The 115,343-nt window shown below is 52.9% G+C and carries 99 protein-coding genes, 1 pseudogene and 1 riboswitch (1 of these 101 running past the window's edge); of the genes and pseudogenes, 37 read left to right on the top strand and 63 right to left on the bottom strand.

The window, feature by feature from the left end:
- From IE092_RS12810 to IE092_RS12785, 6 genes are all read right to left on the bottom strand, one after another.
- Positions 1 to 360, bottom strand: the 5' portion of a protein-coding gene (locus IE092_RS12810; protein WP_189357587.1) for an Hpt domain-containing protein. It extends 6,372 nt beyond the left edge of the window; the window shows 360 of its 6,732 coding nt (coding positions 1-360); the start codon lies at positions 358 to 360; its stop codon lies off the left edge, out of view.
- A gap of 84 nt (positions 361 to 444) precedes the next feature.
- Positions 445 to 2,763: a methyl-accepting chemotaxis protein gene (locus tag IE092_RS12805; protein WP_189357586.1), complete on the bottom strand. Its 2,319-nt coding sequence runs from the start codon at positions 2,761 to 2,763 to the stop codon at positions 445 to 447.
- 52 nt (positions 2,764 to 2,815) lie between these two features.
- On the bottom strand, positions 2,816 to 3,388 hold the full coding sequence (locus IE092_RS12800; RefSeq protein ID WP_189357585.1) for a chemotaxis protein CheW: 573 nt from the start codon (positions 3,386 to 3,388) through the stop codon (positions 2,816 to 2,818).
- A 38-nt stretch (positions 3,389 to 3,426) separates the two neighbouring features.
- The gene (locus IE092_RS12795; RefSeq protein WP_189357584.1) at positions 3,427 to 3,792 is read right to left on the bottom strand and encodes a response regulator transcription factor; all 366 of its coding nucleotides are present in this window, start codon (positions 3,790 to 3,792) and stop codon (positions 3,427 to 3,429) included.
- Between the two features lie 25 nt (positions 3,793 to 3,817).
- Positions 3,818 to 4,219 (bottom strand): response regulator, encoded by a 402-nt coding sequence (locus IE092_RS12790; RefSeq protein ID WP_189357583.1) that lies wholly within the window; start codon positions 4,217 to 4,219, stop codon positions 3,818 to 3,820.
- A 142-nt stretch (positions 4,220 to 4,361) separates the two neighbouring features.
- Positions 4,362 to 4,541 (bottom strand): rubredoxin, encoded by a 180-nt coding sequence (locus IE092_RS12785; protein WP_189357709.1) that lies wholly within the window; start codon positions 4,539 to 4,541, stop codon positions 4,362 to 4,364.
- Positions 4,542 to 4,666: 125 nt separating this feature from the next.
- Between IE092_RS12785 and thiD (IE092_RS12780) the strand changes: the two genes are divergently transcribed.
- Positions 4,667 to 5,536, top strand: coding sequence for a bifunctional hydroxymethylpyrimidine kinase/phosphomethylpyrimidine kinase (thiD, locus tag IE092_RS12780; RefSeq protein ID WP_189357582.1), 870 nt, complete (start codon positions 4,667 to 4,669; stop codon positions 5,534 to 5,536).
- Complete coding sequence (gene hemL, locus IE092_RS12775; protein WP_189357581.1) at positions 5,526 to 6,806, top strand: glutamate-1-semialdehyde 2,1-aminomutase; 1,281 nt, start codon at positions 5,526 to 5,528, stop codon at positions 6,804 to 6,806. Before thiD (IE092_RS12780) ends, hemL begins: the two co-directional genes overlap by 11 nt.
- A 38-nt stretch (positions 6,807 to 6,844) precedes the next feature.
- Here hemL and IE092_RS12770 read toward each other — a convergent pair whose 3' ends face one another.
- Positions 6,845 to 8,122, bottom strand: coding sequence for an amidohydrolase family protein (locus tag IE092_RS12770; protein ID WP_189357580.1), 1,278 nt, complete (start codon positions 8,120 to 8,122; stop codon positions 6,845 to 6,847).
- Between the two features lie 91 nt (positions 8,123 to 8,213).
- Here IE092_RS12770 and IE092_RS12765 point away from each other — a divergent pair, with 91 nt between their 5' ends.
- Entirely contained in the window at positions 8,214 to 9,224 is a 1,011-nt protein-coding gene (locus IE092_RS12765) for a LacI family DNA-binding transcriptional regulator (protein ID WP_189357579.1), read from the top strand.
- A 16-nt stretch (positions 9,225 to 9,240) separates the two neighbouring features.
- On the opposite strand, the gene IE092_RS12760 is transcribed toward IE092_RS12765, so the two are convergent.
- The gene (locus tag IE092_RS12760) at positions 9,241 to 9,768 is read right to left on the bottom strand and encodes a YggT family protein (protein ID WP_189357578.1); all 528 of its coding nucleotides are present in this window, start codon (positions 9,766 to 9,768) and stop codon (positions 9,241 to 9,243) included.
- 46 nt (positions 9,769 to 9,814) lie between these two features.
- Between IE092_RS12760 and IE092_RS12755 the strand changes: the two genes are divergently transcribed.
- Positions 9,815 to 10,756, top strand: coding sequence for a hypothetical protein (locus IE092_RS12755; protein ID WP_189357577.1), 942 nt, complete (start codon positions 9,815 to 9,817; stop codon positions 10,754 to 10,756).
- 404 nt (positions 10,757 to 11,160) lie between these two features.
- Here the strand turns inward: IE092_RS12755 and IE092_RS12750 are convergent, their stop codons facing one another.
- The 6 genes from IE092_RS12750 to IE092_RS12725 form a co-directional block, all read right to left on the bottom strand.
- Positions 11,161 to 12,276, bottom strand: a complete 1,116-nt coding sequence (locus IE092_RS12750) for a ribonucleotide-diphosphate reductase subunit beta (protein ID WP_189357576.1) — start codon at positions 12,274 to 12,276, stop codon at positions 11,161 to 11,163.
- A 68-nt stretch (positions 12,277 to 12,344) separates the two neighbouring features.
- A complete protein-coding gene (locus tag IE092_RS12745; RefSeq protein WP_189357575.1) occupies positions 12,345 to 15,254 on the bottom strand; it encodes a ribonucleoside-diphosphate reductase subunit alpha in 2,910 nt (969 codons plus the stop codon).
- A gap of 444 nt (positions 15,255 to 15,698) precedes the next feature.
- Positions 15,699 to 17,195, bottom strand: a complete 1,497-nt coding sequence (locus IE092_RS12740; protein WP_189357574.1) for a sigma-54-dependent transcriptional regulator — start codon at positions 17,193 to 17,195, stop codon at positions 15,699 to 15,701.
- A gap of 3 nt (positions 17,196 to 17,198) precedes the next feature.
- Entirely contained in the window at positions 17,199 to 18,947 is a 1,749-nt protein-coding gene (locus IE092_RS12735) for a sensor histidine kinase (protein WP_189357573.1), read from the bottom strand.
- On the bottom strand, positions 18,944 to 19,201 hold the full coding sequence (locus IE092_RS12730; protein WP_229793162.1) for a PP0621 family protein: 258 nt from the start codon (positions 19,199 to 19,201) through the stop codon (positions 18,944 to 18,946). Before IE092_RS12730 ends, IE092_RS12735 begins: the two co-directional genes overlap by 4 nt.
- Positions 19,201 to 20,010, bottom strand: coding sequence for a cytochrome C assembly family protein (locus tag IE092_RS12725; RefSeq protein WP_189357572.1), 810 nt, complete (start codon positions 20,008 to 20,010; stop codon positions 19,201 to 19,203). Before IE092_RS12725 ends, IE092_RS12730 begins: the two co-directional genes overlap by 1 nt.
- A gap of 255 nt (positions 20,011 to 20,265) precedes the next feature.
- Here IE092_RS12725 and IE092_RS12720 point away from each other — a divergent pair, with 255 nt between their 5' ends.
- Positions 20,266 to 22,428 carry a S46 family peptidase gene (locus tag IE092_RS12720; protein WP_189357571.1) on the top strand — a complete coding sequence of 721 codons (2,163 nt, stop codon included), beginning with the start codon at positions 20,266 to 20,268 and terminating at the stop codon, positions 22,426 to 22,428.
- A 406-nt stretch (positions 22,429 to 22,834) separates the two neighbouring features.
- Here IE092_RS12720 and IE092_RS12715 read toward each other — a convergent pair whose 3' ends face one another.
- The 5 genes from IE092_RS12715 to IE092_RS12695 all read right to left on the bottom strand — a co-directional run bounded on the left by IE092_RS12715 (position 22,835) and on the right by IE092_RS12695 (position 28,683).
- A complete protein-coding gene (locus tag IE092_RS12715; RefSeq protein ID WP_189357570.1) occupies positions 22,835 to 24,187 on the bottom strand; it encodes a sigma-54-dependent transcriptional regulator in 1,353 nt (450 codons plus the stop codon).
- Positions 24,188 to 24,192: 5 nt separating this feature from the next.
- A complete protein-coding gene (locus IE092_RS12710) occupies positions 24,193 to 26,019 on the bottom strand; it encodes a sensor histidine kinase (protein WP_189357569.1) in 1,827 nt (608 codons plus the stop codon).
- Positions 26,020 to 26,029: 10 nt separating this feature from the next.
- Positions 26,030 to 26,827, bottom strand: coding sequence for an ABC transporter ATP-binding protein (locus IE092_RS12705; RefSeq protein WP_189357568.1), 798 nt, complete (start codon positions 26,825 to 26,827; stop codon positions 26,030 to 26,032).
- 1 nt (position 26,828) lies between these two features.
- A complete protein-coding gene (locus tag IE092_RS12700) occupies positions 26,829 to 27,647 on the bottom strand; it encodes an ABC transporter permease (protein ID WP_189357567.1) in 819 nt (272 codons plus the stop codon).
- A gap of 70 nt (positions 27,648 to 27,717) precedes the next feature.
- On the bottom strand, positions 27,718 to 28,683 hold the full coding sequence (locus IE092_RS12695; protein WP_189357566.1) for an ABC transporter substrate-binding protein: 966 nt from the start codon (positions 28,681 to 28,683) through the stop codon (positions 27,718 to 27,720).
- A gap of 347 nt (positions 28,684 to 29,030) precedes the next feature.
- Between IE092_RS12695 and ffh the strand changes: the two genes are divergently transcribed.
- The gene (gene ffh, locus IE092_RS12690) at positions 29,031 to 30,401 is read left to right on the top strand and encodes a signal recognition particle protein (RefSeq protein WP_189357565.1); all 1,371 of its coding nucleotides are present in this window, start codon (positions 29,031 to 29,033) and stop codon (positions 30,399 to 30,401) included.
- A 219-nt stretch (positions 30,402 to 30,620) separates the two neighbouring features.
- Positions 30,621 to 30,929 carry an SWIB/MDM2 domain-containing protein gene (locus IE092_RS12685; RefSeq protein ID WP_189357564.1) on the top strand — a complete coding sequence of 103 codons (309 nt, stop codon included), beginning with the start codon at positions 30,621 to 30,623 and terminating at the stop codon, positions 30,927 to 30,929.
- 100 nt (positions 30,930 to 31,029) lie between these two features.
- Here IE092_RS12685 and IE092_RS12680 read toward each other — a convergent pair whose 3' ends face one another.
- Together IE092_RS12680 and IE092_RS12675 are read right to left on the bottom strand one after the other, a co-directional pair.
- Positions 31,030 to 31,659: a lytic transglycosylase domain-containing protein gene (locus tag IE092_RS12680; protein WP_189357563.1), complete on the bottom strand. Its 630-nt coding sequence runs from the start codon at positions 31,657 to 31,659 to the stop codon at positions 31,030 to 31,032.
- A 51-nt stretch (positions 31,660 to 31,710) separates the two neighbouring features.
- Positions 31,711 to 33,441 (bottom strand): proline--tRNA ligase, encoded by a 1,731-nt coding sequence (locus tag IE092_RS12675; RefSeq protein ID WP_189357562.1) that lies wholly within the window; start codon positions 33,439 to 33,441, stop codon positions 31,711 to 31,713.
- Positions 33,442 to 33,661: 220 nt separating this feature from the next.
- On the opposite strand from IE092_RS12675, the gene IE092_RS12670 reads away from it, so the two are divergent.
- Both IE092_RS12670 and IE092_RS12665 read left to right on the top strand, forming a co-directional pair.
- Entirely contained in the window at positions 33,662 to 34,246 is a 585-nt protein-coding gene (locus IE092_RS12670; RefSeq protein ID WP_229793161.1) for an RNA pyrophosphohydrolase, read from the top strand.
- Positions 34,243 to 34,755 (top strand): CNP1-like family protein, encoded by a 513-nt coding sequence (locus IE092_RS12665; protein ID WP_189357561.1) that lies wholly within the window; start codon positions 34,243 to 34,245, stop codon positions 34,753 to 34,755. Before IE092_RS12670 ends, IE092_RS12665 begins: the two co-directional genes overlap by 4 nt.
- 253 nt (positions 34,756 to 35,008) lie before the next feature.
- Here the strand turns inward: IE092_RS12665 and proB are convergent, their stop codons facing one another.
- The 4 genes from proB to rplU all read right to left on the bottom strand — a co-directional run bounded on the left by proB (position 35,009) and on the right by rplU (position 38,190).
- Positions 35,009 to 36,127, bottom strand: coding sequence for a glutamate 5-kinase (proB, locus tag IE092_RS12660; protein WP_189357560.1), 1,119 nt, complete (start codon positions 36,125 to 36,127; stop codon positions 35,009 to 35,011).
- A 194-nt stretch (positions 36,128 to 36,321) separates the two neighbouring features.
- The gene (gene cgtA, locus IE092_RS12655; protein WP_189357559.1) at positions 36,322 to 37,434 is read right to left on the bottom strand and encodes an Obg family GTPase CgtA; all 1,113 of its coding nucleotides are present in this window, start codon (positions 37,432 to 37,434) and stop codon (positions 36,322 to 36,324) included.
- A gap of 146 nt (positions 37,435 to 37,580) precedes the next feature.
- Entirely contained in the window at positions 37,581 to 37,838 is a 258-nt protein-coding gene (rpmA, locus tag IE092_RS12650; RefSeq protein WP_189357558.1) for a 50S ribosomal protein L27, read from the bottom strand.
- Positions 37,839 to 37,878: 40 nt separating this feature from the next.
- Positions 37,879 to 38,190, bottom strand: coding sequence for a 50S ribosomal protein L21 (gene rplU / locus IE092_RS12645; RefSeq protein WP_189357557.1), 312 nt, complete (start codon positions 38,188 to 38,190; stop codon positions 37,879 to 37,881).
- Positions 38,191 to 38,456: 266 nt separating this feature from the next.
- Between rplU and ispB the strand changes: the two genes are divergently transcribed.
- The 7 genes from ispB to IE092_RS12610 all read left to right on the top strand — a co-directional run bounded on the left by ispB (position 38,457) and on the right by IE092_RS12610 (position 45,498).
- Complete coding sequence (gene ispB / locus IE092_RS12640; RefSeq protein WP_268249280.1) at positions 38,457 to 39,437, top strand: octaprenyl diphosphate synthase; 981 nt, start codon at positions 38,457 to 38,459, stop codon at positions 39,435 to 39,437.
- A 556-nt stretch (positions 39,438 to 39,993) separates the two neighbouring features.
- Positions 39,994 to 41,718, top strand: coding sequence for a type IV-A pilus assembly ATPase PilB (pilB, locus tag IE092_RS12635; RefSeq protein ID WP_189357555.1), 1,725 nt, complete (start codon positions 39,994 to 39,996; stop codon positions 41,716 to 41,718).
- Positions 41,719 to 41,732: 14 nt separating this feature from the next.
- Positions 41,733 to 42,959, top strand: coding sequence for a type II secretion system F family protein (locus IE092_RS12630; RefSeq protein WP_189357554.1), 1,227 nt, complete (start codon positions 41,733 to 41,735; stop codon positions 42,957 to 42,959).
- Complete coding sequence (locus tag IE092_RS12625; RefSeq protein WP_189357553.1) at positions 42,959 to 43,825, top strand: prepilin peptidase; 867 nt, start codon at positions 42,959 to 42,961, stop codon at positions 43,823 to 43,825. The genes IE092_RS12630 and IE092_RS12625 overlap by 1 nt, the downstream gene beginning before the upstream one ends.
- A complete protein-coding gene (gene coaE / locus IE092_RS12620) occupies positions 43,822 to 44,433 on the top strand; it encodes a dephospho-CoA kinase (protein ID WP_189357552.1) in 612 nt (203 codons plus the stop codon). The genes IE092_RS12625 and coaE overlap by 4 nt, the downstream gene beginning before the upstream one ends.
- 113 nt (positions 44,434 to 44,546) lie before the next feature.
- Entirely contained in the window at positions 44,547 to 45,302 is a 756-nt protein-coding gene (gene zapD, locus IE092_RS12615; RefSeq protein WP_189357551.1) for a cell division protein ZapD, read from the top strand.
- 10 nt (positions 45,303 to 45,312) lie between these two features.
- Positions 45,313 to 45,498 (top strand): DNA gyrase inhibitor YacG, encoded by a 186-nt coding sequence (locus IE092_RS12610; RefSeq protein WP_189357550.1) that lies wholly within the window; start codon positions 45,313 to 45,315, stop codon positions 45,496 to 45,498.
- 356 nt (positions 45,499 to 45,854) lie between these two features.
- On the opposite strand, the gene IE092_RS12605 is transcribed toward IE092_RS12610, so the two are convergent.
- The 9 genes and pseudogenes from IE092_RS12605 to IE092_RS12565 all read right to left on the bottom strand — a co-directional run bounded on the left by IE092_RS12605 (position 45,855) and on the right by IE092_RS12565 (position 57,421).
- Positions 45,855 to 47,414 carry a sigma-54-dependent transcriptional regulator gene (locus IE092_RS12605; protein WP_189357549.1) on the bottom strand — a complete coding sequence of 520 codons (1,560 nt, stop codon included), beginning with the start codon at positions 47,412 to 47,414 and terminating at the stop codon, positions 45,855 to 45,857.
- Between the two features lie 30 nt (positions 47,415 to 47,444).
- Positions 47,445 to 48,005: a helix-turn-helix domain-containing protein gene (locus IE092_RS12600; RefSeq protein WP_189357548.1), complete on the bottom strand. Its 561-nt coding sequence runs from the start codon at positions 48,003 to 48,005 to the stop codon at positions 47,445 to 47,447.
- A pseudogene (locus tag IE092_RS12595) lies at positions 48,002 to 49,318 on the bottom strand (D-amino acid dehydrogenase); the annotation flags it as partial. The pseudogene IE092_RS12595 and the gene IE092_RS12600, both read right to left, overlap by 4 nt.
- Entirely contained in the window at positions 49,318 to 50,445 is a 1,128-nt protein-coding gene (gene alr, locus IE092_RS12590; RefSeq protein ID WP_189357546.1) for an alanine racemase, read from the bottom strand. The pseudogene IE092_RS12595 and the gene alr, both read right to left, overlap by 1 nt.
- Before the next feature lie 374 nt (positions 50,446 to 50,819).
- Positions 50,820 to 51,248, bottom strand: a complete 429-nt coding sequence (locus IE092_RS12585; protein WP_189357545.1) for an NUDIX domain-containing protein — start codon at positions 51,246 to 51,248, stop codon at positions 50,820 to 50,822.
- The gene (locus IE092_RS12580; RefSeq protein ID WP_444545933.1) at positions 51,223 to 52,125 is read right to left on the bottom strand and encodes an ATP-binding protein; all 903 of its coding nucleotides are present in this window, start codon (positions 52,123 to 52,125) and stop codon (positions 51,223 to 51,225) included. The genes IE092_RS12585 and IE092_RS12580 overlap by 26 nt, the downstream gene beginning before the upstream one ends.
- 2 nt (positions 52,126 to 52,127) lie before the next feature.
- On the bottom strand, positions 52,128 to 53,366 hold the full coding sequence (gene argJ / locus IE092_RS12575) for a bifunctional glutamate N-acetyltransferase/amino-acid acetyltransferase ArgJ (RefSeq protein WP_189357544.1): 1,239 nt from the start codon (positions 53,364 to 53,366) through the stop codon (positions 52,128 to 52,130).
- 168 nt (positions 53,367 to 53,534) lie between these two features.
- A complete protein-coding gene (gene secA, locus IE092_RS12570) occupies positions 53,535 to 56,294 on the bottom strand; it encodes a preprotein translocase subunit SecA (RefSeq protein ID WP_189357543.1) in 2,760 nt (919 codons plus the stop codon).
- A gap of 185 nt (positions 56,295 to 56,479) precedes the next feature.
- Positions 56,480 to 57,421 carry a M23 family metallopeptidase gene (locus tag IE092_RS12565; RefSeq protein WP_189357542.1) on the bottom strand — a complete coding sequence of 314 codons (942 nt, stop codon included), beginning with the start codon at positions 57,419 to 57,421 and terminating at the stop codon, positions 56,480 to 56,482.
- A gap of 59 nt (positions 57,422 to 57,480) precedes the next feature.
- Here IE092_RS12565 and IE092_RS12560 point away from each other — a divergent pair, with 59 nt between their 5' ends.
- Positions 57,481 to 57,981 (top strand): DciA family protein, encoded by a 501-nt coding sequence (locus IE092_RS12560; protein ID WP_189357541.1) that lies wholly within the window; start codon positions 57,481 to 57,483, stop codon positions 57,979 to 57,981.
- 25 nt (positions 57,982 to 58,006) lie between these two features.
- On the opposite strand, the gene IE092_RS12555 is transcribed toward IE092_RS12560, so the two are convergent.
- Positions 58,007 to 58,558: a cob(I)yrinic acid a,c-diamide adenosyltransferase gene (locus tag IE092_RS12555; protein WP_189357540.1), complete on the bottom strand. Its 552-nt coding sequence runs from the start codon at positions 58,556 to 58,558 to the stop codon at positions 58,007 to 58,009.
- Positions 58,559 to 58,713: 155 nt separating this feature from the next.
- Here IE092_RS12555 and IE092_RS12550 point away from each other — a divergent pair, with 155 nt between their 5' ends.
- Positions 58,714 to 59,610 (top strand): LysR substrate-binding domain-containing protein, encoded by an 897-nt coding sequence (locus IE092_RS12550; protein ID WP_189357539.1) that lies wholly within the window; start codon positions 58,714 to 58,716, stop codon positions 59,608 to 59,610.
- Here IE092_RS12550 and IE092_RS12545 read toward each other — a convergent pair.
- The 5 genes from IE092_RS12545 to IE092_RS12525 form a co-directional block, all read right to left on the bottom strand.
- On the bottom strand, positions 59,564 to 61,957 hold the full coding sequence (locus IE092_RS12545; RefSeq protein WP_189357538.1) for a putative bifunctional diguanylate cyclase/phosphodiesterase: 2,394 nt from the start codon (positions 61,955 to 61,957) through the stop codon (positions 59,564 to 59,566). The two genes, IE092_RS12550 and IE092_RS12545, sit on opposite strands and share 47 nt — an antisense overlap.
- A gap of 92 nt (positions 61,958 to 62,049) precedes the next feature.
- On the bottom strand, positions 62,050 to 62,430 hold the full coding sequence (locus tag IE092_RS12540) for a hypothetical protein (RefSeq protein WP_189357537.1): 381 nt from the start codon (positions 62,428 to 62,430) through the stop codon (positions 62,050 to 62,052).
- 187 nt (positions 62,431 to 62,617) lie between these two features.
- The gene (locus IE092_RS12535) at positions 62,618 to 63,274 is read right to left on the bottom strand and encodes a DsbA family protein (protein ID WP_189357536.1); all 657 of its coding nucleotides are present in this window, start codon (positions 63,272 to 63,274) and stop codon (positions 62,618 to 62,620) included.
- Positions 63,275 to 63,308: 34 nt separating this feature from the next.
- Positions 63,309 to 64,433 carry an anhydro-N-acetylmuramic acid kinase gene (locus IE092_RS12530; protein ID WP_268249279.1) on the bottom strand — a complete coding sequence of 375 codons (1,125 nt, stop codon included), beginning with the start codon at positions 64,431 to 64,433 and terminating at the stop codon, positions 63,309 to 63,311.
- A gap of 93 nt (positions 64,434 to 64,526) precedes the next feature.
- Positions 64,527 to 65,894 (bottom strand): M23 family metallopeptidase, encoded by a 1,368-nt coding sequence (locus tag IE092_RS12525; RefSeq protein WP_189357535.1) that lies wholly within the window; start codon positions 65,892 to 65,894, stop codon positions 64,527 to 64,529.
- A gap of 216 nt (positions 65,895 to 66,110) precedes the next feature.
- On the opposite strand from IE092_RS12525, the gene tyrS reads away from it, so the two are divergent.
- The 9 genes from tyrS (at position 66,111) to ruvB (ending at position 73,946) form a co-directional block, all read left to right on the top strand.
- Positions 66,111 to 67,367 (top strand): tyrosine--tRNA ligase, encoded by a 1,257-nt coding sequence (gene tyrS, locus IE092_RS12520; protein WP_189357534.1) that lies wholly within the window; start codon positions 66,111 to 66,113, stop codon positions 67,365 to 67,367.
- Positions 67,364 to 67,816, top strand: coding sequence for a D-aminoacyl-tRNA deacylase (gene dtd / locus IE092_RS12515; RefSeq protein ID WP_189357533.1), 453 nt, complete (start codon positions 67,364 to 67,366; stop codon positions 67,814 to 67,816). The genes tyrS and dtd overlap by 4 nt, the downstream gene beginning before the upstream one ends.
- Position 67,817: 1 nt before the next feature.
- Entirely contained in the window at positions 67,818 to 68,474 is a 657-nt protein-coding gene (locus tag IE092_RS12510) for a histidine phosphatase family protein (RefSeq protein ID WP_189357532.1), read from the top strand.
- Positions 68,475 to 68,618: 144 nt separating this feature from the next.
- A complete protein-coding gene (gene dusB, locus IE092_RS12505; RefSeq protein ID WP_189357531.1) occupies positions 68,619 to 69,629 on the top strand; it encodes a tRNA dihydrouridine synthase DusB in 1,011 nt (336 codons plus the stop codon).
- Positions 69,630 to 69,719: 90 nt separating this feature from the next.
- Positions 69,720 to 69,953 carry a Fis family transcriptional regulator gene (locus IE092_RS12500; protein ID WP_189357530.1) on the top strand — a complete coding sequence of 78 codons (234 nt, stop codon included), beginning with the start codon at positions 69,720 to 69,722 and terminating at the stop codon, positions 69,951 to 69,953.
- Between the two features lie 46 nt (positions 69,954 to 69,999).
- Positions 70,000 to 71,565: a bifunctional phosphoribosylaminoimidazolecarboxamide formyltransferase/IMP cyclohydrolase gene (purH, locus tag IE092_RS12495; protein ID WP_189357529.1), complete on the top strand. Its 1,566-nt coding sequence runs from the start codon at positions 70,000 to 70,002 to the stop codon at positions 71,563 to 71,565.
- A 112-nt stretch (positions 71,566 to 71,677) separates the two neighbouring features.
- Positions 71,678 to 72,220, top strand: coding sequence for a crossover junction endodeoxyribonuclease RuvC (ruvC, locus tag IE092_RS12490; RefSeq protein ID WP_189357705.1), 543 nt, complete (start codon positions 71,678 to 71,680; stop codon positions 72,218 to 72,220).
- An 83-nt stretch (positions 72,221 to 72,303) separates the two neighbouring features.
- Positions 72,304 to 72,885 (top strand): Holliday junction branch migration protein RuvA, encoded by a 582-nt coding sequence (ruvA, locus tag IE092_RS12485; RefSeq protein WP_189357528.1) that lies wholly within the window; start codon positions 72,304 to 72,306, stop codon positions 72,883 to 72,885.
- Positions 72,886 to 72,899: 14 nt separating this feature from the next.
- Positions 72,900 to 73,946, top strand: a complete 1,047-nt coding sequence (gene ruvB / locus IE092_RS12480; protein ID WP_189357527.1) for a Holliday junction branch migration DNA helicase RuvB — start codon at positions 72,900 to 72,902, stop codon at positions 73,944 to 73,946.
- Positions 73,947 to 74,231: 285 nt separating this feature from the next.
- On the opposite strand, the gene IE092_RS12475 is transcribed toward ruvB, so the two are convergent.
- Complete coding sequence (locus tag IE092_RS12475) at positions 74,232 to 75,269, bottom strand: porin (protein ID WP_189357526.1); 1,038 nt, start codon at positions 75,267 to 75,269, stop codon at positions 74,232 to 74,234.
- 305 nt (positions 75,270 to 75,574) lie between these two features.
- Positions 75,575 to 76,726 carry a porin gene (locus IE092_RS12470; RefSeq protein ID WP_268249278.1) on the bottom strand — a complete coding sequence of 384 codons (1,152 nt, stop codon included), beginning with the start codon at positions 76,724 to 76,726 and terminating at the stop codon, positions 75,575 to 75,577.
- A gap of 189 nt (positions 76,727 to 76,915) precedes the next feature.
- Between IE092_RS12470 and coq7 the strand changes: the two genes are divergently transcribed.
- On the top strand, positions 76,916 to 77,548 hold the full coding sequence (gene coq7, locus IE092_RS12465; RefSeq protein WP_189357524.1) for a 2-polyprenyl-3-methyl-6-methoxy-1,4-benzoquinone monooxygenase: 633 nt from the start codon (positions 76,916 to 76,918) through the stop codon (positions 77,546 to 77,548).
- 373 nt (positions 77,549 to 77,921) lie between these two features.
- Positions 77,922 to 79,571, top strand: coding sequence for a methyl-accepting chemotaxis protein (locus tag IE092_RS12460; RefSeq protein WP_189357523.1), 1,650 nt, complete (start codon positions 77,922 to 77,924; stop codon positions 79,569 to 79,571).
- Positions 79,572 to 79,652: 81 nt separating this feature from the next.
- Here IE092_RS12460 and IE092_RS12455 read toward each other — a convergent pair whose 3' ends face one another.
- Together IE092_RS12455 and IE092_RS12450 are read right to left on the bottom strand one after the other, a co-directional pair.
- Entirely contained in the window at positions 79,653 to 80,915 is a 1,263-nt protein-coding gene (locus IE092_RS12455) for a putative Na+/H+ antiporter (RefSeq protein ID WP_189357522.1), read from the bottom strand.
- Between the two features lie 81 nt (positions 80,916 to 80,996).
- Positions 80,997 to 83,285, bottom strand: a complete 2,289-nt coding sequence (locus tag IE092_RS12450; RefSeq protein ID WP_189357521.1) for a UvrD-helicase domain-containing protein — start codon at positions 83,283 to 83,285, stop codon at positions 80,997 to 80,999.
- A gap of 165 nt (positions 83,286 to 83,450) precedes the next feature.
- Here IE092_RS12450 and IE092_RS12445 point away from each other — a divergent pair, with 165 nt between their 5' ends.
- Positions 83,451 to 84,179: a hypothetical protein gene (locus tag IE092_RS12445; protein WP_189357520.1), complete on the top strand. Its 729-nt coding sequence runs from the start codon at positions 83,451 to 83,453 to the stop codon at positions 84,177 to 84,179.
- Positions 84,180 to 84,724: 545 nt separating this feature from the next.
- Here the strand turns inward: IE092_RS12445 and thiE are convergent.
- From thiE to IE092_RS12415, 6 genes are all read right to left on the bottom strand, one after another.
- A complete protein-coding gene (thiE, locus tag IE092_RS12440; RefSeq protein WP_373295335.1) occupies positions 84,725 to 85,351 on the bottom strand; it encodes a thiamine phosphate synthase in 627 nt (208 codons plus the stop codon).
- Between the two features lie 12 nt (positions 85,352 to 85,363).
- Entirely contained in the window at positions 85,364 to 86,158 is a 795-nt protein-coding gene (gene thiD, locus IE092_RS12435) for a bifunctional hydroxymethylpyrimidine kinase/phosphomethylpyrimidine kinase (RefSeq protein ID WP_189357518.1), read from the bottom strand.
- The gene (locus tag IE092_RS12430) at positions 86,158 to 86,949 is read right to left on the bottom strand and encodes a thiazole synthase (RefSeq protein WP_189357517.1); all 792 of its coding nucleotides are present in this window, start codon (positions 86,947 to 86,949) and stop codon (positions 86,158 to 86,160) included. Before IE092_RS12430 ends, thiD (IE092_RS12435) begins: the two co-directional genes overlap by 1 nt.
- 66 nt (positions 86,950 to 87,015) lie before the next feature.
- Entirely contained in the window at positions 87,016 to 87,225 is a 210-nt protein-coding gene (gene thiS / locus IE092_RS12425; protein WP_189357516.1) for a sulfur carrier protein ThiS, read from the bottom strand.
- Positions 87,222 to 89,135, bottom strand: a complete 1,914-nt coding sequence (gene thiC / locus IE092_RS12420) for a phosphomethylpyrimidine synthase ThiC (protein ID WP_189357515.1) — start codon at positions 89,133 to 89,135, stop codon at positions 87,222 to 87,224. Before thiC ends, thiS begins: the two co-directional genes overlap by 4 nt.
- Positions 89,136 to 89,195: 60 nt before the next feature.
- A riboswitch (TPP riboswitch) is annotated at positions 89,196 to 89,292 on the bottom strand.
- A 122-nt stretch (positions 89,293 to 89,414) separates the two neighbouring features.
- Positions 89,415 to 91,505, bottom strand: coding sequence for a tetratricopeptide repeat-containing diguanylate cyclase (locus IE092_RS12415; protein ID WP_189357514.1), 2,091 nt, complete (start codon positions 91,503 to 91,505; stop codon positions 89,415 to 89,417).
- Between the two features lie 342 nt (positions 91,506 to 91,847).
- Here IE092_RS12415 and IE092_RS12410 point away from each other — a divergent pair, with 342 nt between their 5' ends.
- From IE092_RS12410 to IE092_RS12395, 4 genes are all read left to right on the top strand, one after another.
- Positions 91,848 to 94,733 (top strand): valine--tRNA ligase, encoded by a 2,886-nt coding sequence (locus IE092_RS12410; protein WP_189357513.1) that lies wholly within the window; start codon positions 91,848 to 91,850, stop codon positions 94,731 to 94,733.
- A 102-nt stretch (positions 94,734 to 94,835) separates the two neighbouring features.
- A complete protein-coding gene (locus tag IE092_RS12405; protein ID WP_189357512.1) occupies positions 94,836 to 95,279 on the top strand; it encodes a DUF2147 domain-containing protein in 444 nt (147 codons plus the stop codon).
- 346 nt (positions 95,280 to 95,625) lie between these two features.
- On the top strand, positions 95,626 to 95,874 hold the full coding sequence (locus IE092_RS12400; RefSeq protein ID WP_189357511.1) for a YdcH family protein: 249 nt from the start codon (positions 95,626 to 95,628) through the stop codon (positions 95,872 to 95,874).
- 283 nt (positions 95,875 to 96,157) lie between these two features.
- Positions 96,158 to 97,852, top strand: coding sequence for a methyl-accepting chemotaxis protein (locus IE092_RS12395; protein WP_189357510.1), 1,695 nt, complete (start codon positions 96,158 to 96,160; stop codon positions 97,850 to 97,852).
- A 457-nt stretch (positions 97,853 to 98,309) separates the two neighbouring features.
- On the opposite strand, the gene IE092_RS12390 is transcribed toward IE092_RS12395, so the two are convergent.
- From IE092_RS12390 to IE092_RS12345, 10 genes are all read right to left on the bottom strand, one after another.
- Positions 98,310 to 99,119 (bottom strand): DUF3025 domain-containing protein, encoded by an 810-nt coding sequence (locus IE092_RS12390; protein ID WP_229793159.1) that lies wholly within the window; start codon positions 99,117 to 99,119, stop codon positions 98,310 to 98,312.
- 3 nt (positions 99,120 to 99,122) lie between these two features.
- Positions 99,123 to 100,172 (bottom strand): dihydroorotase, encoded by a 1,050-nt coding sequence (pyrC, locus tag IE092_RS12385; protein ID WP_189357509.1) that lies wholly within the window; start codon positions 100,170 to 100,172, stop codon positions 99,123 to 99,125.
- Between the two features lie 180 nt (positions 100,173 to 100,352).
- Positions 100,353 to 101,081: an amino acid ABC transporter ATP-binding protein gene (locus IE092_RS12380; RefSeq protein ID WP_189357508.1), complete on the bottom strand. Its 729-nt coding sequence runs from the start codon at positions 101,079 to 101,081 to the stop codon at positions 100,353 to 100,355.
- Positions 101,082 to 101,138: 57 nt separating this feature from the next.
- Positions 101,139 to 101,828 (bottom strand): amino acid ABC transporter permease, encoded by a 690-nt coding sequence (locus IE092_RS12375; RefSeq protein ID WP_189357507.1) that lies wholly within the window; start codon positions 101,826 to 101,828, stop codon positions 101,139 to 101,141.
- Between the two features lie 11 nt (positions 101,829 to 101,839).
- Positions 101,840 to 102,580, bottom strand: coding sequence for an amino acid ABC transporter permease (locus IE092_RS12370; protein WP_189357703.1), 741 nt, complete (start codon positions 102,578 to 102,580; stop codon positions 101,840 to 101,842).
- 140 nt (positions 102,581 to 102,720) lie between these two features.
- Positions 102,721 to 103,671, bottom strand: a complete 951-nt coding sequence (locus tag IE092_RS12365) for an amino acid ABC transporter substrate-binding protein (RefSeq protein WP_189357506.1) — start codon at positions 103,669 to 103,671, stop codon at positions 102,721 to 102,723.
- 157 nt (positions 103,672 to 103,828) lie between these two features.
- Entirely contained in the window at positions 103,829 to 104,731 is a 903-nt protein-coding gene (locus IE092_RS12360) for an amino acid ABC transporter substrate-binding protein (protein WP_189357505.1), read from the bottom strand.
- A 231-nt stretch (positions 104,732 to 104,962) separates the two neighbouring features.
- Entirely contained in the window at positions 104,963 to 106,249 is a 1,287-nt protein-coding gene (locus tag IE092_RS12355; RefSeq protein ID WP_189357504.1) for a Glu/Leu/Phe/Val family dehydrogenase, read from the bottom strand.
- 188 nt (positions 106,250 to 106,437) lie between these two features.
- Positions 106,438 to 107,409: a LysR family transcriptional regulator gene (locus IE092_RS12350; RefSeq protein WP_189357503.1), complete on the bottom strand. Its 972-nt coding sequence runs from the start codon at positions 107,407 to 107,409 to the stop codon at positions 106,438 to 106,440.
- A gap of 12 nt (positions 107,410 to 107,421) precedes the next feature.
- Complete coding sequence (locus IE092_RS12345) at positions 107,422 to 109,287, bottom strand: ABCB family ABC transporter ATP-binding protein/permease (protein ID WP_189357502.1); 1,866 nt, start codon at positions 109,285 to 109,287, stop codon at positions 107,422 to 107,424.
- A 238-nt stretch (positions 109,288 to 109,525) separates the two neighbouring features.
- Here IE092_RS12345 and IE092_RS12340 point away from each other — a divergent pair, with 238 nt between their 5' ends.
- Positions 109,526 to 109,945, top strand: a complete 420-nt coding sequence (locus IE092_RS12340) for an acyl-CoA thioesterase (RefSeq protein WP_189357501.1) — start codon at positions 109,526 to 109,528, stop codon at positions 109,943 to 109,945.
- Between the two features lies 1 nt (position 109,946).
- A complete protein-coding gene (locus IE092_RS12335; protein WP_189357500.1) occupies positions 109,947 to 111,539 on the top strand; it encodes an alkaline phosphatase D family protein in 1,593 nt (530 codons plus the stop codon).
- Between the two features lie 71 nt (positions 111,540 to 111,610).
- On the opposite strand, the gene IE092_RS12330 is transcribed toward IE092_RS12335, so the two are convergent.
- Entirely contained in the window at positions 111,611 to 113,284 is a 1,674-nt protein-coding gene (locus tag IE092_RS12330; RefSeq protein ID WP_189357499.1) for a long-chain-fatty-acid--CoA ligase, read from the bottom strand.
- Between the two features lie 196 nt (positions 113,285 to 113,480).
- Positions 113,481 to 114,404: an NAD(P)-dependent oxidoreductase gene (locus IE092_RS12325; RefSeq protein WP_189357498.1), complete on the bottom strand. Its 924-nt coding sequence runs from the start codon at positions 114,402 to 114,404 to the stop codon at positions 113,481 to 113,483.
- 125 nt (positions 114,405 to 114,529) lie between these two features.
- Between IE092_RS12325 and IE092_RS12320 the strand changes: the two genes are divergently transcribed.
- Positions 114,530 to 115,069: an acyloxyacyl hydrolase gene (locus IE092_RS12320; RefSeq protein WP_189357497.1), complete on the top strand. Its 540-nt coding sequence runs from the start codon at positions 114,530 to 114,532 to the stop codon at positions 115,067 to 115,069.
- Between the two features lie 4 nt (positions 115,070 to 115,073).
- Here the strand turns inward: IE092_RS12320 and IE092_RS18875 are convergent.
- On the bottom strand, positions 115,074 to 115,343 hold a 270-nt coding region (locus IE092_RS18875), incomplete at its 5' end, for a hypothetical protein (RefSeq protein WP_229793158.1).

The raw sequence follows: 115,343 nt of genomic DNA, 5'->3' as shown, positions 1-115,343 counted from the left end.
TAACAAGTCTTCCAGATAACGCAGTACGGCGTGAAAAGCATCCTGTACACCAGTAACTACATCATCGCTGATATTCAATTGTCCGTTCTGCAATCGTTCCAGAACGTCTTCAATTGATTCTGTCAGAAGCGCTACGCCGTCAATATCGACAATTTGCAGTGCACCATGCGCCTGATGCAGAAAGTTTTTTGCATGCAACAACGAGGTAGCACGACTTTCTTCATCTTGTTTCAGCGCCTCAGATAATTTTTTCCCGGCCTGATTAATCGCTTCCCTGATATCGGCGATAACCCAGGACAGAGGTCCGGTATCAAACTGCTCCTGCGGAAAATCCGCCGGACTGGATACGTCGTATGTCATGCATACCCCACAAATGCTGGCCGCGACAGAGCCAGCTCTGTCGCGAGGTAGAAAGATTTGATCATACTTACCGCATCAGCGGTATCAGGCAATTTTGAACCGGGATACCGAGTTTTTCAGTTCTTCCGCGAGCATCGCCAGTTGCTTAATCGAGTCGGCTGTTTGCTGTGTACCGGTACGGGTATTCTCGGTAATTTCAAGAATGTGCTGAATATTTTGTGCAACACCATTCGCGGAAGTCGCCTGCTGCTCCGTAGCCAGAGAAATACCTTGAATCAGTTCAGCGAGACGGTTAGAAACGCTACGAATTTCAGCCAGCGCTGTACCTGCCGCATCGGACAGTTTTGCACCTTCAACAACACCCTGTGTCGATTTTTCCATCGCAGCAACTGCATCATGGGTATCGGTCTGAATCGTACGAACCAGCGCACCAATCTGTTTTGTCGCCTCAGCAGAACGTTCCGCCAGTCGCTGAACCTCCTCCGCAACTACAGAGAAACCACGGCCTGCTTCACCAGCAGACGCTGCCTGAATCGCAGCATTCAGCGCCAGTACGTTTGTTTGTTCAGTAATATCAGAAATCAGTTCGGTAATTTCACCAATTTCCTGTGAAGATTCACCAAGTCGTTTAATACGTTTAGATGTTTCCTGAATTTGTTCGCGAATCTCATTCATACCTTTGATCGCGTTTTCCACCGCATGAGCGCCCTGCTCCGCCGCCGCAACCGACTGACGCGCAACTTCAGCAGACTCATTTGCAGAACGGGATACATCGGTAATTTCAGCCGCCATTGCAAGAACAGCCTGCCCCGCATCCGTAATTTCGCGTGATTGCTGTTCAGACGCATTCATCAGATCAACAGAAACACTCTGCGCAGAGTCAGATGCCGCTGTAACTTCTTCCGCTGTTTTGGTAACACGGCCTACCAGTCCGCGCAACTCTTCCACCGTATAGTTAACCGAGTCAGCAATCGCGCCGGTAATATCTTCGGAAACGGTTGCCTGAATCGTCAAGTCACCGTCCGCAACTTCCTGCAGCTCATTCATGAGGCGCAAAATCGCAGCCTGATTTTGGTCGTTCGCGTGCTTAGCTTCTTCTTCCTGTTTCTGCGCCTGCAGCATTTGTGCAGCAGCTTCCATTCGACGTTCGTTTGCCTCTTTTGCGCGATTACGGCTATCCTGCAACAGCACGAGTGCTATACCAACCGCAGATCCCAGCGCAGCAAGCGCAGAAACCATCAGCATCACGAAACTCAGACTGATCGAGTCCTGTTCGTCGGTGTAAGTTTTTTGCAATTTAGTCAGCTTGGTTTTCAGACTTTCATTTTCATTAAAAATCAGCTGTTCGGACTGCTTCGTCGCGATAAAGTTTTGCAAATTACTGAGAATCGAGCTAACGCCTATCTGATACTCTTCAAAGACTTTTTTCAGCTCCTGCAATTTCTCACGCGTATCAGCATCTTTAGTCGGATTCAAACGTAAAATTTCACTACCGTTCAGAAAGCCTTCAACCAGATCGTGGAAAGTATTCGAATCTTTACCCAGCAAGAAAGCTGTCTCAGGATTCACACCCTCTGAAGTCAGAAATTCATTGGCACTTCGTCCCAGACGCTGCGTCAGCATCACCAGCTGTCCAGACGCAGAAATTTCACGCGCCGAACCACCACCCTGCACTTTAAGTGTAGAAATCTGTTCCGTCAGCTCAAGCAAGGTCGGTGACAATGCATTCAGCTTCTGTTGTGTCTGACCGAAACCAGTCAGTTCTTTACGATGCTTCAGAATGGTTTCCGCAGCTTTATTAGATGCCTGCCAGGCTTTTACAGTATCTTCAAGCACCGGCGTCAGCTTGGAATTTGCGCTACTTACGCTACGCCCCTGATACGAACCGCCTTCCAGCAGAATTTTCAAATCATTATTAACTTCTTTACGACTATCTTCGAGCTGCTTAAACGCTTCCGGATTACCCTGAATCGCGTTCGGTGCCGCTTTACCGATACGCTGAGAATGCATCAGCACATCACCCGCGATCTGCACCTGGGTCGACATCAGAGCCGACTGACTCGCGTTCAGAACGACAAAACCTGCACCTGCGAGCAACGAAATGCCCATGGCAACAGACAACATCCGCAACTGACGCTGCAACGGTAAATGACCGATGAACGGAAGACGAATATCCCCGCCTTTTTCCAGTGCATCGCCGATGAAAGTTGCGTCAGCATGCTGCTCTGCTGCAGGAGCTGATTTAGCGACATCCGAACCTGCGTCTGCCGTCACAATACGCACATTGGCAGCTTCTTCAATCTCTGCCGTGCCGGCATTCAAAGGTGACCTTGCCTCAGCCTCTGTTCCGTCAACTTCCGGATCTTCTTTTCCCTTGGACAAGAACGGTAGATTAAATGCCATTACTAAGTCTCCTAAACGATTGAAAAGCCTGCGGTTACGTTAGCAATCCGCATTACAACGCAATATGTAAAAAATCCTGATCACGAACAAGAGTCGCAAGACTCAGTTCTGACCAAATGTGACCTTCCTGGTCTGCAAACTGACGTGGCAACCACTCGCGGGCAACAACCTGCTCGCTCAGCAACGTCATGTCATTCAGATTTCTCAAGCCGAATACTTGAGAAACAAGAAGCCCGGCGTTAAACATCAGCGCCGGTGCAAATGCGACAATACGACAGGATGGATTGACCTCCGTCAGATCTCCACCCAGAAAGCGGGATAAATCTACAACACTTGTCAGATTACCCCGGATATTCGACAAACCCTTATACCAGTCACGCGTCAACGGAACGGAAGATAAAGTACCTACGCTGACAATTTCACCCGCCTCACGTAAGTCGAGCAAATAGCGATTGCCTCCGATCATGACGCCCAGCTGGCTTAACTGAACAAAGCCGCCACGCTGAGCAGCCTGCATACGCTCCACCAGCTGCGCCTGAAACTCACGCAAACGGGTGTGCTTACGCCCATCTGAAGCACGCACAACCCGATCGGCCGGGTTGGTTTCATTCACAATCTCTGTCATAACAGGATCCGGGGTCAGAATTTACAGTCAATCGCGCATCAGCCGAGCGCGGCAATTTTCGCCAGTAATTCCTGCGGGTCGATAGGCTTAACCAAATAGTCTCTGGCTCCCTGACGCAATCCCCAAATCCGGTCCGTCTCCTGATTCTTACTAGTGCAAATAATGACTGGAATATCCTGCGTATCAGGGTCTTTAGCGATTGCGCGTGTAATCTGAAAGCCATTCTGACCTGGCATAACCACGTCCATCAGAATCAGCTGAGGCTTATCAGCTTTAATTTTCAACAGTGCCTCTTCTCCGTTTTCAGCAGTGGAAACTGAAAAGCCGTTTTTAACAAGCACATCTGTCAGAAAATAACGTTCGGTAGGAGAATCATCAACCACCAGAATTTTTTGAATAGCCATCTTAACAATACCTCATAAAAGCTGATTATTTGTCCTGCCCGGCTGTCGTGTAGTGACGTACAGTTTTCAACAAACTGTCTTTCGTAAATGGTTTGGTCAGATATTCATCTGAACCGACCATTGCGCCACGCGCACGGTCAAACAAACCATCTTTCGATGAAAGCATGATGACCGGTGTCTCGCGGAACCGGGCGCTTTTTTTAATCAGAGCACAAGTCTGATACCCATCCAGCCGGGGCATCAGAATATCGCAGAAAATCAGATCCGGATGCGAGTCATTAATTTTCGCCAGTGCATCGAAGCCGTCCTCGGCCAGAACAATCTGATAGCCAGCCTGCCCCAGAAAAATCTCGGCTGACCGACGAATTGTGCTGCTATCGTCGATTACCATGATTCTGACATTTTCATTACCAGTCACTGTTGACATAAACTAATCTCTTCCCGACAAATCCAGACAAGACATTTTCCTGCGGAAAACTGTAACAGAGATCCCGTTACATAATCCTCTTATTTTCCCCGAATAAACATTCAACACAAGGAAAATCAGACGAATTGCGGACAATTTGCGGTTAAATCACAACCATTTCAAAATCATCCTTACGTGCACCGCACTCCGGACACGTCCAGTTAAGCGGCACATCCTCCCATCGCGTCCCGGGTGCAATACCGTCCTCTGGCATTCCCTGCTCCTCATCGTAGACCCAGCCACAAATCAGACACATCCAGGTTTTCCACTCTGCACCATTCATATTTTCACTCACGACTTAAACCCTTCAATCAAGTAGAATATTGCGTTGCTACAAACTTGAAACAGTGACGCGCAATTATTATGTGCTTGCTGTCTCATTGAGCCGACTATATTAATCTACGAAACGTGCAAAACCAAATTTCCCCACTTATCGTCAGTTTTGGTGCCACGGACCCGGTCGGTGCACAAGGCCTATTCGCAGATCAAGCCTCTTTTGCTGCAATGGGCTGCCATGGCTTGCCAGTTGTAACTGCAATTCTGACGGGAGACACTGCACAGACCGACAGTCTTTATCCGATTGATGCTGATCTAGTCGACGATCAGGCCAGAACGGTTCTCGAAGACATGCAGGTTGCAGCCATCAAAGTAGGGCTGGTCGGCAGCGTGGAAAATGTTACTGTGATTGCTGAGATCGCTGCCGACTATCCTGACCAGCCACTTGTGCTGGATCCAGTGCATACGGAACTGGATGAGCAAACTCCGGATGCTGAAGATCTCCTGACGGCAATTCAGGAACTACTCCTGCCTCAGGCGAGTCTGCTGGTCATCTCAGCAGTGGAGCTCGCACGCATGTCAGCATCAGGAGATGAAGCTCAGATTTCTGAGGACCTCTCTGCCAGCGTCATGTCAGTCATCGACAGCGGATGTGAGCATGTACTGGTAACAGGCACCACATCTGAAGCAGGCGAAATTGAAAATCAGCTATTCGGCCCGTCCGGACTGATGAAGAAGTACGTATGGCCCCGCATTCCGGGTACACATTGCGGCGCCGGCAGCACACTCTCTGCGGCGATTGCAGCACTGCTCGCTAATGGCATGGAGATGGCGGACGCTGTTCTTGAAGCGCAAGAATACACCCATGCCACACTCAGGCACTCACAGCAACTTGGTATGGGGAAACGCGTCCCGGATCGTTTTTTCTGGGCAAAAGAATCCGCCGAACCAGCCAAAGACCAACCATTTCAATCTGAATCAACTCCCAGTTATGACCAGTAAAAACGACATTCTGTTTGAACGTGCGCAACGTTCAACACCAGGCGGTGTTAATTCTCCTGTCCGCGCATTCCGTTCAGTTGGCGGAACGCCGCGCTTTATTACCCGCGCTGAAGGCCCGTATTTTTGGGATGCGGATGATACCCGTTATATTGACTACATCGGCTCCTGGGGGCCGGCAATTGTCGGGCACGCGCACCCGGAAGTCATTCACGCGGTTCAGCAGGCAGCAGCATCTGGACTCAGCTTTGGCGCTCCCACAGAAGCTGAAGTAATCATGGCGGAAGAGTTGTGCAGACTGGTCCCCGGGGTTGAGCAGGTAAGACTGGTTTCTTCAGGAACAGAAGCAACCATGAGCGCTCTGCGTCTCGCAAGAGGCGCAACAAAGCGCGACAAAATCATTAAATTTGAAGGCTGCTATCACGGACATGCCGACTCGCTTCTGGTGAAGGCTGGCAGCGGCTTATTAACTTTTGGCAACCCTACCTCCGCCGGTGTTCCGGAGGACTTTAGTAAGCATACCGTTGTCCTCGACTATAACAATAGTGCACAACTCGAAGAAGTATTTGCATCAATCGGTGATCAGATTGCGTGTGTTATTGTGGAGCCGGTCGCTGGCAATATGAACCTGATCCGTGCGACACAGGAATTCCTGCAAACCATGCGTGATTTATGTACGCGCCATGGCAGCATCCTGATTTTTGATGAGGTCATGTGCGGATTCAGGGTTGGTTTGCATGGCGCCCAGGCGCTGTACAACATTCAGGCTGATCTTGTTTGTATGGGTAAAATTATCGGAGGTGGTCTACCTGTCGCGGCATTCGGAGGACGTGCGGATATCATGGCGCACATGGCACCTGTTGGTGGCGTCTATCAGGCTGGCACATTATCCGGCAACCCGGTTGCTGTAGCAGCTGGACTGACAACTTTACGACTGATTCAGCAAGCCGGCTTCTATGAGACGCTGAGCGAACAAACATCCCGACTTGCATCCGGACTTGCTGTTGCAGGCCGTGCTGCGGGACACGCTGTCAGTGCAGACTCTGTTGGCGGCATGTTCGGAATTTATTTCAGCGAAGAAATTCCAGCCAGTTATGCGGCAATGATGGCCAGTGACAAAAATAAATTCAACCGCTTTTTCCACCTGATGCTGAACGAAGGTGTTTACCTTGCTCCGTCAGCATTTGAAGCTGGATTTGTATCGATTCAGCACACTGATTCTGTCATCGACGCTACGCTCCAGGCAGCAGCGGCTGCATTCTCAAAACTCTGATTAAACATCAGGACGTGCAATGCACGTCCTGTACCTGCTTAGTCATTGAAACGCCGGCTTATATTGCTGGCATCCTCACCTAACATCAGCCTTGTTCTTGGCACTTCCGTTTTCGCAATTACCCGGCCACGCCGGATAACATAGCGCCTGACCGGTTTGAGTCGCAAAGCCTCAACAGGATCACCTGCATCCAGCATAACTAAACTTCCTTCGCACCCCGGACGCAAGCCGAACTGGCTAAGTCCCATAATTTCAGCAGGGGCCGTCGTAACCGCTTCAAAACATGCACGCATGCCTTTTTGAGAAGTGAGTTGGGCAACATGTAACCCCATACTGGCCACCTCCAGCATGTCCCCGCTTCCCAGGCTGTACCACGGATCCATAACACAGTCGTGGCCGAAGGCAACCGGAATCTGATATTCAAGCAGTTCAGGAACACGCGTCATACCACGCCGTTTCGGATACGAGTCATGACGCCCCTGCAAAGTAATATTAATCAGTGGATTCGCAATCGCTGCAACACCAGATTCCTTCATTAAGGGCAGCAGCTTACTTACATAGTAATTATCCATTGAATGCATAGAAGTCAGATGCGATCCCGCTACTTTGCCCTGCAATCCGTAATGAATAGTTTGCTCGCACAAAGATTCGATGTGGCGCGACATGGGATCATCAGACTCATCGCAATGCATGTCCACCATCAATCCACGCTCTGCTGCCAGTCGACATAAAACCTGAACTGATTGCGCCCCTGCAGACATTGTTCGCTCAAAATGCGGAATTCCTCCGATCACATCCACGCCCATATCAAGTGCGCGGATCAGCTGCGCATGGGCTCCGCTACTACGCAGCAAACCGTCCTGAGGGAATGCGACCAGCTGTATGTCGATAAATTCCTTCATCCGGTCACGGACTTCAAGTAGAGCTTCCACCGCAAGTAAACGCGGATCGCAAATATCAACGTGACTGCGGATCGCCAGCAAACCTTGCGAAATCGCCCATTCACAGTATTTCAGAGCACGTGAAATCAGTGCCTCTTTGGTTAACAGTGGCTTTAACTCTCCCCATAAAGCAATGCCCTCCAGCAAGGTTCCGGATTCATTTACTCTTGGCAAGCCATAACTCAATACTGCATCCATGTGAAAATGCGCATCAACGAACGGGGAACAAACCAGATCTCCCGCCGCATCAATTTGCGGTATACCATCTGCATAAATCGCCGGACCGATCGCCGAAATATTTCCATTCCTGATCAGAATATCGATTCCACGCTGACCATCAGGTAAACTTGCATTCTTGATCAAGAGATCGTGCATAGCGCATCCTTGTAATAAAAAGAGAGATAAAAATTCTAACCGCAGTCCCGTAACTGCATCATAATCTCGCCCGGAAAGGCAGGAATCATACATGGCAACGATGAAACAGGTGGCTGAAAAAGCCGGCGTCTCAACTACAACCGTCTCACACGTGATTAACAACACTCGCGTGGTTAGTGAAGACGCGCGTGAAAGAGTATTGTCGGTCATTCAGGAATTACGCTATATCCCCAGTGCCGTTGCCCGCAGCCTGAAGAATGATCGTACACATACGATTGGAATGATGATTCCGAATAACTCTAACCCGTATTTCGCAGAATTAATTCAGGGCATTGAAGACGCTTCGTTCGAGCTCGGATACAACATTATTTTATGCAATTCCTACGATGATCCTAAAAAACAGGCTGCGTACATCCGGGTTTTAATGGAAAAGCGTATTGACGGTCTGATTCTGGTTTCTTCCGGCTCAGATGAGGATTTGAGCATGCTGCTCGCCAATGAAGTCATCCCGAAAGTACTCGTTGACCGGGAAGTAACGGGTGTTGCAGCGGATCTGATTGAGGCTGACCATGTGCAAGGCGCATATGAAGCAACGCGTTACCTGATCAGCCTTGGGCACAAGCGTATCGCCTGCGTTGCTGGTCCGGATACATTATTACCCAGCGGCGGACGTGTTGCCGGTTACCAGCGGGCGCTGAAAGAAGCGGGCATCACCGTTTGCGACGACCTCATTGTGCACAGCGACTTTACCAGCGAAGGTGGATTTAATGCTTTTCAAAAACTTTTAGCATTGAACCCAAAACCAACCGCCATTTTTGCAAGCAATGATCTGATGGCGATTGGCGGAATTTGCGCAGCAAATCAGGCTGGCGTCAAAATTCCTCAGGATCTTTCTGTCATTGGTTACGACGATATCGCACTGGCAAGTTTCAGCACGCCGCCGCTGACAACAATTGCGCAGCCCAAATATCAGATTGGACAACTGACCGCGAAGACTCTGGTGGAGAGAATTGGCAATCCTGATTCCGAAGTAAGGCGTAAGATGCTGACGCCTGAGCTGGTCATCAGACAATCAACATCACACCCAGCCGAAAGCAATTAAACGCTCAGGCTGCTTTTTATAATCCTGACAGCAGCATATTGAGAGCGTTCAGCAAAAGCAGCAGCAGCATCGGTGAGAAATCAATCCCGCCAATTGCGGGCACAACACGGCGAATTGGTGAAAGTAATGGCTCATTCAGTGCGCGCACAAATGGGGTCAGCGGCGCATGTGGATTGACCCAGCTGAAAATAACTTCAAGAATCAGCAGCATGAACAGACTGTACAGCACCCACTGTGCCGTCTGAATTATTGCGTACACCAGCAATTGCGCTGGTGCGATCATCAATAAACTCCAACGTGTAACCGACACGGCCATTAACGCGACCAGTAAAACAGCAATCACACTCGCCCAGTCATATCCCCTGTAACCGGGAACGATGCGGCGTATCGGATGCACAATCCAGTCCGTCAACTGAAAAATTGCCTGCGCGAGCTGTGCTGGCGGTCTGATTCTTTGTACTTGCATCCAAAAGCGTAAAAACAGGAAGCCGGCAAATACGCCTGCGATACTGCTGACGATCAATGACAAAATATTGTGTATCACAATTCATCTTCCTTAAAAAAATACCCACGGTGCACAAAGGTACACAGTGGGTATTTTGCCTGATTCAGATCAGGCATCCAAGCGCAATACTAATCAGGCTGGACGGTTAGCGCTGGTTGGGAAAGGCCAGGCCGCCACAGCATTTGCTGCTGGTTTAGCCGCTTTCTTTGCTGGCGCTTTTTTCACAGCAGGCTTAGCCGCTGCCTTAACAACTTTTGCTGTTGCTTTAGCTGGCTTCGCTACTGCTTTAGTTGCTTTTGCAGCTGGTTTCGCTGCGACCTTAGTAGCTTTTACAGCTGATTTTGCAGCAGACTTTACAGCTTTTGCAGCTGGTTTAGCCACTGCTTTGGTCGCTTTTGCCGCAGGCTTGGCAGCAGCTTTAGTAGCCTTGGCCACTGGCTTCACAGCCGCTTTTTTTGCAACAACAGCTTTAGCAGCAGGTTTCGCTGCAACTTTTTTCGTTGCTGCTTTTACTTCTGCTTTTTTTACCGTTGCTTTTACTGCTTTAGCCGCCGGTTTTGCAACTGCTTTTTTCGCAGCTGGCTTCGCCTCTGCTTTTTTTACAGTTGCTTTAACGGCTTTTGCTGCAGGCTTAGCAGCTGCTTTTTTCGCAGTCGCTTTCACTTCCGCTTTCTTTGCTACTGGTTTAGTTGCAACTGATTTCGTTGCTTTTGCTGCCGGTTTAGTCGCAACTTTCTTGGCGGCGACTTTTGTTTCCGCTTTTTTCGCGGTCGCTTTCACTGCAGTCGTTTTTGCTTTTGTCACTGCCTTCTCAGCAGCTTTTTTTGCCGGCGCTTTTGCTGCTGCTTTTGCAGCAGGTTTAGCCACTGGTTTTGCCGCTTTCTTTGCAGCAGGTTTTTCAGCAACTTTCTTCACTGCAGTTTTTTTCTCAGCAGTTTTGACAGTCGCTTTTTTTGCAGTCGTTTTTTTAGCTGGTGCTTTTTTGCCGGATGGTTCTGGTTTGTTATCGCCATCCTTGCCTGGTTGAGGTGCTGTTGCCATTTTGTTTCTCCTTCAAAGAGATGGAAAAATTCCGATAAAAAATTAAATCCGCTCCCGTTTCATCCAAGCGGATTATTCATAGGCACAAACTTCAGAAAATTTGCACTAATGAATAGGGCACCGGCTGAACTGCTGCACTCCCTCAAGATGCAGCACTTCAGCCATCTGACGATGGCACGGGCTACCACCAGTCAAAAAAAACGCCCGCTGTGGAGCTGGCGTGAATTCACAACGTCCGCAAACCACGACCAAAAGCCGCGTTACCTGAGAATATCAGGTACAGCGGCAGCGACAGTACAAAGCAATTGCGGTTGTAACTGTTCATTCGGTCTGGTGAGCCCACTCTGGTTACTGCTCACATGTATGAATCAGATGACGGTCTGCTGAAAATCAATCCCAGCTGAGAGCTCCGCCTGTCTGATACTCAATTACACGCGTTTCAAAAAAGTTGCGCTCTTTTTTCAGATCGATCATTTCGCTCATCCAAGGGAAAGGATTTTCTTCCTGAGGGAATAAAGCGTCCAGGCCAATCTGCTGTGCACGACGGTTAGCGATGAAGCGCAAATATCCTTTAAACATCGGCGCATTCAAACCTAGCACTCCACGCGGCATTGTATCCTCTGCGTAACGATATTCCAACTCTACCGCGCGCGAAAACAACGATTTAATTTCTTCGCGGAACGCTGGCGTCCATAATTGCGGGTTTTCCATCTTAATCGTATTAATCAGATCGATGCCAAAATTGCAGTGCATTGATTCATCGCGCAGAATATACTGGTATTGCTCAGCCGCACCAGTCATTTTGTTCTGACGTCCCAGAGCAAGAATCTGAGTGAAGCCGACATAGAAGAACAAACCTTCCATCAGACACGCAAATACAATCAGCGAACGCAATAATGTCTGATCTGCCTCCAGCGTACCAGTGCGGAAAGTCGGATCTGTCAGCACATCAATGAACGGAATCAGGAACTGATCTTTGTCGCGAATCGACGGAATCTCATTATAGGCATTGAAGATTTCTCCTTCGTCCAGCCCGAGTGATTCAACAATATACTGATATGCGTGCGTATGAATCGCCTCTTCAAAAGCCTGACGTAACAGATACTGGCGGCACTCCGGTGCGGTAATATGACGGTAAGTACCCAGCACAATATTATTCGCTGCCAGCGAATCTGCTGTCACAAAAAAGCCCAGATTACGTTTAATGACGCGGCGCTCATCTTCTGTCAGCCCGTTCGGGCTCTTCCACAACTCAATATCGCGCTGCATATTGATTTCCTGTGGCATCCAGTGATTAGCGCAACCTGCCAGATATTTATCCCAGGCCCATTTGTATTTAAATGGTACTAACTGATTCACATCTGTCTTCGCATTAATAATTCGCTTGTCAGCGGCGTTCACACGCTGACTGGTATCCACATTTGATCCGGCAATTGCAGAATCCACCGTTTGCAGCACGGGCGCTTTCTCAGCGGCAACCGGTGCTTCGTCATCCCAATTCAACATTTCACAATTCCTTACATTCTTAAGATGCGGCCACCTGCATTTTGCACGCAGCCGCTATTCAACAGACATTACTGGCAGGCTTCACATTCCTCGAAGCCCGGGTCACCCGGACGCAGATAACATGCGGCACCTTCCTGAATCTCAGGAGCAGCCGAAACCGCAGGTGCAGCGCTGATTGCGGAATTCACTGCATCTACTGACACAGCATTCAGGGCACCTGCTTTGGTTGTCGATTTTTCGAGGTGAGTTGCTGCAATCGTGCGCAGGTAATAAGTCGTTTTCAGACCGCGCAACCAGGCCAGCTTGTATGTCTCATCCAGTTTTTTACCGGAAACACCTGCCATATAGATATTCAGCGACTGTGCCTGATCAATCCATTTCTGACGACGTGCCGCCGCTTCTACCAGCCAGCTCGGATCCACTTCAAATGCCGTCGCATACAGATCACGTAAATCCTGCGGAACGCGGTCGATACGTGCAAGGCTGCCGTCAAAGTATTTGAGATCAGCAACCATGACTTCATCCCATAAACCACGGTCTTTCAGATCGCGCACCAGGTATTCGTTAATCTCAGTGAATTCGCCAGACAGATTCGACTTCACATACAGGTTCTGATACGTTGGTTCGATACAGGCGGACACACCGATAATGTTCGAGATTGTCGCTGTAGGAGCAATCGCAACGCAGTTCGAGTTGCGCATGCCATGCTGACGGATACGATCACGGACTACACTCCAGTCCATGGATTCAGAAAAATCCGTTTCCAGATAGCCGCCGCGTTCTTCTGCCAGCAACTTCAGTGAGTCCTGCGGTAAAATGCCCTGATCCCACAGAGAACCTTTATACGTACTGTAAGTACCACGCTCTTCGGCCAGCTCTGTCGATGCCAAGTAAGCGTAATAGCAAACTGCTTCCATCGACGTATCAGCAAATTTCACTGCTTCTTCGGATGCATATGGCACGCGCATCATGTGGAGACAATCCTGGAATCCCATGATACCCATACCAACCGGACGATGACGGAGATTAGAATGGCGCGCTTTTTCTACAGCATAGTAGTTAATATCGATCACGTTATCCAGCATACGCATTGCGGTGCGGATCGTTTTCTGTAATTTGTCGTGATCCAGCTTGCCGTTTTTCATATGCGCAGTCAGATTCACAGAACCCAGATTACATACGGCGATTTCGCTTTCATTGGTATTCAGTGTGATCTCAGTGCACAGGTTTGACGAGTGCACCACGCCAACATGGCGCTGCGGAGAACGGACATTGCACGGATCTTTGAAGGTAATCCACGGATGACCAGTTTCAAACAGCATGGAAAGCATTTTCCGCCACAGATCCATTGCCGGCACTTTTTTCGACAGTTCGATTTCACCACTGGCCGCTTTCGCCTCATAAGCCAGATAAGCCTGTTCAAAATCCTTACCAAACTTATCGTGCAGATCCGGCACATCAGACGGCGAGAACAGTGTCCAGTCACCTTTTTCCATCACGCGCTTCATGAACAGATCAGGAATCCAGTTCGCTGTATTCATGTCATGGGTACGGCGACGATCATCACCGGTGTTTTTACGCAGTTCCAGGAACTCTTCAATGTCCATGTGCCATGTCTCGAGATACGCGCAGACAGCACCTTTACGCTTACCACCCTGATTCACAGCCACGGCTGTGTCGTTCACAACTTTCAGGAAAGGCACAACACCCTGAGACTTACCATTTGTCCCTTTAATATGCGCGCCCAGCGCACGAACCGGCGTCCAGTCGTTACCCAGACCACCGGCAAATTTTGCCAGCAGCGCGTTTTCTTTCAGTGCATCGTAAATACCGGCCAGATCATCTGACACGGTAGTCAGGTAGCAGGAAGACAGCTGAGAACGACGTGTGCCAGAGTTAAACAGCGTCGGCGTTGAACTCATGAAATCGAAGCTGGACAGCAGATTATAGAACTCGATCGCACGCTCATTACGCTGTTTTTCTTCCAGCGCCAGACCCATCGCCACGCGCATATAAAATGCCTGAGGCATTTCGATACGGGTACCGCGGATGTGCAGGAAGTAGCGGTCATACAACGTTTGCAGGCCAATGTAGCTGAATTGCAGATCACGTTCAGACACCAGTGCGCGTGCCAGACGATCCAGATCAAACTCAGCCAGACGCGGGTCCAGCAATTCCGCATCAATCCCTTTGCTGATGAATTGCGGGAAGTAAGTGATGTACTCTGCAGTTGCATCAGCCTGAGCAACTTCTTTACCGAATACTTCTTTACGAACTGTATGCAGTAACAGACGGGAAGTTACCTGACTGTAGGCAGGATCTTTCTCCATCAGTGCACGTGCCGCCAGAATGGCAGACTTATGCAGTTCTTCGACCGGCACACCGTCGTACAGATTTTTCAGGGTTTCAGTCAGGATAGCTTCAGCATCTGCGAATTTTTCCAGACCGACACAAGCCGCCTGAATCAGTGCACGTACTTTTTCAATATCCAGCTGAACACGCTCACCATCAACCACTAAATGAATGGTCGGCAGCTCTGCCTGTGCTGCACGCTGAGCTTCCAGCGCACGCTGACGTTCTTCCTGGTGTTTAGCACGATACAAAACGTAGGCACGCGCAACATCATGCTCACCGGAGCGCATCAGTGCCAGTTCAACCTGATCCTGAATATCTTCAATATGGAATGTGCCACCGGCAGGCTGACGGCGGATCAGTGCGGTAACGACCGTTGCGGTCAGATTTTCCACCAGCTCACGCACACGTGCCGATGCAGCGCCCTGCCCGCCGTTTACAGCGAGAAATGCCTTGGTCATCGCGACAGAAATTTTTCCCGGTTCAAAACCAACCACTGCACCATTACGGCGAATTACCAGAAACTGGCTGTAATCGGTACTGGTCACCGATGGTGTTCCCAGCGATCCCGGCACTGCGTTCAGGTCGGATGATGGGTATGTGGTCGTTTCAATAGAAGAGTGCATTGAGCCTCCTGAATTCATCAGATTCGAATGGATTTCAGCCGGAAAACCGGACTGAAGGGTTAATTGATCAACGCTTAGGTACTACAGACTGCAAAACGCGGCCCGAAAGCCGCGAAAATTCCTGATATTTAAAACAGAAAACGCCTGAAAGACTGATTTGCGAGAATAGACAACTTGCAACTACGAAACACTATATGTAGTGCAGAAAATTTGAATGACGCTAATTCTAGTGTTACGAAGCGATGTGTGCAACCGCTTCAGGCACCGGAAATCAGGTATATTTTTTTTACCGGAGGAATTGACTTTAGCAAGCCGTCAAAAAAGGAGCGCTTACGCGATAGTAAGTACCAACAATACACCCGGCATGTGAAAAGGGTTGTTTAACGCTGTCGCAAAACTGTGTGCGACCGATAGCAAAAGCTAGCCGGCAGCAAGGAACAGACCTCAAACATCGTTGATTTTCAGCTTCTGAATCTGATACCGCAGTTGCCTGAAACTGACGCCCAGCAGCTCAGCAGCCTGCGTGCGGTTATTGCGTGTTCGTGCCAGTGCTCGACGGATCATTTCCCGTTCAACATCTTCGAGAAATTGCGGCAAGTCACAAGGTAAAGGCGGAAAACTGAATGCGGCAGCCTCGGGCTCCGGTGCATGAAAAGCAGGAATTGCATTCAGCAGTGCAGCATTCACAGGTGTCGGAACCGTTGCCTGGATAACCGGCACAACCGGCGCTACCACATCGGTGACCGCTGCGACCTGCGTCTGCTCCGAAGGCACACGACCACCACGTAACATCAGATCATCGACCTGAATGACGCCCTGATCAGCAAATGCCACAGCGCGCTCCAGGATATTTTCCAGTTCACGCACGTTGCCCGGAAAATCATAATTCTGCAAAGCCTGCATCGCTGACGCAGATAACTGCACGGCATGATCTGTCAGTTTTCCGAGTAAGCCGGCAGACAGTTCCGGAATATCTTCGCGGCGCTCGCGCAATGGTGGCAAATGCAGCTCGATCACATTTAAGCGATAAAACAAATCCTGACGAAAACGCCCTTCTTCCACGCAGCGCGCCAGATTCTGATGGGTCGCACTGATAATCCGGACATCTACAGATTCCTCAGTCGTAGCCCCGATTTTCCTGACGCGGCGCTCCTGAATTGCACGCAGCAGTTTGACCTGCATTGCCAGCGGCAAGTCCGCAACTTCATCCAGCATCAGTGTGCCGCCGTTTGCTGCCTGAAAAAAACCGTCACGATCTTCTGTCGCACCGGTGAATGCGCCTTTGCGGTATCCGAAAAATTCTGCTTCCATCAGAGTTTCGGGAATTGCACCGCAGTTGACGGCAACGAACGGTTGCTGTGCTCGTGCACTGCAATGATGGATCTCGCGCGCTGCAAGTTCTTTACCGCTACCCGATTCACCTGTAATGATCACTGGTGCCATGCTGCGCGCAAGCTTACGAATTTGCGCTCTTACCTGCTGAATACCGGAAGAGCTGCCTATCATGGCAGTCACATGACTGGCGGTTACCGCTTCTGCCGCAGCTGTTGCGGACTGTAACGGCAATGATTGCATTTCTAAAGCAGAACGTACCAGCTTACGCAAATGATCGAGTGCAACCGGCTTGGATACGTAATCAAAAGCCCCCGCCTTCAGTGCCACCACGGCATTATCAGCACTGCCGAAAGCCGTAATCACCGCAACCGGCGTGTTCTTATAGTGCTGCGCAATGTCTTCAACCAGCTCCAGGCCTGAACCATCCGGCAAGCGCATATCGGTCAGAACCAGCGAATAGCTTTGCTTTTGCAAATATTGCCGGGCGATGCCGAGCGATTCTGCACTGTCAACGTCCAGCCCCATCTTGATCAGCGTAATTTCCAGCAATTCGCGCAGATGTGCTTCATCGTCAACCACCAGAATACGGGGGCACGCAGTCGCCATGTTTCAGATTCCTGTTTCAGAAAAATTAATCACAAATCTTCCGGTCGCTTCTGTCTGATCTCCGTTACCGCTTTCAACGCGATATTCGTAATCAAGCAGCGACCGGTTATTCAGACATAACTCACGGGCCATATACAAGCCGAGGCCTGTTCCCTGACGCGAGGTTGTATAAAACGGTTCAAACAAATGGGCTCGCACTTCGTAACTGATTGGCGCGCCGTCGTCCTGAATATGCAGTTCCTGCTTGCCGGACGGGTTCACCACTGCATACAGACGAATACTGCCGGGCTTACCGCTCGCATAGCGCACAGCATTTGACAGCAAATTCGTCAGTACTTCGAATAAGTGACCGGGATCAAAGCTGACATGAAAGCTGACAGAGTCATCCACCAAGATGCGCGCTGCTTCGATCTGACGGGTCTCGCAAAAATCCTGCACACATTCATGCACTACCTGAAATACAGGATAGGGCTGAATATCGGTTTTGGCTTTACGCGACAACCGCAGGATATCTTCAATCAGCTGATTCAGCCGGCCGACATTATCATCAATAATCCGCAATAAGCGTCTTGCCTGCGGATGAGCGGAGTCCGGCTGATCAAAATCTTCGCTGAGCAGAGAGGCGGCGTAAGAAATCGAAGACAGAGGATTTCTGACCTCGTGCGCAATACTGGCAGTCAGTCGTCCCATTGAGGCGAGTTTTAATTGCTGCGCCTGATTTTCAATATCCGATACATCCTGCAGAAATAAAATCGTGTAATGCGCTGACGGTGCGGACAAGTGCAGAATATCCGCGGCATCAACGCGAATCACGCGCAGTTTCAGATGATGAATGAAGTGCGGTCTTTCGCCTTTTGGCTCACCGGGTATGCGACGCAACTCTTCGGCATAAGACGGGATAGACACAAAGCTGACATCATCATCCGGCACACGACTGCGTTTTTCGCGCTGGCGCTCCACCAGATCGCTGAGCACTTCGGTCAGCGGTCGCAATGCAACAATATTCGCCAGCTTAATTCCCGCCATGTCTTTGGTCAGATGACCGCCCAGCATTTTTTCTGCTGCCGGATTCATTTCAAACACGCGACCGGAATGATCCAGCACAAGAATTCCGGCGTCCATGTCGGCAATCACCAGACGGTTAATCGCCTGCTGCATTGCCAGTTCGTTACCGCGCTGCTCGGCCAGTTGCTCCTGACTGATCAGGTTGCTGGCAAGGCGACTGACAACCCAGGCGACGGCAAAATAGCTCGCGCCGAATATGCCCGCCTGCGAAATCAGCGTTCCGTCATTCCATTCCCATGACCGCAAAACAGCATCCGACAGCAGGAACAAGGTCACCAGCGCGCAATAGAAAAGAGACAGTACCAGCGGGGCAAGAATAGCCAGTCCGGCCAGCGGGAACAAAAACAAAATACTCAGCCCGCCGCGACCACCGCCAGACCCCACATACAAGGTCGCGATCACACATAAGTCCACCAGCACCTGCGACAATAACTGCGCAATAAAATGACGCTGATGAAAGAACTTCAGTAAGGCGTAGCCGATACTGATGATCAGATAAACAATGCAGATATTGCGCGCGGCCAGATGCGTCAGCAGCCAGACTTCACGTGTACTGCGCAGATTCAGCAACAGCAAAAGACAGGCGGCGACAATAATCCGCGAGATATTGAAGGTTTGCAGCGAGCGCCAGAAGGATGGCGTCGGATTGCCAAAGCCCGCCAGCGGGCTGATCTGAAACAGGTTCATACCGGATCGCTGCCGGCGTGTTCCTGGCTGCAATAGGTTTTACCGTTTTTCACAACAGCTTCAGACTCAGGAAAATACACCTGACAAGTTGCACACTGCACCATGTTTTCTGCGGCTGCAGCCGGTGCAGCCTGTGGTGTGCGGGCCGCCTGCGCTTCATATTCCGCTTGTGCTGCACGCATTTTTTGCGCTGCTTTTTTACGCAATGCGGCGTAGATCAGTACGATCAGCGCCAGCCAGAATAAAACACGCATTATCCTGCGCTCCTGTGCAAAATCACTTCCAGTACAAAATGGCTGCCGACATACGCCAGCAACAGAAAGATAAAGCCGGACAAGGTAAAGGTCAGCACCTTCTTACCGCGCCAGCCCTGCCAGTGACGTCCGGCCAGCAATACGCCGAACAATAACCAGGAAAACAAGGACAACACGACTTTATGATTCCAGCGGAATACCACACCGAGCACCTGCTCAGAAAACAGAACGCCGGACAATACCGTCAGACTCAGCAATACAAAACCGACGCTAAGCAAGCGGAACAAGACTTTTTCCATCGTCATCAGTGCCGGTAACTGATCCAGCAGATGCGCCATCCACGGTTTCAGGCTGCGCGCACGCAGGCGGTGCAAATGCTTATCCTGCATCAGCATAATGGCGGCATGGAAAGCCGCAATCGTCAGCGTGCTGTAGGCCATCAGCGCAACCGCCACATGCCACGGAAACATCACCGGCTTACCTGCAAGCGCAACCAGATTGCCCGGAAAAACGCCACCGGTGATGGCCGCCAGTGCCGCAGGTGGCAACAGTAAATATTTGATCCCGCCGAAATGAAAACCGCGGTTTTCCCAGCTGTATGCGGTGACTGTCATCCATAATGCAGCCGATAACATAACCGAGAAGCCGACGCGCAGCATATCGCCCGCGAATACGTGGCTCCATAAAGAAATACCGTGCAGTACCCAGCCGGCACCGGCGATCCAGCCCGAGAGTGAAGCACGCTGAAAAGGCAGCGCGGCTGCAATCAGATACAGTGCGGCAGCAAGAAAGGAAAGATAAATTAGCATCGGTTTAGTTTACACCATCTGCCCCGGCTTTTTTTGATTTCTGCCAAGGCCTTTCCCTGACCGCCCTATCCGCCGTTTTCTGACAAGCCCCCGCCCGCGCGCAATCAGCGTCTTTTCCAGCAACACAGAATCTTTGCTGGTTTTCACATATTTCCGGAACTTTTCTGTCATGCGCAGATACTAAGACACTCAGCCGGGCTGCCAGCCGGAGTGCAGCGGCCTGTCCTATCCATCAATTTTCTGACCAGAACGATAATGAAAAAGACTTTTCTGACACTCGCTGTGCTGAGCACAGTGTCCGCTGTACAGGCGGACGAGGGGATGTGGATGCCGCAGCAACTGCCACAGGTTGCGAAGCAACTCAAAGCTGCCGGCCTGAAACTGGATCCGAAAGCACTGACCAATCTGACTGAATTCCCGATGGGCGCAATCGTCAGTCTGGGCGGCTGCTCTGCATCGTTTGTATCCCCTGAAGGCCTGGTCGCGACCAACCATCACTGCGTATACAACAGCGTTGCTTACAACTCCAAACCTGGCCGTGACTATCTGGCTGACGGTTTCCTGGCGAAAACGCTGGGCGATGAAATCCCTGCTGCGCCGGGTTCCCGCGTGTTCGTGACGAAAGAAGTCCGCAATGTGACTCAGCAAGTGATCGACAAAGCGACTGCTGCGCTGGAAGGTAAAAAGCGCGTTGACGCGATCGAGAAAAACGTGAAAGCGATTGTGGCTGCCTGCGAAAAAGAAGAAGGTCATCGCTGCAACGTGTATCCGTACTACGGCGGTCTGGAATACTACCTGATCAAACAAATGGAAATCCGCGACGTGCGTCTGGTGTATGCTCCGCCAGCCGGCGTGGGTAAATTCGGTGGCGATACCGATAACTGGATGTGGCCACGTCACACCGGTGACTTCGGTTTCTACCGTGCTTACGTCAGCAAAGATGGTAAAGCCGCTGACTTCAGCAAAGACAATGTCCCTTACGTACCGAAACATCACCTGAAACTGGCGAAAGACGGTCTGAAAGAAGGCGATTTCGTGATGGTACTGGGCTATCCTGGCCGTACTAACCGTCACCGTCTGCCATCCGAAGTGGACTTCACATTCAGCTGGGATTATCCGAATTTCGTGAAATCTTCCGGCGAACGTCTGGCGATTATCGGCGAACAAACCAAAACTGATGATGCAGCACGCCTGAAATACGCAGGCATGGTTGCCGGCATCAACAACTACTACAAAAACCGTCAGGGTATGCTGGACAGCTATGCGAACAGCGATTTCCTGGCTCGCAAAACCAAAGAACACGCAGAGCTGAAAGCCTGGGTCAACAGCAATCCTGCCCGTGCTAAAGAGTACGCAGCGGACCTGGCGACAGTGGAAAAACTGATCGCTGAACGTCAGGAAAAAGCAAAACGTGACGTCAACGTTGATGGCATTTTCCCGCGTCTGCTGGGCACAGCACGTACGCTGTACCGTCTGGCCAATGAGCGCACCAAACCGGATGCAGAGCGTAAAGCCGGCTTCCAGGAACGTGATCTGCCGCGTTTTGCTGCAGGCGTTAAATCGGTGGAAGGTACTTACGCTGAAAACGTCGATAAAGCACTGGTGATGCACAGCCTGAAAAAATATGCAGCGCAGCCGGCATCTGAGCACTACGCCGATGTAGATGCAGCACTGGGTATCCGCGCCGGTATGTCCGACGCTGAGCTGAGCGCAGCCGTTGATAAACTGTATGCAGGCAGCAAACTGGGTAACACCGAAGCGCGTACAGCATGGCTGAAAGCCAAACCGGAAGACTTCAAAAACAGCGACGACAGCTTCATCAAAGCCGCTGTGGCGATGTACGAAGGCAGCCTGAAGCGTGAAGCCGAAGCGGAAGAAGAAGCCGGCAAAATGCAGCAGGCTTACGCGAACTACATGAAAGCAAAAATCGCTTTCATGACCAGCAAAGGCTTGCCGGTATATCCGGATGCAAACAGCACCCTGCGCGTGACCTTCGGTAAAGTGGCTGGCCGCGACCACGGCACAGCAGATGGTCTGGCATGGGCACCGTTCACCACCGTGAATGGCGTGGTTGCCAAAGCAACCGGTCAGGGCGAGTTCAATGCACCGAAAGCACAGCTGGATGCAATCAAAGCCAAAGACTTCGGTAACTTCGTTGATCCTAAGCTGAAAACCGTTCCGCTGGCGTATCTGGCAACACTGGATATCACCGGTGGTAACTCCGGTTCCGCAGCGCTGAATGCAAAAGGCGAACTGATTGGTCTGGCATTCGACGGCACACTGGATTCCATCATTTCTGACTGGGATTTCAATGCAGCGAATACCCGTTCTATCCAGGTGGATCTGCGCTACATGCTGTGGCAAATGAAACATGTTGACAAAGCTGACCGTCTGCTGAAAGAAATGGGCGCACAGTAATTGTGTCCCTGATACCCCGGCGGCACTGCCGCTGCGGGTAACAACAAAACGCCCCCGGTGCTTGCCGGGGGCGTTTTGTTTTGGTCAGCAGCATGCGGTGTCTGCATACCGTTTTACGGATACTCATGCGGAGGCTGGTGCACTGCTTAGTGCGAACCTGAAGCGGACCTGAATGCGGAAGTTTTTGCAACGTCAACGTTGGAGCAAAGCTCACCGGAAATACTTTGGATTGTGCAGAAGTCCGCATTTCACTTTTCCGGAGAGCCGGACTTTCTGCCGACGACCGCCAGATCGCTGTGCAGAACTCCGCAAATGAGCAGAAAATCGTGCTCCGGGAGCCGCTACTACAGCTCAGGTAGTTCCGGCGGCTGACAGGCATGACCGTACGATCAGCGTGATTACCGGATCAGGATTCCGCCGCCATTAACTGATACTTGCGCAATTTGTCGTACAGGGTTTTGCGCGGCACCCCCAGTGTCTGCGCCGCAGCCGCCACCTGCCCCTGATGCGCTTTCAGCGCGGCGGCAATCAGATCCGCTTCAAACTGCTCTACTTTGCGCGGCAGACTGAAGCTGTGATCGGCGATTTCCGGTTCAGTCTGCGCCGCCGTTGCATCATCCTGCGTCATGGATAAAGTCAGCTGATGCGCAAAGTTTTTCAGCTCACGCACATTGCCCGGCCATTCGCGCAACTGCCATTGCTGCATTTGCTGCGGACTCCATGCAGGAACCGGCAAACCGAAACGCTGCGCTGCCTGCGCAGTGAAGTGTTGCAGCAGCAATGGAATATCATCACGGCGATCCTGCAGTGCCGGTAATAGCAGTTGCACCACGGCCAGCCGGAAATACAAATCTTCACGGAATTGCTGACGCTGCGATAAGGCCAGCAAATCGGTCTTGGTGGCAGCCACCACGCGCAAATCCAGCGGTATCAGCTGATTGCCGCCCAGCCTTTCAATCTGCCTTTCCTGCAATGCGCGCAACAGCTTCACTTGCAAGGCCAGCGGCATACTTTCGATTTCATCCAGAAACAAAGTACCGCCGGAAGCATGCTCCAGCTTACCGATACGGCGCTTCCCCGCGCCGGTGAAAGCGCCCGCTTCGTGACCGAACATTTCGCTTTCGAACACGGTTTCCGGCAATGCACCGCAGTTCACCGCGACAAACGGCCCCGCCCTGCCACTGGCATCATGCAAATGGCGCGCGACGACTTCCTTACCGGTGCCGGTTGCACCGTGGATCAGCACATCCACCGGCACGGGGCCGATATGGCGTATGCGTTCTTTCAGTTTCAGCATCGGTGCGCTGTCACCGATCAGTTGCGGTGTATCCGGATGCAACGCCAGCGTCTGGCGCAGGCGGCGGTTATCCAGTACCAGCCGCCGTTTCTCCAGCGCGCGCTGACAGGTTTCCAGCAAACGTTCAGCCGCAAACGGCTTTTCCAGAAAATCGTAAGCACCGTCGCGCATCGCCTGCACCGCCATACTCACATCGCCATGACCGGTAATCATTATCACCGGTAAATCCGGATCGCTGCGCGTCAGTTGCGCCAGCAGCGTCAGTCCGGACATACCGGGTAAACGCACATCGGTAATCACCATGGCCGCTTCACCCGCCTGAATGGCCGGTAAAGCCAGCTCTGCGGATTCATAAGCCGCCACGCGAAAATCCGCCAGCTCCAGTGTTTGTGTCATCGCCAGCCGGATACTGAAATCATCTTCAATCAGAATCACCGTCTGCGCACGTAAGAAATCTGCCATGCGTTTTACTCCGCAGCCTGAACAGCGTTTGTCTGTTCTGCCAGTGGCAGGCGCAGGCAGAAGCAAGCGCCGTTACCGGTATTGGCAGCACTGAGATTGCCATCCATGGCTTGTGCAATCGATAAAGAAATCGCCAGCCCCAGTCCCAGCCCTTTACCGCTGGGTTTGGTGGTGAAGAAAGGTTCGAACAAATGCGGCAAAACCGTTGCAGCGATACCGGGGCCGGTGTCGCGCACCAGTATCTGCACTGCATCAGCACTGAGTTCCGTCTGCACTGACAGGCAGCGCAGGCTCTGCCCTTCCATCGCATCTGCCGCATTGCGCAGCAGATTGATCAGGATTTGTTCTATCCTTACAGGATCAGCACGCACCTGCGGTGCGCCCTGCAAGTCCAGTTGCAAACGAATATCCTGCTGCTCCAGATCATTCCCAATCAGCGATACCGCTGCCTGTATGCAATGGTTAAGATCGGTCAGTTGCAGATGGTCTCCGCTTTTTCGCGCAAAACCTTTTAACTGGGAAATGATGTTTCCCATACGCTGTACTGCATCGCCGATATGGTGCAGATTCATCGCTGCCGTATCATGGTCACCGCGCTGCAGCAGCAAACGGGCATTATCAGCAAATGCACGAATGGCGGTCAGCGGCTGACTCAGTTCATGTGTGATACCAGCCGCCATTTGCCCAAGTAAGGCGAGCTTGGCAGTTTGCACCAGTTCATCCTGCGATGCGCGCAGCATTTGCTCGGTCTGCTGCAGGGTTTGCAAACGCTGTTCCAGCTGAGTATTCGCACCGGTCAGTTCCAGCGTGCGTTGCGCAATCCGGCTTTCCAACTCCTGCGCGGCCTGTTCCAGTGCCAGCGCGGCTTGCCGGCGTTCACGCAAACGCTGGCGACGCTGATCAATCACAGCCGCGCCTGTGGCCAGCAGAATCAGCAGCAAGGTTGTCAGGCCCGCAGCCACCATCGCGGCTTTACGAGCCTCAGCCGGATCCGGAAATAACATCAGTTGCCAGCTTAAACGCCCGATATTGCGACTGACATAATCACCGAAGCCTTCTTTTTCGGTGCGCGGCAAGGTGCTGACCGCCTGCACCGGCTTACCGGCATATTGCAGCGTTGCCTGTAATTCGGTCTGCACATCATTGTCCAGCGCCTGCAGGCTGCGGTACTGCCATGCCGGACGGTTGCCAAGAAAAATCACGCCGTGTTTATCGCTGAGTGCAATCGGTTCAGGATTGCTGCGCCAGGCTTGCTGCATATCGAGCAGACTGACTTTGACCACAATCACGCCCAGCGGCCTGACACCGGCCGGATGCAGCGGATCGGCCATCACGGGACGGGAAATGAAATACCCGGGAATCTGGGTCTTGTTACCGATCGCATAGAAATGCCCGGTTTGTGCGCCGTCACGCATCGCATCGCGGAAATACGGACGGAAACTGAAATTTTGTCCGATGTAGCTTTGCTCGCTGTCCCAGTTGCTGGCGGCCAGCGTTTTGCCCTGCTGATCCATCAGGTAAATCGTGGCAACTCTGGCTTGTTTTTGAATATCAGAAAAGGTTTGATTCAGCTGGTGAATCAGTTCGCTTTGCTCCGGATGCTGCAGTACGGCCGACAGCAAAGGCAGATGGGATAAGGTGTGCGGCAATATTTCGTGGCGCTCCAGCGCTGCATCCAGATCCAGTGCAATTAACTGTAACTGGCGCTCTGCCGCAGCGCGGTTCGCGGTGTTTGCCTGCTGATAAGTGATCAGTGTTACCACGAAAATCAGCGCCATCGCAGCGGCTGTCAGCAAGGCAATCACTGCTGAGCGCGGCATTTTCGTGGACATCACATTCTCCTTAATCGACAGCGGCCATCCTGATTTCATCCGTATGATGACGTTGCTGCTCTTCCATTACCAGTATGCCCAGCTCACGTTTTAACGCAGCAAACTCCGGTGAGCTGGTGTCACGCGGATGAGGCAGTTCTATCAGCATATCGCGCTTCACCGTACCGGGGCGATACGTCATCACCACGATACGATCCGCCAGATACACGGCTTCTTCAATACTGTGCGTCACAAATACAATCGTTTTGCGGGTGCGCGCCCAGATATCCAGCAATTCATCCTGCAGATTACGGCGGGTTAAGGCATCCAGCGCACCGAAAGGTTCATCCATCAGCATCACCGGCGAATCCAGCGCCAGTACGCGCGCAATCGCTACCCGCTGACGCATACCGCCGGACAAATCTTTCGGAAAACGCTGCGCAAAATCCGACAAGCCCAGCATCTTCAGCAAGCCCTGCACACGCTCGCTGATCGCTGCTTTATCCATGCCTTTGATTTCCAAACCAAACGCAATATTCTGCGCCACCGTCATCCACGGAAACAGTGCATATTCCTGAAACACCATGCCGCGGTCCGGCCCCGGTTCACGAATGATTTGCTGATCAGCCGTGATCGTGCCAGAAGTCGGCAGTGAAAAGCCAGCAATCGCATTCAGCAAAGTTGATTTACCACAACCGGAAGGACCAAGCAGACAGACAAACTGGCCACGCGGAATCGTCAGTTGTATATCTTTCAGCGCAATCACTTCTTTGTCAGCTGTCTGAAATACTTTATTAACACCATTCACAACAATATGGGCTTCACTCATTTCAGTTCTCCAGACCACGGTGCCAGCGCAGCAAGTAATTATTGATTTTGTTCATGATCAGATCAATGCTGAGGCCCAGCATACCAATCGTGATCATGCCTGCGATAATTTTGTCAGACCAGAAATATTCACGCGCTTCCAGAATGCGGAAACCCAGACCGTTATTCACGGCAATCATTTCCGACACAATCACCACGATGAAAGCGGTGCCGATACCGATCCGAACACCGGACAAAATATAAGGCACAGCGGCAGGCAGCATCACGCGACGGAAAATCGTCCATTGCGATGCACCCAGATTACGTGCGGCACGAATGTAGATGCTGTCAACATGGCGCACACCGGCAATCGTATTCATCAGCACCGGAAAAAAAGCACCAATCGCGATCAGGAAAATGGCCGGCGGATTACCGAGACCAAACCACAAAATCGATAAAGGAATATAGGCAATCGGCGGAATCGGACGCAATACCTGCATCAGCGGATTCATGAAAGCATACACGCGCTGGTTAGCGCCCATCGCGATGCCCAGCGGCAAAGCCAGACCCGCACCAACGACAAAACCGGCGAGTACGCGATACATACTGCCGATGGTGTCACGGATCAGTTCACCGGATACAGCCCATGCCAGCCAGCTCATGGTGGCGGCATCATAAGCTTCCGTCGGGGAAGCATATTCCAGCCATTTACGCACCACTGCCATGGGTGCAGGTAATACTTGCGGGTTCACCATTTCAGCGCTGGTGACGATGTGCCAGATTGCGATCAGAATCGCCGGCACCACCAGGCCCGCGCCCGCTTCACGCCATTTTATTTTCATACAGTCTCCGTTATTCACCGGCTGCACCGGCAGCTTTTTCAGCCACCGGTGCGTTATACGCCGGATATTTTTATTTGACGTTCAGGGCTTTCTTTGCCTGATCCAGTAAGTCGGTTTTCACCCATTCTTTCGCTACCGGCGGTTTGCTCATTTTGCCGATACCGTATTTCTGCATCAGATCTGTGGTGATCTGAATATGCTCTGCCGTGACATCGTAGCTGTAAGGGGAATTTTCGATCGCATCCGCAAAATCATCATGTGTGATCTGGCCTTTGAACATATTTTCACGCACGTATTTTTCCGCGATTTCCGGCTTATCGATAAACGTACGGGTAGCTTCTACAAAGCAGCGCATGAATTTTTCTGCGACCGGACGGCGTTCTTTGATGAACTTATCTGTCATCACCATCGTACGTACCGGTTCACCAATCGGTGTGTCGTAGGGCTTGATAATTTCTTTACCAAAACCTTTGTTAATCGCTTGTGATGAGTAAGGCTCGGACTGCATGATGGCATCGATATTTTTACCCAGCAGTGCCTGATTCAGATCCGGAAAACCGAGGTAAATAATTTGCACATCTTTACCAGGCTGATCTGAGAAAGTCAGACCGTTTTGTGCCAGTTCTGCAGCCAGCAGAATATCCTGAATACCACCGCGCGTGACGCCGACTTTTTTACCTTTCAGGTCTTTCACAGAACTGATTTTCAGATCAGCACGTCCGACCAGACGCGCACCGCCTTTGGCAAAACCGGCAACCAGCGTGATCGGCGTACCGCTGGCACGCGCTGAAATGGCGGCTTCAGAAGATACCGCACCCACATCCAGCTCACCGGCAATCACTGCCTGCATTGCATCCAGCCCTTTGGCAAATACGCGCTCTTCGACTTTGATGCCGCACTTCGGTGCAATCTCTTTGATGTACGATACCGCGCCGTAATGTGCAAACTTCAGATTGCCCAGACGCACCACTTCTTCGGCCTGAGTAACGCCGGCCATCGCCAGCAAGCCTGCCAGTACCATCGTTTTTTTCAGCATTGCAGATCTCCTTGATTTTTGATTTGTGTCCGCCACGGTGTGACGACTGCAGTGTAGTCGCTTGCACAGAGTGTGCCAGCACGACGGATAAAGATAAGTGCTTGATTTATCGGTACTCACCGGGGTCTGCAGGTATTTTGCTGTGCGGTTTTCCGGAAAAACGCCCGCATCCGGTCTGAAAATCCGCACAAGCGGCTTGTGCGTTCGCGCAAAATCCCCGCAGAGTTAGCCGGATGTGCGACAGCTTCAGGTAAAATGCACAGGTTAACCGTCCGGCACGGATGGCTGCCTGTGAAGAATCCAGTGGCCATGCACGGACTTGCCTGAACTCTGAAAGCCTGAAAACTATGCTTGATAATCTGACCCAACGCCTTGCCAAAGTGGTAAAAACCATGCGCGGCGAGGCTCGCCTGACTGAATCGAACACCGCTGAAATGCTGCGTGAAGTGCGTATGGCATTGCTGGAAGCCGACGTGGCATTGCCTGCAGTGCGCGACCTGATCGCCCGTGTCAAAGAAAAAGCCATGGGTGAAGAAGTCATCGGCTCACTGACGCCGGGCCAGGCGCTGGTCGGCGTGGTGCAAAAGGAAATGGCGCATCTGATGGGTGCCGATCTGGGTCCGGAAGCATCGCAACTGAGTTTTGCCTGTCAGCCACCGGCGATTATTCTGATGGCCGGTTTGCAGGGTGCGGGTAAAACCACCACCGCCGGTAAGCTGGCGAAGTATCTGAAAGAACAGAAAAAGAAAAAAGTACTGACAGTTTCCGCTGACGTGTACCGCCCTGCGGCGATTGCGCAGCTGCAATCCGTGACTGAGCAGGTTGGTGCAGATTTCTTCCCGTCTTCTGCTACTGACAAACCTGTGGATATTGCGCTGGCAGCGCTGGATTACGCGAAAAAACATTATCACGATGTGCTGATCGTCGATACCGCGGGTCGTCTGGGTATTGATGAAGCGATGATGCAGGAAATTGCTGCTATTCACAGTGCACTGAATCCGATTGAAACCCTGTTCGTGGTTGACGCGATGCTGGGTCAGGATGCTGTGAATACCGCCAAAGCATTTAATGATGCATTGCCACTGACCGGCGTGGTGCTGACCAAGCTGGACGGTGATGCACGCGGCGGTGCAGCCCTGTCTGTGCGCCATATCACCGGTAAGCCAGTGAAATTCGTCGGTGTAGCCGAGAAACTGGATGGCCTGGAATCGTTTGATCCGCAGCGTATGGCAAACCGTGTGCTGGGTATGGGTGACATTCTGGCGCTGGTGGAATCTGCTCAGAAAAGCATTGACGTCGAAGCGGCACAAAACCTTGCACACAAAATCAAGGATGGCGGCAAGTTCGACATGAATGACTTCAAAATGCAGATCTCCCAGATGAAAAACATGGGCGGTCTGTCTGGTCTGATGGATAAACTGCCAGCGCAGCTGCAACAAGCTGCCAACGGAGCGAACATGGATGTGGCTGAAAAGCAGATTCGCCGTATGGAAGGTATCATCAATGCAATGACGCCGGCCGAACGCGCCAAACCGGAACTGATCAAAGCGTCGCGCAAACGCCGTATTGCGACCGGTGCCGGTGTGCAGATTCAGGAAGTAAACCGTATGCTGGCGCAATTCGAGCAAATGCAGAGCATGATGAAAAAACTGCGCGGTGGCGGCATGATGAAGATGCTGCGCAGTATGAAGGGCATGATGCCGGGCGGCCGTCGCTGATTTCCGGCACGCCGAGACGATGGAAGAAACCGGCAAAAGCCATGTCTGCATAGACGTTTCCTGCATCAAAAACCCGTGTTTTAGCAGGTTTTCGCGAAAAAAAGCTTGCATCGTGGTTAAATACGCACCACTATTAGCCGTGCGTTAATTTTCACGCTCTAAAAGGGCCGGCAAGTGCAGCCGGCGCCTGTTCAGCAATTCATAAATAGGAGGCCTTTAATGGCAACAGCACCACAAGATCCAAAAGAAAAACCAGGTACAGACGGTAAAGCTGCGCGCAAGCCAAACGCTGCGTTCATGAAACCGATGAACATCTCCAAAGAACTGGCTGCTGTGATCGGTTCTACTCCGGTACCACGTACTGAAGTGACTAAAAAAGTCTGGGAATACATCAAGAAGCACAACCTGCAAGACGCTGCGAACAAACGCAACATCAATGCAGATGACAAGCTGAAAGTTGTTTTCGGCGGCAAAGCACAAGTCAGCATGTTTGAAATGACAAAGCTGATCTCTGCTCACCTGTCCTGATACCGGAACACCGGCAGATGCGCTGTCAGTGTTGGCAGCGCAGATCGCAAAAAGCCCGCATCAGCGGGCTTTTTTCATGGTGATCCGAAACACGGTATCATCAGGATTGCGGTTTGTATTCCCAGTTCTTCCAGTTCGACAACACCGCATTCGGATATTCCGGTTTACCGCGACTGCCGTTATAACGGCCCAGCGCTAAATATAAATCGCCTTTTTCCATATCGATGTACATGCGCAGAATCGAGCAGCCATAACGCAGATTCGCCTGCATCTTAAACAGCTTGGCCGGATCACCGTCACCGATCACACGTGACCAGAACGGCATCACCTGCATATAACCGCGTGCGCCGACAATCGATGTGGCGTATTTGCGGAAACCCGATTCCACCTGCATCAGCCCCATAACCAGCGCCGGTTCCAGTCCGGCACGACGTGACTCGTACCAGATCGTTTCCAGCAATTCGATACGGGTCTGATAATCAGGAATACGGCGCTTTAATCGCGACGACATTTCACCCAGCCAGTTCAGATACTGAATACGGTCTTCGATACGCTCGAACTTTGGCTTAGGCGGGGCTGCATCAGCAATAGCGCGGGCAAGCGCGAGCCTGACCGAATCCGCCATTGCTTCTTCCTTCTGATTGCCTGCCTGAGCAGCGCCGGACAGCAGGAATACGCCTGCTGCAGTCAGCGTCAGCTGCGCAGCAAGCTTTGCTACAGTAGTACGCATCAGTGACATCATACAGACCCGGTTAAGCCAGGGCACAGCCGGGTTGCTGCATCATTGTTCTGCCAGACGAGCCTGAATGAACGCCGCCATTTCAGCGACCGGCACATGCACTGCCTCGCCGCCACGACGCGCCACATATTCCAGCTTGCCTTCTTTCAGACCACGGTCGCCGACCACCACACGGTGCGGCACACCGATCAGTTCCCAGTCTGCAAACATCGCGCCCGGACGCTCACCACGGTCATCCAGAATCACGTCTACGCCAGCAGCCAGCAGAGCCTGATACAGGTTCTCTGTTTCTGTACGCACGGCTTCGCTGCGATCCATCCCCATAGGACAAATCACCACTTCAAACGGTGCAATCGCTGTCGGCCAGATAATGCCTTTGTCATCGTAGTTTTGCTCGATTGCAGCACCCAGAATACGGGTCACGCCGATACCGTAGCAACCCATTTGCAACAGTTGCGGTTTACCGTTTTCATCGAGGAAGGTGGCTTTCATATCTTCCGAATAACGGGTGCCGAGCTGGAATACGTGGCCGACTTCAATACCGCGCTGGATTGCCAGTACGCCTTTACCGTCCGGAGAAAGATCACCGGCAACGACATTACGCAGATCAGCAACGACAGGTTCCGGCAGATCGCGGCCCCAGTTGACGCCGGTCAGGTGATAGCCCTCTTCGTTGGCGCCACAGACAAAATCTGCCATGTTCGCGACAGTGCGGTCAGCCACAACCTTCACTGGTTTCACAGTACCGACCGGACCGAGATAACCCGGCTTGCAACCAAAGTATTCAACAATTTCAGATTCCGACGCGAAGCGGAAATTAGCCAGACCAGCAACTTTGCTGACTTTGACTTCATTCAGTTCGTGATCGCCACGCAACAGTAACAACCAGATCTGTTTTTCCTTGCCTTCGTCAGCATCCACTGCCAGCACGATGGATTTCACAGTGGCGGTCAGCGGCAGATTCAGCAATGCAGCGACGTCTTCGCATTTTTCTTTGCCCGGCGTTGCGGTTTTTGCCATTGCTGCAGAGGCGGCAGCACGGCTGTCGCTGAGTGCCAGTGCTTCTGCTGCTTCCATATTGGCAGCGTAATCCGAGGTCGGGCAGTACACCAGTGCATCTTCACCGGTTTCTGCGATCACGTGGAATTCATGCGAACCGGAACCACCGATGGCACCGTTATCTGCTGCAACCGCACGGAACTGCAGGCCGAAACGCTGAAAAATGCTGGTGTAAGCGTCGTACATGATCTGGTACGATTTTTTCAGACCATCAACATCACGGTCGAAAGAATACGCATCTTTCATGGTGAATTCGCGGCCACGCATCAGACCGAAGCGCGGACGGCGTTCGTCACGGAATTTGGTCTGGATATGATAGAAGTTCACCGGCAACTGACGGTAAGAGCGGATTTCGCTGCGTACAACGTCGGTGATTGCTTCTTCGGAAGTCGGCTGGATGATGAAATCGCGACCGTGCCGGTCTTTCACGCGCATCAGTTCCGGGCCCATTTTGTCCCAGCGGCCGGTTTCCTGCCACAGTTCCGCCGGTTGCACGACCGGCATCAGCATTTCAATTGCGCCCGCGCGGTTCATTTCTTCGCGGATGATATTTTCCACTTTACGAATAATGCGCAGGCCCATCGGCATGTAATTGTAGATGCCGGAACCCAGACGTTTAATCATACCGGCGCGCATCATCAGTTTGTGGCTGATGATTTCTGCATCAGCCGGTGCTTCTTTTAAAGTCGAAATAAAAAATCGTGTAGCTCGCATGGCAGTGATTCTTTTTAAATGGAAGGTTATAATCAACTCAATTTTAAAGGATTAGTTGGCTAATGCGCCGACTTCTTTACGCGCAACATGATGGAAATTCGGAATTACATGATTGTTTTCAGACCTCCTGAGCACTGGCCGCAGACCTGAACGGCCCGGCCACGCATTACCCGCGTAGAGAAAGTTGCACAATTAGTCACAGAAAGTATTGAGGTTAACTATGCTAGACCGTGAAGGCTTTCGCCCTAACGTAGGCATAATTTTGCTGAACGCCAACAATCAGGTGTGGTGGGGCAAGCGGGTACGTGAACATTCATGGCAATTTCCGCAAGGCGGCATCAAATATGGTGAATCGCCGGAACAGGCTATGTTTCGTGAGCTGGAAGAAGAAACCGGCCTGTTACCACAGCATGTGAAAATCATCGGCCGCACCCGCGACTGGCTGCGCTATGAAGTGCCGGATCATTTCATTAAACGTGAAGTGCGTGGCCATTACCGTGGTCAGAAGCAGATCTGGTTTCTGCTGCGCATGCTGGGACGTGACTGTGATGTGAATCTGCGCGCGTCCGATCATCCCGAATTCGATGCATGGCGCTGGCATGAATACTGGGTGCCGCTGGATGTGGTGATTGAATTCAAGCGCGGCGTCTACCAACTGGCGCTGCAGGAATTATCCCGTTTCCTGAATCGTCCCGATCACGCGCGTCAGCGTCGTCAGCACCATCAGCAGCGCACTCCGCGCATCCCCACCCATACCAACCGGCCGGTAACTGAGGCCACGCCCGAGGAGGCAGGTCAGGAATGAAATCATCCCGTTTTTCTGTAATTCGCTGCGCCCTGCTGGCAGCTGTATTTGGCGCTGCGCTGCAGATTCCTGCGCAGGCGGAAGATGAAAAAGAATGGACCGAAGCGGCGCTGCAGTTACCTGCCGCGCCAGCCGCAGATGCCTTACTGACTTTCCATCAGACCGGTACTATTCAGTTTCAGATTGATGCCAACTCGCTCAGCATCGCGCCCGATGGCACCATCCGTTACACACTGGTTGCCACCAGCGCTGCCGGTGCGCGTAACGTGAGTTACGAAGGCTTGCGCTGTTCCACGTATGAGAAAAAACTGTTTGCGTTCGGCCGCTCTGACGGCAGCTGGTCTAATGCGCGCCGCGCAGACTGGACACGGATTTCGCAAACCGATGCAAACAAACAGCATCATGTGCTGTACACCGAGTTTTTATGCGATGGCAATACGATTGCCGGTAAAGTGCCGGACATGATTCAGCGCTTAAAAGGTCAGCGTTATCCGCAAAAGAAAATCTGATTGCAGCTCGAACCGGAGCTTCGTTCAGCGTATATCTTTGCAAGCTAATGAAGTCACTCAACCGTTCCCGCCACCGGCCGGAACGGTTTTTTATTGCCGTCATGCTTGCTGACATTATGCAGAACTCCGCATCAGATATTTTCGGAGCGCCAGAGTTTCTGCCGACGACCGCCGGATCGCTATGCCAGAATCCGCATTTGAGGCATTTTGGGCCGCTTTCAGACCGATTTCAGGCCTTCCCTGCTTGCCATCCTTACAGCAGTACCAGATTGTCGCGATGGATCAGTTCAGGTTCTTCGATAAACCCCAGTATCGCCGCGATATCAGACGAAGGTTTGCGCAGAATACGGCGCGCATCCGAACTGGCGTAATTGCATAAGCCACGCGCCACCGGCTGCCCCTGACTATCGAGACAAGTCACCACCGCACCGCGGCTGAACTCACCCTGCACTGCAGTCACGCCGATCGGCAGCAAAGATTTGCCTTCACGGGTCAGCTTGGCAACTGCACCGTCATCCAGCGTCAGGCTGCCAGCCGTCTGCAAATGATCTGCCATCCACTGCTTACGCGCTGCCAGCGGCGCAGTCGCTGCATTTAATTGCGTACCGATTGCTTCGCCGGCCGCCAGCCGCTGCAGCACCGCAGCTTCCCGCCCGCAGGCAATCACCGTACTGGCGCCGGATTTCGCGGCACGTTTCGCCGCCAGAATTTTTGTCAGCATGCCACCGCGTCCAAGGCTGCTGCCGGCGCCGCCTGCCATCGCTTCGAGCGCAGGATCACCGGCACGGCCTTCGCGTACCAGTTGTGCATCCGGCACCTTGCGCGGGTCGGCTGTGTACAGACCGGTCTGATCCGTCAGAATCACCAGCGCATCGGCTTCAATCAGATTCGCAACCAGTGCCCCGAGCGTATCGTTATCACCGAATTTGATTTCATCGGTGACCACGGTATCGTTTTCATTGATGACCGGCACCACGCCCAGTCCCAGCAGTGTGAACAGCGTGGAGCGCGCATTCAGATAGCGTTCGCGGTCGGCCAGATCGGCATGGGTCAGCAGAATCTGCGCGGTACGCATGCCGAATGCGGCGAAACAGGTCTCGTAAATCTGTGCCAGCCCCATTTGACCGACTGCCGCGCAGGCTTGTAATTCATGAATCGCTGTCGGCCTGCGGGCAAACCCCAGCCGCTGCCGTCCCTCTGCAATCGCACCGGAACTGACCAGCACGACTTCTTTACCGGCGGCGCGCAGCGCGGCAATCTGTTGTGCCCAGTTCGCAATCGCCCGCTGATCCAGCCCCTGCCCGTCATTGGTCACCAGCGATGACCCTACTTTAATAATGATGCGTTTCGCCTGCTGTATCACTGCACTCATTGCTCACCTGTTATGATCTTACTTTATTCAGAAACACCGATTAATTACTGAATTATATTTCAAATTTACAGTATATTTTTCGCACAAATTAGAAATCTGCTGTTTTCCTGATCATAAAGCAGCGCAACTGCGGTACACAGTGGCAATAAAAAACCCGGCGCAAGGCCGGGTTTTGCAAGTACTGGCGACGAAAATCAGTCGTTGATAACTTTAAAGCGCGGATCATCCGGATCAATCGACAGAATGCCCTGTGCTTCTTCACGCATTTTGGTTTCCTGCGCACGGTGCTCCACCGCACGGGTTTCCTGCAGATACAGATAAATTGCCTGCACCAGCTCTTCGCAACCTTCGCGGCTCAGCGCGGAAATTTCGAATACCGGACCTTTCCAGCCAAAGCGTTTGACGAAATCTTTCACACGCTTTTTACGGTCATCCGCATCCAGAACATCCAGCTTGTTCAGCACCAGCCAGCGTGGTTTGTCGTACAGACTTTCATCGTATTTACGCAATTCTTTGACCAGCGCCTTGGCTTCTTTGACCGGATCCACATCCGCGTCAAACGGTGCCAGATCAACAATATGCAGCAGCAAACCGGTACGCTGCAAATGCTTCAGGAACTGAATACCGAGACCGGCACCATCTGCTGCACCTTCGATCAGACCAGGAATATCCGCAATCACGAAACTCTTTTCATGGCTGACACGTACCATACCCAGATTCGGATGCAGTGTGGTGAAAGGATAATCCGCAATCTTAGGACGGGCATTCGATACCGCTGTGATGAAGGTCGATTTACCGGCGTTCGGCATACCGAGCAGGCCAACGTCAGCCAGCACTTTCAGCTCCAGCTGCAGTTCGCGGCGTTCGCCTTCTTTACCTTCTGTCTTCTGACGCGGCGCACGGTTGGTCGAGGTTTTAAAATGGATGTTACCCCAGCCACCTTCACCACCGCGTGCCAGCAACACTTCCTGACCGTGTTCAGTCAGATCCGCAATCACTTCATCGGTGTTACGGTCTGTAATCAGGGTGCCGACCGGCATACGCAGATACACATCGTCCGCACCACGGCCATAGCAATCCGAACCACGGCCGTTTTCACCGCGACCAGCGCGATGCAGCTTGGAATAGCGGTAATCAACCAGCGTGTTGATGTTACGGTCTGCGATTGCATAAATACTGCCGCCGCGTCCGCCGTCACCGCCATCAGGACCGCCAAAAGGACGGAATTTTTCACGGCAGAACGATGCAACACCATTGCCGCCATCACCAGCGACGACTTCAATACGGGCTTCGTCAATAAATTTCATAATCTGTACCTAAAAAAGCTTATATAAATCCCTGAACCTGGTTAAGCACACCGGATTTATAGAGGATTTCTTAAAACTAAAAAGGCCCTGCACAGGGCAGAGCCTTTTCATTGTAGTGGCTACAGCCGGATCCGGGTATATCCGGATTATGCTGCAACAACGATCGCGTACTGGTGCTTTGCAGCACCTTTGATTGCGAACTTCACTGTGCCGTCTGTCAGTGCGAACAGAGTGTGGTCTTTGCCCACACCTACGTTTTCACCTGCGTGAACACGTGTGCCGCGTTGACGAACGATAATGCCGCCAGCATTGATTTTTTGGCCGCCGTAAACTTTAACGCCAAGGCGTTTCGATTCTGAGTCACGACCGTTGCGCGTGGTGCCGCCGCCCTTTTTGTGTGCCATTTTTAATTAGCTCCTAAAAATAGTGTGATAACTTGCTGAATTAACCGTTGATAGCAACGATTTGCAGTTCAGTGTAGTTCTGGCGATGGCCCTGACGTTTCTGGTAGTGCTTACGACGACGCATTTTGAAAATACGTACTTTGTCGTGACGACCGTGGCTTACTACTGTAGCCAGCACCGTTGCACCTTCGACCAGCGGAGCACCAAATTTGATGGACTCACCTGCGCCCACTGCGAGCACCTGATCCAGAGTGATTTCGGCGCCGATGTCAGCTGGTATCTGTTCTACTTTGAGTTTTTCGCCAGCAGCAACTTTATACTGTTTGCCGCCGGTTTTTATGACCGCGTACATGGTTAACCTCGTATATAAATAATCTAGAAATTTTTCCTGCCAACAGTAAACTGCTCGCGGGAAAACGCGTAATTATACAGAGACCCGAAAATCACGTCAAAACAAATTTGCGTATTTTTTGAGCAGCCCGCAGATAAACCCTGCCGGCGATGTTGGTTTTTCAACCCGCGAAACCATTTACTGCAATTGCTTCCGCTGCAGAAACAGCAATTTTCTGTCCATCGTCGTATAATCTGCGCATTTCGAAATTCTTGCAGGTAAAGACCTTGTCTTCCCCCGTACAACCGAATCCGGTCACCGATCTCATCGCGCCAGACCTGAATGCCGTGAACCAGGTAATCCGGCAACAACTCCATTCCGACGTCGCACTGGTCAGCCAGATCGCCGAGTACATCATCAGCGCAGGCGGCAAACGCATCCGTCCGGTACTGGTATTACTGATGGCGAATGCCTGCAATTATCAGGGCAAGCATCATTATGATCTGGCCGCAATTGTGGAGTTTATCCACACAGCAACCCTGCTGCATGATGATGTGGTTGATGAATCCTCCCTGCGCCGTGGTCGCCAGACAGCCAATGCGCTGTTCGGCAATGCTGCGTCGGTACTGGTCGGCGACTTCCTGTATTCACGTGCGTTCCAGATGATGGTTAACATCAACAGTATGCGCGTCATGCAGATTCTGGCAGATGCAACTAACGTGATCGCCGAAGGTGAAGTGCTGCAATTGCTGAACATGCACGATCCGGATGTCACCGAAGAGCGTTACCTGAAAGTCATCGAATCCAAGACAGCCAAGCTGTTTGAAGCAGCTGGCGAAATCGGCGCACTGATCGCTGGTGCAAGCGAAGAGCAAATCCGCGCCGCCGGCGAATATGGCCGTTGCCTCGGCACCGCTTTCCAGCTGATCGACGACGTACTGGACTACTCCGGCAACTCGGATGAAATCGGCAAAAACGTCGGCGATGATCTGCGCGAAGGCAAACCAACGCTGCCGCTGATTTATCTGATGAAAAACGGCAGCGAAGAAGAACGTCAGCTGGTACGTGACTGCATCGAACAAGGCGATGAAAGCCGCTTCGCGGATATTCTGCAAGCCATCACACAATCTGGTGCACTGGATTACACACGCAAGGAAGCAGAAGATGCTGCCGCGCGTGCAGAAGCTGCTGTGTCTGTTCTGCCTGAATCTGAATACAAAGAAGCACTGATACGCCTGAGCCGTTTTGCGGTCAGCCGCAATCACTGATTACAGGCTTCATGCTTCAGAGAAAAGGATGTCGTCGGACATCCTTTTTTTATTCCCCGCCCTCCGCTTTTTCAGACAAGCAGAATCTCCTGTTATTTCTGACAACTGGCCGGAACCGCACTGAACACCCGCCGATATTGCGTTATTTCACGTTGTAGTTGTAAAAAAAAGTAGTATCTCTTTACAAATCCGGACACTGGTTGCATTATCGTGAGGCAATCCTGCGCCGTTACACACATCCTTTCCGCACCGTCTGCATTCACATCATCCGCGCCTGATACCCCTTCAGGTATATCGTGGCAAACATGTGACTGATGCAATCCAGCGGCAGGCAGTGAAGCTGGCAGCAGGCCGGTCCGGCAACTTCAAAGCAGATAACTGATACCGCTTTGCCAAGACGGACAACGCTTTCTGGTTTTCCCACATGCGTATCCGAACCGACTTCTTACAGTTTGCGCGCCACTCTGCTCCGCTGCAGCTGAATTTTTCAGCCAGCGGCACAGCAGCGTTGCGTTTAACTATTTCCGGTTCGGCCCATTCTTACCGATAGATCATTATGTCTGCCGTCCCACCGAATACCCCGACACAGAATGCCACCCCTGGCCTCGCACGCGCGCTGATGCAGGGCAATCTGCTAAACGCAGCTCAAGTCGAAACCATCGTCAAAAAAGCCGGCGCTGAAAAGATTTCCTTTGTAGATGCCATGGTGCTGTCCGGCGAACTTCCAGCCCGTGATCTGGCGACATTTTGCTCAGAGACCTTCGGCTATCCGTTACTGGATATCAGTGCGCTGAATGAAAGCATGCTGCCGGAAAAACTGGTTGAGCTGAAGCTGATCATCACACAGAAGATTTTGCCGATTGCAAAAAAAGGCAACAAGCTGTATCTGGCAGTGTCTGATCCGACCAATAATTCGGTTCTGGATCAGGTCAAATTCCAGAGCGGTCTGGCGCTGGAACTCGTCATCGTGCATCACGATGTACTGAGCAAAATCATTGAGAAAATCAGCAAAACTTCAGAGCAGGCACTGAATGATTTAGGCAGCGATGATTTCGATGTTGATTTCAAAGAAGAAGATGTAGCCGCCGCTGTACCGGATGCGCAGGCAAATGAAGTTGATGATGCGCCTATCGTTAAATTCCTGACCAAAATGCTGATCGACGCCATCAATATGGGCGCGTCAGATTTGCACTTTGAACCATTTGAAAAATTTTACCGCATCCGCTTCCGTATTGATGGCGAGTTGCGGGAAATCGCCCAGCCACCGCTGTCTATCCGTGACAAACTGGCGTCCCGTATCAAAGTTATTTCTAAATTAGATATTTCAGAAAAACGTGTTCCGCAAGATGGCCGGATGAAGTTAAACCTTGGCAGCAAATCAATCGACTTCCGTGTGAGCACTCTGCCAACACTGTTCGGCGAAAAAATTGTAATGCGTATTCTGGATGCGTCTCAGGCCCAGCTGGGCATTGATGCACTGGGCTATGAGCCGTATCAGAAAGAAGTGCTGATGAATGCAATTCAGCGCCCTTACGGCATGGTACTGGTCACAGGCCCGACCGGTTCCGGTAAAACGGTATCGCTGTACACCTGTCTGAATGTAATTAATAAGCCGGGTATTAATATTTCGACTGCGGAAGATCCGGCAGAGATTAACCTGCCCGGCATTAATCAGGTCAACGTGAATGATAAAGCCGGCCTGACGTTCGCAGCAGCACTGAAGTCCTTCCTGCGTCAGGATCCGGACGTCATCATGGTTGGTGAGATTCGCGATCTGGAAACAGCAGACATCGCTATTAAAGCCGCGCAAACGGGCCATATGGTGTTTTCGACATTGCATACCAATGATGCACCGTCGACACTGACCCGTCTGATGAATATGGGTGTTGCGCCTTTCAATATTGCATCGTCCGTTATTCTGATTACAGCGCAGCGTCTCGCACGCCGTTTGTGTACCTGTAAACAACCGATTGAAGTGCTGGATGAAGTATTACTGGCAGCCGGTTTTAAAGAGGACGATCTGGATGGCTCCTGGAAGCCTTACGGCCCGGTTGGCTGCGACAGATGTAACGGAACCGGTTACAAAGGCCGTGTTGGTATCTATCAACTGATGCCGATTTCGGAGGAAATTGAGCGTATCATTCTTTCCAATGGCACAGCGATGGAAATCGAAGAACAGTGTCAACGCGAGGGTGTGCGCAATCTGCGCCAGTCCGGTCTGGTTAAAGTCAAACAAGGCGTGACCAGTCTGGAAGAAGTTCTCGGATGTACTAACGAATAAGCGGAGCAAGGCAAATGGCAACCAATTCCGCCAAACCGGCGCGACAGAGTAAAGAAGTCCTGTACGCATGGGAAGGCAAAGATAAATTTGGCAAGAAGGTACAGGGTGAAATGCGTGCCGGTGGTCAGGCCATCGTTAACGCGACACTGCGTCGTCAGGGCATTCTGGTTACCAAGCTGAAAAAGAAAAGTTACAGCTCCGGCAAACGGATTACCGATACCGATATTACACTGTTCACACGCCAGTTGGCCACCATGATGAAAGCCGGTGTACCTTTGCTGCAGTCTTTCGATATTGTTGCAAAAGGTAACGCTAACCCCTCCGTTTCCAAGCTGCTGATGGACATTCGCGGCGATGTCGAAACCGGTACTAGTCTGAATCAGGCATTCCGTAAATATCCGCTGTATTTTGATGCCTTGTTCTGTAATCTGGTCGGCGCCGGTGAGCAGGCAGGTATTCTGGAAGACTTGCTGACACGTCTGGCGCTGTACAAAGAAAAAACGCTGGCGATCAAAAAGAAAATTAAATCTGCACTGACTTATCCGATTGCGATTCTGTCCGTGGCGTTTATTGTGACCGCCGTGATTATGATCTGGGTGGTACCGGCGTTTAAACAAGTATTCACCAGCTTCGGTGCAGATTTGCCTGCACCGACACTGTTTGTGATGGCCTTGTCCGATTTCTTTGTCGCTAACTGGTACATTATTTTCGGCGGCTTGTTTGGTGCGATTTACTTCTTTTTCCAGACTTGGCGTCGTTCGGTTCCTATGCAGCGTGCGATGGACCGTATCCTGTTGCAACTGCCTATCTTTGGCGTGGTGATCCGCAAAGCAACGATTGCCCGCTGGACACGCACACTGGCAACCATGTTTGCCGCAGGTGTTCCGCTGGTCGAGTCACTGGATTCCGTCGGTGGTGCTTCCGGTAATGCGGTGTATATGGATGCCACGATCAAAATTCAGACAGAAGTCAGTACCGGTACCAGTCTGACCGTAGCAATGCAAAATGCCGGCGTCTTCCCGAACATGGTGACCCAGATGGTGGCGATTGGTGAAGAGTCCGGTGCACTGGATGCGATGCTGGGCAAAGTTGCGGACTTTTACGAAGAAGAAGTCGATGAAGCCGTTGCCTCTTTATCCAGCCTGATGGAACCGCTGATTATGGTGATTCTGGGCGTGCTGATTGGTGGTCTCGTCGTTGCGATGTATCTGCCTATCTTCAAACTGGGTTCGGTGGTCTGATGTTCGAAGCTGTTTTTTTTCAGGCGCCGGGCGACTGGCTCAGCGCCATTTCGCTTGGCATCTTTGGCTTGCTGATCGGCAGCTTTCTGAATGTGGTGATACACCGTTATCCGCGCATGATTGACCGGGAAACGGAAAACGCCGTTGCAGAGCACCGCAATGAACCACTGCCGCATCAGGACGCATACAACCTGGTAGTGCCGCGCTCAGCCTGTCCGCATTGCGGACATCAGATTACTGCGCTGGAAAATATTCCCGTCATCAGCTATCTGTTCCTGCGGGGCAAATGCAGCGAATGCAAAGCGCCGATCTCGGTACGCTATCCTCTGGTGGAACTGGTGACAGGTCTCGCAACTGGTGGCCTGATCTGGATGCTGGGTAGTGGCATCGCCGGTCTGGCGGCTGTGGTGTTCTTGTTTTTCCTGATCACGCTGACGATGATTGATGCGGATGTGCAGCTACTCCCGGACGACCTGACGCTGTCACTGATGTGGATAGGCTTGCTGCTGAATAGTCGGTCTGTTTTCACCGACCCGGTCAGTGCCATCATTGGTGCCGCCGCAGGCTATCTGGTGCTTTTGCTGGTGAATAGCGTGTACAAACTGTGGAAAAAGCAGGATGGCTTTGGTCAAGGCGATTTCAAATTGCTGGCTGCACTCGGCGCATGGATGGGCTGGAAAATGTTGCCGCTGATTATTCTGTTGTCGTCTGCAACCGGTTCTGTCATTGGCATTACGCTGATTCTGATGTCGCGGATGGGTTTTTCCACTCGTTTGTCCTTCGGCCCGTATCTGGCATGTGCCGGACTGATCGCGCTGTTATGGGGTGAAAAAATCGTATCGGCTTATCTCGGAGTCCTGCATTGACACGCTTTGCAGTCGGGCTGACCGGTGGTATCGGCAGCGGTAAAACCACGATCGCCAACTGGTTTGCAGATCAGGGCGCAACGCTGATTGATACCGATCTGATTGCGCACAGTCTGACCCGTCCGGGTGGTCTGGCGATGGATGCTATCCGCCGGCAATTCGGATCCGAGTTTGTCGATGCAGACGGCGCGATGGATCGCGCAAAAATGCGTGAACTGGTGTTTAAACGTCCTGAAGCGCGTCAGCAATTGCAGGCCATTCTGCATCCGCTGATTCGCTCTGAATGCGAACGCGAAGCGCTGGCAGCAACCAGCGCTTATGTTATTTTTGTAGTGCCGCTGCTGGTGGAATCCGGCGGATGGCGCGAACGGGTCAACCGGATTCTGGTTGTCGACTGCCCTGAAACTTTGCAGCAGCAACGCGTCATGCAAAGAAACGGTTTCAGCCGCGAACAGGTCGAAGCCATTATGGCGACGCAGGCACGTCGTACTGCGCGGCTGGCAGTTGCCGATGATGTTGTTGTTAACGATGTCCCCCTGACCGAAAATCTGCCGTTACTGACGACACTGCATCAGCATTATCTTGCACTGAGTCAGACAAACGTCTGAATTGAACACGCTCTGTGCAGGAATTCTGCATTGTCGTTTGTATTTTCTGACAGTATGGTTCAGAATCACGTCAGGTTGTGCTTAGCACCTTTTCACTTGTCAGGGATACTATTTTGATCGTCTACGAATACCCATTTAATGAGCGTATTCGCACGCTGTTGCGACTGGAAGACTTGTACGAAAAATTCCGATTTTTTCTGCGTCAGTCTCACCATTTACAGCACCAGATTGCGCTGTCCACGATTTTCGAGATGCTCGAAGTCGCTGGTCGTGCCGATTTAAAATCGGATCTGCTGCAAGAATTGGAACGCCAGAAATCCACGCTGGTCAGCTTCCGTAATAATCCGAATGTGCAGTCTGAAATGCTGGACAATGTGATCGAAGAAGTCGATCAGGTCAGTTCTGCTTTGATGGCATGTACCGGCAAAACCGGTCAGCATATCCGCGAAAATGAATGGCTGATGAGCATACGCGGACGCACCATCATCCCTGGCGGTGCCTGTGAATTTGATTTACCCAGTTATCATGCCTGGCAGCACAAAACGCAGGAACAGCGTGTGCGCGATATCGAACAATGGTTTGCACCGGTTGCGCCATTATTTGCAGCAATTCAGGTGGTACTGCGCTTGCTGCGCGAATCCGGCACCACGACGCGTATGATTGCGCAGGCTGGCAGTTACCAGCAAATGCTGCAGGGCAAGGTGTACCAGCTGGTGCGCGTAACGCTGGCGGAAGATGCCTTAGCCATTCCGGAGATTTCAGCGAATAAATACATGCTGTGGATACGCTTCATGTGTCAGGATGGCGATGAAAAGCCGCGCATGTTTGAATCGGATACCGCGTTTGATTTAACCCTTTGTAATTTCTGAGTTTTTCCTGATGGCCACTGTCGTTCAATGCCCCTGCTGTAAAAAAGATGTCCCGTGGACGCCAGAAAGTCTGTGGCGTCCTTTCTGCTCGGAACGCTGCAAGCAAACCGATCTGGGGGCATGGGCGCAGGAAAAATACAGCATTCCTTCCACGACCCAGCCTGATCCCGGTGAATTGCCGCCGGAATTGCAATAAGGCTGACGCTCTCTGTTTCTCCGCATATCCGGCACTGCCCGCGTTTCAGCGCAGGCATCGGTGATGCCGCTTGTCGGATAATGCCTGATACCGCCTGACTGAAAACGTTCGCGCCACCGTCAGTGCCTGATCTCTGACTGATTTCCGGCTGACCAATTTCCAATGATGACCCGCAGTGTGGCAAAACCACACGCTGCCAGTGAGTCTGTACGTCTTCCCAGAATGAGGGTAAAAAGTGCCTGAAATGCGGTGTTAGGCACAGAAAAAGTACCTGCTATCACCATTGTCGGCGAAAACAGCGGGCCTACGGACCCCCTGTTTTTTTTCGAATGCTGATTTCTGCACAGTACCGAGGTTCAGCGGCTGTGCGGGATGCCGTATTTGCGCAGCTTGCCAGCCACCATAGAATGGGAAGTGTTCAGGCGCGCTGCCAGTTTGCGGCTGGACGGATAGTGCGGATACAACTGCTCCAGCAAACGGCGCTCATAACGCGCCATTGCCTCATCCCAGTCTTCATTGTCTGCAATACCGGGCTGATCGGTAGCGATACTCCCTTCCGCCCAGTCCAGATCCTGCGCTTCCAGCGTGCGGCGGTCAGACATCGTAATCGCACGGAACACCACGTTTTGCAGTTGCCGTACATTGCCGGGCCAGCGGTTGGCCAGCAGTGCAGCGCATGCGGAAGAATGCAGACGGCAAACCGGCTTTTGCGCCTGCGTACAGGCACCTTCGATGAAATGCCGTGCCAGCGGCAGGATATCGTCAGGACGGTCGCGCAGCGCTGGCATATCCAGATGCAGCACATTCAGCCGGTAAAACAAATCTTCGCGGAACTGCCCTTCCCTGACCATCTGATGCAGATTGCGGTGCGTGGCGCTGATAATGCGCACATTGACGCGGATTTCCTTATCGCCGCCGATACGGCGGAATTTACCGTCATTCAGGAAACGCAACAGCTTGGCCTGCAGATACAGCGACATCTCGCCGATTTCGTCCAGAAACACGGTGCCGCCGTCCGCCATTTCAAACAGACCGGGCTTGCCACCTTTTTGTGCGCCTGTGAACGCACCCGGCATGTAGCCGAACAATTCGCTTTCCGCCAGACTTTCCGGCAAAGCTGCGCAATTCAGTTCCAGAAACGGCGCATTCGCACGCGGACTAACGCTGTGGCACGCCTGCGCCAGCAATTCTTTACCGGTACCTGTTTCGCCGGTAATCAGTAAAGGTGCATCCACAGCCGCCATCCGCAATGCGCGGGCTTTCAGTGCGCGCATTTGTTCAGAATCACCGATGATCAGATCAAAACCATCGACACTGGCATTTTGCAGTGCATGGATGTGGCTGCCGATACGTGACGGCGCATGGAAAGTCAGCACCGCGCCGACGAGACGACTGAGCGGCGTCTGCACAGCCAGTTCCGGTTCAGACACCGGTTTTACATCCAGCAGAAACGGTTCGCCGCGCAGACGAACTTCACGGCTGGGCAGATGGAATCCGGACTGCAGCAATTCTTCCTGCAAGCCCGGTTCATCCAGAATATCGGCCAGCATCAGCTGACACAGGCTGGCTTCCGGCAAGCCTGTGACTGCGCTGGCCGCGGCATTTGCGACCACCAGCCTTGCCTGCCCGTCAACCGCCACGACCGGATCTTCCATCACCGCCATCATGGTATCCAGATGTAAACGGCGGCGTACACCGGGCATCACATCAATCACTTGCAGGCCGGTCACGCCTTCCACCTGCAGGCAGGCTGCACGCAGGTCATCCAGCATGCGCTCATGCAATTCGGGACTGTCGATATAGATATGCGGCGGATCGACTTCCACCGCCACCACATTCAGCCTGCGGGTCGCCAGCACCGCCAGAATTTCATGGGCAATTCCCACCCGGTCGCGGAAACAGATATCAATGCGCATGCGTTAAGTTCCCGCCGCAGCGGGATCAGCTCAGTAAGGTTCGGCCACGTAAGGGCGCAGGCGGTGTTGCACGCTGCGCGTGGCGGTTGACGCGGCCAGACCGCGCAAGCGGCTCAGATCAAACTGTTCCAGTTGCTGCAGCATGGCGCGGTTCAGAGTCATGCGGACCTGTATCATCAGCAGATCCACACTTTGCTGGTTTGAACTTCTGGCAGACTCGCCTGCCAACCCGGAAACCGCAGTCTCTTTCTGCGCTTTCCCGGCTGCTTTCATTGCCACGCGGGCTTCCGCTTCCGCAAAACAGCGATAGACATCACCCAGCGTAATCACGCCGTTGCAATCCCGGCAGTGCCAGGCTTCTTTGTCTTTGCTGTCGCGGCTGACCAGTCCGTCCTGACTTAACATGCTCAGGATAGAACGGATACTGCGCGGTGTTTTACCTGTCGCTTCCGCCAGACTGGTCACGGTGATTGCACGCGGCATCACCATCATGACCTGCGCCAGCAATTCGACGGCAGTGTAAAACCGGGTATTCAGACCAGGGTCTGCAAATACCTGCGTGGTTGAAAACAGTTGTTCAGACTGGCTCATGCCAACTCCTTGGGAAGGATCAGCGGGCGGTTGTTGCCGTAACGGTCCATAAACAGACCTTCAGTCGAAATAGCAGGACGCTTACCGGAAACCACATCCGCAATGAACTGGCCGGAACCGCAGGCCATAGTCCAGCCCAGTGTGCCGTGGCCGGTGTTCAGGAACAGATTACGGTAAGGTGTCGGGCCGACCACCGGCGTACCATCCGGTGTCATCGGACGCAGACCCGTCCAGAATTCCGCTTTCGACACATCGCCGCCTGCGGGGAACAGATCGCTGACAGAGAACTCAAGCGTTGCACGGCGATCGGCGCGCAAATTGAGGTTATAACCGGTAATTTCTGCAGTACCGCCAACGCGGATGCGGTCGCCCAGACGGGTAATCGCTACTTTGTAGGTTTCATCCATCACCGTGGATTCCGGTGCACCGTCCGGATTGGTGATCGGTACGGTGATCGAGTAGCCTTTGATCGGATACACAGGAATACGGATGCCGAGCTCTTTCAGCATCAGTGGCGAATAGCTGCCCAGCGCCAGCACATAGCTGTCTGCGGTCAGCGTACCGGCGGATGTTTTCACGCCGGTGATTTTGTCGCCTTCAAACAGCAGACGTTCAATCTGTACGCCAAACTGGAATTTCACGCCCAGACCTTCCGCCAGCTTGGCCAGATTCTGGGTAAATTTAAAGCAGTCACCGGTTTCATCACCCGGCAGGCGCAGCGCGCCGACGAATTTATCCTGTACTTTGGCCAGCGCCGGTTCCACCTTCAGGCAGCCTGCTTTATCCAGTTTTTCGTATGGCACATCGTAGCGTTTCAGAATCGCGATATCGCCTTCAGCGGCTTCCAGCTGTGCTTCATTACGGAACAATTGCAGCGTGCCCTGTGTGCGCTCGTCATAGCTGATACCGGTATCGGCACGCAATTGCTGCAGTACATCGCGGCTGTATTCAGCGAGGCGCAGCATACGGCCTTTATTCACTTCATACGCAGATGTTGTGCAGTTCATCAGCATCTGGAACACCCAGCGCCATGTGTTCGCATCCAGCGTAGGGCGGATTGCCAGCGGGCTGTGTTCCATCATCAGCCATTTAATCGCTTTCAGCGGCACGCCCGGGCCAGCCCACGGTGCGGAATAGCCGGGAGACACTTCACCGGCATTCGCAAAACTGGTTTCCAGTGCCGGTGCGCTCTGACGCTCAATCACTGTCACTTCGTGACCGGCCTTGGCCAGATAATAAGCGGATGCAGTACCGATAACGCCTGAACCTAATACGATGACTTTCATTTTTCTGCTCCTGTGTCCCTGAATTTTTAAACTGTTTTTGAGATTGGTTCTGAACCGCTGTAAACCCGTGCATAACGGTGTCCGAGGCTGGTCAGGATTTCATAGCCTATGGTGCGTGCGGCACTGGCAACGCGATCAACGGTCAGCTGATCTGACAGCAAATCCACCAGTGCGCCTTCCGCCAGTATGTCGTCCGGCAAGCCTGTGACATCCAGCGTGATCGTATCCATGGATACATTGCCGACCATTGCCACGTCGTGACCTGCGATTTGCACCGTGCCACGGTTACTGAGACTGCGCAGCCAGCCATCGGCATAGCCGACCGCCACGGTCGCAATACGTGACGGACGGCTGCTCCGCCAGGTACTGCCGTAACCGACACCGGTATCTGCCGGAATATCGCGCGTCTGAATAATGCGGCCCTGCAAGTGGGCGACTGCGCGCATAGGGTTCGCTTGTCCTGCTACGGGTGCCACGCCGTACAACGCTGCGCCCGGACGCGCCAGATCGAAGTGAAAATCCTTGCCCAGAAAAATACCGGAAGAATTGGCCAGCGTTGCTTTTGCTGCCGGAAACAGCGCGCGTAATGCACGGAATTTTTCGAGCTGTTCACGATTGACCGGATTCATCTGATCTTCTGCGCTGACCAGATGACTCATCACATACAGCACATCAATCGCCGCAAAACGCTGTGGATCGGCCCGCAGTACATCGACTTCTGCGGGTGACAAACCCATACGCGCCATGCCGGTATCAAACTGCACAAATGCCGGAAGGCGGGTTTGTTTGTCAGTTGCCAGAGCATTCCAGGCCGCAATCTGCTGCAGACTGTTCAGCACTGGTGTCAGTCCATTCGACAGCAAATCTGCTTCACAGCCGACTGGTGAGCCGTGCATCACGATAATCATCGCATCCGCCGGCAGCAGCGGGCGCAAGACAATGCCCTCTTCCAGATGTGCAACGAAAAAGTGACGACAGCCTTCCAGATACAATGCCGGCGCTGCTTCTGCAGCGCCGAGGCCGTACGCATCCGCTTTCACAGCTGCACCGCAGGCCGCTGATCCCAGTTGCGTTTTCAGTATCTGATAATTGGCTCTCAGTGCCTGCAGATCGATCCGCAGTATCGCACCAGCCCGTCCGGTATTTACTTGCATTATTCAGCACTCCATCGCCAGAGAAATAGCCCTCTGATAGCAATGTGTATGCCACTCAAAAAAGATCAATAAAATTCAAACACTTAGCGCAGAATGAAAAAACCGGCGAATTCTGACTGTACAAATTTCTGTACACCCCACCTCATCCGGCTTTCATATTCTGTGGCTTTTCTCTCTGAAGCGTACACATTACATAACAGTGTACACAAATAAATACACTGTACTAAAAAAAATACACTTCAGTAAATTAAGCATAAGGATATTCGCAGGAAGCGACAGGCGGCAGCAATAAGTGAAACTACGCAGTGGTTGCGTGAATGTGACAAAGCCACCGGCAGCAAGGCTGGCGGTGGCTTTCAGTGTAGTGCAAGGATTCAGGCAGCGATGCGGTCAGCCTGCAATAATCCCAGATCTTCCAGTAAGGGAATGGTGGCAGGTAATACAGGCTCTACGGCAACCTTGCCCTGCCATGCAAATGCCTGACCTTCGAGACTTTGCGGCTCGCCTTCCCAGCGACGGCAAATATAAAAATGCAGCCGTACATGCGCATGCGGATACACATGCTCGACGCCAACCCAGGGTTCTGCTTCAAGAATACGTACGCCCAGCTCTTCCAGAAATTCCCGTTTCAGCGCAGCCAGCACATCTTCGCCAGCTTCCACTTTCCCGCCCGGAAATTCCCAGTAACCTTCGTACGGCTTGCCGGACGGACGCTGTGCCATCAGCACATCGCCATCCGCTTGCATCAGAATCCCGACTGCGACATCAATCGGACGCTTATTCAGACTTGCTATTTCCGACATGGTCACGCTCCTTCCATTGTCCTGCATAGTCTTTCGCAAACTGCCATGCTACACGACCGGATCGTGAGCCTCTCTGTAAAGCCCAGCGTAATGCCTCCTGTCGTGCATCCGCAATCTGCGCCTCATCACAGCCAAAGCTGCGCAACCAGTGCGCAACGATGCCGAGGTAGTCATCCTGCCCGAACGGATAAAACGAAATCCATAAACCAAAGCGTTCAGATAACGAGATTTTCTCTTCAACCGTTTCGCCAGGATGCAGATCACCGTCTTCGGTATGGCGGTAACTGGCGTTATCCGACATTTTTTCAGGCAACAGATGCCGACGGTTCGACGTGGCGTAAATCAGCACATTGTCACTGGCGGCAGCAATACTGCCATCCAGCGCAACTTTCAGCGCCTTGTAACCCGCCTCACCTTCCTCGAACGACAAATCATCACAGAAAATAATGAAACGTTCATGACGTGTGGCGACCAGTTCCACGATATCCGGTAAGTCAGCCAGATCTGCTTTATCTACTTCGATCAGGCGTAACCCTTGCGCAGCAAATTCGGTCAGACAAGCTTTGATCAGTGAAGATTTACCTGTGCCGCGCGCGCCGGTCAGCAACACATTGTTTGCCGGTGCACCGTGTACGAACTGACGGGTATTCCGTTCGATCTGCTCTTTTTGCGGACCAATGTGATGCAGGTCCGGCAAACCAATATTTGCCGTATGGCGCACCACCTGCAGAAAACCGGCACCACTGCGTTTGCGCCAGCGGAATGCGATACCTGCATCCCAGTCCGGCGCAGCAGATGCCGCCGGCAAGACAGCTTCCAGCCTTGCCAGCACGCGCTCAGCACGCGCCAGCAAGTGTTCCATTGCGGCAGAACTCATCATCAGGAACGATAGTCTGCGTTGATCGAAACGTAGTCGTGCGACAGATCACAAGTCCAGACCGTCGCTTCCGCATTGCCGCGTGCCAGACGGACGCGAATGGTGATTTCGCTCTGCTTCATCACGCGCTGACCGTCTTCCTCTTTGTAATCAGGATGACGGCCACCGTTACGGGCAACCCAGACATCATCCAGATACAGATTGAGTTTGCTGACATCCAGATCATCCACACCTGCATAACCAATCGCTGCCAGAATACGGCCGAGGTTAGGATCGGAGGCAAAGAAGGCTGTTTTCACCAGCGGTGAATGCGCGATAGAGTAAGCAATTTTGCGGCATTCTTCGACGCTGCTGCCCTCTTCGACGGCGACCGTAATGAATTTGGTTGCGCCCTCACCGTCACGAATAATCATATGTGCCAGCTTTTGCGCCAGCGCGATGACTGCTGTTTCCAGTTCCGCGTATTCCGGTGTATCAATTTCATTGATTTCCAGTGAACCGGCACCGGTGGCAATCAGCATAAACGAATCATTGGTCGAGGTATCACCGTCAATCGTGATGCAGTTAAACGACTTGTCTGCGGTACGTTTTACCAGATGGTCCAGCACCGGTTGTGCAATGCGCGCATCCATCGCCAGATAACCCAGCATCGTTGCCATATTCGGCTTGATCATGCCGGCACCTTTAGAGATACCGGTCATTTGCACGGTTTTACCGCCGATTACAATGCTCGCGGATGCCGCTTTCGGCTGCGTATCGGTTGTCATAATCGATTCTGCAGCGGCAAACCAGTTATCTTCCTGCAGATTCGCAATTGCCTGTGGCAAACCGGCGATCAGACGATCTACTGGCAACGGCTCCAGAATCACACCGGTAGAAAACGGCAGAATCTGGGAAGCGTCACAACCCAGTAACGCAGCCAGTGCTTCACAGGTTTTATTTGCATTCGCCAGACCGGCATCGCCCGTACCCGCATTCGCATTACCGGTATTCACAACCAGTGCGCGAATCGGACCAGCCTGCATATTGCTGCTTTCCAGATGCGCTTTACAGACTTGCACCGGTGCGGCGCAAAAACGGTTAGTGGTGAACACGCCGGCAACGGTGGCTGTCGGCGCCAGTTCCATGACTAACACGTCTTTACGATTTGCCTTACGGATGCCAGCTTCAGCGTGTCCGAGACGAATGCCTGCCACCGGTTTCAGATCACTTGCGACAGGGATAGGAGAATTCACAGCCATGGTCGTTTCCTTGCGTTCAAATTAAGCCGCCATTGTAGGATATTTGTGCAGTGCAGACGAGAAATCCGCATGTCCTGATTCATAAAAAAACAGGACAGCATTGCTGTCCTGTTTTCATCACTGATATCACTGATGGCTGCTGGTTTTACCATCGCCATCTGGTATTGCTTACGCCAGTTTGCCGTGACACTGCTTGAATTTCATGCCACTGCCGCAAGGGCAAGGATCATTACGACCAACCTTCAGGCCCCAGCTGATTTCTGCATCACCACCCATCGCGACTGGCTCCGGCGCCAGCATTTGCTCAGGCGTTGCATTTTCATCAAATGCATCATGGCGATAGTGAACATTTTCCACTTGTGGCTGCTGCATTTGTGCTTCTGCAGATACTGCTTCTTCCGGCGTCTGGATACGGACCAGCACCAGGGTACGCGTCACATCATTTTTGATCTGATCCAGCATCATAGAGAACAGCTCAAATGCTTCGCGCTTATATTCCTGTTTAGGATTCTTTTGAGCGTAACCGCGCAGATGAATACCCTGACGCAAATGATCCAGCGCCGCCAGATGTTCACGCCAGTGCACGTCGATGCTCTGCAGCATGACATTACGCTCAAAGCCGCCAAAAGCTTCTTTGCCAACCAGCGCCACTTTTTCTTCGTACGCACGGTTCACTTCCGCAACCACGCGTTCAAGGATTTCTTCATCGCTGAGGTTAGGTTCATCTTTCACCATTTGCGTCAGCGGCAGATGGACATTCCAGTCTGCAGCCAGCACACGCTCCAGCGCCGGGATATCCCATTGTTCTTCCACAGACTCTGCCGGCACATATGTGCGTACCAGATCATGGAATACACCATGACGCAGTGAATCCATCAGTTCAGTGACATCCGTGGCTTCCAGCAATTCATTACGCTGCTGGTAAATCACTTTACGCTGGTCGTTAGCAACGTCGTCGTACTCGAGCAGTTGCTTACGAATATCGAAGTTACGTGCCTCAACTTTACGCTGCGCAGTTTCCAGCGAGCGTGTCACCATACCGGCTTCAATCGGCTCACCTTCCGGCATTTTCAGGCGATCCATGATCGCACGGATACGGTCGCCGGCAAAAATACGGAGCAATGGATCATCCAGCGACAGGTAGAAGCGGCTGGAACCCGGATCGCCCTGACGGCCGGAACGACCGCGCAACTGATTATCTACACGACGGGATTCATGGCGCTCGGTACCGATGATATGCAAGCCGCCTGCGGCAACAACCTGATCGTGCAGAGATTGCCATTCGTTGCGTAAAGTATCTGCCTGCGCTGCCTTGTCAGCTTCAGAAATCTCGTTATTCGCATCAATCAGCTGAATTTGTTTTTCAACATTACCGCCGAGCACGATATCCGTACCGCGACCTGCCATATTGGTGGCAATTGTCACTGCACCCGGACGACCTGCCTGCGCAATAATTTCTGCTTCGCGGGCATGCTGTTTTGCATTCAGCACGTTATGCGGCAGATTCGCTTTACTCAGAATCGAAGACAACAGCTCCGAGTTTTCGATCGAGGTGGTACCCACCAGCACTGGCTGGCCGCGTTTGTGGCAATCCTGGATATCCAGCACGATCGCGTTATATTTTTCCTGCGCAGTTTTATATACCTGATCGTGACGATCGACGCGCTGAGAAGGACGATTCGGTGGGATAACCACTGTTTCCAGCGCGTAAATTTCCTGGAATTCATAGGCTTCTGTATCAGCAGTACCGGTCATGCCGGACAGCTTGCTGTACATACGGAAATAATTCTGGAAAGTGATCGATGCCAGCGTCTGGTTTTCGTTCTGAATGCGGACGCCTTCTTTCGCTTCCACTGCCTGATGCAAGCCATCAGACCAGCGACGACCAACCATCATACGACCGGTGAATTCATCAACGATCACGATCTCGCCGTCGTTCACAACGTAGTGCTGGTCTTTGAAGTACAGCGCGTGTGCGCGCAATGCAGCGTACAGGTGATGGATCAGGGTGATATGCGCAGGGTCATACAGAGATGCGCCTTCCGGCAGCAGACCCATTTCCGTCAGAATACTTTCTGCTTTCTCATGACCTGCTTCAGTCAGCAGAACCTGATGCGATTTTTCATCTTTGGTGTAATCGCCCGGAACTTCGATTTTGCCTTTTCCGTCAGGCGTTTCTTCACCGATCTGCAGTGTCAGCAGTTTCGGCACTTCATTCATTTTGTAGTACAGCTCGGTATGATTTTCCGCCTGACCGGAAATAATCAGCGGCGTACGCGCTTCATCGATCAGAATCGAGTCAACTTCGTCAACCACCGCAAAGCTCAGACCACGCTGCACGCGGTCTTTCGCTTCGAATACCATGTTGTCGCGCAGGTAGTCGAAACCGAATTCGTTGTTAGTACCGTAGGTAATGTCCGAACGATAAGCGCGTTGCTTTTCATCGTGATCCTGCTGAGACAGAATCACACCGGTGGTCAGACCCAGCCAGCCATACAGCTTACCCATGGAGTCCGCATCGCGCTGTGCCAGATAATCATTGACTGTAACAACGTGCACACCTTTGCCGGACAGCGCATTCAGGTAAGCAGCCAGTGTTGCCATCAGGGTTTTACCTTCACCGGTACGCATTTCAGCAATTTTGCCGTAATGCAGCACCATACCGCCGATCAGCTGAACGTCGAAGTGACGCATTTTGTGCACGCGCTTACTGGCTTCGCGGCAAACGGCAAAGGCTTCCGGCAGCAGACTGTCGAGTGTTTCACCTTTGGCAAAACGCGCTTTGAATTCCGCCGTTTTTGCCTGCAATGCCGTATCCGACAAGGCTTCCATTTGTGGTTCCAGTGCGTTGATCTGACGCACGGTTTTTTGGTACTGCTTCAAGAGCCGCTGGTTACGGCTGCCGAATATCTTGGTCAGGAATGACATGCTGGATACGAAAAATGAAATTCTGAAAAACGCCGCGACATAAAATTGTCTTCGCGACAACAAAAAAGATTAACTCTTGATTTTACCACGCAGGCGGGACTTGACCAGAGAATTCCGGGGAAATGCCGATCTGTCGCAGACAGTTGGCGTCGTTTTTCCTAAACACAAGTCCCGTTTATCCGTTATCAGCGTCCCTGATTCGGTTTTATGCCGGAAGAAAGGAATTTATGCGGGTTTTGCGGAACATCGCGCACCCGGACTTCAAAATGCAAATGCGCACCGGTGGAGCGCCCGGTAGAGCCGATATCGGCAATATGTTGTCCGCGTTGCACGATATCACCGAGCTTCACATAGACTTTGGAGCTGTGTGCATAGCGTGTAATCAGATCGCCGCCATGATCGATTTCTATCATATTGCCGAATTGCGGATGGTATTCAGAAGCAATCACCACACCGCCTGCGGCAGCAACAATCGGCGTTCCGGTAGGCGCAGAAAAATCAATGCCTTCATGGAAAGCACTGCGGCCGGAGAACGGGTCGGAACGCCATCCGAATCCGGACGCGTTGTACGCGACATTCACCGGCGGCGTTGTCGGCAGCAATTTAGACTGCAGTTTAAATGCCATCAGCTGGGTTTCAACCGCATTCATATAGTCGCTGCGGTGCTCAATATCCTGCCCCAGTTTTTTCAGCAATTCCTGCACCTGTTCTATATTCAGCTCAGATGAGGGTGCGTGACTGATTTCCGGTCCGCCACGCCCCGGCGCTTCACGGAACTGAAACTCTTCCGGCTTGATGCCGGCCAGTCCCTGCACCCGCTCTCCCAGCGCATCCAGACGAATCAGGTGCGCCTCCATCTCACCGAGTTTGGCGGCCATTGCTGACAAATTTTCCTGTAAGTAGCGGTCTTTACCGCCGGCATCACTGGCCATCGCAGCAGGTAAAGGCAACAAACTGCGGAACAATGGCACATCTGCGCTGGCGAGCCGCATGCTGAGCGCCGCCATCAGTACACCCGTTAACAAAGTCAGAAGTACAAAAGCAAGTACGGCAACAACGATATGCGGCGTCCCCAGCGTCAGCGACCTGGCCTGCGTGAAGCGGGAGTGCATGATGATAATTTGCATCGAGTTTCCCCAGATGTGGAATGCTGAATTGCGGCAGGCTTTATGGTAAGGTGCGGGCTATGTCTACCCCACCTGCTCCAAGCTTCCGCAGTTATATCAAACGCGGCAAACCGGTCGCACAGACCAGCGGCGCCTCGGATTTCCTGCGTCTGAATGATCAGATCTCTTCACTGCTGCCTGCAGTGCGGCGGCGTCTGCACTTGCAAAGAGAATGCCAGCGCTTGATGCCGCGTATGTTTGAGTATGCTGAAGTCCTGCAGTTACAGGATGGTCAGCTCACGGTGGCTGTACCGAATGCTGCGCTGGCTGCACGTCTCAAACAAAACCTGCCGACTCTGCAGAATGGTCTGCTGGAAGGCGGCTGGCAGATTAACGCAATCAAAATTAAAGTACAAGTAACAAGCAAGGTGGAAAAAGAAGCGCCGCCCAAACAGATCGCGATGTCTGATTCTGCACTGCGGGCATTTGCCAGTCTGGAACAAACGCTGGACCCGCATCCTCAGAATGCGGGTTTACGCGACGCACTGGCGCGCTTGTTGTCTCGTCACCGTAAAGACTGAAACGCGGACGCTTCAGTCCGCCGGATCAGCGCACGCGTTCCTTTTGCCACAACACATCCTGTCCACCAGCATAGCGGTTCAGTACCCGTGACAGCACGAACAGTAAATCCGATAAACGATTCATGTACTGACGCGGCGCATCATTCAGTGCTTCTGCTTTACCAACGCTGACAATTGCACGTTCCGCACGACGGCAAACTGTACGGCAAACGTGGGCGATGGCTGCGGCACGGGAGCCGCCCGGCAAAATGAAGTCTTTCAATGGTGGCAAATCCGCATTGTATTTTTCGAGCAGACTGTCCAGACGGCTGACCTGTGCCTCGGTGATCAGCTGAAATCCCGGAATGCAGAGTTCGCCGCCAAGATCGAACAAGTCATGCTGAATAGAAATCAATTCCTCCCGCATGGCTTGCGGTAAGTCTTCGCATAACAACACGCCGATCTGGGAGTTCAGTTCATCGACATCACCCATCGCATGTACGCGCAGTGCATCTTTATCTACCCGGCTGCCATCGCCGAGTCCGGTGGTACCGGCATCACCGGTACGTGTCGCAATTTTTGAAAGTCTGTTGCCCATAACGAATGAAATTTGGTCAGAGGCCACAGAGGATAAGCCAAAACGGTGCGGAACGCATCATAATAGAATGTTTTGATTTTCACAGTGCACAGCGAACGGGCATTGACCGCGGGCTGATGCCTGCCGCAACGACGCAATTTAATTCAGGATGCAGAATGGCAACACGACTTCCACCGGTGCATGCACTGACCGCTTTTGAAGCAGCAGCACGCTTTGGTTCTTTTGCTGTCGCGGCAGAAGAACTGTGCATTACCCCCTCCGCATTGTCGCACCGCATACGCTTGCTGGAAGAGCATCTGGGCGAGCGTGTATTTTTGCGCGAAGGCCGCAGCGTTGCGCTGACAGAATTCGGGCGCCGTTATCTGGATGTGGTACGTGCGGCGCTGCGCACATTATCGGATTTCCCTTTGCCCGGACGCAGCAGCCAGCAGCAAATGCGGGTCAAAGTGACCTTGCCACCGACGTTTGCCCGCTACATGTTTATGCCGCGCCTGGCCGAGTTTTACGCGCGGCATCCGGAAATTGATATCGAAGTGTATTTGTTCGTACCGCTGTACGACCTGAGCTTGTCAGAGAGTGATGTGGAAATCCGCTTTGGCGCCGGCGAATATCCGAATCTGGTCACGCGCAAATTATTTGTCGAACCGAGTTTCGCAGTTGCCAGTCCGGATTATCTGCGCGCAATTGCGCCTCTGAAAAAACCGGAAGACCTGCGCCATGCACGTCTGTTGCGTTCCGCACTGGAACCGTGGCAACCATGGTTTGAAGTAGCCGGACTGGACTGGGCGGAACCGGTCAGCGGCTTGCGCATCGATGATCTGGGTTTGTTGCTGGAAGCCGTGAAGCACGGACATGGTGTCGGCTTAACGCGCCAGCACTTTGCACAGGAAATGATAGAACGCGGTGATGTGGTGCGTTTATTTGATGCGCAGGTTGCCTCACCGCCGCATGCGTATTATCTGGTCCACGAAGCCATGCCGAGTCTGCGTCCGGAAGTGGAAACCTTTATTCAGTGGATGCTGTCAGCGTTCCGCTCTCCGGCAATCGTCTGACGCTGTCTTCACGGGTGGCCGCTGTCTGCTGAGTCACCCAGTCCTGCAAAGGTAAAGGCCGGGCAAATAAAAAGCCCTGCATAGAATGGCAGCCGTTTTCGATCAGAAATTCTGCCTGCGCCCGCGTTTCCACACCTTCGGCCACAACGCGCAAACCAAGATGCTGTGCCATCGATAAAATCGACTGGACGATCGCCGTACCATTGGCATCCTGCGGCGTATCCTGCACGAAACTTTTATCAATTTTCAATTCATACAGCGGCAAGCGTTTCAGGTACGAGAAGCTCGAATAACCAGTACCGAAATCATCAATCGAGAAACGGATACCGAGTGCAGTCAGCTCCAGCATCCGTGCAATCGTGTCGTGCAGATTATCGATCAGCAAGCCTTCTGTGACCTCCAGAATCAGCAAGGCGGGATCGGCACCGGTATCGACCAGTGCGATTTTGACTTTATCGACAAAATCCGCCTGACGGAATTGTTTAGGGCTGACATTGATAGAAACAGACATCGGAATACCGGCTGCCTGCAAAGCACAGACTGCCATACAACCCTGACGTAATACCCAGTCACCAAGCCGGATGATCATGCCGGACTCTTCCGCCAGCGGAATAAAAATCGCCGGTGATACCATGCCGCGCTGCGGATGCTGCCAGCGCATCAGCAACTCGCCGCCAACCGGTTTACCGAAGCGGTCTACCTGCGGCTGAATATACATTTGCAATTGCTCCTGCTCTATCGCATCGCGCAAATCACGTTCCATCGCAAGGCGGCGCACAATTTCCGACTGCATACCGGTCTCGTACAACATCACCTGATTGCGACCACCTTCCTTAGCGCGGTACATGGCGGTGTCGGCTTCGCGCAGCAAGTCATCCGGTTTCTGATCGGCACGCGGCAAAATCGTGACACCGATACTGCAGGTAGCACTGTACAGCAAGCCATCGACATCAAACATTTTGGTCATTGCTGTTCGCAAACGCTCCGCCGTGTCCATCGCACTGTGTACCGCCTGCACACCGGAATCAGACAAAGCGGGCAGCACAACCACAAATTCATCGCCACCGACACGCGCCAGCGTATCGTCTTCGCCGAGCAGCGCCTGCAACCGCTGCATGACTTGCAGCAGCAATGCGTCGCCGGTCGCATGTCCGCGGGCATCATTGACCAGCTTGAAATTATCCAGATCGAGATACAGCACAGCACTGAACAAACCGGTAATACGTGATGACGACAAGAGTACGGATAAACGATCCTGCAGCAAGCGCCGGTTCGGCAATCCGGTCAGCAAGTCAAAATAGGCGAGGCGATGTATGTGTTCTTCGGATTTTTTACGCTCGCTGATATCCCGTCCGGTCGCGACCCAGTGCGTATAGATGCCCTCTTCGTTTGCCAGCGGAATCACATCAGCTTCCATCCAGAATTCGCTGCCGGAGCGTGTGTACGAAATCAGTTCCACATGCACAGGCTCAATTTTGCGCAGTGCTGTGGCAATCCTGTCCAGCTCCTGCTGCTGGGTGCGCGGGCCACTCAGGAAATGTGGCATTCTGCCGATCACTTCGTCACGACTGTAACCGGTCAGGCGTTCGAAGGCTTCGTTCACAAACACGATGTGCAAATGACTGCGCTGGGCTTCATCTTTACTGACTTCGATAATCAGGACGATATCGTTCAGGCGCGACACCGCAGCGACGGTCAGACGCAATTCTTCGTTGGCGGCTTTCAGTGATTCCTGACCGAGTTTCAGAGAATTGGCGATCGTTTGCTGGCGCTCCAGCGAGTGTTCGAGCCGGTACAGCAGCACATTACAACTGACTGACAGCACAGCAGCAATGAAGGTGAAGTTCAGGGTAATAATGACCCAGCGCAAAAACAGCGACAGCTGAAAACTGTCGACATGCAAAGGCGCATCGAAAAAATAACCGACCAGAAACAAGGTCGCGGATGACAGCAGCAGCGCGCGCACAGCTTCCTGCAGACTGTACAGAAATGCGGCGAATACCGGCACTGCCATCAGGTAAATCAGTCCGGTGGAACCGATCTTAAACAGGAACCATGCACCCAGACTGTAAATCAGCAACAGGAACTGATTTGCCCGCATACGGAAAGACCAGCCCGGCATCCAGAGCATGGCGGCAACCCAGATCACGGCCAGCGTATCCACCACCACGATGGACCACAGCTCATCCCTGATCGCGAGCAGAATGCTGGGGATCGCTGTTGCGGTTCCCAGTCCCAGCGCGACAAATAAAATGGATGAAAGAATCTGCTCCCGCCAGTGCAGCATGTCGATATCTGCAGTGCGGGAAATCAGGTACTTCTGACGTAATTGCTGAAAGAAGCGCATTTGCCGTCCGGATCAAAAAATCTGCAAGGCGATGCAGCGGGCGAGTAAATCGGATTACCGGGTGGTGAAAAATGCAAAACACTGGATGAATCTTATACCAACATTTTCATTTTCACAGTGAAGTCAGCAAAAAATACGGGAAACCCCGCATCCTGTTTCTGCACACACAACAGTCGAGGCAAGTTCTCAGCCTTGCTTTCCGCATAGCGAAAAAGATTCAGCAAACGGCGCTCGGCATACATGGTAAGACCGGAGCACAGTGACCGATGAGCAGATAAAAAAACAGGCCAACTGTTAAGCAACCCAGACTCACAAACGATAGGAAAAAGACCGGGAGTATGCAAGATTCGTCTTGCATTGTTACTGAGAACCACTGTTTCTGCGGACGTCCGCTGCAGACTGTGCAGAACACCGCATTTCAGGGCATTTTTGCGGGTTTCAGGCATATTTCCGTAGCCGATGCCTTCAAACATGACGGCAAACACAGGACAGCAGACCCGCCTGCACCATCCTCCTGTGCAACTATCGTCATCACTTTTTGCGGAGGCCCAGTGTTTCTGCGGGCAAGCGGGACATGCTGTGCCGAAAGCCGCATTTGAAGGGTTTCGGAGGGGATTTCGAAGCAAAACAGGGGCAGCGTCATTGCCCCTGAGAAATCCTTCAGCCTGCCTGCAGTACGCGGGCAATCTGGCTTTGCAACTGTTCTGTGGTGGCGTAGCCGGAGCTGAGCATATGCAGGTTGTTGTCATGCACCATCAGCAAAGCCGGGAAGGAGCGCACACCCCATTGCTGGCACAGCGCAAACTCTTCACGGGTGCACTGATGCGCATCGGCTGACTGCAGGGTTTCCAGCAGACTGGCGGCATCGTAACTGTCGGCACCATCGACGGCGTTCAGTGCGGCAGTCAGCACTTCGGCCAGCACCTGTTCATTCGTCACATCCAGCCCGTCGCGGTAGAACGCGGATTGCAAGGCGTGGAATACATGCAGACGTTTTTCGCCAGGCAGATGCTCAGCCAGCAACTTGACGCTGACCATGGCGCGGCTGGCCGGTTCGGTGCAGTACACCCAGCCCGGACGCGACATCGCTTCGCGGTCAAACGGCAGACCGCTGACTTCCGCGACACGGTCCCAGTGTCCGAGGATCATCTTGCGCATCTCATCGCTGACCGCTTCGGTTTCATCCGGACGCAGACCGCCGCACAGAATATCCAGTTTTGCGTCCGGCATGGCCGCCAGCAATTGCGTGAGCTGCGGGCCGAAGCCATAGCACCATGAACACATCGGGTCTGCGATATACAAAAGTTGCACTGCCATATTTTTTCCTTTACAGATCGGGCTTCATCAAACGTCAGGCAGGATACCACGCACCCAGAATCCGGGTTCCGGCGGCACCGGTGACGGCTGGCAGATTGCCCGGTAACCCCTCACAAAAGTGGTAAGCCAGCCAGGCAAAAGCCAGCGCCTCGACCTGCTCCGGCACCACGCCCAGTTCCGCTGTCTGACTGAGGCGCGCAGCGCAACCGGCAGCAGCCAGCTCGGCTGCCAGTCTTCGCATCAGTTCCGCGTTGTACGCGCCGCCACCGCAAACAAACACCGCATCTGCCTGCGGTGCCGATGTGGCAATCGCCTGCGCCAGCGTGCGTGCCGTATAGGCGCACAGCGTTGCCTGCACATCAGCTGCAGCAATTGCCGGCAGATTTTGCAGATGCTGCTGCAGCCAAGGCAAATGAAATAAATCGCGGCCTGTGCTTTTCGGCGCTGGCAATTGCAAAAACGCTTCCCGCATCAGACTGTCCAGCAAGGCCGCATTCACCTGACCGGATGCGGCAAAGCGTCCGTTCTCGTCGTAGGGCGTTCCGCAATGCAATTGCGCCCAGCCATCCATCAGTACATTGCCGGGGCCGGTATCAAAACCGCGCACCGCACCATCCGGCGGCAGAATGCTGATGTTGCTGATACCGCCGATATTCGCCAGCACCCGGGTTTCTGTTGCCGATCCGAACATCGCCATATGAAACGCCGGTACCAGCGGCGCTCCCTGCCCGCCGGCAGCAACATCCCGGCTGCGGAAATCCGCAATCACATCCAGTCCGCATAATTCCGCCAGCAAGGCCGGATGATTGGTCTGACGGGTATAGCCGAGTTCCGGCCGGTGCCGTATCGTTTGTCCGTGTACGCCAACCGCACGCACCTCGTCTGCCAGAGGCCGCAACTGCGCCACGCAGTCGGCATACACTTGCGCCAGTCGTTGTGACAACAAGGCTTCACGGTGAATTTCATCCGGCCCGCTTTGCTGCAACGCCGCCGCAGCATTCCGCAAATCCTCAGGAAATGGCGTATGGGCTGCACCAAGAATACGGACTTTACCGGCACTGATTTCAGAAAAGTCGGCGACCACACCATCCACACCATCCATACTGGTGCCGGACATCAGACCGATACAGACGGACACTTCCGGTTTTACTGATCTCACAGATTCAATCTCCTGCTGATACCGTGCAAAGACAGGTTCAGCGATAAAAAAAGCCGGACGCGAACGTCCGGCCTGTTTTTCAGCATCGTCGGATCAGCGCGATGCCAGTTTCATGATTTCGGCCTGACGCTCAGGGCGCATCAGCACGAAACGGTGATTCATGTCTGCCACCATAGACTTAAAGCGCGGCATATCCGATGAAGCCAGCGCAGGCGCTTCCGGCACAACGGCGGTCAGCGGATCACGCGGTTCATTGTTGACACGGAATTCATAGTGCAGATGCGGACCGGTGGACCAGCCGGTGGAACCGACATAACCAATCACTTCACCCTGCGAAACACGTGCACCCTTACGCAGACCTGCGGCGAAACGGCTCATGTGCGCGTAGGCAGTGCTGTAACCGGAATAATGTTTGACCACCACCAGATTACCGTAGCCACCGCTAGGGCCGACGGAATCAATCGTACCGTCTGCAGTAGCGCGAATCGGTGTGCCAGATGCAGCGGCGAAATCCACACCTTTATGCTGCTTCCACTGACCGGAAATCGGATGCACGCGCATCGAAAAACCGGAAGACACACGGGTAAATTCCAGCGGCGATTTCAGGAAGGCTTTTTTCAGGGAACGACCGTCAAAGCTGTAATAACCGCCCTGCCCTGCGCCCTCATCAAACCAGACAGACTGGAAGGTTTTACCTGCATTGGTGAATTCACCAGCCAGTACACGACCGGTGCGCACCAGCTGCCCGTTTTGCCAGAAGCTCTCATACACCACATTGAATTTATCGCCACGCTGCAGGCGGCGGAAATCAATATTGGTTTCAAACATGGCGACGATTTGCGAGGAAATCGCATCGGAAATGTGGGCTTCATCGGTCGCTGCAAACAGCGAGGAACGGATATTGCCCGCTGCCATTTCGATACGGCGCTCCAGATTCGCGGTGTTATCAGTTGCGACAAAGCTGCCATCCGGCTGACGACGCACTTCCAGATTGCGGACGGTTTTGCCATCACCGCTGCTGAGTGTGCTTTGCAGCCATTCCAGATCGCCGTCATCATTGGTTTTCACGCGAACGGTTTTGTCGGCACGTAACTGCATCAGCTCGCGCGCTACCGGATCGGTTTTCATGAATTTATCGGCTGCACTGTCTTCCACACCCAGACGCAATAATAGGCCACTCATGGTATCGCCGCGGCGTATGGTTTCTTCACGAACATACTGGTGCGACTGTTTCGCAATTTCTGCCAGCTGGTCTTCCAGCGGTGGCAGTTCCAGTTGTTCGGTCACACGACGGGAAGGGATATCAGCGGCATCCGGCGCCAGCGGCACAACAGCGGTTGCGCCAACAGCGCATACAGCGAGGCCCAGCGCACTGAACGTTGCAATACGGGAAACACGGGAAGAACCGGTGAACAGTCGGATGCTGGCAATCAAACGAAGTAATTTATCTGTAGGACGCATGCAATAAGTTAAAATTGACTGTTTAACGAAAAACACAAGGTCAGGATACCGGCAACGGAACTGTACTCAGTCATGCACCGGTCAGAGAACCGGCATTATAAAGCAAGCTGATGTGCTCCCGGCCACACAAAACGACCCCGAATCTGACAAAGTGCTGATTATGGAGGCAGATCAAGCTTTCTGACCAGTGCTGTTACAAAAAGACGATGTAAGACTATGACAACTTCTGATCAACAATCTGCTTCCAAAGAATCCGCCCTGCTGCCATTGTCTGACGCTGTTCAGCATGCGCTGGCCGTCACCAAGCGTGGCGTTGACGAATTACTCATCGAATCCGAATTTGCGCAAAAACTGGCACGCAGCGAAAAAACCGGCGTGCCGCTGCGTATTAAATTAGGCCTGGACCCCACAGCACCGGATCTGCATCTGGGCCACACCGTGGTACTGAACAAAATGCGTCAGTTGCAGGATCTCGGCCACACGGTCATTTTCCTGATCGGCGACTTCACATCTATGATCGGTGATCCGTCCGGCCGTAATGCGACTCGTCCGCCACTGACACGCGAACAAATCGAAGCCAACGCACAGACTTACTTCAAGCAAGCCAGTCTGGTACTGGATGCGGCAAAAACTGAAATCCGCTACAACTCCGAATGGTGCGATCCGCTCGGCGCACGCGGCATGATTCAGTTGTCCTCCAAATACACCGTGGCACGTATGATGGAGCGTGATGATTTCACAAAACGCTTCAAAGCCGGCACCCCGATTTCCGTGCATGAATTCCTGTATCCGCTGATGCAGGGTTACGATTCCGTCGCACTGAAATCCGATCTGGAACTCGGCGGTACTGACCAGAAATTCAATCTGCTGGTCGGTCGTGAATTGCAGAAAGATTACGGACAGGAACCGCAATGTATTCTGACCATGCCTTTGCTGGAAGGTCTGGACGGCGTGGAAAAAATGTCCAAGTCGAAAAACAATTACATTGCGATCACCGAACCTGCAAACACCATGTTCGCTAAAGTCATGAGTATTTCCGATGAAATGATGTGGAAATACTATGACCTGTTGTCGTTCTGCTCGATCGAACAAATCGCCGCATTCCGCAAGGCAGTGGCTGAAGGCCAGAATCCGCGCGATATCAAAGTGGCACTGGCACAGGAAATCGTTGCGCGCTTCCATGATCAGGCAGCGGCAGAATCTGCACTGCAGGATTTCGTTACCCGTTCCAAAGGCGGTATTCCGGACGATATCGCCGAAGTCACACTGAGCGGCGCACCGGCCGGTATCGGTCATTTACTGAAGCAGGCGAATCTGTGTGCATCCACATCCGAGGCAAACCGCATGATTGATCAGGGCGGTGTACGTATCGACGGCACTGTGATTTCTGACAAAGGTCTGAAGCTGGAAGCCGGTACTTTCGTTCTGCAAGTCGGCAGACGTAAGTTCGCCCGCGTGACCCTGACCGCATGATCGCGCTGTTACAACGTGTCAGCCACGGCAGTGTCGTGGTTGACGGTCAGACTATCGGTGCGATTGATGCCGGTTTGCTGGTGTTGCTGTGCGCCGAGCGCGGCGATACCGAGAAAGAAGCCGATCAGTTACTGAACAAATTGCTCAGTTACCGCGTGTTTAGCGATGAGGCCGGCAAAATGAACCGCAGCCTGAAAGATACCGGCGGCGGTTTGTTGCTGGTGCCGCAATTCACACTGGCTGCCGATACAAACTCCGGCACCCGTCCGTCATTCACACCAGCAGCCGCACCGGATGATGCGCGTCGCTTATTCCACTATGCATTGGAACAGGCGCGCAAACTGCATCCTGTCGTTGCCAGTGGTCAGTTCGGCGCGGATATGAAAGTGTCGCTGACCAATGACGGTCCGGTAACTTTCTGGCTGCAAACACGTAAGAACGGCAACTGAGATGGAAAGCACTGAAATTCTGCTGATACGCCATGGCGAAACACCATGGAATGCGTTACGCCGCTTGCAGGGACATACCGATATTCCGCTGAATGCGGAAGGCCGCCGTCAGGCGAAGGCGCTGGCCTATGCTTTGTCGAATGAAAAACTGGATGCGGTGTACGCCAGTGATTTGCAGCGTGCGATTCAGACTGCCGGTGAAATCGCCCGCTTGCAGGGTGTCAGCACAAGGCTGGAAGCCGGTTTCCGCGAACGCTGCTTTGGCGCGTTTGAAGGCCAGTTGTACAGCGACTTGCCACATTTACATCCGGAAGCCTATATCAGCTGGAAATCCGGCGACCCGGATTTTGTGTTCCCGCCCGGCGAACGTCAGGGCGAAAGCGTGCGTCAGTTTCACGCGCGCGTGATCAGCAATCTGCGTTTTTACGCGAAACGGCATGCCGGTCAGAAAATCGCTGTAGTAGCGCACGGCGGCGTGCTCGAATGTGCCTACCGCGAAGCAAAGCAACTGCCGTTGTCGGCACCGCGCGAAGTGACCATTTATAACGCCAGTATCAACCGCTTCACGCTGCATGGCGATGTCTTGCAACTGATGCAATGGGGCGATATCGCGCATCTGGATGCCGATGCGATGGATGAACTGGCTCCCGACCGCTGATCCAGCAGCCCTTGTCAGACGCACTCTGTCAAGGGCATACAGCCAAAATATCCTGACATTTTTCGCTTCCAGCCTGCTTATTATTTAAGCAGAGCTCGTGTACAATGGCGTCCCTTTTCAATCTGTTTCCTACATCTACTCATCGTGCAGATCGGTCCACACGTCTTACGCAATAATTTGTTTGTCGCACCGATGGCAGGTGTCACGGACCGTCCTTTCCGTCAGCTCTGTAAAGAACTCGGTGCCGGTTATGCAGTATCCGAAATGGCAGCATCTGATCCGCGTTTGTGGCAAACCGAAAAAACTTCGCGCCGCCTTAACCATGACGGCGAGATGGAACCGCGTGCAGTACAGATCGCCGGTGCTGATCCGGTCATGCTGGCAGATTGCGCACGTTATAACGCCGACAAAGGTGCCCAGATTATTGATATCAACATGGGTTGCCCGGTGAAGAAAGTCTGCAACGCATGGTGTGGTTCCGCACTGCTGCAACATGAACAGCTGGTTGGCCAGATTCTGGATGCGGTGGTGCGCGCAGTCGATATTCCGGTCACGCTGAAGTTCCGTACCGGCTGGGACCGTGCGAATAAAAATGCACTGACCATCGCAAAAATGGCTGAAGCTGCCGGCATACAAATGCTGACGCTGCACGGCCGCACCCGGGCTGACGGCTACAAAGGCGAAGCCGAATACGACACGATTGCCGCCGTAAAAGCAGCGGTCAGTATTCCTGTGGTTGCTAACGGCGATATCACCACACCGGAAAAAGCCCGCGATGTCCTCGCTTATACCGGCGCTGATGCGATTATGATCGGCCGCGCCGCGCAGGGCCGTCCGTGGATTTTCCGCGAAATCGCGCACTTTCTGGCGACCGGCGAACATTTGCCGCCGCCGGAAATCCGTGAAGTCAAAGCTTTAATGGAACACCATTTACAAGCCCACTATGCGTTTTACGGAGAATATCTGGGTGTGCGCACTGCGCGCAAACACATAGGCTGGTATGTGCAGGATCTGGTTGGCGGTGAAAGTTTCCGCCAGCACATGAATACGCTGACCGATTGCGGGGAACAACTGAATGCTGTGCGTCATTTTTTTGATTGCATGAGCGGGGAGCGGTTACAATACCGCCCCTTTGAAGAACAAATGGCAGCCTGATGCAAACAATGCAGACAGAAGAAGCGCACGCCATTCTCTGTTTTTTGCAACACGCTGTACGGCATAAACGAACTGAATATCAACAAAAGCATGAGCAAAGATAGTATCCAAGAGGCCGTCCATAAAAACCTGGAAAAATATTTCCGCGACCTGGGAGAGCAACCTGCATCCAATATCTACGATATGGTGGTGCATGCTGTGGAAAAACCCATGCTCGAAATGGTCATGAGCCGCGCTGCCAGCAACCAGTCTCAGGCAGCAGATATGTTGGGTATTAACCGTAACACCCTGCGCAAAAAACTGCAGCAGCACGGTTTGTTATAAGGCTGATGCAGTCTGACACCGATTTTCTTAACCTTTCATAGTCAACATGATCAAACAAGCTCTTATCTCCGTCTCCGATAAAACCGGTGTTCTGGAATTTGCACGTGAATTGTCTGCACTCGGTGTCAAACTGCTCTCTACCGGCGGTACGGCAAAATTGCTGGCTGACAACGGCCTGCCAGTGACAGAAGTCGCGGATTACACCGGCTTCCCTGAAATGCTGGATGGCCGCGTCAAAACCCTGCATCCGAAAGTGCACGGCGGCATTCTGGCACGCCGTGATCTGCCGGAACACGTGGCAGCCCTGGAACAGCACCAGATTCCGACCATCGACATGGTGGTGGTGAATCTGTATCCGTTCCAGCAAACCGTGGCGAAAGCAGAATGCTCGCTGGAAGATGCGATTGAAAACATCGACATCGGCGGCCCGACCATGCTGCGCTCTTCCGCTAAAAATCACAAAGATGTGACTGTGATTGTCGATCCGGCCGATTACAGCCGCGTACTGACTGAAATGAAAGCGAATGGCAACAAGGTCAGCTACGAAACCAATTTCACACTGGCAAAAAAAGTGTTCGCGCACACCGCACAATACGACGGTGCGATCACCAATTACCTGACCAGCCTGGGCGAAGACAAGCAACACACAACCCGCAGCGCTTATCCGCAAACACTGAATCTGCATTTCGATAAAGTGCAGGACATGCGTTACGGTGAAAATCCGCACCAGTCCGCAGCGTTCTACCGCGATCTGGCACCGGCTGCCGGCGCACTGGCCAGCTACACACAGCTGCAGGGTAAAGAACTGTCTTACAACAATATCGCTGATGCAGATGCAGCATGGGAATGCGTAAAATCATTCGCAGACAAAGCCTGCGTCATCATCAAACACGCCAATCCTTGCGGCGTAGCGACCGGTGTTTCCGCACTGGATGCGTACAGCAAAGCCTTCCAGACCGATCCGACCTCCGCCTTCGGCGGCATCATCGCCTTCAACTGTGAACTGGATGCACAAGCGGCAGAAGCCGTCGCCAAACAATTCGTGGAAGTGCTGATCGCGCCGTCCTTCACCGCTGATGCGAAAGCGATCTTCGCCGCGAAACAAAATGTGCGCCTGCTGGAAATCCCGCTGGGCAACGGTATCAACGCATATGACGTAAAACGTGTCGGCGGCGGCTTGTTGGTGCAGTCTTCCGATTCCAAAAACGTGATGCCGGAAGAACTGCGTGTCGTTTCCAACCTGCAGCCAACTCCGCAACAAATGGCGGACATGATGTTTGCATGGCGCGTCGCGAAATTCGTGAAATCGAATGCAATCGTGTTCTGCGGCAACGGTATGACATTGGGCGTCGGCGCAGGTCAGATGAGCCGTATTGACTCCGCACGCATCGCTTCGATCAAAGCACAGAATGCCGGCCTGACGCTGTCCGGCTCCGCTGTGGCATCCGACGCATTCTTCCCGTTCCGTGACGGTCTGGATGTGGTGGTGGATGCAGGCGCTACCTGCGTGATTCATCCTGGTGGTTCTATGCGCGATCAGGAAGTAATCGATGCCGCTAACGAACGCGGTGTGGTGATGGTGTTCACCGGCACACGTCATTTCCGTCACTAATCCGGGCACAGCGCAGCGCTGCTGACAGCGTTGCGCCGTCCTTATCAGGCCAGTATCTGCGTTGAATCGCTTATACTGGCCTTTTACTTTTCAGGATGTCTGCATGAGCACCATCAGGATACTGGGCATAGATCCCGGCCTGCGTACCACCGGTTTCGGCCTGATTGAAAAAACCGGCCACCATTTGCGCTATGTGGCATCGGGTACGATACAGACCAAAGAAGACAGCCTGCCGGAGCGCCTGAAAACCATTCTGCAAGGTGTCGGAGAAGTCATTCGCACGTATCAGCCGGATTGTGCCGCCATCGAAAAAGTATTCGTCAACGTCAATCCGCAATCCACATTGCTACTCGGTCAGGCACGCGGTGCGGCAATTTGCGCACTGGTGTCGGCTAATCTGAGCGTAGCTGAATATACCGCGCTGCAAGTCAAACAAGGCGTGGTCGGCAAAGGCCGTGCAGACAAAACACAGGTGCAGGACATGGTGCAGCGCCTGCTGAGTCTGAGCGGCAAACCCGGCAGCGATGCCGCTGACGCACTTGGCGTTGCGATCTGCCATGCACACAGCGGCGATACCTTAGCAACACTGAGCCAGATCGCACCGGAACTGGCGCGCAAAGGCTTGCGCGTTAAAGGTGGCCGCCTGATCGGCTGAGACATTTTGCCGGCCGGAATCTCTCGTCAAGCAGCGCGGAATCGTTTACTATCACTGTTCATTCATACAGTACAAGGCAGATCATGATAGGCCGCATTGCAGGAACACTCATCGAAAAAAATCCCCCACAATTACTGATCGATTGTCAGGGCGTGGGCTATGAAGTCGATGTTCCGATGTCGACCTTTTACCATCTGCCACCGAATGGCGAAAAAGTGGTGCTGCTGACGCATCTGGCGATCCGTGAAGATGCACATGTGTTGTTTGGCTTTGCCACCGCCGAAGAACGTGCCACTTTCCGCCAGCTGATCAAAATCAGCGGCGTTGGTGCGCGCACGGCACTGGCAATTTTGTCCGGCATGTCGGCGGCAGATCTGGCGCAGGCCGTCAGTCTGCAGGAAGCCGGTCGCCTGACCCGCGTTCCCGGTATCGGCAAAAAAACTGCCGAACGCTTATTACTGGAACTGAAAGGCAAACTGGGGGCAGATCTGTTCACGCCGGTCAGCGCAGCCGGTGGCAATGCGGCGCACGGCGATATTCTGCATGCACTGCTGGCGCTGGGTTATTCTGAGAAAGAAGCCAGCGCAGCACTCAAATCGGTGGCGGCGGATGTCGGTGTCTCTGAAGGCATCAAGCTGGCACTGAAAGCCTTGTCTAAATCCTGAACTCCCATTGCGCCATGAGCATCCAGACCGATAACCTGAGCATCGACTTTTCCGAACCGCGTCTGATCACGCCGCAGAATCTGCCCGGCGGCGAGGATGCGCTGGAACGCGCATTACGTCCCAAGCAGCTGGATGAATACGTCGGTCAGGAGAAAATCCGTGGTCAGCTGGAAATCTTTATTCAGGCCGCCCGACAACGCCGCGAAGCACTCGACCACACTTTGCTGTTCGGACCGCCGGGGCTGGGTAAAACCACGTTAGCCCACATCATCGCACGGGAAATGGGCGTCAATTTGCGCCAGACTTCCGGGCCGGTGCTGGAACGTGCCGGTGATCTTGCCGCGCTGCTGACCAATCTGGAAGCGCATGATGTCCTGTTCATCGATGAGATTCACCGCTTGTCACCGGTCGTCGAAGAAATTCTGTATCCGGCGATGGAAGATTATCAGATTGATATTATGATCGGTGAAGGTCCGGCGGCGCGCTCGGTTAAACTCGATCTGCAACCTTTCACGCTGGTAGGTGCCACTACCCGTGCTGGTATGCTGACTAACCCGTTGCGCGACCGTTTCGGCATTGTGGCCCGTCTGGAGTTTTATACCGCAGAAGAGCTGTGCCGCATCGTCAGCCGTTCCGCCACCCTGCTGAATGCACCGATTGATCCGGAAGGTGCAATGGAAATCGCTAAACGTTCACGCGGTACACCGCGTATCGCCAACCGCCTGCTGCGCCGTGTGCGTGATTATGCAGAAGTTAAAGGCAGTGGCACGATTACCAAAGCGATGGCGGATGCCGCGCTGAGCATGCTGGACGTCGATGGTGTCGGTTTTGATCTGATGGACAGAAAACTGCTGGAAGCAATTCTGTTTAAATTCGGCGGTGGGCCGGTCGGTCTGGATAACGTCGCGGCCGCCATCGGTGAAGAACGGGATACGATAGAAGACGTGCTGGAGCCTTATCTGATTCAGCAAGGCTATCTGCAACGCACGCCGCGCGGACGCATGGCAACAGCGATGGCGTATCAGCATTTCGGCGTTGCGATGCCTGATAATAGCCGCTGAACCCAGAGACACTGTCTTTCTGTGACTCAGGCCCGTTACGCCGACAAGCGTAACGGGCTTTTTTCATGTCCGGAATGCCTGAAAACAGCGCAAATGCGGTGTTCTGCATAGCGATCCGGCGGTCGTCGGCAGAAAGTCCGGGCCTCCGCAAAACGCAAATGACGATATTTGCACAGCAGGCTCGAAATACAGGCAAAGTAGCCCGCCACTGACATGCATCATCGCCGGAAAAACAAAAAGCACCCGAAGGTGCTTTTTGTGATCTGTGTTCTGAGAAACTCAGAATCAGAACATGTGGCGGATACCAACGTTGTACAGCAGCTCAGTCGCGCCGTTACCGGAAGCGATGCCACCTGCGTTCACGTTCTTGTCGTTTTTCAGACGGGAAGCGGAAGTGTACAGGTTAGTACGCTTGGACAGAGAGTGTGTGTAGCCGATACCGAAGTAACCGGAGTTGTTGTCTGTTTTAACAGCATCGTTTGTTACATAAGAGTAAGAAGCGATGATTGCACCAGCTGCGCTGACAGGAACTGTCGCGCCAACGCTCCACAGTTTGTACTGAGTTGCATTGTTGTCAGAACGTACTTTAGTGAAAGACAGTGCGCCTTTTGCTACGCCGAAGTCATAAGTACCGCCAACGAAAGCGTGTTTGATTGCGTTCACAACAGCTGCTGTGTCGTTGTCAGCCTGGTAAGCACCAGTCACGAACAGAGGACCTGCAGTGTAAGAAGCAGACAGACCCATACCACGGCCTTTACCTGCGTCACCAGCTTGCTCACCAGCACCGTACTGAACGGAAGCTTGGAAGCCGGACAGGTTGTTAGTAGAGTAGTTGATAGAGTTGTTGATACGTGGGTTGGTTGCGAAAACCAAGTTACCCAGACCAGTTGCAGAAGTGGAAGAACCTGCGTTACCACCGATGATACCGGTGCTGAACGGATCAACTGCATCAACTGCGTCGAAAATCGGTTTGTTCTGACGACCGATTTGTACGGAACCGAAGTCACCAGACAGACCTACCCATGCTGCGCGGCCGAATGCCAGACCACCCTGAGCGGATTTGCCTTCGTCAGCATTCACGCCCATTTCCAGTTTGAAGTTAGCTTTCAGACCGTTACCCAGGTCTTCAGAACCTTTGAAACCCAGACGGGAACCGGATTGAATACCGCTGTCTACTGCAAATTTGTTACCTGGGGCACCAGTACCGTTGTGTTCAGCATTGAATGCCATGTCCAGAACACCGTAGACGGTTACGGAAGATTGTGCTTGTGCAGAACCTGCAACAGCTGCCAGAACTGACAGAGCGATGAGGGATTTTTTCATTGTTTTCTCCAAAGGATGAAAGGGAGTGGATGATGCCGTTTTCGATGAAACCCAGTCAGAAAAAAGCATCCACTACTGATCACTACTGATTCGATTTTAAGTTATAGGCTATTTGACCAAAATTCATACTGCCTAGCCAAGCAAAATCGTCCCAGTTGCAGGAAATAAGCGGGATTATGTCGTTAATTCACAACCAAAATTTTCAAAAAAATAACAAAATAAGTATTAACCCTTAGCACTATGCAGAATTCATTTTTCCGGATGTTTTTCCGGACAATTTATCCGATTCTGCGCTGCAGAATTCGTCAGAAAACGTGCTGCATGCCACTCGCCACCCGCCACGCTGAACGGTAGCCGCTGCCGATCCCGATGATGCCCAGCGCCAGCATCGTATCCTGCGGTGCGGGAGAAGCTGCAACCGCCAGTGTCAGTGAGCCATACAGCACGGTTCGTCCGCTCAGACTGTATTTTGTAATCACCAGATACTGTGCTGCGCGCCCCGGCACATCACCACTGCGACGCGACTGGTATGCAGCGACAGTCGATACCAGTGCCGGAAAATGCTGATAATCCACACCGATACCACCAACCGTGATACGCCGGCCATTGGCATTTGCCTGCGGGTTTCCGGGCATGGGAATGGTGATGTCCCCGCGGACAACATCGCCCGCAAAACTTGCCCTGACCGTCCACTGCTCAGAGGGTCGCCATTTTACCCCGGCCGCCCACGCTTCAAGACTTGCCGCGCCGGTCTGGTCACGAAATACACCGTAAGCGGCGGCAACACCATCGCGTCCGTTGCTGTAATACGCCGACACACCCGCGTAAGAGGAGGAACGCACACTGGCCGCCTGCTCACCGGGTGCATACATCAGCGCAAAGCCACTGCCTTCAACGGCGGGCGAGAGATACTTCAGCGCATTATTCTGTCGTAACGCCGCGCCACCGCGGTTGCTGCCGAATCCGCCGTACAACGCCCCGGCATACATCCCGCTGAGCAAAACATTCGGATTAGTTGCCGCATGTGCCAGATCAGCAGGATCGGCACGACCGACAGACTCCACACCCAGAATGTTCTGACGCCCGGCGGTCAGCGTTCCGTAACGACCACTGACACCCAGCCATGCAGCACGGTCAAATAAGGACGTTGATGTACCATTCTGACTGAACTGATTCCCACCGAATCCGGCACCGGCGCTGCCGGTATCATGATTCAGCGTGGATTCCAGAGAAAAAAGTATGCGCATATCCGGATCAATTTGCTCGCTGCCACGCAAGCCCCAGCGCGACACCTGCAAAGCGCCGGACTCCACTGAAAAACGGCTGCCGTCACCGGCTGCCTGATGCGTGTTGTAAATCAGCCCTGCATCAATCACCCCATACAAAGTGAGCTGTGACTGTGCCGAGGCTGCTGCCGTTAGCAGCAACAGAATGCAAAAAATTCCCGCCCTGAGCATGATTCCCCCGAAATATGTTCAACGCCGATCATTACATTGTTAAAACACAATGTGCCGAAATACAAGGCGGAATCAGGCGCACCGCATCCGGCCCACAAAACTACTTCCCCTCTTGTTGCGCTGGCGTAAAGGCAGGAACCCGGTAAGCTGCTTTAAAATAGCGGTTTGTTATTTTCGCCGGATACCAACATGCAAAATTTGTCCGTAGACCGTCTGATCATCGGATTTGACCGTGCACTGCGCACGATTTCAGCCCAGCACCGCAGCTCTCGCCCTGATCCGGATGCAGGGATGTCCGAAGCCGCACTGAGCGATGAAGAAAAACGCCATGCTGCCGGACTGATGCGGGTAAATCATGTCGGCGAAATCTGCGCACAAGCGCTGTACGACGCACAGGGTGCGTTTTCGCAAACACCGGAAGTGGCAAGAGAACTGGCGCATTGCGGCGTGGAAGAAGAAGATCATCTTGCCTGGACTGCGCGCCGCCTGAAGGAATTGAATTCGCGCCCAAGCCTGCTGAATCCGCTCTGGTACGCCGGTGCTTATACCTGCGGAGTGATCGCAGCAAAATGCGGCGATGCAGCCAGCCTCGGGTTTGTGGTGGAAACCGAAAAACAGGTGGAAGCACATCTGGCCGGACATTTATCCAAATTGCCGGAACAGGATCTGAAGTCACGCGCCATCGTTGAACAAATGCGGGTTGATGAAATTTCGCACGGTGCCACTGCGCAATCGCTGGGCGCATCTGAAACACCGCTGCCGGTACGCATGCTGATGAAAGGCATGGCCAAAGTGATGACCACCACGGCATATCACATCTAGCAACACATCCCGCTCCTTCGCTGCAGACAACCACCTGCAGCGTCCGCGGCATCGACGCATCTCACGTCAGCATATTCCCTTCCCCGCACCGGCATAGCTTACGGCTATGCCCGCCCTTCACATTTGAATAATTCCTCGCAACAAAAAGTTGCCGTACAGCACTTTTCTCTTTACTTCTGTGTTTTAATGAGCGCCTTGAAAAATTCTGATCTTCACTCCCGCCTCAGTCTGATAGGCTGACCGTCAGGCACGGATACACAAACCGTCGCTCTTCTCTGTGTTGCGCAGAGGAAGACGAATGGCAGAACGTGTACTAAGCTGTGACTGAAGCAGCCAATATTGCGGGCAGTGACGCATTGACGCGGAGACACCTATGCGAATCAACACGCCAGTGACAGGCAAAGAAATTGTCATGGCGGATGGCCAGTCCATCGTATCCAAGACAGACCTCAAAGGTCGTATCACTTACTGCAACCCTTACTTCATCGAAATCAGCGGATTTACCGAAGAAGAACTGATCGGCAAGCCGCACAATCTGATTCGTCATCCCGATATGCCGCCTGCTGCATTCGGTGATTTGTGGGACACCATCAAAAACGGAATGCCCTGGACCGGTCTGGTCAAGAACCGTTGTAAAAACGGCGATCATTACTGGGTCAAAGCCAACGTGACACCACTCATCGAAGACGGACAAGTAACCGGCTATATGTCAGTACGTACCCGCCCTGCCCGCGCAGAAATTGATGCCGCAGAAAATCTGTACCGGCTGATGCGTGAAGGCAAACCGACCGGCCTGTTGCTGCGTAACGGACATTTACTGCCGGACACGCTGACAGCACGTCTGTGGCGCAAATTCAGTCTGGCAGCCAAGCCACGTCTGGCGCTGGGAATGAGTGTCAGTCTCGCTGGCCTGCTCGGCTTCGGCACTGCGTATATCGCGGAGGCCGGACTCACTGCAGCCAACGCTGCCGCACTGGCTTTCCTGAGTTTTGTACTGCTGTACCAGTGGTACGTCATCCATACCCGCTTGCTGAACCCGGTACAGTCTGCAGTGCGTGCAGCACGTGCGATTGCGGGCGGCGATCTGACCCATGAAATCCCGCCGGGTGATCAGACAGAAATGGGACAACTGCAACAGGCATTGCGTCAGATGCATATCAATCTGCATTCCATCGTGATTGATGTGTCGCGGAATGCGGGTGAAATTCGTATCGGTACAGAAGAAATTGCAGCTGCGAATATGGATTTATCAGGCCGTACCGAATCGCAGGCATCCAGTCTGGAAGAAACCGCGACCAGCATGGAACAGTTTGCCGACACCATACGCCAGAACTCTGAAAGCGCAGCCGAAGCCAGTCGCCTTGCCGATGCCACCACGGCAGTTGCCGCCAAAGGCGGAGAGATGGTCAGCAAAGTCGGTGAAACCATGCAGGAAATCAGTCAGTCTGCGCGTCAGATCGAAAGCATTATCAGTCTGATTGACGGCATCGCGTTTCAGACCAATATCCTCGCACTGAATGCGGCCGTTGAAGCAGCGCGTGCCGGTGAGCAAGGGCGCGGCTTTGCCGTCGTTGCGAATGAAGTACGGAGTCTGGCGCAACGCTCTGCCGGTGCGGCCAAAGATATCAAAACGCTCATTGATACTTCCGTCAGCAAGGTCAACAGCGGCAACAAGATTGTGGAAGAAGCCGTCACCACGATGCAGCAACTGGTCAACTCCGTAAAACAAGTGAATGCGGTTCTGCATGAAATTTCTGTCGCCAGTCTGGAACAGCGCGAAAGTGTGGATCAGATGAACAGTGCGATGGGACTGATGGATGAAGTCACGCAGCAAAATGCCGCGATGGTGGAACAGGCTGCCAATGCTGCCGCTAATCTCGCGACACAAACCGTGCAACTGGAACAGGCCATCAGTGTTTTCAAACTGGAACGGCACGGTACTGCACCTGCCGGCATACGTGCAGCACGTCCGGCCAGCGCATTGCCGGGAGCACCGGCGGCACGCCATCCGCGCTTACGCTGAAACCGTCGTGATTTACAAACAAAAAGCGCTGCTGATGGTTTCCCATAGCAGCGCTTTTTGTTTTGCGGCAGAAAATCTGACTCAGAACATCAGAAAGAAAAATGCGGCAACCGCAGTCGGCAGCAGCGCCGATAACAACAGCCACAATGGACTGACAGCCTGATCTTCAAATTCGGATTTCAGAATCGCATAGCCCGCCGGATTCGGCGCATTCGCCACCACAGTTAAACCACCGCCGGTCACTGCACCGGCAACCAGCGCATATTGTGCGCTGGCAGGCAAACCTTCCACCAGCGATCCCAGATAGGTCAGCGCCGCATTGTCGGTCAGTGCAGTCAGCGATACTGCACCGGCAAATAACACTTTGTCGCTCATTCCTGCCAGCAAAGGCTGCAGCCACCATTGCTGCAAGCCACCCAGTACCACCAGCCCGGCAAGGAAGAATGCCACCAGCAAACCCTCGCGCAGCATCAGTCTGTCCTGATATCGCTGATAAGCTTCGGTAAAGCCGAGGAAAAACAGAAACAAACCAATGAACACGACCGGATAATGCGCAAACACGACGGTTGCCGCCATAAAAGCCAGATGCATGAAGACCACTGAAAGCGGAATGCTTTCCTGATTTTCTTCCGGCTTATCTGCCTGCAGCGACAACAATTCTTTTTTAAAGAAAACAGTTAACAATAAACCATTAATAAAAACTGCGCAGGCTGCTTTCCAGCCGAATACCGTTGCCATAAACGGCGTGCTCCAGCCCCACTTTTCGGCCACCATCAGCACCGGTGGTGCGGCAAATGAAGTCAGCACACCGCCGATAGAGATATTCACAAACAGCGTGGCCAGCGTCAGATACTTCATACGCTGACTGACATTCTGTTTAAAGATACGGTCGCGCAGCATCAGTGCTGCCAGCGTCATGGCTGCCGGTTCGGTAATCAGCGAACCCAGCAAAGGTACAAAGGTCAGGCATAACAAATATGCAGACAAAGCGCGGTGAAACGGCAGCACAGTGCTGATCCGGTTAACCATGCTTTCCACCGTCCACAAAATCGGGCGCGTGCCGGCAATCACCAGAATCGCAAATACAAAAAGTGGTTCGGTGAAATTCTGCGCTTCCAGATAATGCACCGCGTCAGCCGGTGTTTGCAGCAATGCCATGCTGCCGACCAGAATAAAGGCCCAGAAGCCGAATACGACTTCCACTTCCCCGAGCAAATGGAATAAACCCGCATGGTGCCGGCTTTTATGCGCCAGTTCCAGAAAGTACTTAGTCGAGAAGGTATGCATCAGTGCGAGGCCGAAAATGGCCGCCGCCGTATATTGCATGACAGGGGTAAAACTCATCACAAGGCTCCTTTCCTGTACGGCGCTGCGCCGCAAGGCGGCAGGCCGTGAAGACAGACACGGCCTGCTTCAGCCGTGCTGTCAGATTTTTTCGAGTTTGGCGATGCTGAGATCCAGCAGCTTCATCCCGAATTTTCCAAAATTGATATGGGCGCGTGCCTGACTGCCGCTGCCTTCCAGCTGCACGATCACACCTTCACCAAACTTAGGATGTGATACGTTTTGCCCCGGACGCCAGCCATTGTCCTGCCCGCCCTGCTTGCGCATCTGGCTGGCAATCTGATTCGCGCCGCTGGACGGATTATCATCCCATGCGGCTTTACGCGGTGGCGAGAACCAGCCCGGTTTTGTCTGCGGCGACAACCATTTCAGCGATTCTTCCGGTAATTCATCGAGGAAGCGTGAACGCAGGTTGTAGCGGGTCTGACCATGCAGCATACGGGTTTGCGAAAAGCTCAGATACAAACGGCGGCGTGCGCGCGTAATTGCGACATACATCAGGCGGCGCTCTTCTTCCAGTCCGGCTTCTTCCTGCGCACTGTTTTCATGCGGGAACAAACCTTCTTCCAGACCGGTGATGAACACATTATTGAACTCCAGACCTTTGGCAGAGTGCACCGTCATCAGTTGCAGCGCATCCTGACCCGCCTGCGCCTGATTATCACCGGCTTCCAGCGAAGCATGCGACAGGAAAGCGGCCAGTGGCGACATCACCGCCGGTAACGCGGCTTCCGCATCAACGATCTGCACATCGCCGCTGCTGATGACGGTGATGTTTTCAGCGCGCGGTCCGGCAAATGCCGGCGCATCTTTACCGAAGCCTTCTTCAGACACAAACAGTACCGCCGCATTGACCAGCTGCTCTAAGTTTTCTACGCGGTCAGCGCCTTCTTTTTCGGTCAGATAATGCTGCTTCAACTGACTGCGTTCCAGCACCATGTCCACCATTTCCGGCAGCGGCATGCTTTGTGTTTCAAAGCGCGTGCTTTCGATCAGACGCACGAACTGGCCCATGGTTGCACCGGCTTTACCGGCCACATACGGCACAGCCGCATACAGCGATAACTGATGCTGACGCGCTGCATCCTGCAATTGCTCCAGCGAACGCGCACCGATACCGCGTGCCGGGAAATTCACCACCCGCAGGAAGGCTGCATCATTGTGCGGGTTATCCATCAGTTGCAGATACGCAATGGCATGCTTGATCTCTGCACGCTCGAAGAAGCGCAAACCGCCATACACGCGGTAAGGCATATTCGCGCTGAACAAGGCATGTTCGATCACACGAGACTGCGCATTGGAACGGTACAGCACCGCGATTTCATTGTACGGCGAGCCTTCGCGTACCAGACTGCGCACCTCATCCAGAATCCAGTTCGCTTCCTGAATATCGCTGCTGGCTTCCATCACGCGCACCTGTTCGCCTTGTCCGGCATCGGTGCGCAGATTTTTACCCAGACGCTTGCTGTTATTCGCAATCAGGATATTCGCGCTATCCAGAATATGACCATGCGAACGGTAGTTTTGTTCCAGCTTGATCAGGTTTTCGACCGCAAATTCCTGCTCAAACGCCGTCATATTGCCGACGTTTGCGCCACGGAAAGCGTAAATACTCTGATCATCATCACCGACCGCAAACACCGCTGCCGGTGCGCGTGTGCCGACACCGGCCAGCAGCTTCAGCCAGCGGTATTGCAGGTCATTGGTATCCTGAAACTCATCGACCAGAATATGGCGGAAACGCGCCTGATAATGCTCGCGCAGCGGCTGATTGTGCACCAGCATTTCGTAGGTGCGCAGCAGCAACTCTGCAAAATCCACCACGCCTTCACGCTGGCATTGCTGTTCATACATTTCGTAGATCTGCACCAGCTTGCGGTTGAATTCATCATAGGCATCCACTTCACGCGGACGCAGGCCCTGCTCTTTGGCGCTGTTGATGAAATACATCAGCGTTTTCGGCGGAAACTTTTCATCATCAATCTGATTCGCTTTCAGCAGACGTTTAATGAACGCCATCTGATCAGCAGAATCCATGATCTGGAAGGTTTGCGGCAAACCGGCATCGCGGTGATGGGCGCGCAGCAGGCGGTTACACAGGCCGTGGAAAGTGCCTATCCACATGCCACGGGTATTCACCGGCAGCATCGCCGATAAACGCACCAGCATTTCCTTGGCGGCTTTATTGGTAAAAGTCACCGCCAGCACACCGCCGGAAGAAATTTGTCCGGTCTGGATCAGCCAGGCAATGCGCGTGGTCAGCACCCGGGTTTTGCCGGAGCCGGCACCCGCCAGAATGAGCGCAGACTGGGCCGGTAGCGTCACGGCCTGCAGCTGCTCCTGATTGAGATTGTGAAGTAAATTTTGCATAAACCCGATTATACGTTCAGACGAGGACTACTGGACATTTACACAGGTGAAATGCGGATTTTTGCCGCATGATTTCGCGCTCGCCGGCAGGAACTCCGGGCTTTCATTGGCGTCAGATGCAGAAAGCAGCATAATACCCGTTCAATCTTTTCACCCGGAACTTCCATGCGTCAGATTCTTTCCCTCGTGGCTGCCAGCCTGATTTCCCTGATTCCCGCCACCGGCCATGCCATGACGATACTGCGTCTGGATACCAACCTGATTCTGTACGGCCCGGTCGTGCGTGAAGATCTGGCACCGTTCCGTCAGGAATTGTCGCGCGCGCCGGTCAAACACGTGGTGCTGGCGGAAAGCCGTGGCGGCGATTTAACGGCGGCTTACGGCATTGCTGATCTGATCCGCAAAAACAATATCAATACGTCGGTCAAAGGCTATTGCGTTTCGTCGTGTGCTGTGATGTTCATGGCCGGTACTGAACGTCAGATCATCGAAGAAAAGAATTACAAAAAAACCATTCTCGGTTTCCATGCGCCGCATAACAAAGAAACCAAAGAGATCAGCGTCAACGGCGTACCGAAGCTGCGCGATTACATCCTGAAAACCAGCGGCGGCAAATTCCCGCCGGAATTGCTGGATAAGGCGATGAATATCCGCGATGCATCCGACATGCTGATTTTCTATTATCCGGAAGAAGGCAAACAAAGCGTCTGGTTCTGCCCTGCCGGCGCGAAGCCGCGCCCGAAAGGATGTGAAAAACTGGAAGGCGATGCGCTGAGCGCCGGTGTACTGACCACGCTGGATCGTCTGAACGTGGCAACGCTGGACCCGAAACCATCGAAAACCGAAGAAGGTAAGGAACCGGAAGATCCGGTCAACAGCGCCAGCGAAAAGTAATCAGCGCGTCTTCAGCGCTTAGGATTGTGCAAATATCGTCATCTGCACTTTTCTGAGACCCGGACTTTCTGCCGACGACCGCCGGATCGCTGTGCTGAAAGCCGCATTTCAGGCATTTTCAGCCCTCGCAGCGCGCCACAGGGTCGCTAGAACTCATTTCATCAATACCCGCGAGATGCGTTTGTCTCATAGCGCGGGCTGGCAAGGCGGACAAGGCAGTGAATAGCGGTGCTATTCACAACGCGTCCAACGCTGTCCAGCGTGCGCTATGAGGCAAACCCTCCGGGAACGGAGGTGCCGGGCGCATTGCTTTGTTGCGTCGCTTGCACAGGCACCAGCCTGTGCTGCGCAACGACGCCGCGCACTGCATCCCGGCATCTCGCGTTCGCACTCGTGGCTATTTATGAAATGAGTTCTAGTAAGCTGCGCTGCCAAAGCAGGCGTCAGCGAACGCAGCTGATCAGAATAAAAAAGCACGGAACACCGCGCGGTGAACCGTGCTTTTTGCTGGCAGAAATAAGGCCGTCAGCGCAAGTCTGAAATCGTCAGAACAATGCCGCAAATGCGCGTGCTGCCGCTTGCGGATCTTCCTCAAAATACACACTGCTGATCACTGCCACCATTTCACTGCCGCGCTGTACCAGCGGCTTGCAATTTTCCAGCGTCATCCCGCCAATCACCACGCGCGGCAAACCGATGCCGGCTGCCTCGCTGACGATATCGTACTCCGTGCGGAAATCGTATTTTTTGATACGCGACGGATAAAAACCACCGAAGGCAATGTAACTGGCACCGGCAGCAGCGGCATCTTTTGCGCGCTGCACATCACCGTAGCAGGATGCGCCGACAATTTTGTGCTCACCAAGCGCAGCCCGCGCCGCAGCGACATCAATATCCGTACCGCCGACATGCAAACCGTCGGCATCCAGCGCCTGACACAAATCCAGATGATCATTGATGATCAGCGGTTTCTGATACTGACGGCACAGGCTAAGCAATGCCGCTGCCTGCTCCATACGCTGCACCGGTTGCGCAGTTTTATGCCGGTACTGCACGATCGCTGCGCCGCCAAGCAGTGCTTGTTCAGTCACTGCCAGCAAGCGGGCGGTATCGTCCCAGTCCGGTGTCACGATATACAAACCACGCAGGGTTTGATGTTGTTGTTCCATAATTCAATTATCCACTTAAGATCTGGCCGGAATTTTCTGTCCGGCACCGACGGCAAATGCCCGTTCCAGTGTGCGCTGCGTGTAGGCTTGCGCACGGGCCAGCGCTTCCGACATGGCTGCGCCGCCTGCCAGCTGTCCGGCAATCGCCGCCGCCAGCGTACAGCCACTGCCATGAAATTCACCGGACAAACGCGGCCACTGCCATTCCTGCTGCGCATGACAATCCGGCTGACGGAACCAGACATTGCGTACAGCTTGCTCATCGCTGTGTCCGCCTTTCACCAGCACGTCCGCAGACTGCGATGGCATCCACGCCGCCAGCTGCGTACGCCAGTCTGCCTGCGGCATCGCACTCAGTCTTGCAAGCTCCGGCAGATTCGGTGTCAGCAGCGTTGCCTGTTGCAGCAAAGGCTGCAGCGATTGCACCGCATCATCCACACCCAGTCTGTCGCCGTGCCCGCTGCCGAGCACGGTATCCAGCACCACCGGCAAATCCGGTTGCTGTGTGCGTAACTGGGCAATCCGCTGCGCCAGCAGCGTCGCCATCGCTGCACTGCCGACAATCCCGATTTTGATCGCCGCAAAACGATAGCAGCGGCTGAACACATCCAGCTGATGCACAACGATCTCCGGCGACACCGGATGCACCGCATACACACGGTTATGATCCTGCACGGTCAGTGCCGTAATCACAGTCAGTGCATGTGCGCCCTGCGCCGCAATCGCTTCCGCATCCGCCATGATGCCGGCACCGCCGCCGGGATCATGCCCGGCCAGCACCAGCACCAGCGGCTTATCGCTGCCGTGCATCAGACCACGCGGCCTGCCATCGGTGACGATGGCGATGCAGCGAATTTACGCGGCATACGACCGGCGAGGAAAGCTTCGCGGCCACTTTCCACCGCCAGCTTCATCGCACGCGCCATGCGCACCGGATCTTTGGCGCCGGCAATCGCGGTATTCATCAGCACGCCGTCGCAACCCAGTTCCATCGCAATCGCAGCATCCGATGCAGTACCGACACCGGCATCCACCAGCACCGGTACTTTGGACTGCTCGATAATCAGCGACAGATTCCACGGATTTAAAATACCCATGCCGGAACCGATCAGCGATGCCAGTGGCATGACCGCCACGCAACCGATGTCTTCCAGCATACGTGCCTGAATCGGATCATCGCTGCAATACACCATCACATCGAAACCGTCTTTCACCAGTACTTCAGCTGCTTTCAGGGTTTCCGGCATATTCGGAAACAGGGTTTTCTCATCTCCCAGCACTTCCAGTTTGCATAGCTTGTGACCACCGAGTAATTCACGTCCGAGCTGCAGCGTGTAAATCGCGTCTTTTGCGTTATAGCAACCGGCAGAATTCGGCAGGATGGTGTAACGGCTTGGCGGCACCACATCCAGCAGGCTCGGTGCATTCGGGTCCTGACCGATATTCACACGGCGGATCGCTACTGTGATGATGTCTGCACCGCTGGCTTCGGTTGCTTCGCGGGTTTGCTCCAGATCTTTATATTTACCACTGCCCACCAGCAGGCGGGACTGATAGGTTTTGCCGGCAATCGTTAAGCCGGTGTCTGCCTGAGTATTCATTCATCTGTTCCTTATCATTGGTCTGCATACTGCGGGCAGGCAAATACCCGCCCGCAGTGTCAGTGATTAACCACCACCGATGGCACGCACGATATCGACCTGATCACCGGCCTGCAGCTGATGCTGCTGCCAGCGGGCACGGGTGACGATTTCGCGGTTCACCGCCACCGCCACCGCTTTATTTGTCAGTTGCAGCTCGTCAATCAGCGCTGCTACCGGCGCAGTCGCATCCCAGCTGCGCGCTTCGCCATTCAGTTGTATCGTGATCGTACTCATTGCTTTTTGTAGATTTCAGCGCCGTTTTTCACAAACTCCACCGCTTTCACTTCCATGCCTTTTTTCAGCGCATCGGTTTCGCTGACACCGTTGGCGGCAGCGAATTCACGCACTTCCTGCGTGATTTTCATGGAGCAGAAATGCGGGCCGCACATCGAACAGAAATGCGCGACTTTGGCGGAATCTTTTGGCAGGGTTTCGTCATGGAATTCACGCGCTTTATCCGGATCCAGTCCCAGATTGAACTGATCTTCCCAGCGGAATTCAAAACGTGCTTTGGACAAGGCGTTATCACGGATTTGCGCACCCGGATGACCTTTCGCCAGATCAGCTGCATGCGCGGCAATTTTGTAAGTGATGATGCCGTCTTTGACGTCAGCTTTATTCGGCAGACCCAGATGTTCTTTCGGTGTCACGTAGCACAGCATCGCGGTACCGTACCAGCCAATCTGCGCCGCGCCGATGCCGGACGTAATGTGGTCGTAACCCGGTGCGATATCGGTAGTCAGCGGGCCCAGTGTGTAGAACGGCGCTTCGTGGCAGTGTTCCAGTTGCAGATCCATGTTTTCTTTGATCATCTGCATAGGAACATGCCCCGGCCCTTCAATCATGACCTGCACATCGTGTTTCCATGCGATCTGGGTCAGTTCACCCAGCGTACGCAATTCACCCAGCTGTGCTTCATCATTCGCATCGTACACAGAACCCGGACGCAAGCCGTCGCCCAGACTGAAAGACACGTCATAGGCTTTCATGATTTCGCAGATCTCTTCGAAATGGGTGTACAGGAAATTTTCCTTGTGATGCGCCAGACACCATTTCGCCATAATCGAACCACCGCGGGACACGATACCGGTCAGACGTTTGGCAGTCAGCGGCACGTATTGCAGACGCACACCGGCGTGGATGGTGAAGTAATCCACGCCCTGCTCTGCCTGTTCGATCAGCGTATCGCGGAAAATTTCCCAGGTCAGGTCTTCCGCTTTGCCATTCACTTTTTCCAGTGCCTGATAAATCGGAACAGTACCGATCGGCACTGGTGAATTGCGGATAATCCATTCACGGGTTTCGTGGATATGTTTACCGGTGGACAAATCCATCACGGTATCGCCACCCCAGCGGATCGCCCAGGTCATTTTCTCAACTTCTTCACCGATCGACGATGTCACTGCCGAATTACCGATGTTTGCATTGATTTTGACCAGGAAATTACGACCGATAATCATCGGTTCGATTTCCGGATGGTTGATGTTCATCGGGATAATCGCACGGCCGCGTGCAATTTCATCACGCACAAATTCCGGTGTGATTTCTGCCGGAATCGCAGCGCCGAAAGACTGGCCCGGATGCTGACGTCCCATCAGATCCGCAGTACGCTCGCCCATAGGACCGGAAGCGCGCAGATTTTCTAAATATTCACGACGACGCAGATTTTCGCGGATCGCGACATATTCCATTTCCGGTGTGATGATGCCCTGACGTGCGTAATGCATCTGAGTCACGTTTTTACCGGCCAGTGCACGGCGCGGTTTGCGGCTCAGGTTAAAGCGCAGTTCTGCCAGTTTCGGATCTTGCAGACGTTCAATACCGTAAGCAGACGTTGGTCCGTCGAGTTCTTCAGTGTCCGCACGCTCAGCAATCCACGCAGCGCGCAGCGCAGGCAGACCGGAACGGATATCAATGCTGGCATCCGGATCGGTGTAAATACCAGAAGTGTCATACACATACACCGGCGGATTTTTTTCTGCGCCGAAACTGACCGGCGTATCTGCCTGAGAAATCTCGCGCATAGGAACGCGGATATCCGGACGGCTGCCGGTGACATAGACTTTACGGGAATTCGGCAGTGGCTTGACTGCAGCTTCATCCACCTTTGCGGTAGACGATAAAAATTGCGGGTTGGCGTTCAATTTGGCTCCTTTGCGTTTGGCATGGAGCCAGCAAAGGAATTCCGGAGATGGCCTGAGAACAGGACTAAAACGGTGCTTCCCTTCGCTGGCATTATCCAGATCAGGTTCGAGGGTATTTCTCACCCGCCGCAATGCGGCAGGACCCCTAGCAATCACGCATTGCGAGTAGCAATGCGCGCCGAATTATAACGGGAATTTTCAGAACAGAGTCAGACTTATGCACAATTCATGTGCAATTCATGCGTGATTAGCCGGAATAAACGATGCTGCCATGCAGCATCAGTGTGGTTCAAACTGGGCGAAGCCGGTTGCTTCAAAACGGGCTGGTCCGTGTACCTCCGCCATATCCACCATACCGGTTTTTATCGCCGCAGCCAGATCCTGCTCCAGCACTTGTATCATGGCTTCCGAGCGGGTTTTCAGACCGGCGATACCATAGGCGCGGTTACGACCGTTTGCTTTCCCAAGATAGAGTGCCATATCAGCAATCTGCAAAGCTTTTTCCCAACCGCATACCGATTCATCCAGACCGGCAAACGGCAAGGAGATAAAGCCTGCCGTCACCGTGACCTGAATTTTTCGGTCACCCGCCTGTATCTGGGTTTCGCCAATCGCATTCAGCACACGCTCGACCAGAACGGCAATCTGATCCGGTGCCGCATGCGGTGTGAAAATCAGGAACTCTTCACCACCCCAGCGCAATACCATATCGGATTCACGCACGGTTTCGCGCAAGCGGCGTGCCACTTCGATCAGTACCGCGTCACCGGCGGCATGGCCGAGAATATCGTTGATTTGCTTGAAGTGATCGATATCCATCAGAATCAGGCCGTCCGGATATTCAATTCGCGCTTCGCGTCGTTCAGTTTCAGTCTGCTGAGTACGCTTCTTCATCAGATCCACGAAGGAGCGACGGTTAAACAAGCCGGTCAGCGGATCCCGCACCGCATGGAACTCAAGCTGGCTGTTCACTTCCACCAATTTCTGGTTCACACGCTGCACCCTGCGATACAGCAGATACACAAAAAAACCGGCCATGACCGCAATCACCCCGCCCAGTGCCATCACAATTTGCTGTAACCGACGATTATTCAGCTCGGCATCTTTCAGATCATTTTCGCGCGCCAGTAATTCGATTTTTTTCTGACGCTGTTCCGCCTGAAACTGTTCCTGCATTGCTGCTACGGCTTTGGCACGATCAGAGCGAAACAGTTGCTCGCTTAATTTTTGCTGCTGACGCACGGTAATCAGCGCTTCCTTAAACCAGCCATTACGCTCATACATGCCGGCCAGTTCACCGAGTATGGCTTCAGCATCGACAATTTGCTCAGCCTCTATCATCGGTTTCAGCACGGTTTCTATCATTTCACCACCTTGCTGCACCTTGCCCTGTCCACCCAGTGCCAGACCGATATTCACCCTGGCCACTGCGGCGGAAGCCTTGTCCCCCAGTGATTCTGCCATTTGCAATGCATCTCTGGAATAACGCTCCGCCAGCTTATAGTCCTGTTTGGTCAGATAATAATCACCAATATTCGCCAGACACAGCAATTCGACCAACGGCATGGCGTATTCACGCGCCATTTTCAGGGTACGCTGATACGCCTGCATGGCTTCATCATGTCGTCCCAGTTGCGACAAAGCGAAACCTTCACTCATAGATAATGAGGAATAGATTTTCGGCGCACGGGCCAGCGGTGACAATTCCAGGGCTTCGCGTATGGTTGTCAGCGCCTTCTCCGGGTCACGCATATTCGCATACAACTTGGCCAGTGCATCCAGCGCATAAATTCGGCGCTGAATTCTGCGGAAAACCAGATCATCCGTTTTCTTCAGTGCATCGAGGTAATAGCGTTGTGCTGCCTCAAAATTACCTGTCTGATAATAGGCAAAACCCAACGCGCTGCTCAGCCTGAACCGTACATCCGGTTCAGCGCGGGCAGACAATTTACCTTCCAGATTCTTCAGTAATTGCAAAGCCTGTGCATTTTGCCCGGCTTCCATCATCTGGCCGGAGCGCATAATGTCCGCAATCATCAGCGCATTCTCATCGCCTATTTCTGCGGCCAGCTGCTGCAATTCGCGCAACATATCATCCGAGACCTGTACTTTACCGGCATCGTAATACAGGCCACTCAGTGCTCTGATCGTTTCAAGTTTAACGCGCTTGCTGGTCTTATCATTCTGTGCAGAACGCAAGGCCTCCAGTTGCTGGATAGCCGTCTGATTATCCGTATCAGCCAGTGTCACGATCTCGATGATGCGTGTCAGTTCTCTGGTGTCGTCCGCATGTGCTGTTACCGGCCAGTGCACAGCGACAGCCAGCATGCAAATGGAAACGGTACGGACAAAAGCAGAGTGAACAGACATAAGAGATCTTTGAATTTATGCAATATCGCCGGCGATGCGATATGAATATGCTGCCACTGTAATCGTAAAAACCATTTTTTGTTGAAAAAACTGAAGATTCAATACGTTAATTTCTGCAAACCAGCGTAAAACAGTTGTTAAGAATCAACAGGCATAAAGATATTTTATTTGCAATATTCTGCAAAATTTCAGATCCCGCACAGATTTCTCAGTTGTCGGCATGCCAACAGCAGCGGGGACACGAAAAATAGCAGAATTTTCTGCAGCGATCCCAGGAATTTGCACTGAGGCGACGATGCTCTCATTTATAATCAACGGTTTAGCATACAACAACAGATCATCATGGAATTAGCGAAATCTTTTGAACCTGCCGATATCGAAAAGCACTGGCGTGCCGAATGGGAAAGCCGCGGCTACTTTGCCGCAACCATGGATGATGCGAAGCCTTCATTTGCAATTCAGCTGCCACCACCGAATGTGACCGGTACGCTGCACATGGGTCACGCATTCAATCAGACCATCATGGATGGCCTGACCCGCTACTACCGTATGCGCGGCCATAACACCGCGTGGATTCCGGGCACTGACCATGCCGGTATCGCAACCCAAATCGTGGTAGAGCGTCAGCTGGATGCACAAAAGATTTCACGTCACGATCTGGGCCGTGAAAAATTCCTGGAAAAAGTCTGGGAATGGAAAGAAAAATCCGGCTCCACCATTACCGGCCAGATGCGCCGTATTGGTGCTTCTGCAGATTGGGACCGTGAATACTTCACCATGGATGCAGAGCGCTCCAAATCCGTTACCGAAGTATTCGTCCGTCTGGTGGAACAAGGTCTGATTTACCGCGGCAAACGTCTGGTTAACTGGGACCCGGTACTGGGCACAGCCGTATCCGATCTGGAAGTAGTGTCGGAAGAAGAAGATGGTTCCATGTGGCATATCCGCTATCCGTTTGCGGATGGCAGCAGCTACCAGTTCCCGGTCGCATTTGATGAAGCCGGTAACGCGACCGAATGGGAAGATCGCAATTACATCGTAGTCGCAACCACCCGTCCGGAAACGCTGCTGGGTGACGTTGCTGTCGCAGTCGATCCTACCGATACCCGTTACAGCGCACTGGTCGGCAAACTGCTGAAACTGCCGCTGACCGGCCGCGAAATCCCTGTCATTGCTGACACCTATGTGGATAAAGCCTTCGGTACCGGCTGCGTGAAAATCACACCGGCACATGATTTCAATGATTACGCTGTGGGTCAGCGTCATCAGCTGGAAATGATTTCCATCCTGACGCTGGACGCGAAAATCAGTGACAACGCGCCGGAAACTTATCGCGGTATGAATCGCTTCGAAGCCCGTAAGCGCATGATTGCTGATCTGGATGCACAAGGCTTGCTGGCAGAAGTCAAACCACACAAACTGATGGTGCCGCGCGGCGACCGTACCGGTGTTGTGATTGAACCGATGCTGACCGACCAGTGGTTTATGGCAATGAGCAAACCGGCACCGGAAGGCACATTCTTCCCGGGTAAATCCATTGCCGAAGTCGCACTCGAAAAAGTGAATAACGGCGAGATCAAATTCGTACCGGAAAACTGGACCAATACTTATAACCAGTGGCTGAACAATATTCAGGACTGGTGTATTTCCCGTCAGCTGTGGTGGGGACATCAGATTCCGGCATGGTACGGTGATAACGGCGAAGTCTTCGTTGCGCGCAATGAAGGCGAAGCACGCGCTAAAGCCGATGCAGCCGGTTACCAGGGCAATCTGAAGCGTGACGACGACGTACTGGATACCTGGTTTTCGTCCGCACTGGTTCCTTTCTCCACACTGGGCTGGCCGGAACAGACACCGGACATGCGTCACTTCCTGCCATCATCGGTACTGGTGACCGGCTTTGACATCATTTTCTTCTGGGTGGCACGTATGGTCATGATGACCCTGCATTTCACCGGTCAGGTACCGTTCAAAACCGTGTATGTACACGGACTGGTGCGTGATTCGCAGGGTCAGAAAATGTCTAAATCTAAAGGTAATACTTTAGATCCGATTGATCTGATCGACGGCATTCAGCTGGAAGATCTGGTGGGCAAACGTACCGTTGGCCTGATGAATCCGAAACAGGCTGCCAGCATCGACAAAGCCACCCGCAAAGAATTCCCGGACGGCATTCCGGCCTATGGTACCGATGCGCTGCGCTTCACCATGGCCAGCTACGCGTCGCTGGGCCGCAATATCAACTTCGATCTGGGTCGCTGCGAAGGCTATCGCAACTTCTGCAATAAGCTGTGGAACGCCACCCGTTTCGTGCTGATGAATACTGAAGGCAAAGACTGCGGTTTCGGTGCAGACGTCACCGATGCTGACCTGTCTTATTCCGATGCTGACCGCTGGATCATTTCCACGCTGCAACGCGCCGAAATGGAAGTGGAAAAAGGTTTCGCCGACTACCGTTTCGACAATATCGCTTCAGCGATCTACAAATTTGTCTGGGATGAATACTGTGACTGGTATCTGGAAGTCGCCAAAGTGCAGATTCAGACCGGCAGCGAAACACAGCAACGTGCTACCCGCCGCACCCTGTTGCGCGTACTGGAAGTCGTGCTGCGTCTGGCGCATCCGGTGATTCCTTTCATCACGGAACAACTGTGGCAAACCGTAGCACCGCTGGCAGGCAAAACTCTGAAAGCGGATGGCGACACCATCATGCTGCAGCCATTCCCGCTGCCAGTCGCTGAAAACATCAGTGAAGAAGCCGAAAGCTGGATGGCAGCACTGAAAGCGATGACCGATGCCTGCCGTAACCTGCGTGGTGAAATGCAGATTTCTCCTGCTCAGCGCGTACCGCTGCTGCTGGAAGCGGCGAATGCAGAAGATAAAGCCCGTCTGCTGTCATTTGCACCGTATCTGCAGGCACTGGCAAAACTGTCTGAAGTACAGGTCGTCGATGCGCTGCCGGAGTCACCGGCACCGGTATCCGTGGTCGGTACTTCGCGTCTGATGCTGAAAGTGGAAATCGATGTTGCTGCAGAACGTGAACGTCTGAGCAAAGAGATTGCCCGTCTGGAAGGCGAAATCGGTAAAGCACAGGCCAAACTGGGCAATGAAAGTTTTGTAGCCCGTGCACCGGCGGCTGTGGTGGAGCAGGAAAAAGCGCGTCTGAGCGCATTCTCCGCGACGCTGGATAAACTGCGTGAGCAGTTCTCCCGCCTGCCTGCAGCATGAACCGCACAGTTAAAGCCTGAGCTCTAAAAAATTGTACGTGGTGAGCAAATTCACCACGTACAATCCTGTCAAATAAAGCTGCTTTTTTGACAGGAGACAACAATGAAACGCTTTACCCTGCTCGCCATCCTGAGCACTGTTCTGATCGCTCCCTTCGCTCATGCAGACGATACGCCGGTAGGTCTGTGGAAAAACATTGACGACAAAACCGGTAAGCCAAAAGCCCTGATCCGCATCACCGAAACCGGTGGCGAATACAAAGGCAAAATCGAAAAACTCTTCCTTGAACCCGGCGCGGACCAGAATCCGAAATGCACCGAATGTGACGGTGCGAACAAAGACCAGCCTATCATCGGCATGACCATTCTGTTTGGTCTGAAAAAAGACGGTGATGAATACAATGGCGGCAAAATTATTGACCCTGCCAATGGCAAAACATACAGCAGCAAACTGACCGTGGTGGATAACAATAAAAAACTGAATGTACGCGGCTACATCGGCACGCCTTTCCTCGGTCGTTCACAGACCTGGGTACGTGAGCAGTAATCTGGCTGCACCGGATCATTAGCACCGGATCGCCATCAGCGATGAAAACAAAGGGAGCAAATGCTCCCTTTTTTATTTGCTTTGCAAGCACAGGCCATAAGCCGGAGCAAGCATACCAGTTGCAGCCATCACCACGTCGGAAGCAGCGGATTGTCAGACAAAATCAGCACCCCGAATTCATCTGACTTGATATACATCATTATGAATTACGCCTATAGGAATACGATGAATGTAACAAAGTTTTCTTAACTGAAAAAAATGAGAAACGTGTTACGGACGTCATTCACGTCGCCGCGTTTCCGCTTTTTTTCACCTGGCAATCCTGACTGATTTTATAGGAGTCGTTATGCAAGTTGAACATCATCCCCTGGCAACTGAATTCCCTGAGCACAAAGATGCGATTCATCATCTGAAAATGAATAACGCGCACTTCGCCAAACTGTTCGGTGAATATGACGATACTGACAAAGCCATCGTCCGCGCAGAAACAGGCGTTGAGCACCTTGGTGATGCGGATCTGGAAAACCTGAAAAAAGTCCGTATCAGCCTGAAAGATCAGCTGTTCCATATTCTGCAAACTGCAGGAAAAGCCTGATACTTCAGGCCAGCGGATACCGGAAACACGGTATCCGCTTTCTTTTACCGGTGTTCCTGTCCCGGTTCTTTCTGACGCTCCGTTTCAGACCGCAGTACTTGTTGTGAAGACTTGCCCGCCGAAGGATGGCACGCCACCTGTACGGCAATCAAGCCTGACACGTTCGCTACACGCAAAATCACCGCACCCCAGCAGAAAGAACCGCAACCGGTTCATATTACGCATGCACTGATGACGGGAACATCCTCTGCGTAAAGCTTTGACTCTGTATCCGGGGCTGACCATGAAGTTTAAGCATTTGAAAATCAGTACACGACTGGCATTGTGTTTTGCCGGCATTCTGGCGCTGTCCTTTTTTGCCACGGCGATTGCGCAATGGCGTCTGCAGCAAACGGCTGAACAAACCCGTCAGATGATGGAACAACCGATTGCGAAAGAACGCCTGATTTCCGACTGGTACCGTTATATTCAGGTCGGTGTGCGCCGTACTTCTGCCATCGCGAAAAGCAGCGATACCTCGCTGGTGAATTTCTTTGCCGATGATGCAGCGATCACATCGCGCAAAGCAAGCGAAATGCAAAAAGCCGTGCAGGAAATGCTCAGCAACGACAGCGAGCGCGCGGTATTTGATGCGATTGCCAGCGAACGCAAAACCTATACAACAGCGAAAGATGACATCGTTGCTGCTAAAGAAGCCGGCGATACCCTGAAAGCCGAAAAGCTGATCGAAACCGTATTTCTGCCTGCAGCCAGCCGTTATCAGGCCAAAGTGCAGGAATTGCTGGAGCTGCAACGCAGTAACATGAATCATCTGGCACTGAATATCCAGCAGCACTATGAAAGCAGCCGCTGGATACTGGCCAGCCTGTCGCTGGCAGCCTTACTGTGCGGCGCCTTATTCACCTGGCTGCTGGCACGTAATCTGCGCGGCGAACTCGGTGGTGAACCTGCTTATGCCGCCGATATCGCCCGCCGTATCGCCAGCGGTGATCTGGCAACCGAGGTGGTGCTGCACGACAGTGACCGCGACAGCTTACTGTTTGCAATGAAGTCGATGCGTGACAGTCTGGCGGAAATCGTCAGTCAGGTACGCGCCGGTACCGAAACCATCGCCACCGCATCCGATCAGATCGCCGCCGGTAATATGGACTTGTCCAGCCGCACCGAAGCACAGGCCAGCGCACTGGAACAGACTGCGGCATCGATGGATGAACTGAATTCCACCGTCAAACAGAATGCAGACAATGCACGTCAGGCGAATTCGCTGGCAGGCTCGGCATCCAGCGTCGCGCAGCGCGGTGGCGATGTGGTGACGCAGGTCGTGCAGACCATGCATGGCATCAACACCTCCGCTGGCAAAATCACGGAAATCATCAGTGTGATTGACGGCATCGCATTCCAGACCAATATTCTGGCGCTGAATGCTGCAGTCGAAGCAGCACGTGCCGGTGAACAGGGTCGCGGATTCGCGGTGGTCGCCACCGAAGTTCGTAATCTGGCGCAGCGCAGTGCGGCCGCCGCCAAAGAGATCAAAGCGCTGATCAGCGATTCTGTCGATCAGATTCACGCCGGCGGCAAGCTGGTGGAAGAAGCCGGTGCCACCATGCAGGATATCGTGCACAGCGTGCAGCAGGTTGCCAGCATCATGGCGGATATCACCCATGCCAGCGAAGAACAGAGTCTGGGTATTGCGCAAGTGAATCAGGCTATTCTGCAAATGGATAACACCACGCAGCAAAACGCGGCACTGGTGGAAGAAGCGACGACAGCGTCGATTTCCATGCAGGATCAGGCCAAGGCGCTGGCCGATATGGTGGCGGTGTTCCGGCTGGATGCACAGCGGGCTGATCAGCATGCGCGTCACAGTGCGCAAACCTATCAGCTGAAAAAAGCCGCGGCACGTCAGCAGCATCTGGACAACAGCAGCGCACGTCCGCTCGCGCTGCGCAATCATGGCCGCGGTCGCGAAGCCGCATAAAGCTTCAGCCATCAGTCAACAGGCATCAGGGCTGTCAGCAGAACACGCTGCCAGCCTTTTTTCTTACTTCCCACAGATTTCCCCGCGAGGCTTTCCGGAGCCTGTCAGAAGCCCCAAAAACGGCAAAAAACACCTCAAATGCGGTGTTTAGCACAGCGATGCGGCGGTCGTCGGCAGAAAGTCTGGCTGTCACAAAATCACAGATGACGATTTCTGCATGACAGGAATAAAAAAACGATGCCCGGGCATCGTTTTTTTTATGTTGCGACGTCGTGCACGGACGTGCTCCGCTTAACCATCGCGGGTTTCAGACATCTCAAACGGTGCAGCAAGCCTCAAATGCGGTGTTCAGCACAGAAAAAACCAGCTTTTTAGCGGACGTCCGCGAAAACAGTGGCGCTCCGGCCTGCCTGTTTTACTACCCGATGCGGATTTTTGCACAAGTACCACTGGCGGCTCAGGCAGCAGTCACTCTGCGCGGACGGAATACCTGCGTATCGGCGTAAAACGCGCTGTCCTGCCCTTCCCACCAGCCGGGTACGCCCAGTACCGGCAGCGGATGGTAATCCTGATTCAGCAGCGGTTCCTGCTGCAACAGTTCGCACATGGCCTGATCTATCCACTGACGGCGCTGCGCATGATTCAACTGCCAGTAAGCGTCCGGTGCGCGCAGTACGCGGGTGTGGGTGGTGATTGCTTTGTACGGTGCAACCAGCTTTTCCATCAGCGCATGGCCGAATGCCCATAACTCAGCATGCTGCAAAAACCAGTCGCGCTGCGTCAGCAGACATGCACCCCACGCATGCTGCCGCCAGGCGGCAATCCAGTCATCTCCGGCCTGTCCTTCCGCCACCACCAGAATGGCGGCATTTTCGTCGAAGATGGTGGCGGCATCACGTGCTGGCCCACGGGATTTGCCTATGCCCAGCGCGGCGATCTGTGCCGCCTGCAAGGCATTCAGCATTTGCTTGGTACGCGGAAAACTGAGCCAGACCAGTGCATTGAAATAGTCATGCAGATTCGACCGGGTCGGCACGCCGCCCGTCGCGCTGATATGCGCTTCGTAGGCTGTGCCTTCCGGCAAGTCTTCCTGTGCGATGAAATGCAGTGGCAAATCGCGGTGATTACGCAAACCAGCCTGCTGCGCCGACCGATTCAGGCAGTCGCGCCAGTCGCTGCGCTCACGAATCAGCGCAGCAGCGTCCTGTATGCTGTGCAGCCACGGACGCTGCCAGTCAATCACATGGTAAAAATCGTCCTGCGACACAGCTTATGCCTGATGCAGTTTCCAGGAGATTTGCTCACCCTGATTCAGCGGCACGATTTCGGTTTCGGCAAACGGCAGCGCATCCGGAATCTGCCATTGTTCACGGCGCAGTGTGACTTTGCCTTCGTTACGCGGCAAACGGTAAAAATCCGGGCCGAAGAAGCTGGAGAAGCCTTCCAGTTTGTCCAGCGCCCCCGCCTGTTCAAACGCCATTGCATACAGTTCCATCGCATGCAGCGCGGTGTAGCATCCGGCGCAGCCGCAGGCATGTTCTTTCATGCCACGTGCGTGCGGTGCGGAATCGGTACCGAGGAAGAAACGCGGGCTGCCGGATGTCGCTGCTTTCAGCAAGGCCAGTCGGTGGGTTTCGCGTTTCAGTACCGGCAGGCAGTAATAGTGCGGACGAATGCCGCCTTTGAAAATCTCATTGCGGTTATACAGCAAATGGTGGGCGGTGATCGTCGCGGCAATCGGGCCTTCCGCTTCTGCCACATAGCTGGCGGCATCGCTGGTCGTGATATGTTCAAACACCACGCGCAGTTCCGGCATCGCTTTACGCAGCGGCTGCATCACTTGCTCGATGAACACAGCTTCACGGTCAAACAGATCGATATCAGCGTGAGTGACTTCACCGTGCACCAGCAAAGGCATACCGACTTCCTGCATGACTTCCAGTGTTTTGTAGCACTTTTTCAGATCCGTCACACCTGCATCGGAATTGGTGGTGGCACCGGCCGGATACAGTTTTACCGCATGCACCAGACCGCTGTCTTTGGCGCGGCGGATTTCATCGCCCGGCGTGTTATCGGTCAGATACAGCGTCATCAGTGGCTCAAACTGCATGCCTTCCGGCAGTGCCGCCAGAATACGCTGACGATAAGCCAGCGCCTGCTCAGTCGTTGTGACTGGCGGTTTCAGATTCGGCATCACAATCGCGCGGCCAAACTGCGCAGCGGTATGCGGCAACACGCTGGCCAGTGCTGCGCCATCGCGCAGATGTAAGTGCCAGTCGTCAGGGCGGGTAATCGTCAGGGAATCAGGTGTGAGGGTCATGATGCGCGGCTTTCTTGAGTCAGACAATAGGCGGCATTGTACCTGCCGCCAGAGTGGGCGCAAAGCAAAGCTGCCATCGCAAAATGCAGACAGCCCTGTATCTTGCCGGATCGCAAATAAAAAAAGCTGATCCGGGACGGATCAGCTTTTTCATGCTGCTGTAAGTAAAATTCAGTGCGATCAGTGCGTGATGATTTTTGCGAGGAAGTCACGTGCACGTTCAGAACGGGCATTGTTAAAGAATTCATCTTTGGCGCAATCTTCCACAATCTTACCGGCATCCATAAACACGATACGGTTCGCCACTTTTTTCGCGAAGCCCATTTCATGCGTGACCACCATCATGGTCATACCTTCCTGCGCCAGCCCGACCATTACGTCCAGTACTTCATTAATCATTTCCGGGTCGAGTGCCGATGTCGGCTCATCAAACAGCATCGCGACCGGGTCCATCGACAACGCACGTGCAATCGCAACGCGCTGCTGCTGACCACCGGATAATTGTCCCGGGAATTTATCTTTATGCGCCAGCAAGCCGACGCGGTCGAGGTATTTCAGACCACGCTCCGTTGCTTCTTCTTCGGAACGTCCGAGCACTTTCACCTGCGCCAGCGTCAGATTCTGGCGAATCGACAAATGCGGGAACAGTTCAAAGTTCTGGAACACCATACCGATATGAGAACGTAGTTTGGACAGATTGGTTTTCGGATCGGTGACGGACTGACCATTCACGATGATCTCGCCTTTTTGTACCGGTTCCAGACCATTGACGGTTTTGATCAGCGTCGATTTGCCGGAACCGGACGGACCGCAGACCACCACCACTTCACCTTTGGAAACCGAGGTGGTGCAATCTGTCAGTACCTGAAACTGACCGTACCATTTACTAACGTTTTTAATTTCGATCATTCTTATCTCCTTCATTATGATTGCCCGGCGCTGTGGCAGCCTGAGCGCAATTAGGTATCAGCGGATAATCGCAATCCGTGCATGCAGTTTTTTCACCATGGTCGACAGACAGAAACACATGATGAAGTACACGACGGCAGCAAAGCTGTACATTTCTACCAGACGTCCGTCACGCTGCGCCACTTTGGCGGCAGAGCCGAAGAAGTCTGCAATCGACAAAATCGACACCAGCGAAACGTCCTGAAACAGCACGATGGTTTGCGTCAGCAATACCGGAATCATGTTACGGAAAGCTTGTGGCAGCACGATATGCGCCATGGTCTGCCAGTAATTCATGCCCATCGCGTAACCGGCCCAGATCTGACCACGCGGAATGGACTGAATACCGGAACGCATAATTTCACAGTAATACGCCGCTTCAAACATCACGAAAGTAATCAGGCAGGAAGCGAACGCGCCAACCTGTACCGGTTCGTTACTGCCGGTCAGCCAAGCACCGATAAACGGTACGAGGAAGTAAAACCAGAAAATCACCAGCACCAGCGGCACCGAGCGCATCAGGTTCACATAGCCGGAGGCAATCAGGTAAATGATTTTATTGCCGGACAAACGCATCATCGCCAGCAGCGTTCCGAAAATGATACCGCCGGTCATGGCCAGCAAAGTCAGTTTCAGTGTGAACACCATGCCGACCTGGAACAGGTAAACCCAGGAGCGCTGAATTACATCAAAGTCAAAATTTCCCATGCTTCGCTCCCTTATTTCGCACTACCGGCAGCGATAAAGCCCGGCACACGCAGCGTTTTTTCCAGCAGATTCGACAACAGAATCGCAATCACCGATACGATCAGATAAATCAGGGTTGCAGCGCTGTAGGCTTCAAACGTCTGAAAACTGAATTCCTGCATAGAACGTGCGCTGGCAGTCAGTTCAATCAGACCAATCGACAAAGCAACGGAACTGTTTTTGATGATCGCCGCCACTTCATTAGTCAGGGACGGAATAATGATGCGGAATGCCATCGGCAACAGCACATAACGATAGGTTTGCGGCAGTGTCAGGCCAAGCGCCACACCTGCCATACGCTGGCCGCGCGGCAAGGCCTGAATACCGGTTGACACCTGTACCGCAACACGGGCAGATGTGAAAAAGCCCAGACTTAATGCGGCGGTAATAAACGGGGCATTCGGCAATTGTTTGAGTGCGTCGCCCCATGCGGTTGGCAGCACTTCAGGAAACACGAAGTACCACATAAACATTTGTACGATCAGCGGAATGTTGCGGAACAATTCCACATAAGCATTGGCCAGACGTACCAGCCATTTGTTCGGTACGGTGCGCAGGGTACCAATCACCAGACCGATCAGTAAGGCAATCACCCAGCCGGTTCCTGCGGTCGCCAGCGTCCATTTCAGGCCGGCAAATAAAGAGTCCAGATACGTTCCGGCACCATCCGGCGCATCTTCGAAAAAGATATTCCAGTTCCAGTTGTAATTCATCATCACCTCCTCAGACATCTGCTTTGCCATTTTTCAGGGCGAACAAAGCCCCGGACGGCATCGCAGCATCCTAAGTAAAACGGGAGGCGAGTCCACCCCCCGTTTTTTTGAATTGTCCTGTGCGCTGACGCGCTCAGACTTTATTTTTTGCTTTTCTTGAGTACGGCTTTTTGTGCTTCCGGTACCGCTGCGTAAGCAGAAGGTTCACCGGAATCCGTTGGTTTGGCGATCACCGCTTTCAGTTGATCAGACATCGGCACATTCAGCGTGATGCCTTTTGGCGGAATCGGTTGCATGAACCATTTGTTATAAATCTGATTGATATCGCCGGAGCGCATCAGATTCGCCACTGCTGTATCGACTGCTTTTTTGAACGCTGGGTCATCTTTACGCATCATGATGCCGTAAGGTTCAACAGACAGCGCTTCTTTGCTGACTTCGTAGTCCGCAGGATTTTTGGATTTTGCTGCGTGCGAAGCCAGCAGAATATCATCCATCACCCATGCTACTGCGCGACCGGTTTCCACCATCAGGAAAGCTTCCGCATGGTCTTTTGCGGTCAGGATGTTGATGCCCAGGTTCTGATCAGCATTCAGCGTCGTCAGCTGCTTCAGGTTCGCTGTACCGGAGGTGGATACGACAGATTTGCCTTTCAGATCTGCCAGTGTTTTGATGTTGGCGGATTTTTTGGACAGGATACGGTTTGCCGTTACGAAAGTGGTAGGTGCAAACGCCACCTGTTTCTGACGCTCCATGTTATTCGTGGTGGAACCGCACTCCAGATCGATCGTGCCGTTTGCCATCAGCGGAATACGGGTCGCAGATGTCACCGGATTCATTTTGACTTTCAGTTCGCTCATACCCAGCGAATTACGCACCTGACCAACGACCTTCATACAGATGTCGATCGAATAGCCCTGATACGATTGTTTGTCATCCAGATAGGAAAACGGATCGGAGGAATCGCGCACACCCAGCGTGATCACGCCGGTTTCTTTGATTTTTTTCAGTGTGCCGCTTTCCTGTGCGGATGCTGTGCCGGCGATCATACCTGCACCTGCCATCACAACGAGAATTTTCAACAATTTCATACTGTCTCCTGATAATGAACCGAGAAAAACTTAACCACCAGTTTAACAAAAGCTGTTTTCAACAGTGTCTTCATCAGGCGCGAAAGCCTAAGTAAAAACACGTAAAACCAGCGCATTTTTCAGTAAATCGCACAAATTTACAACATTTTGTTTGCGCTTAATCAGCAACTTTATCGGTTGGGAAGCGAATCGTATCGCGCAGCAGATAGTTCATCGGCATATTCAGCACCGTATTTTTCGGCGGCACCGGTTTCTTAAACCATTTGTCGTAGAGCTTGCTGATTTCGCCATCGGTCATTAAACGGGAAATCTCTCTGTCTACCAGATCTTTAAACGCTTTGTCGTCTTTGTGGATCATCATACTATACGGCTCCATCGACAAAGGTTCACCAACGACCACATATTTCTCAGGGTCTTTTGCCGTTGCGCGGAAACCGAACAGCAGCACGTCATCCATCGCAAATGCATCTGCCTGAAATTTTTCCACCATGCCGAAGGATTCAGCGTGATCATTCCCTTCCAGTACACGCACATTCAGGCTGCGCACCCGGTCACGTTCCGTGAGCAGTTTCACTGTCGTCGAACCACGGGTCGTAACGACTTTTTTATCTTTCAGATCCGTCCAGTTTTTGATGCCGGAATCAGCGCGCACAATCATACGGGTCGTTGAAAAGAAATGCGGAATCGTGAACGACACTTGCTTGCGACGCTCTGCATTATTGGTGGTAGAGCCGCATTCAATATCTGCCTTGCCATCCATGATGGCCTGAATACGGTTATTAGAGCTGACCGGCAAATAATTCAGCTTCAGGTTCGGTAATTTCAATTCCTTCTTAATTGCATCAGCAATCTTCAGGCAGATATCGACAGAATAGCCTGTCGGTTGTTTACTGCCTTCAGGAATATACGAAAACGGCACCGAACTTTCACGGTGCGCAATCGTCAGGGTTTGTGTTTCCCTGATTCGCGATAAGGTATCCGCCGCACCAGCCAGACCAGAAATACTGCTTGTCAGCAGTAACAGTGCCACGCTGCAGGCACGTCCGAAACTCACCTTCATAACACCTCCTAATTCGAAAAACGCTCAGGATGGTAATGACATACGGCAACAATTGAAATAGCGTTTAAGCATGGTTACAAAATTTCGTTCCGGATTCGTTATCTGAAACTTAATTTTCATGGTTAATTCACTAACTTCACCAATAAAAAACCCATCATCCGCTGCGAATACACTCAGCTTAGATGATGGGTGATTGATTTGCCACTCAGCAAAGTGGCAGATCTTTACAGATTACGGATACAGGCCGCGCACTTCACGTGCCTGCAGTACACGGGTACATGCAATCACGAATGCTGCTGTACGCAGGGAAGTATTTTTCTCTTCCGAAACCTGCCATACAGAACTGAATGCTTCGGTCATGATACGGGTCAGACGCTGATTGATTTCTTCTTCTGTCCAGAAGTAGCTGGAGAAGTCCTGCACCCATTCAAAGTAAGACACAGTCACACCACCTGCATTCGCAATGACGTCCGGCACAACCAGAACGCCTTTGTCGCGCAGAATGTCATCTGCTTCCGGTGTGGTCGGGCCATTCGCGCCTTCCAGAATGATTTTTGCACGGATCTGATCTGCATTGCGTACAGTGATTTGCTGTTCCAGCGCAGCAGGGATCATGATGTCGCAGTCCACCTTCCAGAAATCTTCGGTTGCCATCGTTGCTTCGATGCCTTCGAAGCCGGCAACACTGCCGTGACGGGCAACGTGATCCAGCAGTTTCGGAACATCCAGACCGTTGGAGTGGAAAATTGTGCCGCCGTGATCCTGTACTGCAACCACTTTCGCACCGGCTTCCGCAAACAAACGGCCAGCGATACCGCCAACATTACCGAAACCCTGCACGGCAACTTTTGCGCCTTCGATGTTCATGCCGCGTTTTTTCGCAGCTTCGCAACCAACAACGAATACACCACGGCCAGTCGCTTCACGACGCCCCAGACTACCACCCAGAGAAATCGGCTTACCGGTCACAACACCGGTCGATGTACGGCCTTCATTCATGGAGTAGGTATCCATCATCCATGCCATGGTTTGCTCATTGGTGTTGACGTCCGGTGCAGGAATGTCTTTATCCGGGCCAATGATGATACCGATTTCCGATGTATAACGACGTGTCATACGCATCAGTTCGCCACGGGACAAAGTCTTCGGATCAACACGGATACCGCCTTTTGCACCACCGTAAGGAACATTCACTGCAGAGTTTTTGATTGTCATCCATGCAGACAATGCCATAACTTCGGACAGTGTCACGTCCTGATGGAAACGCACGCCGCCTTTACCAGGACCACGGGATGTATTGTGTTGTACGCGGTAACCTTCAAAGTGTGCGATGGTGCCGTCATCACGTTCGATCGGTACATCCACCACCAGAATACGCTTAGGACGCTTCAGTGTTTCCACCCAGCGCGACAGGCTGCCGAGGTAAGGCGTAACGCGGTCGATTTGTTCGAGGTAAACGCCCCACGGACCTGTTTCGGTCGGGTGCAGATAAGATGGGATCGGATGCTGACTGGACATGATACGGCCTCCTGAATATTCAAATAATGTGATTTGATTTGTTTTGGTGCAAAAATTTCTTGTGCGCACCAAAAAGGTGACGCATGGTAGCGCCACGCTCAGGATTTCAGCCAATGCTTTGTTTGCATCTAACTATGCGTTTTTTGCATAGTTAGATGATTGGTCTGGTCGAAACCGAATTTCCCCTGTTACCGAAGACTGCTACGCCGTACTTTATTCTGCCTTGCACCGCGATTTTCAGCCGCCGCCTGTTCAAGATATTCCCATAACCGGGAAACAAGTGGTTTTCCGGGACGCTGTATGGATGGCCGCTCACGATACAAACGAATCTCCATTGTCACTTCCCACTCTGCGCCGTTCTGGTCCGCCCGTGCCAGTTGCTTTTGTTTTACTTCGCGGGTGACTGCAGATTCCGGCAGAAAAGCGACCCCCGTCCCTTCCAGTGCCATCATTTTCAAACCTTCGGCCATATCGGTTTCATAACGCTTATTCAGATGCAGGGGCTGACGTGCATCGTTCATAATCAGGTCTACCATACGTCCGAGATAAGCATTGTTCGCATATGCAAGAAATGGCAGCGGCTGATCCTCTGTGCCCGGAAATAAAAACTCCGGCTGGCCGTCACGGTCGCAGCGGGTATAAGGCCTTAATGCCTCTGTCCCCATGCTGATCATGTCGTACTGACTGGCATCCAGTAACAAAGGCTGACGCGGATGGTGATAACACAGCAGTAAATCACACCCGCCCTCTACCAGCGTCATCACGGCGTCATGCACATTCAGCGCCAGCAGGCGGCTGTTAATATCACCAAAAGCATCCTCCAGCGCATTTAACCAGCGCGGCACATAGGTCAGCGATAGAGTATGCGGCACCGCGAAATCCACCGTAGTCTGCGGGCTGGCGCGTTTACCGCGCAACAGCGCGCGCGCATTATTGATTTGCCCCAGCATCGCCAGCGCCTGTTCATAAAAAATTTCGCCGGCGTGTGTCAGACGCGTCGGATATGAAGTCCGGTCGATCAGATCACTGCCCAGCCAGGCCTCGAGCGATTGGATGCGGCGTGAAAAAGCCGGTTGAGTGACGTGCCGTAATTCTGCCGACCTGCTGAAACTTTTGGTTTCCACCAGTGAGACAAAGTCTTCCAGCCATTTAGTTTCCATAATTTGTCTCCTTTACGCCGTTTGCAGAATGTTACTGCCATCCTGAGAATCCGCATTGTCTTCCTCAGGCAATCCGCTTTGCTGACGCTCCCACATGCGCGCATAAAGCCCGCGCAGTGCAAGCAATTCCTGATGTGTGCCGCGCTCCGCAATTCGTCCTTTTTCCATTACCAGAATCTGGTCTGCATCCGCAATCGTTGAAAGCCGGTGAGCAATCACCAGCGATGTTCTGTGTTTCGCAATTTCTTTCAGTTGCGCCTGTATCATTTGCTCCGAATGAGAGTCCAGCGCTGAAGTTGCTTCATCCAGAATTAACACTGGAGGATTTTTCAGTAGTGTCCGGGCGATTGCAACGCGCTGCTTTTCACCACCGGATAATTTCAGTCCGCGCTCACCAACCTGTGTCTGATAACCATCCGGTAAAGACTGAACAAAGTCATGTATGTACGCAGCCTTTGCTGCCGCAATAATTTCCTGCTCACTGGCATCTGGCCTGCCATACGCGATGTTATAGGCGATGGTGTCGTTGAACAGCACGGTATCCTGAGGAACAATGCCTATCGCTGAACGCAGACTTGCCTGTGTCAGCTGACGAATATCCGTTTGCTGCAAGCTGATACTGCCCTGCTGAATATCGTAAAAACGAAACAGCAAGCGGGCCAGCGTAGATTTACCGGAGCCGCTGTGCCCGACCACTGCTGTCGTTTTTCCGGCGGGAACTACAAAACTGATGTCCGATAAAATGCTGCGTTTTTCATCATAATGAAAATGCACATGCTCAAAGCGAATCTCCATCCCTTCCTGAGACGTCACAGCTAAAGGCCTAGCATCCGTCGCATCCGCAACCTCACGATTCTGGTCAAGCAAAGAGAACAATTTCTCCATATCTGCCAGACTCTGCTTAATTTCCCGGTACAGCACACCAAGAAAATTCAGCGGCACATATAACTGCAGCATGAAAGCATTCACCAGCACCAGATCACCGAGACCCATAGATCCGTTCATGACACCCAGTGTGGCACGCCAGAGTATGAGCGTCACAGCGATCGCAATAATCACAGACTGGCCGCTGTTCAGCATTGATAAAGAGCTTTGCGAACGCAATGCAGCGTTTTCGTATTGCTGCAATCCATCGTCGTAACGCTTCGCCTCATATTCCTCGTTACTGAAATATTTTACGGTTTCATAATTGAGCAGAGAATCAATCGCCCGCGATTGAGCACGCGAATCCAGCTCATTCATGGTGCGACGGAAGCGCGTACGCCACTCGGTCACTGAAATTGTAAACGTGATATAAGAAACTAAGGCCACAAAAGTAATCGCGGAAAACCAGATATCGTAGTGCGTAACCAGATAGAGCAGTACCAGCGTAATTTCCAGTAAAGTGGGAAATATACTGAACAGCGCATACGATACGAGTGCCGAAACCGCACGGGTGCCACGCTCAATGTCGCGCGTGACACCACCAGTCTGACGGCTGAGATGAAAGCGCAGTGATAGTGCATGTAAGTGCCGGAAAACTTTCAGTGCAATGGTGCGGACAGCGCGTTGCGTTACGCGGGCAAACACAAACTCGCGCAGCTCTGTAAATACCGTTGTGGAAATACGCAGCGCACCGTATGCAAGCAGTAAGCCGGCTGGTAACACAATCACTGCAGCGGGATGCCCGGCAGGCAAAGTCATCGCATCAACCAGATGCTTGAGTACGACCGGCACACCAATATTGGCCAGCTTTGCACCGACCAGCAGCAACAAAGCGAATATAACCCGCGCTTTATATGCCCATAAATACGGCAACAATGTTTTGACCGTTGCCCAGTCACCACCACGCTGTCCGGACGGACTCGGCATGGCAGAAGATGATTCTCTGCGTCTCATAAAATTCCTGAATTCAAATCGCCGGCAAACCGGCGTAACATGCATTAGCCAGTCAAAACCCTGCGGGAATGCCAGCCTTTCTGTAGATTGTGTTCTTTCTGCGCTATGATGTCCGGAAAAGTGAATCCGGCACAGTCATTGCTTGTTGTATGTCACTGCGCAATACACTGACCATCCTGGCAAGCGCGCGGTCTGATGTGCTGTCTGTTTGAAATTGTAACGTTTTAAGGAAGTTCCGATGTCTGAATCTGTACAAACCACACTCCCCAACCGCATGCCTACCCTGCGGGTAATGCCCATGCCAGCAGATGCAAATATCCACGGTGATGTGTTTGGCGGATGGATTATGTCTCAGGTTGATATCGCTGGCGCTATTCCGGCAGCACGTCGCGCCAATGGCCGCGTAGCCACGATTGCAGTGAACTCCTTTTTGTTCAAACAGCCGGTATTTGTCGGCGATTTATTATCATTCTATGCGGATATCGTACGGGTCGGAAAAACGTCGATCACGATCTCGGTTGAAGTGTACGCGGAGCGTAACCGCCTTCAGGCAGAAACTGTCAAAGTCACCGAAGCCACCCTGACCTACGTTGCCACTGATGAGCAGCGTAAGCCGCGTCAGATTCCGGCACTGGACGCGATCTCACCGCAGGTATGACATGGCGTCCCGCCGTGTTTTTCTGCAGCGTCTGCTGCAGTTGAGTTCGCTCGCCGCATTGTCGCAAGCTTTTCCCGGTTACGCAGCTGAACGCAGCCAGGCATATCCGTTTACGCTGGGTGTTGCGTCCGGTTCACCGCGAGCAGACAGCATCATTCTCTGGACCCGCTTGCTGGCCGATCCGTTGAGCCCGGTACCACTCGCTCCCATACCGCTGAAAGTAATCTGGGAAATTGCAGAAGACGAACAATTCCGCCAGATTGCCGCCAAAGGTGAAATCACCGCGTTGCCGGAGCTCGCACACAGCGTACATGCAGAAGCGACGGGCCTCAAACCGGGACGCTGGTACTGGTACCGTTTTATGCATGGTGATGCCATCAGCCCCATTGGCCGTACCCGAACCACGCCGGAAGCAGACAGTATGAGCAACTGCAAAGTTGCCCTTGCTTCATGCCAGCACTGGGAGTTCGGTGAATTTGCTGCACACCGTCATATTGCAGCAGCACACCCGGATCTGGTCGTTTTTAACGGCGACTACATTTACGAATGGGGCCCCTACGATCTGAAGCATCCTGCACAAGCACGCAGGCGCGATATCGAAAGCTTCAGCCTGAGCGAATACCGCGCGCGCTACGCACAGTACAAATCCGATCAGCAATTACAGGCAGCCCATCTGGCGGCTCCCTGGCTTGTCACCTGGGATGATCATGAAATCGCCAATGACTATGCGAATGACCGCGATGAGCGACTGGATCCGCGTTTTATCGACAGACGCGCAGCTGCATATCAGGCGTTTTATGAGCATATGCCAGTACGCCTGCATCAGCCTGTCCCGAGAGGAAACGAATTCGCGGCTTTGCGCATATACGACCGTTGCGACTGGGGGCGGCTGATACGCTTTCATATTCTTGATGCGCGGCAGTATCGCAGTTATCAGGCTTGCACACCGAATCAGCGCGGCGGGTCTTCTATGGTGACGCCCGCAGCCTGCAGCGATCTGCGGGATCCGACGCGCACGATGCTTGGGCATGAGCAGGAACAATGGCTGACACGCGGCTTGAGCAAATCAACTGCGCGCTGGAATACCATCGTTCAGCAAACACTGATGGCACAATGCAGGCGTCACAATACCCTCAATTCTGCGACCAATACCGCCGAATATAAAATCTGGACAGATGGCTGGGATGGCTACCCGATGGCACGTCAGCGCTTGTTGCAAAGCCTGCAAATCGCGAAGGCACAAAACCCTGTTGTCTGGTCCGGTGATGTTCATACCTTTTACGCTGCCAGCCTGCGTGCTGATTTTCAGCGTCCGGTGAGCGCAGACAATCCGGTACTCGGTGCGGAATACTGTGTAAGCTCAGTGACATCAAACTCCATGCCACAGGAAGAAACGGATCAGCTGGTACAACATAATCCGCATCTGCATTTCGGCCGCAGTGACACGCGGGGCTTCATCATTGCTGATATCAGTGAAAACCGCATGCAGATACAAATGATGGCGTTGCAGGATGTCAGCAAGGCAGACAGTGGCGTCAGTGTATTAAAAACTTTTATTACCGAAGACGGACGTCCCGGCGTGCAAACCGTATAAGGCAATACTTGATCAGCGCAATAAAAAAGGAGGCAGATGCCTCCTTTTCTACATTGTGCCTGTAAGTTGCGTCAGGCTTTTTTATCGCGCAATTCGCGACGCAGAATTTTTCCGACATTTGTCTTCGGTAACTCCATGCGGAACTCGATGTACTTCGGTTTTTTATAACCGGTGAACTGTTGTTTGCAATAATCCATCATCTGATCAACGGTCAGATTCGGATCTTTCTTTACCACAAACAACTTCACTGCTTCGCCGGAATTTGCGTCCGGCACACCGATACACGCACACTCGAGTACGCCCGGATGCTGCATCACCACTTCTTCAATTTCGTTCGGATATACGTTAAAGCCGGACACCAGAATCATGTCTTTTTTACGATCCACAATCTGGGTATATCCACGGAAATCCATAATCCCGACGTCGCCAGTTTTAAAGAATCCGTCCGGTGTCATCACTTTTTCTGTTTCTTCTGGACGGTTCCAGTATCCCGCCATTACTTGCGGGCCACGGATCGCAATTTCACCCGCATGTCCTAATGGCAGACGGTTACCGTCATCATCCAGAATTGCCAGTTCGGTATTTGGTAATGGCAAGCCGATAGTACCGGTGTATTCTGTGGAATCCGGTGGATTGCAGCTTGCTACAGGCGAAGTTTCAGACAAACCGTAGCCTTCAATAATCGCACAGCCGGTCATTTTGAACCAGCGTTCCGCAACTGCACGCTGCACGGCCATGCCACCGCCAATACTGATTTTCAGTCCGGAAAAATCCAGCGACGCAAAATCAGGGTGATTCATCAGACCGTTATATAAGGTGTTAACAGCCGGAAAAATATTCACACGGGTCTGGCGCAATTCCTTGATGAAGCCAGGAATATCACGCGGATTCGGGATCAGCAAATTCATCGCGCCAATACGTGTACCAAGCAGACTGCAGGCTGTCAGCGCGAAGATATGGTACAGCGGCAATGCACAGACAAATATCTGCGGATCGTTTTCATGTCCTTTTAAGGCTGGTGCCAGCCAGGCATCAACCTGCAATACATTGGCAACAATATTACGATGCTGCAGCGTTGCACCTTTAGATACACCGGTGGTTCCCCCCGTGTACTGCAAAAACGCGACGTCTGTCGCACTGATGCTGACAGGCTTAAAACTGGCCTGTTGTGCCTCAGACAGCATGGCATTGAATCTGACGGAACCCGGTAAAGAGAATGCCGGCACCATTTTTTTCACACTGCGCACAACAAAGTTAATCAGGCTGCCTTTCAGGAACCCGTGCAGATCACCCATGCTGGCGACCACAACATGGCGCAGGCCGGTTTTGGACATAACCTGCTGCAGTGTCGATGCGAAATTTTCCAAAATGAAAATTGCTTCAGCGCCCGAATCGTTTAGCTGATGCTCCAGCTCACGCGGTGTGTACAAAGGATTGACGTTCACGACGGTATAACCCGCACGTAAAACCGCGGCCATGATCACCGGATAATGCAACACATTTGGCATCATGATGGCGACACGTGCGCCTTTAGCCAGTCCTTTGCTTTGCAACCAGCCAGCGATGCGCTGAGATATCTGATCTACTTCACGATACGTGATGGTTTTACCCATGCAAGCATAGGCTTTGCGTGTTGCGAAGCGCCGGAAGGAATCTTCCAGTAACGCGACCAGCGACTGATACTGATCCACCTGCACTTCGGCAGGGACCTCTTTCGGGTAGGATTTGAGCCAAAACTTATCCATTGTTCTCCTCGTCGCTGATTATTGGTGATGGTGATAACGACACGCAAAAAAAGCATGATCGTTCGTTTTAAAATTTGTCTTCCCCAAGGGGCGATGCTAGCGATTTCATGCATGCAAGGCAAGCACGATCACCAAAAACTGACGGTCGGCTCTAACATGCACGTCATTTGTGCAATGTATGCACTATGGTAGCCTGTCAGGGAAGCCGGCTTTTACAATCACCGAGGCGGTGAGCAGGATTGCGTTGCTCCAGCGCGAGAATCGCCGCAGAGTGATCGGCATCCGCCTGATGTTGCAGCAAATCCGCGAAAATTCCGGACACAATTTCTGTCACAGGCAAGGTCACACCCGCATTCGTTGCTGCGGCAAGAATATTCTGCATATCCTTGTGCTGTGTTCTGACTTTGCCACCCGGTAAAAAGCTCCGGTCCAGCATACGCTGACCATGCACCTCCAGTATCCTGCTTTCTGCAAAGCCACCGCGTAAAGCGGTGCGCACTGCGGCAGGATCTGCGCCGCCCGCCTGCGCCAGTAGCAATGCTTCCGCCACAATTTCAATCGTTCCGCCGACGATCAGCTGATTACACAGCTTTGCCAGTTGCCCGCTTCCGTGTCCACCCACCAGCACTGGGCGACCAAATACTCTGAGCAAATTTTCCATACGTGCAAATACACCGGATTCGCCACCAGCCATCAGTGCAAGCGTACCCTGCTCTGCGCCGATAACGCCGCCGGAAACAGGGCAGTCCAGCATTTGCACACCAGCTTCCTTCAGACGCAATGCCAGTTCCTTCGCTTCGTCCTGACGCGTAGAACTCATATCGATCAGCACCATGCCCGGGCGCAGCAATGGCAGTATCTTTTGCACAATATCGAGAACAACAGGCCCGGCATCCAGCATCGTAATCAGCACTTCTGCCTTCCAGCCATCGCCGGTAATCAGTTCACTCAGATCTTTCACTGCGACGACCGTATCCGTCTGAATGGCCACTGCTTTCGCATGTGTCCTGTTCCACAACCGCAAAGGATAACCATGTGCAGCCAGCCGTTGCGCCATCGGTGCTCCCATTAAGCCTGTTCCGATAAATCCGACTGCAGGCAATGAGTGTGCGTTCTCCATATCAATCCTTATTTAATTCAGCAAAGCGGACAGGCACTGTTTCACCGCAAGTGCGGCCTTTCTGCGTGCGGAAGCCCGTGTTCAGAATGTGATAGTCTACTGATTTTTCTCTTTCAGGTCAGAAAATGCAAAAGCGCTTTCTTCAATTTTCGCTGGCCAGCCTGCTGGCTGCAGCGTCATTCAGCAGCTACGCAGTGGATAGCTTTTCCGGCGAATTTGCTTCCGGTAATAAGTCGCAATTTGTTCGTGGCGGCTTGCAATGGAACTGGGATCAGCAATGGCTGAAGTCTGACAGCAGTTTTGTTGGCGGTTACTGGGATGCAACGCTGACGCAATGGCGTAACAATGCGTACAACGGTGTGAACGGCGATACGCAAAACATTACCGACATCGGATTCACACCGGTTTTCCGCTGGCAGCAAAACAATCGTAAAGGTTTGTACGGTGAAGCGGCGGTCGGTGTGCATTTATTCAGCCACGTTTATAACAACAACGGCCGTCGATTCTCAACAGCCTTCCAGTTCGGCGATCACCTCGGCGTCGGCTATGTGTTCAACAACGGGCTGGACGTTGGTCTGAAGGTGCAGCATTTTTCCAATGGCGCAATCAAGCGTCCGAATCCGGGTGCGAATGTTGCTGTTGTGCGGGTGGCGTACCCGTTCTGAGGTGTTAAAAGAATACGATCTGTGCAGACATCCGCATGCGCCCTTTGCGGAGAGCCGGACTTTCTGCCGTGGAGCGGGGAGTTGCTATGCTAAACACCGCATTTGGCCTGTTTTCTGATCTGCAAAGCACAAACCCGGCGGCAGCCGGGTTTGTGTTTGTCTTTTCGGGTTTGTGTTGTTTGTGCTTTTTGCTTAGTTCTTGTTCTTGTTCTTTTTCCGCTTTGGCGCGCACAAAGCAAAACCCCCGCCTCATTCGAGAGCGGGGGTTTCTTAT

The sequence above is a fragment of the Cognatundibacterium squillarum genome, assembly GCF_014652435.1.
Lineage (GTDB): Bacteria > Pseudomonadota > Gammaproteobacteria > Burkholderiales > Burkholderiaceae_D > Undibacterium > Undibacterium squillarum.
Note: the sequence above shows the minus strand (reverse complement) of the source record. Positions and strands in the feature narration are given on the sequence as shown.

Bases quoted from the DNA above. Each gene is read 5' to 3' on its own strand.
- IE092_RS12805 (WP_189357586.1), bottom strand. From the start codon at position 2,763: ATGGCATTTAATCTACCGTTCTTGTCCAAGGGAAAAGAAGATCCGGAA.
- IE092_RS12800 (WP_189357585.1), bottom strand. From the start codon at position 3,388: ATGACAGAGATTGTGAATGAAACCAACCCGGCCGATCGGGTTGTGCGT.
- IE092_RS12795 (WP_189357584.1), bottom strand. From the start codon at position 3,792: ATGGCTATTCAAAAAATTCTGGTGGTTGATGATTCTCCTACCGAACGT.
- IE092_RS12790 (WP_189357583.1), bottom strand. From the start codon at position 4,219: ATGTCAACAGTGACTGGTAATGAAAATGTCAGAATCATGGTAATCGAC.
- IE092_RS12785 (WP_189357709.1), bottom strand. From the start codon at position 4,541: ATGAATGGTGCAGAGTGGAAAACCTGGATGTGTCTGATTTGTGGCTGG.
- hemL (WP_189357581.1), top strand. From the start codon at position 5,526: ATGACCAGTAAAAACGACATTCTGTTTGAACGTGCGCAACGTTCAACA.
- IE092_RS12770 (WP_189357580.1), bottom strand. From the start codon at position 8,122: ATGCACGATCTCTTGATCAAGAATGCAAGTTTACCTGATGGTCAGCGT.
- IE092_RS12765 (WP_189357579.1), top strand. From the start codon at position 8,214: ATGGCAACGATGAAACAGGTGGCTGAAAAAGCCGGCGTCTCAACTACA.
- IE092_RS12750 (WP_189357576.1), bottom strand. From the start codon at position 12,276: ATGTTGAATTGGGATGACGAAGCACCGGTTGCCGCTGAGAAAGCGCCC.
- IE092_RS12745 (WP_189357575.1), bottom strand. From the start codon at position 15,254: ATGCACTCTTCTATTGAAACGACCACATACCCATCATCCGACCTGAAC.
- IE092_RS12740 (WP_189357574.1), bottom strand. From the start codon at position 17,195: ATGGCGACTGCGTGCCCCCGTATTCTGGTGGTTGACGATGAAGCACAT.
- IE092_RS12735 (WP_189357573.1), bottom strand. From the start codon at position 18,947: ATGAACCTGTTTCAGATCAGCCCGCTGGCGGGCTTTGGCAATCCGACG.
- IE092_RS12730 (WP_229793162.1), bottom strand. From the start codon at position 19,201: ATGCGTGTTTTATTCTGGCTGGCGCTGATCGTACTGATCTACGCCGCA.
- IE092_RS12725 (WP_189357572.1), bottom strand. From the start codon at position 20,010: ATGCTAATTTATCTTTCCTTTCTTGCTGCCGCACTGTATCTGATTGCA.
- IE092_RS12720 (WP_189357571.1), top strand. From the start codon at position 20,266: ATGAAAAAGACTTTTCTGACACTCGCTGTGCTGAGCACAGTGTCCGCT.
- IE092_RS12715 (WP_189357570.1), bottom strand. From the start codon at position 24,187: ATGGCAGATTTCTTACGTGCGCAGACGGTGATTCTGATTGAAGATGAT.
- IE092_RS12710 (WP_189357569.1), bottom strand. From the start codon at position 26,019: ATGTCCACGAAAATGCCGCGCTCAGCAGTGATTGCCTTGCTGACAGCC.
- IE092_RS12705 (WP_189357568.1), bottom strand. From the start codon at position 26,827: ATGAGTGAAGCCCATATTGTTGTGAATGGTGTTAATAAAGTATTTCAG.
- IE092_RS12700 (WP_189357567.1), bottom strand. From the start codon at position 27,647: ATGAAAATAAAATGGCGTGAAGCGGGCGCGGGCCTGGTGGTGCCGGCG.
- IE092_RS12695 (WP_189357566.1), bottom strand. From the start codon at position 28,683: ATGCTGAAAAAAACGATGGTACTGGCAGGCTTGCTGGCGATGGCCGGC.
- ffh (WP_189357565.1), top strand. From the start codon at position 29,031: ATGCTTGATAATCTGACCCAACGCCTTGCCAAAGTGGTAAAAACCATG.
- IE092_RS12685 (WP_189357564.1), top strand. From the start codon at position 30,621: ATGGCAACAGCACCACAAGATCCAAAAGAAAAACCAGGTACAGACGGT.
- IE092_RS12680 (WP_189357563.1), bottom strand. From the start codon at position 31,659: ATGCGTACTACTGTAGCAAAGCTTGCTGCGCAGCTGACGCTGACTGCA.
- IE092_RS12675 (WP_189357562.1), bottom strand. From the start codon at position 33,441: ATGCGAGCTACACGATTTTTTATTTCGACTTTAAAAGAAGCACCGGCT.
- IE092_RS12670 (WP_229793161.1), top strand. From the start codon at position 33,662: ATGCTAGACCGTGAAGGCTTTCGCCCTAACGTAGGCATAATTTTGCTG.
- IE092_RS12665 (WP_189357561.1), top strand. From the start codon at position 34,243: ATGAAATCATCCCGTTTTTCTGTAATTCGCTGCGCCCTGCTGGCAGCT.
- proB (WP_189357560.1), bottom strand. From the start codon at position 36,127: ATGAGTGCAGTGATACAGCAGGCGAAACGCATCATTATTAAAGTAGGG.
- cgtA (WP_189357559.1), bottom strand. From the start codon at position 37,434: ATGAAATTTATTGACGAAGCCCGTATTGAAGTCGTCGCTGGTGATGGC.
- rpmA (WP_189357558.1), bottom strand. From the start codon at position 37,838: ATGGCACACAAAAAGGGCGGCGGCACCACGCGCAACGGTCGTGACTCA.
- rplU (WP_189357557.1), bottom strand. From the start codon at position 38,190: ATGTACGCGGTCATAAAAACCGGCGGCAAACAGTATAAAGTTGCTGCT.
- pilB (WP_189357555.1), top strand. From the start codon at position 39,994: ATGTCTGCCGTCCCACCGAATACCCCGACACAGAATGCCACCCCTGGC.
- IE092_RS12630 (WP_189357554.1), top strand. From the start codon at position 41,733: ATGGCAACCAATTCCGCCAAACCGGCGCGACAGAGTAAAGAAGTCCTG.
- IE092_RS12625 (WP_189357553.1), top strand. From the start codon at position 42,959: ATGTTCGAAGCTGTTTTTTTTCAGGCGCCGGGCGACTGGCTCAGCGCC.
- IE092_RS12610 (WP_189357550.1), top strand. From the start codon at position 45,313: ATGGCCACTGTCGTTCAATGCCCCTGCTGTAAAAAAGATGTCCCGTGG.
- IE092_RS12605 (WP_189357549.1), bottom strand. From the start codon at position 47,414: ATGCGCATTGATATCTGTTTCCGCGACCGGGTGGGAATTGCCCATGAA.
- IE092_RS12600 (WP_189357548.1), bottom strand. From the start codon at position 48,005: ATGAGCCAGTCTGAACAACTGTTTTCAACCACGCAGGTATTTGCAGAC.
- alr (WP_189357546.1), bottom strand. From the start codon at position 50,445: ATGCAAGTAAATACCGGACGGGCTGGTGCGATACTGCGGATCGATCTG.
- IE092_RS12585 (WP_189357545.1), bottom strand. From the start codon at position 51,248: ATGTCGGAAATAGCAAGTCTGAATAAGCGTCCGATTGATGTCGCAGTC.
- IE092_RS12580 (WP_444545933.1), bottom strand. From the start codon at position 52,125: ATGAGTTCTGCCGCAATGGAACACTTGCTGGCGCGTGCTGAGCGCGTG.
- argJ (WP_189357544.1), bottom strand. From the start codon at position 53,366: ATGGCTGTGAATTCTCCTATCCCTGTCGCAAGTGATCTGAAACCGGTG.
- secA (WP_189357543.1), bottom strand. From the start codon at position 56,294: ATGTCATTCCTGACCAAGATATTCGGCAGCCGTAACCAGCGGCTCTTG.
- IE092_RS12565 (WP_189357542.1), bottom strand. From the start codon at position 57,421: ATGCAAATTATCATCATGCACTCCCGCTTCACGCAGGCCAGGTCGCTG.
- IE092_RS12560 (WP_189357541.1), top strand. From the start codon at position 57,481: ATGTCTACCCCACCTGCTCCAAGCTTCCGCAGTTATATCAAACGCGGC.
- IE092_RS12555 (WP_189357540.1), bottom strand. From the start codon at position 58,558: ATGGGCAACAGACTTTCAAAAATTGCGACACGTACCGGTGATGCCGGT.
- IE092_RS12550 (WP_189357539.1), top strand. From the start codon at position 58,714: ATGGCAACACGACTTCCACCGGTGCATGCACTGACCGCTTTTGAAGCA.
- IE092_RS12545 (WP_189357538.1), bottom strand. From the start codon at position 61,957: ATGCGCTTCTTTCAGCAATTACGTCAGAAGTACCTGATTTCCCGCACT.
- IE092_RS12540 (WP_189357537.1), bottom strand. From the start codon at position 62,430: ATGTTTGAAGGCATCGGCTACGGAAATATGCCTGAAACCCGCAAAAAT.
- IE092_RS12535 (WP_189357536.1), bottom strand. From the start codon at position 63,274: ATGGCAGTGCAACTTTTGTATATCGCAGACCCGATGTGTTCATGGTGC.
- IE092_RS12525 (WP_189357535.1), bottom strand. From the start codon at position 65,894: ATGCGTCCTACAGATAAATTACTTCGTTTGATTGCCAGCATCCGACTG.
- tyrS (WP_189357534.1), top strand. From the start codon at position 66,111: ATGACAACTTCTGATCAACAATCTGCTTCCAAAGAATCCGCCCTGCTG.
- dtd (WP_189357533.1), top strand. From the start codon at position 67,364: ATGATCGCGCTGTTACAACGTGTCAGCCACGGCAGTGTCGTGGTTGAC.
- IE092_RS12510 (WP_189357532.1), top strand. From the start codon at position 67,818: ATGGAAAGCACTGAAATTCTGCTGATACGCCATGGCGAAACACCATGG.
- IE092_RS12500 (WP_189357530.1), top strand. From the start codon at position 69,720: ATGAGCAAAGATAGTATCCAAGAGGCCGTCCATAAAAACCTGGAAAAA.
- purH (WP_189357529.1), top strand. From the start codon at position 70,000: ATGATCAAACAAGCTCTTATCTCCGTCTCCGATAAAACCGGTGTTCTG.
- ruvA (WP_189357528.1), top strand. From the start codon at position 72,304: ATGATAGGCCGCATTGCAGGAACACTCATCGAAAAAAATCCCCCACAA.
- ruvB (WP_189357527.1), top strand. From the start codon at position 72,900: ATGAGCATCCAGACCGATAACCTGAGCATCGACTTTTCCGAACCGCGT.
- IE092_RS12475 (WP_189357526.1), bottom strand. From the start codon at position 75,269: ATGAAAAAATCCCTCATCGCTCTGTCAGTTCTGGCAGCTGTTGCAGGT.
- IE092_RS12470 (WP_268249278.1), bottom strand. From the start codon at position 76,726: ATGCTCAGGGCGGGAATTTTTTGCATTCTGTTGCTGCTAACGGCAGCA.
- coq7 (WP_189357524.1), top strand. From the start codon at position 76,916: ATGCAAAATTTGTCCGTAGACCGTCTGATCATCGGATTTGACCGTGCA.
- IE092_RS12460 (WP_189357523.1), top strand. From the start codon at position 77,922: ATGCGAATCAACACGCCAGTGACAGGCAAAGAAATTGTCATGGCGGAT.
- IE092_RS12455 (WP_189357522.1), bottom strand. From the start codon at position 80,915: ATGAGTTTTACCCCTGTCATGCAATATACGGCGGCGGCCATTTTCGGC.
- IE092_RS12450 (WP_189357521.1), bottom strand. From the start codon at position 83,285: ATGCAAAATTTACTTCACAATCTCAATCAGGAGCAGCTGCAGGCCGTG.
- IE092_RS12445 (WP_189357520.1), top strand. From the start codon at position 83,451: ATGCGTCAGATTCTTTCCCTCGTGGCTGCCAGCCTGATTTCCCTGATT.
- thiD (WP_189357518.1), bottom strand. From the start codon at position 86,158: ATGCACGGCAGCGATAAGCCGCTGGTGCTGGTGCTGGCCGGGCATGAT.
- IE092_RS12430 (WP_189357517.1), bottom strand. From the start codon at position 86,949: ATGAATACTCAGGCAGACACCGGCTTAACGATTGCCGGCAAAACCTAT.
- thiS (WP_189357516.1), bottom strand. From the start codon at position 87,225: ATGAGTACGATCACGATACAACTGAATGGCGAAGCGCGCAGCTGGGAT.
- IE092_RS12415 (WP_189357514.1), bottom strand. From the start codon at position 91,505: ATGTCTGTTCACTCTGCTTTTGTCCGTACCGTTTCCATTTGCATGCTG.
- IE092_RS12410 (WP_189357513.1), top strand. From the start codon at position 91,848: ATGGAATTAGCGAAATCTTTTGAACCTGCCGATATCGAAAAGCACTGG.
- IE092_RS12405 (WP_189357512.1), top strand. From the start codon at position 94,836: ATGAAACGCTTTACCCTGCTCGCCATCCTGAGCACTGTTCTGATCGCT.
- IE092_RS12400 (WP_189357511.1), top strand. From the start codon at position 95,626: ATGCAAGTTGAACATCATCCCCTGGCAACTGAATTCCCTGAGCACAAA.
- IE092_RS12395 (WP_189357510.1), top strand. From the start codon at position 96,158: ATGAAGTTTAAGCATTTGAAAATCAGTACACGACTGGCATTGTGTTTT.
- pyrC (WP_189357509.1), bottom strand. From the start codon at position 100,172: ATGACCCTCACACCTGATTCCCTGACGATTACCCGCCCTGACGACTGG.
- IE092_RS12380 (WP_189357508.1), bottom strand. From the start codon at position 101,081: ATGATCGAAATTAAAAACGTTAGTAAATGGTACGGTCAGTTTCAGGTA.
- IE092_RS12375 (WP_189357507.1), bottom strand. From the start codon at position 101,828: ATGGGAAATTTTGACTTTGATGTAATTCAGCGCTCCTGGGTTTACCTG.
- IE092_RS12370 (WP_189357703.1), bottom strand. From the start codon at position 102,580: ATGAATTACAACTGGAACTGGAATATCTTTTTCGAAGATGCGCCGGAT.
- IE092_RS12365 (WP_189357506.1), bottom strand. From the start codon at position 103,671: ATGAAATTGTTGAAAATTCTCGTTGTGATGGCAGGTGCAGGTATGATC.
- IE092_RS12360 (WP_189357505.1), bottom strand. From the start codon at position 104,731: ATGAAGGTGAGTTTCGGACGTGCCTGCAGCGTGGCACTGTTACTGCTG.
- IE092_RS12355 (WP_189357504.1), bottom strand. From the start codon at position 106,249: ATGTCCAGTCAGCATCCGATCCCATCTTATCTGCACCCGACCGAAACA.
- IE092_RS12350 (WP_189357503.1), bottom strand. From the start codon at position 107,409: ATGGAAACTAAATGGCTGGAAGACTTTGTCTCACTGGTGGAAACCAAA.
- IE092_RS12345 (WP_189357502.1), bottom strand. From the start codon at position 109,287: ATGAGACGCAGAGAATCATCTTCTGCCATGCCGAGTCCGTCCGGACAG.
- IE092_RS12340 (WP_189357501.1), top strand. From the start codon at position 109,526: ATGTCTGAATCTGTACAAACCACACTCCCCAACCGCATGCCTACCCTG.
- IE092_RS12335 (WP_189357500.1), top strand. From the start codon at position 109,947: ATGGCGTCCCGCCGTGTTTTTCTGCAGCGTCTGCTGCAGTTGAGTTCG.
- IE092_RS12330 (WP_189357499.1), bottom strand. From the start codon at position 113,284: ATGGATAAGTTTTGGCTCAAATCCTACCCGAAAGAGGTCCCTGCCGAA.
- IE092_RS12325 (WP_189357498.1), bottom strand. From the start codon at position 114,404: ATGGAGAACGCACACTCATTGCCTGCAGTCGGATTTATCGGAACAGGC.
- IE092_RS12320 (WP_189357497.1), top strand. From the start codon at position 114,530: ATGCAAAAGCGCTTTCTTCAATTTTCGCTGGCCAGCCTGCTGGCTGCA.